85 protein-coding genes and 4 tRNA genes are annotated in these 115343 nt (G+C 58.9%); 8 read left to right on the top strand and 81 right to left on the bottom strand.

Annotated features, from left to right (window positions below):
* Positions 1-102: 102 nt before the first annotated feature.
* The gene (locus CHY22_RS00735) at positions 103-1614 is read right to left on the bottom strand and encodes an IMP dehydrogenase (protein ID WP_089571691.1); all 1512 of its coding nucleotides are present in this window, start codon (positions 1612-1614) and stop codon (positions 103-105) included.
* Between the two features lie 193 nt (positions 1615-1807).
* Between CHY22_RS00735 and CHY22_RS00730 the strand changes: the two genes are divergently transcribed.
* A complete protein-coding gene (locus tag CHY22_RS00730; RefSeq protein ID WP_089571690.1) occupies positions 1808-2155 on the top strand; it encodes a LysR family transcriptional regulator in 348 nt (115 codons plus the stop codon).
* A gap of 222 nt (positions 2156-2377) precedes the next feature.
* Here CHY22_RS00730 and CHY22_RS00725 read toward each other — a convergent pair whose 3' ends face one another.
* From CHY22_RS00725 to CHY22_RS00655, 15 genes are all read right to left on the bottom strand, one after another.
* Positions 2378-3370: a PLP-dependent transferase gene (locus CHY22_RS00725; protein WP_089571689.1), complete on the bottom strand. Its 993-nt coding sequence runs from the start codon at positions 3368-3370 to the stop codon at positions 2378-2380.
* A 33-nt stretch (positions 3371-3403) separates the two neighbouring features.
* Positions 3404-4069 (bottom strand): DUF4956 domain-containing protein, encoded by a 666-nt coding sequence (locus tag CHY22_RS00720; RefSeq protein ID WP_089571688.1) that lies wholly within the window; start codon positions 4067-4069, stop codon positions 3404-3406.
* Between the two features lie 3 nt (positions 4070-4072).
* A complete protein-coding gene (locus tag CHY22_RS00715) occupies positions 4073-4864 on the bottom strand; it encodes a polyphosphate polymerase domain-containing protein (protein ID WP_089571687.1) in 792 nt (263 codons plus the stop codon).
* The gene (locus tag CHY22_RS00710) at positions 4851-6620 is read right to left on the bottom strand and encodes a CotH kinase family protein (RefSeq protein WP_089571686.1); all 1770 of its coding nucleotides are present in this window, start codon (positions 6618-6620) and stop codon (positions 4851-4853) included. Before CHY22_RS00710 ends, CHY22_RS00715 begins: the two co-directional genes overlap by 14 nt.
* Positions 6610-8154 (bottom strand): exopolysaccharide Pel transporter PelG, encoded by a 1545-nt coding sequence (gene pelG / locus CHY22_RS00705; protein WP_089571685.1) that lies wholly within the window; start codon positions 8152-8154, stop codon positions 6610-6612. Before pelG ends, CHY22_RS00710 begins: the two co-directional genes overlap by 11 nt.
* A gap of 3 nt (positions 8155-8157) precedes the next feature.
* Positions 8158-9585 carry a GT4 family glycosyltransferase PelF gene (pelF, locus tag CHY22_RS00700; RefSeq protein ID WP_089571684.1) on the bottom strand — a complete coding sequence of 476 codons (1428 nt, stop codon included), beginning with the start codon at positions 9583-9585 and terminating at the stop codon, positions 8158-8160.
* Complete coding sequence (locus CHY22_RS00695; RefSeq protein WP_089571683.1) at positions 9582-11462, bottom strand: DUF2194 domain-containing protein; 1881 nt, start codon at positions 11460-11462, stop codon at positions 9582-9584. The genes pelF and CHY22_RS00695 overlap by 4 nt, the downstream gene beginning before the upstream one ends.
* Positions 11459-12364: a tetratricopeptide repeat protein gene (locus CHY22_RS00690; RefSeq protein WP_089571682.1), complete on the bottom strand. Its 906-nt coding sequence runs from the start codon at positions 12362-12364 to the stop codon at positions 11459-11461. The genes CHY22_RS00695 and CHY22_RS00690 overlap by 4 nt, the downstream gene beginning before the upstream one ends.
* Complete coding sequence (locus tag CHY22_RS00685) at positions 12361-14499, bottom strand: DUF4118 domain-containing protein (RefSeq protein ID WP_089571681.1); 2139 nt, start codon at positions 14497-14499, stop codon at positions 12361-12363. Before CHY22_RS00685 ends, CHY22_RS00690 begins: the two co-directional genes overlap by 4 nt.
* A gap of 127 nt (positions 14500-14626) precedes the next feature.
* A complete protein-coding gene (locus CHY22_RS00680) occupies positions 14627-15052 on the bottom strand; it encodes a hypothetical protein (protein ID WP_089571680.1) in 426 nt (141 codons plus the stop codon).
* Positions 15053-15565 (bottom strand): type II TA system antitoxin MqsA family protein, encoded by a 513-nt coding sequence (locus tag CHY22_RS00675; RefSeq protein ID WP_158551144.1) that lies wholly within the window; start codon positions 15563-15565, stop codon positions 15053-15055.
* A 10-nt stretch (positions 15566-15575) separates the two neighbouring features.
* Positions 15576-15923, bottom strand: coding sequence for a type II toxin-antitoxin system MqsR family toxin (locus CHY22_RS00670; protein WP_089571678.1), 348 nt, complete (start codon positions 15921-15923; stop codon positions 15576-15578).
* Positions 15924-17254: 1331 nt separating this feature from the next.
* A complete protein-coding gene (locus CHY22_RS00665; RefSeq protein ID WP_089571677.1) occupies positions 17255-18160 on the bottom strand; it encodes an Abi family protein in 906 nt (301 codons plus the stop codon).
* A 202-nt stretch (positions 18161-18362) separates the two neighbouring features.
* Positions 18363-19334 (bottom strand): hypothetical protein, encoded by a 972-nt coding sequence (locus CHY22_RS00660; protein WP_089571676.1) that lies wholly within the window; start codon positions 19332-19334, stop codon positions 18363-18365.
* Between the two features lie 32 nt (positions 19335-19366).
* On the bottom strand, positions 19367-19969 hold the full coding sequence (locus CHY22_RS00655) for a hypothetical protein (protein WP_143759187.1): 603 nt from the start codon (positions 19967-19969) through the stop codon (positions 19367-19369).
* Between the two features lie 207 nt (positions 19970-20176).
* On the opposite strand from CHY22_RS00655, the gene CHY22_RS00650 reads away from it, so the two are divergent.
* Complete coding sequence (locus CHY22_RS00650; protein ID WP_089571674.1) at positions 20177-21247, top strand: P-loop NTPase fold protein; 1071 nt, start codon at positions 20177-20179, stop codon at positions 21245-21247.
* A gap of 387 nt (positions 21248-21634) precedes the next feature.
* On the opposite strand, the gene CHY22_RS00640 is transcribed toward CHY22_RS00650, so the two are convergent.
* From CHY22_RS00640 to CHY22_RS00555, 19 genes are all read right to left on the bottom strand, one after another.
* On the bottom strand, positions 21635-22579 hold the full coding sequence (locus CHY22_RS00640) for a hypothetical protein (RefSeq protein WP_089571672.1): 945 nt from the start codon (positions 22577-22579) through the stop codon (positions 21635-21637).
* Positions 22580-22667: 88 nt separating this feature from the next.
* On the bottom strand, positions 22668-23489 hold the full coding sequence (locus CHY22_RS00635; RefSeq protein WP_089571671.1) for a hypothetical protein: 822 nt from the start codon (positions 23487-23489) through the stop codon (positions 22668-22670).
* A 30-nt stretch (positions 23490-23519) separates the two neighbouring features.
* Positions 23520-25292 carry an ATP-binding protein gene (locus CHY22_RS00630; protein ID WP_089571670.1) on the bottom strand — a complete coding sequence of 591 codons (1773 nt, stop codon included), beginning with the start codon at positions 25290-25292 and terminating at the stop codon, positions 23520-23522.
* A gap of 695 nt (positions 25293-25987) precedes the next feature.
* Positions 25988-26851: a hypothetical protein gene (locus CHY22_RS00625; RefSeq protein ID WP_089571669.1), complete on the bottom strand. Its 864-nt coding sequence runs from the start codon at positions 26849-26851 to the stop codon at positions 25988-25990.
* 764 nt (positions 26852-27615) lie between these two features.
* Positions 27616-29022, bottom strand: coding sequence for an oligosaccharide flippase family protein (locus CHY22_RS00620; RefSeq protein WP_089571668.1), 1407 nt, complete (start codon positions 29020-29022; stop codon positions 27616-27618).
* A 3-nt stretch (positions 29023-29025) separates the two neighbouring features.
* Positions 29026-31329 (bottom strand): polysaccharide pyruvyl transferase family protein, encoded by a 2304-nt coding sequence (locus CHY22_RS00615; RefSeq protein ID WP_089571667.1) that lies wholly within the window; start codon positions 31327-31329, stop codon positions 29026-29028.
* A gap of 227 nt (positions 31330-31556) precedes the next feature.
* The gene (locus CHY22_RS00610) at positions 31557-32171 is read right to left on the bottom strand and encodes a glycosyltransferase (protein ID WP_089571666.1); all 615 of its coding nucleotides are present in this window, start codon (positions 32169-32171) and stop codon (positions 31557-31559) included.
* 144 nt (positions 32172-32315) lie between these two features.
* Entirely contained in the window at positions 32316-33554 is a 1239-nt protein-coding gene (locus CHY22_RS09880; RefSeq protein ID WP_143759186.1) for a hypothetical protein, read from the bottom strand.
* 3 nt (positions 33555-33557) lie between these two features.
* Positions 33558-34376, bottom strand: coding sequence for a glycosyltransferase (locus CHY22_RS00605; protein ID WP_089571665.1), 819 nt, complete (start codon positions 34374-34376; stop codon positions 33558-33560).
* A complete protein-coding gene (locus tag CHY22_RS00600) occupies positions 34376-35452 on the bottom strand; it encodes a glycosyltransferase family 4 protein (RefSeq protein WP_089571664.1) in 1077 nt (358 codons plus the stop codon). The genes CHY22_RS00605 and CHY22_RS00600 overlap by 1 nt, the downstream gene beginning before the upstream one ends.
* Before the next feature lie 2 nt (positions 35453-35454).
* Positions 35455-35970 (bottom strand): acyltransferase, encoded by a 516-nt coding sequence (locus tag CHY22_RS10240; RefSeq protein ID WP_089571663.1) that lies wholly within the window; start codon positions 35968-35970, stop codon positions 35455-35457.
* A gap of 2 nt (positions 35971-35972) precedes the next feature.
* A complete protein-coding gene (gene wecB / locus CHY22_RS00590; RefSeq protein ID WP_089571662.1) occupies positions 35973-37154 on the bottom strand; it encodes a UDP-N-acetylglucosamine 2-epimerase (non-hydrolyzing) in 1182 nt (393 codons plus the stop codon).
* Positions 37155-37158: 4 nt separating this feature from the next.
* Positions 37159-38376 (bottom strand): NAD-dependent epimerase/dehydratase family protein, encoded by a 1218-nt coding sequence (locus tag CHY22_RS00585; protein WP_089571661.1) that lies wholly within the window; start codon positions 38374-38376, stop codon positions 37159-37161.
* A 1-nt stretch (position 38377) separates the two neighbouring features.
* Complete coding sequence (locus tag CHY22_RS00580; RefSeq protein ID WP_089571660.1) at positions 38378-39436, bottom strand: polysaccharide biosynthesis protein; 1059 nt, start codon at positions 39434-39436, stop codon at positions 38378-38380.
* On the bottom strand, positions 39437-40003 hold the full coding sequence (locus tag CHY22_RS00575) for a WecB/TagA/CpsF family glycosyltransferase (protein WP_199408707.1): 567 nt from the start codon (positions 40001-40003) through the stop codon (positions 39437-39439).
* Between the two features lie 209 nt (positions 40004-40212).
* Positions 40213-40965, bottom strand: a complete 753-nt coding sequence (locus CHY22_RS00570) for a sugar transferase (protein WP_233502798.1) — start codon at positions 40963-40965, stop codon at positions 40213-40215.
* Positions 40966-41050: 85 nt separating this feature from the next.
* Positions 41051-41641 carry a hypothetical protein gene (locus CHY22_RS00565; RefSeq protein WP_089571657.1) on the bottom strand — a complete coding sequence of 197 codons (591 nt, stop codon included), beginning with the start codon at positions 41639-41641 and terminating at the stop codon, positions 41051-41053.
* Positions 41642-41967: 326 nt separating this feature from the next.
* Positions 41968-43731 carry a threonine--tRNA ligase gene (gene thrS, locus CHY22_RS00560; protein WP_089571656.1) on the bottom strand — a complete coding sequence of 588 codons (1764 nt, stop codon included), beginning with the start codon at positions 43729-43731 and terminating at the stop codon, positions 41968-41970.
* A 224-nt stretch (positions 43732-43955) separates the two neighbouring features.
* Positions 43956-44387 carry a zinc ribbon domain-containing protein gene (locus tag CHY22_RS00555; protein ID WP_089571655.1) on the bottom strand — a complete coding sequence of 144 codons (432 nt, stop codon included), beginning with the start codon at positions 44385-44387 and terminating at the stop codon, positions 43956-43958.
* Positions 44388-44874: 487 nt separating this feature from the next.
* Between CHY22_RS00555 and CHY22_RS00550 the strand changes: the two genes are divergently transcribed.
* The 4 genes from CHY22_RS00550 (at position 44875) to CHY22_RS00535 (ending at position 49650) form a co-directional block, all read left to right on the top strand.
* On the top strand, positions 44875-46338 hold the full coding sequence (locus CHY22_RS00550) for an NAD(P)/FAD-dependent oxidoreductase (RefSeq protein ID WP_089571654.1): 1464 nt from the start codon (positions 44875-44877) through the stop codon (positions 46336-46338).
* 1 nt (position 46339) lies between these two features.
* Positions 46340-47692 (top strand): FAD-dependent oxidoreductase, encoded by a 1353-nt coding sequence (locus CHY22_RS00545; protein ID WP_089571653.1) that lies wholly within the window; start codon positions 46340-46342, stop codon positions 47690-47692.
* Positions 47693-47695: 3 nt separating this feature from the next.
* Entirely contained in the window at positions 47696-48094 is a 399-nt protein-coding gene (locus CHY22_RS00540; RefSeq protein WP_089571652.1) for a DUF1667 domain-containing protein, read from the top strand.
* 467 nt (positions 48095-48561) lie between these two features.
* A complete protein-coding gene (locus tag CHY22_RS00535) occupies positions 48562-49650 on the top strand; it encodes an aminopeptidase P family protein (RefSeq protein WP_089571651.1) in 1089 nt (362 codons plus the stop codon).
* A gap of 349 nt (positions 49651-49999) precedes the next feature.
* On the opposite strand, the gene CHY22_RS00530 is transcribed toward CHY22_RS00535, so the two are convergent.
* The 29 genes from CHY22_RS00530 to CHY22_RS00395 form a co-directional block, all read right to left on the bottom strand.
* Positions 50000-51343: a Mur ligase family protein gene (locus CHY22_RS00530; RefSeq protein WP_089571650.1), complete on the bottom strand. Its 1344-nt coding sequence runs from the start codon at positions 51341-51343 to the stop codon at positions 50000-50002.
* A 280-nt stretch (positions 51344-51623) separates the two neighbouring features.
* On the bottom strand, positions 51624-54320 hold the full coding sequence (locus CHY22_RS00525; RefSeq protein ID WP_089571649.1) for a valine--tRNA ligase: 2697 nt from the start codon (positions 54318-54320) through the stop codon (positions 51624-51626).
* A gap of 211 nt (positions 54321-54531) precedes the next feature.
* Complete coding sequence (clpX, locus tag CHY22_RS00520) at positions 54532-55938, bottom strand: ATP-dependent Clp protease ATP-binding subunit ClpX (RefSeq protein ID WP_089571648.1); 1407 nt, start codon at positions 55936-55938, stop codon at positions 54532-54534.
* A 1-nt stretch (position 55939) separates the two neighbouring features.
* Entirely contained in the window at positions 55940-56560 is a 621-nt protein-coding gene (locus CHY22_RS00515; RefSeq protein WP_022095182.1) for an ATP-dependent Clp protease proteolytic subunit, read from the bottom strand.
* A gap of 162 nt (positions 56561-56722) precedes the next feature.
* On the bottom strand, positions 56723-58024 hold the full coding sequence (gene tig, locus CHY22_RS00510; RefSeq protein ID WP_233502799.1) for a trigger factor: 1302 nt from the start codon (positions 58022-58024) through the stop codon (positions 56723-56725).
* A gap of 88 nt (positions 58025-58112) precedes the next feature.
* Positions 58113-58196: transfer RNA gene (locus CHY22_RS00505), tRNA-Leu, on the bottom strand.
* 140 nt (positions 58197-58336) lie between these two features.
* Positions 58337-61168 (bottom strand): molybdopterin cofactor-binding domain-containing protein, encoded by a 2832-nt coding sequence (locus CHY22_RS00500; RefSeq protein WP_089571646.1) that lies wholly within the window; start codon positions 61166-61168, stop codon positions 58337-58339.
* Positions 61168-62070, bottom strand: a complete 903-nt coding sequence (locus tag CHY22_RS00495) for an FAD binding domain-containing protein (protein WP_199408708.1) — start codon at positions 62068-62070, stop codon at positions 61168-61170. Before CHY22_RS00495 ends, CHY22_RS00500 begins: the two co-directional genes overlap by 1 nt.
* Before the next feature lie 167 nt (positions 62071-62237).
* Complete coding sequence (gene gdhA, locus CHY22_RS00490; RefSeq protein ID WP_089571644.1) at positions 62238-63593, bottom strand: NADP-specific glutamate dehydrogenase; 1356 nt, start codon at positions 63591-63593, stop codon at positions 62238-62240.
* 257 nt (positions 63594-63850) lie between these two features.
* Positions 63851-64246, bottom strand: coding sequence for a DUF3343 domain-containing protein (locus tag CHY22_RS00485; protein ID WP_089571643.1), 396 nt, complete (start codon positions 64244-64246; stop codon positions 63851-63853).
* A 15-nt stretch (positions 64247-64261) separates the two neighbouring features.
* Positions 64262-64894 carry a molybdenum cofactor guanylyltransferase gene (locus CHY22_RS00480; protein ID WP_158551146.1) on the bottom strand — a complete coding sequence of 211 codons (633 nt, stop codon included), beginning with the start codon at positions 64892-64894 and terminating at the stop codon, positions 64262-64264.
* Positions 64895-65049: 155 nt separating this feature from the next.
* Positions 65050-65146: transfer RNA gene (locus CHY22_RS10030), tRNA-Sec, on the bottom strand.
* 36 nt (positions 65147-65182) lie between these two features.
* Positions 65183-67150 carry a selenocysteine-specific translation elongation factor gene (gene selB / locus CHY22_RS00475; protein WP_089571641.1) on the bottom strand — a complete coding sequence of 656 codons (1968 nt, stop codon included), beginning with the start codon at positions 67148-67150 and terminating at the stop codon, positions 65183-65185.
* Complete coding sequence (gene selA / locus CHY22_RS00470; RefSeq protein ID WP_199408709.1) at positions 67147-68604, bottom strand: L-seryl-tRNA(Sec) selenium transferase; 1458 nt, start codon at positions 68602-68604, stop codon at positions 67147-67149. Before selA ends, selB begins: the two co-directional genes overlap by 4 nt.
* A gap of 52 nt (positions 68605-68656) precedes the next feature.
* Positions 68657-70774 (bottom strand): molybdopterin-dependent oxidoreductase, encoded by a 2118-nt coding sequence (locus CHY22_RS00465; RefSeq protein ID WP_089571640.1) that lies wholly within the window; start codon positions 70772-70774, stop codon positions 68657-68659.
* Between the two features lie 122 nt (positions 70775-70896).
* Positions 70897-71736, bottom strand: coding sequence for a formate/nitrite transporter family protein (locus tag CHY22_RS00460; RefSeq protein ID WP_089571639.1), 840 nt, complete (start codon positions 71734-71736; stop codon positions 70897-70899).
* A gap of 39 nt (positions 71737-71775) precedes the next feature.
* A complete protein-coding gene (hycI, locus tag CHY22_RS00455; RefSeq protein WP_089571638.1) occupies positions 71776-72279 on the bottom strand; it encodes a hydrogenase maturation peptidase HycI in 504 nt (167 codons plus the stop codon).
* A complete protein-coding gene (locus CHY22_RS00450) occupies positions 72279-72860 on the bottom strand; it encodes a formate hydrogenlyase maturation HycH family protein (RefSeq protein WP_089571637.1) in 582 nt (193 codons plus the stop codon). Before CHY22_RS00450 ends, hycI begins: the two co-directional genes overlap by 1 nt.
* Complete coding sequence (locus CHY22_RS00445) at positions 72861-73643, bottom strand: NADH-quinone oxidoreductase subunit B family protein (RefSeq protein ID WP_022095195.1); 783 nt, start codon at positions 73641-73643, stop codon at positions 72861-72863.
* A 2-nt stretch (positions 73644-73645) separates the two neighbouring features.
* A complete protein-coding gene (locus tag CHY22_RS00440) occupies positions 73646-74362 on the bottom strand; it encodes a formate hydrogenlyase complex iron-sulfur subunit (protein ID WP_089571636.1) in 717 nt (238 codons plus the stop codon).
* A gap of 1 nt (position 74363) precedes the next feature.
* Positions 74364-76136, bottom strand: a complete 1773-nt coding sequence (locus CHY22_RS00435) for a hydrogenase large subunit (protein ID WP_089571635.1) — start codon at positions 76134-76136, stop codon at positions 74364-74366.
* Positions 76137-76139: 3 nt separating this feature from the next.
* The gene (locus CHY22_RS00430; protein WP_089571634.1) at positions 76140-77699 is read right to left on the bottom strand and encodes a hydrogenase 4 subunit F; all 1560 of its coding nucleotides are present in this window, start codon (positions 77697-77699) and stop codon (positions 76140-76142) included.
* A 3-nt stretch (positions 77700-77702) separates the two neighbouring features.
* Complete coding sequence (hyfE, locus tag CHY22_RS00425; RefSeq protein WP_089571633.1) at positions 77703-78356, bottom strand: hydrogenase 4 membrane subunit; 654 nt, start codon at positions 78354-78356, stop codon at positions 77703-77705.
* A 13-nt stretch (positions 78357-78369) separates the two neighbouring features.
* Positions 78370-79827: a hydrogenase 4 subunit D gene (locus CHY22_RS00420; RefSeq protein ID WP_089571632.1), complete on the bottom strand. Its 1458-nt coding sequence runs from the start codon at positions 79825-79827 to the stop codon at positions 78370-78372.
* Positions 79828-79842: 15 nt separating this feature from the next.
* The gene (locus CHY22_RS00415; protein ID WP_089571631.1) at positions 79843-80769 is read right to left on the bottom strand and encodes an NADH-quinone oxidoreductase subunit H; all 927 of its coding nucleotides are present in this window, start codon (positions 80767-80769) and stop codon (positions 79843-79845) included.
* A 12-nt stretch (positions 80770-80781) separates the two neighbouring features.
* Positions 80782-82800, bottom strand: coding sequence for a hydrogenase 4 subunit B (gene hyfB / locus CHY22_RS00410; RefSeq protein WP_089571630.1), 2019 nt, complete (start codon positions 82798-82800; stop codon positions 80782-80784).
* A complete protein-coding gene (locus CHY22_RS00405) occupies positions 82793-83410 on the bottom strand; it encodes a 4Fe-4S dicluster domain-containing protein (protein ID WP_089571629.1) in 618 nt (205 codons plus the stop codon). The genes hyfB and CHY22_RS00405 overlap by 8 nt, the downstream gene beginning before the upstream one ends.
* 78 nt (positions 83411-83488) lie before the next feature.
* Positions 83489-85711, bottom strand: a complete 2223-nt coding sequence (fdhF, locus tag CHY22_RS10235) for a formate dehydrogenase subunit alpha (protein WP_089571628.1) — start codon at positions 85709-85711, stop codon at positions 83489-83491.
* A 76-nt stretch (positions 85712-85787) separates the two neighbouring features.
* On the bottom strand, positions 85788-86306 hold the full coding sequence (locus tag CHY22_RS00395) for a 4Fe-4S dicluster domain-containing protein (RefSeq protein ID WP_022095206.1): 519 nt from the start codon (positions 86304-86306) through the stop codon (positions 85788-85790).
* Between the two features lie 428 nt (positions 86307-86734).
* On the opposite strand from CHY22_RS00395, the gene CHY22_RS00390 reads away from it, so the two are divergent.
* Complete coding sequence (locus CHY22_RS00390; RefSeq protein ID WP_089571627.1) at positions 86735-87058, top strand: type II toxin-antitoxin system RelB/DinJ family antitoxin; 324 nt, start codon at positions 86735-86737, stop codon at positions 87056-87058.
* Entirely contained in the window at positions 87051-87506 is a 456-nt protein-coding gene (locus tag CHY22_RS00385) for a hypothetical protein (RefSeq protein ID WP_199408711.1), read from the top strand. Before CHY22_RS00390 ends, CHY22_RS00385 begins: the two co-directional genes overlap by 8 nt.
* Positions 87507-88049: 543 nt before the next feature.
* Here CHY22_RS00385 and CHY22_RS00380 read toward each other — a convergent pair.
* The 17 genes from CHY22_RS00380 to glp form a co-directional block, all read right to left on the bottom strand.
* Positions 88050-88123, bottom strand: a tRNA-Gly gene (locus CHY22_RS00380).
* Between the two features lie 6 nt (positions 88124-88129).
* A tRNA-Pro gene (locus CHY22_RS00375) sits at positions 88130-88206 on the bottom strand.
* 91 nt (positions 88207-88297) lie between these two features.
* On the bottom strand, positions 88298-89656 hold the full coding sequence (brnQ, locus tag CHY22_RS00370; protein WP_089571626.1) for a branched-chain amino acid transport system II carrier protein: 1359 nt from the start codon (positions 89654-89656) through the stop codon (positions 88298-88300).
* Positions 89657-89774: 118 nt separating this feature from the next.
* The gene (locus CHY22_RS10025) at positions 89775-101408 is read right to left on the bottom strand and encodes an MBG domain-containing protein (RefSeq protein WP_089571625.1); all 11634 of its coding nucleotides are present in this window, start codon (positions 101406-101408) and stop codon (positions 89775-89777) included.
* Positions 101409-101534: 126 nt separating this feature from the next.
* Entirely contained in the window at positions 101535-102677 is a 1143-nt protein-coding gene (locus tag CHY22_RS00360) for an aminotransferase class V-fold PLP-dependent enzyme (protein WP_089571624.1), read from the bottom strand.
* Positions 102674-102925, bottom strand: coding sequence for a DUF3343 domain-containing protein (locus CHY22_RS00355; RefSeq protein ID WP_022095212.1), 252 nt, complete (start codon positions 102923-102925; stop codon positions 102674-102676). Before CHY22_RS00355 ends, CHY22_RS00360 begins: the two co-directional genes overlap by 4 nt.
* 19 nt (positions 102926-102944) lie before the next feature.
* Complete coding sequence (yedF, locus tag CHY22_RS00350; protein ID WP_089571623.1) at positions 102945-103571, bottom strand: sulfurtransferase-like selenium metabolism protein YedF; 627 nt, start codon at positions 103569-103571, stop codon at positions 102945-102947.
* A 61-nt stretch (positions 103572-103632) separates the two neighbouring features.
* Positions 103633-104682: a selenide, water dikinase SelD gene (gene selD / locus CHY22_RS00345; protein ID WP_089571622.1), complete on the bottom strand. Its 1050-nt coding sequence runs from the start codon at positions 104680-104682 to the stop codon at positions 103633-103635.
* A complete protein-coding gene (locus CHY22_RS00340) occupies positions 104675-105892 on the bottom strand; it encodes a glycosyltransferase family 4 protein (protein ID WP_089571621.1) in 1218 nt (405 codons plus the stop codon). The genes selD and CHY22_RS00340 overlap by 8 nt, the downstream gene beginning before the upstream one ends.
* Positions 105893-105906: 14 nt before the next feature.
* Positions 105907-106671, bottom strand: a complete 765-nt coding sequence (locus tag CHY22_RS00335) for an acyl-CoA dehydratase activase (RefSeq protein WP_089571620.1) — start codon at positions 106669-106671, stop codon at positions 105907-105909.
* Between the two features lie 50 nt (positions 106672-106721).
* Complete coding sequence (locus CHY22_RS00330; RefSeq protein ID WP_089571619.1) at positions 106722-107885, bottom strand: double-cubane-cluster-containing anaerobic reductase; 1164 nt, start codon at positions 107883-107885, stop codon at positions 106722-106724.
* 154 nt (positions 107886-108039) lie between these two features.
* Positions 108040-109323, bottom strand: coding sequence for a double-cubane-cluster-containing anaerobic reductase (locus CHY22_RS00325; RefSeq protein ID WP_089571618.1), 1284 nt, complete (start codon positions 109321-109323; stop codon positions 108040-108042).
* Positions 109324-109751: 428 nt separating this feature from the next.
* Positions 109752-110822, bottom strand: a complete 1071-nt coding sequence (locus tag CHY22_RS00320; protein WP_089571617.1) for an ATP-binding cassette domain-containing protein — start codon at positions 110820-110822, stop codon at positions 109752-109754.
* Positions 110823-110825: 3 nt separating this feature from the next.
* Positions 110826-112268, bottom strand: a complete 1443-nt coding sequence (modB, locus tag CHY22_RS00315; protein WP_233502800.1) for a molybdate ABC transporter permease subunit — start codon at positions 112266-112268, stop codon at positions 110826-110828.
* 68 nt (positions 112269-112336) lie between these two features.
* Positions 112337-113212 carry a molybdate ABC transporter substrate-binding protein gene (gene modA, locus CHY22_RS00310; protein ID WP_089571615.1) on the bottom strand — a complete coding sequence of 292 codons (876 nt, stop codon included), beginning with the start codon at positions 113210-113212 and terminating at the stop codon, positions 112337-112339.
* Between the two features lie 204 nt (positions 113213-113416).
* The gene (locus CHY22_RS00305) at positions 113417-113896 is read right to left on the bottom strand and encodes a MogA/MoaB family molybdenum cofactor biosynthesis protein (protein ID WP_089571614.1); all 480 of its coding nucleotides are present in this window, start codon (positions 113894-113896) and stop codon (positions 113417-113419) included.
* Positions 113897-113906: 10 nt separating this feature from the next.
* A complete protein-coding gene (gene glp / locus CHY22_RS00300; protein WP_089571946.1) occupies positions 113907-115169 on the bottom strand; it encodes a gephyrin-like molybdotransferase Glp in 1263 nt (420 codons plus the stop codon).
* Positions 115170-115343: the final 174 nt, after the last annotated feature.

Here is a 115343-nt window from a genome sequence, read left to right as displayed (position 1 = left end):
TGATGATAGCAAATACAACAAGCGAGATGTCTGCGACTTGCAGGCATCTCGCTTTATCTAAATAACGTGGTTGATACTCAACCTTTATGTGCAGCTCTTATCCTATCGATAAGACACAGACTGCTGAGAGTCTTTCACGACAACGTCGTGGGCGCCGCCTTCGACGATGGAGGTGGAGCTGACCAGGGTCAGGCGTGCCTTTTCCTGGAGCTCGGGGATCGAGAGGGCGCCGCAGTTGCACATCGTGGACTTGACCTTGTAGAGCGTGCCGCCCACGCCGTCCTTGAGGGAACCGGCATAGGGAACGTAGGAGTCAACGCCCTCGACGAAGCTGAGCTTCGCCGCGCCGCCCAGGTCGTAGCGCTGCCAGTTGCGAGCACGCGCAGAACCCTCGCCCCAGTACTCCTTCATGTACTGGCCGTTGACGTTGACGCGCTCGGTCGGGCTCTCATCGAAGCGGGCGAAGTAGCGACCCAGCATCATAAAGTCGGCACCCATAGCAAGGGCGAGCGTCATGTGGTAGTCGTATACGATACCGCCGTCGGAGCACACGGGCACGTAAACACCGGTCTCCTCGTAGTACTCGTCACGGGCGCGGCAGACGTCGATCAGCGCGGTGGCCTGGCCACGACCGATACCCTTGGTCTCGCGAGTGATGCAGATGGAACCGCCGCCGATACCGACCTTGATGAAGTCGGCACCGCAGTCGGCCAAGAAGCGGAAGCCCTCGGCGTCGACGACGTTACCGGCACCGACCTTGACGTCCTCGCCGTAGTTGGCGCGAATCCACTCGATGGTGCGCTTCTGCCACTCACTGAAGCCCTCGGAGGAGTCGATGCACAGGACATCGGCGCCAGCCTCGATGAGCAGCGGCACGCGCTCGGCATAGTCGCGGGTGTTGATACCGGCGCCGACCATATAGCGCTTGTCGTTATCGAGCAGCTCGTTGGGGTTGGTCTTGTGGCTGTCGTAGTCCTTGCGGAAGACGATGCCCATAAGGTGATCGTTGTCGTCGACGATCGGCAGGGCGTTGAGCTTGTTGTCCCAAATGACGTCGTTGGCAACCTTGAGGCTGATGTTCTTGTCGCCCACGATGAGCTGCTCACGCGGGGTCATGAACTCGGAAACCTTCTTCTGGTGGTCATCGCGGCTGGGGCGATAGTCACGGCTGGTGACGATGCCCAGGAGCTTGCCCTTGGGAGTGCCGTCGTCGGTGACCGGCATGGTGGAGTGGCCGGTCTTCTCCTTGAGCTCGATGACCTGTTCCATGGTCATGTCGGGGGTCAGCGTGGAATCGGACTGAACAAAGCCGGCCTTGTGATCCTTGACGGCCTTGACCATGGCGGCCTCGGACTCGGGGGTCTGAGAACCGTAAATGAAGGACAGGCCACCCTCGGTAGCGAGCGCGACACCCATGTCGACGCCCGAGACGGACTGCATGATGGCGGAAACCATGGGGATGTTCAGGGTGATTGCCGGCTTCTCACCGCGCTTAAAGCGGGTTAGCGGCGTCTTAAGAGAGACGTTGTTGGGGATGCACTGCGAGGACGAATAGCCAGGAACCAGCAGATACTCCGAAAACGTGTGGGACTCACCGGGAAAGAACGTAGCCATGTTTCTCCTTTTTCCATGCGACCGGTCGGCTGCAGGCCTCATAGGACCCAGCCCAACCTTGGGCGCCCAATACTGGGGAAGTATCTTAACGCACTTTGACTGCTACAATGCATGATTTAAGAAGAGCACACGAGGGTTTGACGCAGGCTTTGCGTTTACCCAGCAAACACTTTAGCGGGGAGATGCGGAGCACATGGAGTACAAGACGACGGCAAAGTTGGTCATTCAAGCGTGCGACAAAGACCTGCCGGGCGTCTTCGGCCACGGCTGCGTCTTGTTGCTGCAAGGTATCGCCCGCGAGCACTCGCTCAACCGTGCCGCCAAGAGCATGGGTATGGCGTATTCCAAGGCCTGGCGCATCGTAAACGAGGCCGAAGGTCAGCTGGGCTGCAAACTCATCGAGCGCGACGGCGCCCGCGGATCCACCCTCACCCCCGCCGGCGAGCGGGCCATAGCGGTCTACGAGGAGCTGCAGACCGACATCAACAACGTCATCGCCACCAAAGCCAACGACCTCATCGCCAGCATCAATGCAGAGTAGTCCTTTTAGGCGGTTTTTAGCCCACAGCGCCCTCGGGTTGAGGCTCGCGCCACAAAACGGGCCCATCTACTACGTTTAGTTGAATACCCACGACCATACCGGACATTATGAAAAGAAACCGCTGGTAAACAGCTTGGTAATTTTCAAAATAGGCGGGTGTGGTCGAACCCTATTGCTTAAACGTAGTAAATAGGCCGTTTTCGTGACACAGACCCCGATTAGCTACTTGCGAAGGGCGTTATCGAGAGTGGCAGCCACCTGCAGGGGATCGTCGGTACCGGCGAAGAGGCGGGTGGTGCTCCCCTGCTTGCCGCGTGGAGCCGAAAGGCGCGTCGTTGCGCCGCCGGCGGGCGATGTGCGAAACTCCCCCGGCAAAGCATCGAAGAGATCACCCGCGCTACGCTCGATAAGGTCAAACTCAACTGCGGGGCCAAAGCCGTGCTCGAGGATTCCCGTTGCAACCGCATGGTCGGGATGCGAGGTCAGCCCGGGATAGCGCACGTTGCGTACCATCTCGTTGGCGGCCAGATACTCGGCCAGCGCACGGGCGCGGTCGAAGTGGGCCTGCATGCGAGCGTCGAGCGAAGACAGCCCCCGCTCCAGCATGCAAGTCTCATTAACAGAAAGGTCGAGTGCAGACGCACCGCAATCCGCAAGAAGCGCATGCGCACACTCGGCGGCGGCATCCACGCGATGGCGCTTAAGCTGCGAGCGCGCCACCGAAGCGGCGACGAGCTTGCGCGGCGCAACGCCGGCACACACGCGGTCGAGCGCCTCGAGCGAAAGCACGGCGCCCAGACGCAGCGGGTTGCACCCAAAGACGCCCGACACAGTGTTATCAACCACGAGCAGCGCATGCGACTCACGAGCCGCGCGGCCCAGAGCGCGAAGGTCGGGCACACGCAGGCCAAACCCGCCGATGGAGTTGACAAACCACCACAGGTGCGGCCCCTCGGCATCAAACGAAGCATCAAAGCCCTCGGACGCAGCAGCAAACGCCGCAGCCGCGGGCTCCCCCACCAGCGCAACATCGCAGCCATCAAAGCCGCAGGCAAACGCATCGGCAAAGTCGTCCGCAAAGGTCACCAAGCGATCGCCGGGCTGCACAATCCCCAGCATCGACAGCGCCGCCGGCACATGCGAGGCCGCAACAAGGCACGTTTCACGTGCGCCGGCCCTTACGGCCCAGGTCTCTTCAAGCTGCTGCACATCCACGCGACACCGCCCCTTAAATAAAACTGAACCAAACTAGCCGTGATATTCGCCGTTGTACTGGATGAGCGTCAGGTCCTCAACGCCATCGAGCGCGCGGATGGCGTCGGCGTAGGGCATGTCCACACCGTCCGAGAAGACCTCGACGGCCATCTCGACCTTGTCACCGCGCATCGTCTTGGATTTGACGGTGAACTTGGTGCGTCCAAACGCGCGAACGATATCATCGCCGGTGGTCTGCCCCGTGTAGTGGATGACCATCATGTACACGCGCGCCTTGTCCTGGTGGCTCGCAAAGCCAGCGATCATCACCACGATCACCACTGCCGTGAGTCCTACGAGCGCATACATGCCGGCGCCCGCCGTAATGCCCGTGGTAATGGCCCAAAACAGATACAGCAGGTCGAGCGGGTCCTTGACCGCCGTACGGTAGCGGACGATAGACAGAGCACCGACCATACCGAGCGAGATGACCACATTCGTCGAGATCGCGAGCGTGACCATGCAGGTGAGCACGCACATGCCCACGAGCGTTACAGCAAAACTGCGCGAATAGACCACGCCGGTAAAAAAGCGCTTGTACACGTAATAGATCAGGATGCCCATGGCGAGCGCCACAAGCAGCGAAAGGCCGATCTTGGCAGGGTCGACCTGGCCAAACGCCTCCAAGACGGAGTTCTTAAAAAAGTCCCTGGTGCTCATGGTCTAAATATCCCCTCGGTTCCCAAAATCCGATTCCCAGTAGTTAAAACCGCGCAGGTAGGCGGTCTTGTCATAACACAGGCAGTACTTAGAGACCGCCGTGAGTTCGGCCGCACCTGGCGGCACCATATCGCGCACCAGCTGTGGGCAAAACTCGGTAAACTTGACCTCCATCACCAGCTTGCCGGGCTCCAGCACGGGCAACGCGGGCAACGTCGCGTCAAAGATGTCAAAGCTTCCCACCGCCGCACGCACGTTGCTATCAAAGGTAATGCGCACGGTGCCCTCGTCCATCACCCACGGCTCACGCTCGTAGTCCACGATGGTCCGCGGGCGCATCATGTTGCAGATGCACTCGATGTAGAACTCGCGACAGAGCGGATAAGGGCTCCTCAGCAAAAAGTCGTAGTCGCCGGCCAGAATCTGCTCAAACTCGCCACGCGTGAGTGGCGCGTCCTCCTTGTAGATCCAGCTGCCGTACTTCTTTTTGCGCTCGAGCTTAATCACCTTGTCGCCGCCGTTATAGATGCGCACGCGATATTTTTTTCGCATAAGAATACCGGCGTCTTTTTCCTCGTAGGCCGAGTTGCAGTAGTCGTCAAAGTACAGGCTGCGAATGGTGTAAACACCCGCCCGCGCATACTTGTCCAGTTTAAAAACCGGCGCCATGCGGCAGGCAAGCGCAGCGTGCTCGCCCTCGTTAATGAGATATTTGAGCTCGTGGCGGCAACGCTCCTGCGTGGCACGCACAGGCGGAGCCGTAAGGCGCTCAAGCAGCGCGCTAGCCCTCCTCATACGTGTCCTCCACGACCTTACCACCGTCCTGCACGTAAAAACACTTCATGCCGTAGTGTTTGCCGTCGTCGGTCACATAGTAGTCAAACGCATCTTGCGTATAGCCGTCTGAGTTGGTGGCACGCACGCGCACAAAATACTGGCCGGTATCGGGCGCATCGCAGGTCACCTCAGGCAGCAGCACGTCCTCGGCCTTAAAAAACACGTCCTTGATGGCATAGTCACGCGCCAGCTCCACGGTATAGCGAATGTCGCGCGCCTTAAAATCGTAGGACGCATCCCAGTTAATGCGCAGCTTACCGTTATCGATCTGCGGCACGCCAATGTAGAACGGCATGGGCTTTTTATAGCTCTCGCGAAAGCTCTTGTAGTTCTCCTCGATCTCGGAGGGAATCGCCGCGGCGATTTGCTCGTATTGGTCCTTGGTGACAGGCAGATTGTCGATATCGGGCGAAGCAAAGACCAACGATTCGGTAACCTCGCGATAATGTCTAATCATCTTGGCCAGGCGCGCCTCGGTCATATACGAGCGCAGGTCCTTTACGGCGCGGTCGAGCTCACTGCGGAACGATTTGCTGCGCAGCGCACGATTGAATAGCACGTTGCCCCAGTAGTTGCTTACGCCGCGCTCCCAGCTCGCATAGTCCGAGAACCCGGCAAGAGAAAGCTCCAGCTTACGCAGCATGCCGTCGTTATCCCAATCTAAAAAGTACCAGGTATTTGAGTTGAGCGGGCTGTACAGATAACAGTTACGGTTCTGAGTATCGCAGTTGCCCGTCAGGATCTGAAACGCCAGCCAATAGACCAGATTCTCGGTATCAAAGTAGGTGTCGAGCACGTTATCGATCTTTTGCGATTCGTCGTTGAGCGCATCGAGCATCTCGATGAGCTTGGTGTGGTCCGAATCGCCCTTAATCTCGAGCATGCCCTCGAAGTTTGCCTGGTTGTAGTCGGGATCGTCGGCAAGCTTAATGGTGTCCTCGTAGCGATGGAAATCAAAGCTGTTCACCTTGTACAGGTGCCCGCTCTTATCCAGGCCATGTGCCTTAAGCGCCGTCTTGTTGAGCTGCTCCACCTGCGTAAACAGGCCGTAGTCCTCAAAGGTATCGTTGGACTTTTCGGTCTGGTCGCACACCCACAGATGCACAAACTGCGTGCGCAGGCCCATCATCTGGGGAATTCCGCGGATAAGGTCGTAGGCCATCTTGTTGCGAAAACGCATACCCTCGCCCATGTGCTTGTTGAGCGCAATCGCGCGCTGCTGGCGCCAGGTGCCCTTGCCTTTTTTGAGCTCCACCTTGTAATTCTTTTGCGTGTAGGAGCTCGATGTCTGGCCGCGCACCTGCACGGTGGCATTGGGCGCGTCCTCGCCATAGCCAACCTCGCCGGCCACCGGGCCGTCTTCGTCGCCCGCCTGCAGCAGGCCCATAACCTGATAGCGCGTCACGCCCATGTCGGCATAGTCATACACCGAGTACGTGTTGATCTCGGCCCAGCTATGGTCCGTGTTCTCGGAACTGTTGCCGCGAGAGACCGTCAGATACATGGTCACAATGCCCGAGTCATCATAGACCTCGTACAGCTCGTCCTTATCGCGCAGATGCTTGGACTGGTCGGAGGCCTCGGCCTTTTTAATCTTGTCCTGCTTTTTGACCTTTTTTGTCGAGGATTCGTCCTGAGATGAGCAGCCCGAAAGCAGCAGCGCGCCGGCAGCCGCCTCGATCAGACAGCGGCGAGACATCAACTTATCGATCATCAGAACCTCCCCAATGGTTGCGATACACGCGAACTACTGCGCGCTGAAACGCGCCGTGCGGCACGCCCTTGCGGCGGCACTCCTCATAGCGCTGCTCGGCACGGTCGAGCAAGCGGCCCAGCTGTGTAAAGCGACCCGTTTTGTCGGTCGCCACAATGGGCTGCTGGCTCAGGATACGATACGGCAAGTTGGCGGTATAGGTATCGAGCCGCAGCAGGGCCACGATAAAAAACACCACCGCACCCAACAAAAAGCCAAAGCCGTAAAACTGCTGCGGCAAAAGCAACGACACGGCGGTCGCCAGCCCTGCCACACCGGCAAACAGGCCCGAGGCCAGAACGGCTCCCTTGTAGTCGGTAAAGTACAGCAAGATAAGCAGGATCGTGTTGCCCACGGCATACAGGCCGTAGCCTACGCATAACGTGCGAAAATACCCGTGCATAAGGTTGTTAAAGCCCAGCGGCAGGGCCGAGAGCACTGTGGTCTCGAGCGAAATGACCGCCGCGGTCACAAACAGCTGCTTGAGCGCGCAAAAGCGCAGTTCGCTGTTGAGCGTGGAGAGCATCTCCTCCTCGGCCACCACAATATCGCCCACCACGCCGCCGTCGTTAAACAGGCTGTAGTAGTCACGGTAGCGCGGATAGAAATTGACCTCGACCGACACCACAAAGTTGACGGTCGTGACGAGTGTGGTCAAAAACGCAATGAGTGCCGGCACGTCATGGTAAGGAGCCCCGTAAAACAGGCCTTTGATCTGCACGCCAATAGGGCCCGCCCAGATAATAACCAGGTGTGCGAAAAGTCCCAAGTTGGTAAACAGCCCCGTAAGCGCAAGCGGCATAAACTGATCGAGCCATTGCAAAAAGAGCCAGGGGCTGCGGTCACTCTGCGGAAAATACCGGTAAAGCAGCACCACGTCCCAGACGAGCATGACGCCGTAGCCCAGAGCAACTGACGCCAACAGGCCCTCGACCGGCGGCAGCCCAAGTGCCAGCGCGGCCAGGGCGCACAGGCATGCCACACCAATGGCAGCCGCAAAGCCGCACAGGATACCGCGGTAATCCTTGATGGCCGTGAGGTAGCTCATACCGTTCCAGTTGACGATCATAATGTTGAACAGCCACAGGCACAGCAGCCCCTGCAGCAGCGTGGCGCCCGAGAACAGCAAAAAGACGCCGTAGAGCACGGTGCCCGCAACGAGCATGATGGCGTTGGAGCCCCAAAACGAAGGCAGGATCTCATCCTCGCGCTCGGCAAAGAGCATGTCGGCCAGAAAGCGCGTAACGGGCATGGAGAAAAAGCTTGTGAGCGTGAGCGATGCCAGCAGCGTATAGGTCACCATGCACACCAGCAGATCCTGGTTGGCGCGGCCCACACCCCACAGACCGCACAGCACCAAGATACCCACCTGGAGCAGCACGCCCAGCAGCATGGGGCCCGTGCACACAATGCCGGCGTAGCCATAGGCGCGCATCGTGGCAAACAGACCCTTGCGCCTAAACAGGCGTTTGAGCTCAAAACCGATTCCGGCCACCGGCTACTCCCCCTCTCTGGGCAGGTCAAACGCACGCGCCGTCTCGTCGTACAGCGCGCGATAGTTGGCGAGCATCTGCTCGTGCAAAAAGTACGTGGCAACACGACGCTGGCCGCGCTCCCCCATCTCAATGCGGCGGGCACGGCTTGTGCACATGCGCTCCATGGCATCGGCCAAGCCCTTGCGATACATGGGCGGCGTCAAAAAACCTGCAACGCCAAAGTCATCGCCCGGGGCGCCTTCGAGCAGCTCGCGGCAGCAGCCCACCTCGGTTGTCACGCAGGGACGGCGCGCCGCAAGCGACTCCAGCACGCTGAGCGGCTGGCCCTCGGAGATGCTCGTCAAAATGGTAAAGTCGAGCTTTTCCATGTACTCGACCACGTTGACGCGCCCGGTAAAGATCAGATCGCGCACGCCCAGGGTATCGACCAGCGCGTGACACTCGGCACCGTACTCCTCGTCGTCCACGCCGCCCATAATGTGCAGGCGCACCTTAGGCAGGCGCTCGTGCAGTTCAAAGAAGGCATAGATCATGGTCTTGACGTCCTTGATGGGCGCCAGGCGCACCACCGCGCCAATATCCACCCAGCCGTCATCGGGCTTTAAGGGAATGTCCTTAAAGCGATCGAACTGGATGCCGTTGGGGATGACCAGGCACTTGTCCGCATCGCAGCCCATATCGATCTGCGTCTTGCGGGCGTTGTGAAACAGGCTCGTCACGCGAAAGGCGCGACGGTAGATCTCCTCCGAAAGCAGGTAGAAAAAGCGGATCCAGCGGTCCTTAAACGACGGCACCACCCAGTCGGCGCGAATGATCTCTTCCTCGCGTTCGCGGGTATAGATGCCGTGCTCGGTGAGCAGCACCGGCGCATGGTGAACGCTTGAGCCCAGGCAGGCGAGCAGGCCGCCGTAGCCGGTTGAGATGGCGTGGTACACATCGGCCACCGGCACCTCGCTGCCCAGCAGGTAGAGCACGGGCAGTAGCATGGAGCGCATGGTATGGAATGCATCGGCAAAGGGCGTGTATGGGTACTCGGCCAGGCACACGTCGCGAAAGATATCCATAAACGTGCGGCTCTGCAAAAACGAGAGCGGATGCACGCGACGGCGGCGGAAGATATCGAATAACACGTCCCAGTCCGGATTGGAGAGCGACACCAGACGGCGTAGCGCCTCGCGCTCACGGTCGTTAAAACTCGCTTCATGTTGCTCGCCCGAAAGCCTCAGGGCATCGTCCAGGAACACCTCGCGCACCTCGACCACGTTGCCGGGCAGCTCGTAGACAAACTTGCCGCGGTCGGCAGCATGCGCGCCGATCACCCACAGCACAAACTCGTGCTCGGGCATGGCCTGGATATAGCCATGCATCCAGGTAGATACGCCGCCGTGCACATAGGGGTAGCAACCCTCGAGTACCAAGCAGATTCTCATCTGTCGCCACCCTCCTTGCGTGCAATGGTCACCGTCTTGTCCGTGGCTTTAACCAGGTACAGATCGCCCGTCAGATGCGTAATCTCGCCACCCGTGACTGCACCCGGCTCGCCGTTGTTGGCGCGGAACATGAGCCACGCCTCGTCGTGGAAATTGCCCAGGCTGAGCGTCCAGGCATCCGCACTGGTATCCACACTCACCGTCACGGACGAAAAGCGCTGGATGGCGCCCGAGCATTCCGAACCGGTCTGACGCCGCAGGTCGGGCGCAGACTTGCTAAGCCAGTCCAGGTAGTCGGTCAGGCCGCCCTTGTAGACCTCCCAGCCCTCCTTGGCGCCGCGATCGGGATCGAGCAGGTCGTCCGGGTGCATAAAATGCGTGCTCACATAGTGCATGTTTAGCTCGGACACGGCAGCCAAGCGCATATAGGAATCGTCGACCATGCCGCCCGAAACAATGCGCGGCTGCTCCACAATGCCATCGCTCGCCACGCCAAACTCCTGAACGTAGGGCAAGTCGGTGCCATCCTCAAAATACGTACTGGCGATGGTCTTAATGCGCGGAACGTCGGTGCCGATAAGCTTGCGCGCACGGACCGAAAGGATATTTGACGGCGGCACGTAAACCGAGCCGTGCGCGTTGGGCAACACCTCATCTTGGAAGGCTATAAGCTCGTTGAGCGATGCGACGAGCGTCTCCTTGTTCTTCCACGTCTTGTAGTCGCACAGTGTGCCATAGTCGGTATCCCAGAGCGCCAGCGGCTGATGGTTGTAGCCGTGGAAACCCAGCTCTCCGCCCATCTGCAGCAGCATACCGCCAAAGTAGCGAAACTGCGTGGTATCGGCCTGGCGCGCGGGCTCGGTCTGGTTGACCGCGTCCTCGTAGTTTTCGATCATCACACCGGTAAAGCGAACGCCATATTTTTGCGCGAGCTTTTGCAGATCGGGCCACCAGACCTTGGCATAAAAGTCGGCGATAGAAAGCCCGTAGTCGCGCTTGATGTAGGTGCCGTCGCCCGAGGGCACGGGGCTGGGAAAGTCGTCCAGATAGAAGACGGCGCTGTTGATGACCGGATAGGCCGTGGCATCGCCCAGCAGGCTGATCGCCGCGGCGTAAAAACCGCGCATGACCTTGTCATAGATACCGATATTGCACACCACGGTGCGACCGCTACCGCAGTCATTCGACCAAATGAGCGGGGCGCCCGCATCGCCGGTCTTAGCCCACACACGAGCCGTCTCGCGCAGCGAAACCGAAAGCGACGAATCAAAGGGGTCCGAGAGCTCGTAGCGCTCTCCCCCGCCCAGCATAAAGTCCTCGCTCGGCACAATGCTTTCGGCTTTTACATAGTCATATCCGGCCGATTCAATGCCAAGCTTGGGAGCAATCACTTGCAAATAGCTCGAGTTATCCGGAGGCATGGCGAGCATAAGCGAACCGCCGGCACTCACCCAACTCATAATGTCGCTCAGGTGCGTACCGAGCCCATCGAGCGACGGCATGAGCAAAATCACGCGATCGAAGGAGGTCAGCGAGGGAATGGCACCCACGCCGTCCAGGGCAAGGTCCACGTCGCGGTGCGCGATCTTCATGTCGAGCAGGATCTGGTCAAACTGCTCCTTTACGTCCTCGACGCCAGCTTGGTCGGAATCGGTAATGACCAGGCACGTGGGCTTTTGGCCAAACATCGCCGAGGAGGCCGGCACCGCATCGTTGGCGGCAAGCATCCCCAGCTTATGCTGGCCCGCACTGTACTGCACGCCGGCACGTTCCACCAGCAGCACGGCGGCCATGGCAATAAAGACCGCCCACACCACAAGCAGCCCCATCCAGCGAAAATGGCCCGCACGGTCGCGGATATGCTGTACCACGCTCACCGGGCCTCCTCTCCGTTGCGCCAAAACGCCAGTTCCTCGCGGTTGGCGGCGCTCAAGTATACATGCTGTTTGTCGATCGCATCGATCACACGGTGGACCTCGTCACCGTTGTGGCGCATCACCGCCAGGCGCAGGCAAAGCATCCAAACCTCCTGCTCCTCGGGCACGTCGAGCACCAGCTGGTCGATCACGGCCTGCGCCTCGTCGATCTGTCCGGCATCGGCCAGCGCCGTCGCGTATCGAATGCGCAGCTCAAGGGCGTCCTCGCGTTCGCAGCGACGCGCAAGCAGGCGCGCATACTGTTGGCGCTGAATCTGAGCCACGCGCCCCTCGGCCAAGCCCGAGCCCAAGTATTCACCAAGAAAATCGCAGTATTCATTGAGGTTTTGCGCGCTCGGGTCCGTCTTAAAGGCACGCTCCAGCTGCTGCAGTTTAAGGTCGGACTCCTTGGAGATCTGCGCCACCGCCGTCGCGGCATAGTGAGCCACCTCAACGTCGTCGTTAAGCTTAGCCGCCTGCAGCTGCGCCAGGTACGCTTCGGGCTCCTCGGTGAGCATGGAGAGCATTAGGCGACGCCGGTCTGCCGGATCGTTGACGATGAGCGCCTCCTCGAGCGGGATCACGCCCGCATCGGCTTCACGGTCGTGCACTAGGATGCTGCGATGAAGGTCGTCGTTGAAGCGCAGCGACTCCAGCGCAGACTCTTTCAGCCCCTCGCCAAACACCGCGCTGCGGACCGATAGCAGAACCACCAGCAACGGGCCCCACAGCGGCACCAGCACTATTACAGCCAGCATGTGCCCGCGCACCGGCAGCAGGCCCAACTTCATGAGCGTCCACAGCATCAGGCAAATCAGCGCATGAATCAGCAGCAAGACGGCAGCAACGACAAGCGAGATCAAGCGGCACCCCCCTCACCGTCACCGGTGTAAGAGATGTGCTGCAGCAGCGCCACGATGTCCTCGCCGTCAACGGGCTCCACCGCAATCTGCTTTGCGCTCAGGCGCTCGCGGATAATGGGCAGATCGCACGCCTTTGCCTGGCGCATAAGCAGGTAGAGCATGTCACCATCGACCAGGCCCGCCGCATCGTTCTCGCGGATACCCGAACCAATCGCGCCCACCAGCTCGCCGACAGGCTCCATGCCCGGCACCACGCGCAGGAGCAAAAAGCTCCCCATCTTGCTATCTGCCAGCGCCTGCTCCGCCGCGAGCTCTTGGCCAAAGGCCGCCTGCTTGAGCACGCAAGTGCCGTCAACGCAGCGTTTATCCTGTGCCACCGCCTCATAGTCAAAGGCACGGCCCAGCGCGCTTTCGACCAAGCCGCACAAGATGCGGAACAAGTTTTGATAATAGAGGGTCATTTGGTTTTCGGCCGCGCGACGCACAAAGATCAACACGGCGGGTGCCCCGTCGCGCTCGATCGTGTATCCAAACATGGGAAGCCCCGGCGTCAGCTCGCGGTTCACCCACAGATTCGAACGACCCCCGTCGCCCAAAAGAGGTGCAAGCTGCTCAAGCGTGAGCGAACGCGCGGCATCTTCGGCAATCGCGGGACTTGCCGCCACCAGGCGTGCAAATGCCCCGCCCGAAACATGGTAGATCGTCACCGAATCGTTCTCGAGGATCTCGCCCAGAAGCTCGCAGCACTTGCGATGGATGTCACGCGGATTGAGCACGTCGAGCTCTTGCGTCACGGCAAAGATCTTGCCAAAGCTATCCTGACGCCCCACAATCTGGTGCTTGTATGTGCGCTTGTCCTCGATGGCATCGTGGTAGAGCTGCGTGAGGAACGTATTGCGATTACGCACGAGCTCGTTTTGGTCGCGCTCCACCCTAATGGCCTCGCTGTTACGCAGCTGCACATAGCCGCACACGGCACCCACCACAAAGTACGCGATAAACGGCAGCCAGTTGGACGGCTCATAGAACAGGCCCTGGAAGGTATAGCCGTATTGAGTAAAGTAGCTTAAGGCCAAGCCCACCGATGCCAACAGCGCCGCAACCAAGCCAAAGTCCAAGCCATACAGCGTGCCGATGATCACGACGTAGAGCAGGCGATAATCGAGCACATTGAGCTGGGCTGATTGGGAGAATAGACGCTCCAGCACCTCGAACAGAACCCAGGCAACGCCCGTCTCCAGGCATTTAATAGGCAGCGTGCGCAGCTGGATACGGTCGATGGCGGCGCGCAAGGGGTTGGCCTTCTTTGAGCGGCCAGCATCCCAACGCGCTTGAATGGTCGAAAGATCGCGCAGCAAGTCGTAGCGCTGAAACCAGCCATAACGCACGCGAACGGTATCGTCCGTGGGCAGGGCGTAGCCGGCAGAATCGCCATAGGCAACGGCAAGGCCGGGGAACAGCACCTTGAGGGCCTCGCCCACTTTACCCGACGTGTGATGGAAGGCATCGGCAACGTCGAGCGTCTCAAAAGAGGCATCCCAGCTATCAAAGATGCGGCGAATCAGCACCGCAAGCTCCTCGGCACACAGCAGGGGAAACGCCGCATCCTGCGCGCCCTGCAGAGCGACCGATCCGGTTGAGCACGCGTCGAACAGCGGCACCAAAAACGGGTCCTCCAGCGCGGCAGACGCGGTATACAGGAACGGCACGCGCAGGATCTTGGTCTGCACGCCCTCGCGAGCAGCGTAGTAGCGGCACAGGTCGTTGGCTGCGTGCGCGATAATGCCCTTGCCCGTTCGCCCCGCGGCATCGGCGGCACCCTCGGCACCCGCGGGCCCCGCTACATACAGCAGTTGGACCCGACGACCCGCGCACGTACGAAAGACCGAGCGCAGCAGCTCGATATCGCCCACGGTATCGGTATGCGGGGTAAGGTAATTAGACAGGTAGACCACGCGGTCGAACTCGTAGGCCTGCTCCAAGTGCTGGAGCAGCTCTTTCCACGAGGCATGGGGCGACGACTCATCGCGGCGCGCTTCCGCGGCAGCGACGACCTGGACATGGTCCCCGGGGAACGCCTTGGCGCAAAAGTCATCGTCAACATATGCGGTGTTGCCAACAACCAGCACCTCCATGGCGTACCCCTCCCCTAAAATCCACTTCTGTCATAGTCAAACATGCGTATTTTACGCTGTCAACGCGAGTTGGAACGCCTTTAAGGCTGTTTTAAGAACTTTTTAGGGAATGTGAGGGCATCGAGAGCTAGATAGTGAAACCAATCTGCGGCAGATAAAGCGGCCCCCACACTCCACCAGCTGATACATTTTCAATAATGCCCCTTGCGTAGGAATACAGATCCTGCATGCCGGTACTAAGCGCCTCTTTATCAAAAGCGTCGTCATCTAAATCCGCAGGAGCGCGATATATGCCGGAAACGGATATTTCGGAACGATAGTAATGACCCTCATTGCTAGGTAGAAGCTCTATAACTAAATTGAGCTGACGAAACCTGGTTCCGTTTTCGTCCGAAAATGCACTGGTAATAGCATTTCGGACGTTGCATTCAACGTCAGACTTATTGACGCCCTCTTTCGGAATCATCCCGCCATCAAATGATAAACTGTCCACTTTTCTGGTCACGCATGTAATCAACGGAGATTCAATGCGTTGCTTCTGAAGCGATTCCATTTACATCTCCAATCGAAAGGCATTCTCATCTGCCAAAGGAGCCGAGTCCCTATAAGCCGGGGCTTCTCCTCCCAGTATCACCGAAAATCGTGATGTATTAAGTCTTGAGGCCATCTCACCAGAAGAAAGTCCCAGATAAGTGCGCACCTCAGGAACATCTCGAATGAGCTTCATAAGGTTATTTGCGGTAATAGATTGCTGCGATGCCCCGTTCTCCCAACGAGACGCCGTGGGTTTTGAAACCCCTAATAGCGACTCAAACTCATGCTGAGTCAAACCAAGATCGGAGCGCAAATGCTTTATTTCCGAGGGAGATAGAAACTCATGAGCCTTGGCGTATTGCGCGGCAAGCGCATGGGCAAGCTTAGTCGCCTCCGCAGCGGTCATTTCATCGTTGCCGCACTCGCAAACATAATGCTCAATTCCTTTTACAGTAATTTTCTCGCCACGGTAAATTTCAGTCATTGGCGCCGTGGTAAATTGCATTTCTTTGCCGCATTCCATGCAACGCATGACTCCTCCTTTAATGAATGTATCCATCGATGTTCGCAGACAAAACGTTTAAATGCGCATTGCCTTCGGAATCAATTGAAAACTTAACGTACCAATCCTCGTATTCAAAACCTCGGCACACGAAGACATCTGCGTAAACATCATGCAGAGGCCCATCCATATCGAGCGCGATGGATTTTCTAAAATCGTCAGGCTTCAGATAATCAAATAGGTCAGCAAGGAAATGATCGATGTCCAAATAACCAAACTGATTCATCAGGTGTCTGCGCACCCTACCATTTACAATCATCTTTCCCGAGCGAGCCAAAGACTTCGCTTCGTCAAGTGAATATGTCGGTCGGAGCTTGGTTCGATTCATAACCACCCCTTAGTTAACATGATGCTAACTATATTCGTCTTGTTGCCAATTGGCAACTCAATATGGCGTTCCAGTCAAGAGCATTGCCGCATTATGGGACCATCCGGAAGTGCGGGAAAATCAAGGTCGGTCGACCAGACTCCGGTTTTAGGCTTTCGCAACCTACAGTTTTGTTGCCAAAAATCAGGTTGTGCTCGGAGGTTTCCGACTTTTCCCTGCACTTCCGGAAACGGCAATAATAACCTACTGCCCCAAAGCGAAAACGCGATAATACCCTTTGGAAAGCGGTCCCTTAAACGCAAAAACCGCCTTTCGGCGGTTTCCACGGACCAAGCCGGACGTACCGTCGCAGGGCCTCATCACAGTAGGAACATTAAGGAAAAACCCAATCTCAGTCAATCCCTTACCGGCAAGCCGCAGCGAATTAAGGCTGAGCAGCAATGCGTCAGTAAAGTTACATGTGAGCAGAAAAACACCCGCCATTTCGTCTTTTCTCAATTGAGATGCAAGTTTTGACGCGCCAATTCTTACATCCAAACAAAAAGAGGGCCGACGCATCAACCCTCTTCAGGTGTCGCCCGAAGGCTTACACCGCAATTGCCTATATTCTAGCCGATAGCCTTTGTTTGTCTGTGGGCCCAACAGCCATCAGGACGTCATTAACGTTTTTACGTCCGCCAGCCTCAGCGCAATATAGTTTCTCATCATGAGCGCAATGAAGAGAGACGGCCATCCAGAAGAACAGCCGCCTCTCCGCAGGACGCAGGCCCGTAGGTTGACTACGTCAATACCGCTCATTTACTCTATCGCCCGGGTTCCAAGGGGTCAATTCAATTTAAGAGAACAGTCAGTATCTTTCGCGAATCTGCATGAACGCAGCTTGCTATTATCATAATCTACCCGCCGAGCAGGGCGATCCATTGGAAGCGTCTTTAGCATACTGGATGAGCATCTACGTTAACTGGCTCTTACCGATCTACTGCATGCTCACAGTGTGAGAGAGTAACATCGTTAGCAGCACTGTCGTGATTACCGGGCGATTGATCGAGGAGCTCGGGTGCACCGATGGCTGGATCGGCATCATGCGATATGACTACTTTGAGCGGCTTCTACATCGGAAGACAAGCACACCGAACAATACATACATGAAAAAAGGGCAACACTCTCTTGTCGAAAGCGTCACCCTTAAAGCTCACACAGAGCTTTTGTATGATAGCTAGGTATGCTACACCATCTCGCAGAGAAGTACAGCACCGAGAATCGCTATTCCCAGCAGAAGAAGCGCCGTGGATGCGGCGGTCCAATTGTCATCGGCGTTATTGAAACTTTCTTTACACCCTGATGTTCATCTCTTTAAATACGCTATATAAAACATCTTGCGCAATTAGCCCACGATAAGATCCAACAAGCTCACCTAATTCATCAAGCATTGCTTTCGTCTCGTCGTCGGGCAGAACACGGCAGAGCAAGGAGTACATATCGGAAAACCTTGCCCCTCTTACTACCGCACAATAGAGCCGCTCGTCATGCGCGCAAAAATTCCTATAGCCAGAAAGAACCTGAAAGACACGAAGCAGCACTAACGGCTCGAGTCTTTGATTTCTATTTGCCGTTTGGCCAATCAACTTACAGGCAGCATTCTGAACGCCGCGTTTTTGAAGCTGATAGAAATGTGAAATATTGCCAAATGTCAGATCGTTCTGAAGAACCCATAATGGGACTGCGCCGTATTTATTCAAATAATGTCTCACGAAGGGACGCATGCGCTGCTCATCTGCCAGCTTGTCTTTCAGAATATTTACAAGATCAGCAAGCCTCTTCGAATGCTGCTTCTTTTTATTACCTCGAAACGCCTTGGGCACAAGCATATCTTTAGGCTCGACATAATTAGCCCGATTCAGATAGGCATCCGAAGTGCGATATTGATCACAAAACGAATACACGACGGCGTTCTTGAGCACAGCTTCGGCCCTCGCGAGATACGAAAACGTAAGTTGCCTAAGTTCCCTGTCAAACAGGAATAAATCATAAATGTTCTTAAATGAAGTGCCTTCCCTAAAAACATCACAGGACGTAGACTGCCCAGCATTTTTGTCAAGAAAGGGGGCTTTGTAGCCGTTTACAACTGCATAATAACTTTCACGTCTCAGGCAATCTACCGTGGCAGCATCAGTCGCCACCCCACGGCTCTCTAGGAGTTCAATTAGTTGAGCGAAAGTCTTAAACTCTTTTGCCAAAACAAGCTCCTAAAATCAAAGGGCCGTTGCCGGAAGCCTCCGGACAACGACCCTTCTTTGTCATCGCCTCACTTAGAGTCCACGATGACTGTATCACTATTGATATAGTACCCTAAATTCATCGCTATTGCGGCGCATGCAGGAATTACATTCAGCGTTTCGACCTAATCCATCTATTATTCAAATAGCCTGATTCGGCACATCAATCATTATTCTCCTCGTCCGCAAAGTCAGCAAAGGTCAGCTGTTCACATCTTTTCATCGGGCGGTAATCTCTAACTTTAGTTATATGGCATGCGGCGGTTCGGACTTTTTGCGTCCTCAAATTAATGACCTCTTTAATGGTCATATCGACACGCATTAGGTCGCCACTATTTAAGCGATACTCACCATCTCGAACACGTTCGAGAAAATCACAGTCGTCTATTTGAACCTTATTGTATGTTCGATGCTCGTCCTCGTAGCCCGACTCAAATGTATATCCGGAAACATCTCCACCGTAGGAACCAAATAACGGTCGAACCCAGATATTGTGGGACGAATACTCAACCGTCTCTTCCTGCGTTGCCTTCAAAGCTTCGTCTTTATAGCTGTCAAAATAAGTCACCTCGCTTGAAGAAAAAGAAATAGCATCCTCTGAAGCCTTACTACCGGCAATCTTAATCTCAATCTCCCTCGAAGGCCTCTTGAATGTTTTCATCGGACCAGTGATGACCTTAGAAAATTTCTCAGCGATTTCTGGGGACTGGACTAGCGCGTGGATCTCAACGGGAACAACGACTGCGTCCGAACCCTCTCCATATACGAAAGTTCCATTGTCAGTTGGTTTATATTTAGAGATATGTCCTTTAACTTTTTTAATTATGTGCGATATAGCAAATAGAACCTCCACAAGACCGCAGGCATTATTAATTGCAGATATAGCGTCACTGTTTAACGCGTCAATCAATCCGGGCACACAATGGATCACGAATTCCGCAATAAAAGACCCTTCTTTAAATGGACGCACTTTTAAAGTCGTTTTGTCTAAGCTGCCCGACTCTTTAGCGACCTCTTTTATCAGTCCGTCAAATTGGCTCAGGAACTTAGAAAGGTCCTTGGCGTCCAAGCCTTCTTCGGGATCTACATCGACAAAGCGATATACGAGCGACTGATTTGTTGTAGAAGTGTCCATGTTGTCCTCATACCCTTATAAGATCACGGGTCCTATTTCCTGCGACCGAAGCGTTTAATCCGAAAACGATCGAGCGCATAATTAAACGAAATAATAAGAACTAACGTCATCGTATAAATTACGAATTGATATATTTCAGATGGCGGATCAGACAGATAGCCTACAACGACCACTTCCATGACGACAACAGTAAGAAGCGTACATAACCCGATAAACCCCATTCTTCCCACGTCAATGCAAAAGACACTCTGATACTTCAAGAGCAAAAAGGCTGCGACGCCATAGATAGCAAGGAGTGTGATTAAACCTGGTATGAGATTCCAACAAAAGAGGGCAAGAACAACGGGAAACGTCCAAACAGCATTTCCCGCCGCGTCTGAATCCATAAACCTATAGCCTTTATCCCTCATTCCGCTTCTCTCCACGACAAGCTGGAAATAACTCCTCAATATCCATCCTGAAAATGATGCAAAATAGATAATGAATAATCGGTCGACAGACCACAAGGAATTATCCCCAAAAGAAAGCGTAAGGATGCGCGAGGCAACCGGAAGCGCCGCAGAGGTTAAAACTGTGATCAGGACATCGGAGGTTTTAAACTCACCGTCCCCGCTCTCACTGGACTCGTTCACCATCAATCTCCCAACGTAAATAGAACTCGGCATAAGCTCGAGTACCATACCACTTCGCTGCGTATGCAAAATCGCAGGTCTAGGCATTGTTTAACATTAAAAGGGTAAAACCTACGGATGGAAGCCAGATAAGAAGAGACCTACCGATCCTATTTACGGAAAGAATAAGACCGAAACGCAATCTAAGACCACAGAAAGAAGGCAGCCACCATGAAACGAGTAGACGAAGAACCCACGCCGGAAGCGATTGATATCGCCCTCACCCAAGATCCGCATCACCGAAAGAGAGAAATTGAGGACTTTCTAAAGATGCTCATTGCGGTTGAACCTCCGTATACCTTTGTTATTGACGCGCCTTGGGGTTCTGGCAAGACATTCTTTGTAAAGCAAGTAGCGAGAGTCCTGCAAATGGCAAATCCGACTCTCGACCCCGATTTAGAGACACTTAACGCGACACTAGGAGAAACCGCAACGGAACTCCCCGCGACGCCATGTCTGCCCATTTATTTCAACGCGTGGGAGGAGGACCATTTCGACAATCCGATCTTGCCCATATTGGCCTCTATCGCCAACGCTGTAGGCGAAGAGAGCGTCAAGGAAGGAAAGGATTTCGGCAAGGGAATCATTAACGTCCTAGAAGCCGCTGCTTCCCTTATTGGATATAGCGGTGACATCAATGGTGCCATTGATAAGTTCAGTGGCGCCGATTTTCTCGCACGGTACAAAGAAGAAAAAGAGCTCCGTGGCAAAATTGACGAACTCATTAAGAATAATCTACCTGAGGTAGCCAACCGAGCCGTCATCTTTATCGACGAGCTCGACCGCTGCCGACCCGAATTCGCCATAAAGGTGCTCGAGCAGACAAAAAACCTGTTTCAGCAAGAAAATATCGTTGTGGTTTATTCGACAGACATTACTCAGCTGGGCCATTCCCTCCAAGGCGTGTATGGCCCAAAATTCGAAGGCAGAAAATACCTCGAGCGTTTTTACGACAAACGCCTAGAGCTGGATTCGATAAAGCCGGCCGATTACCTTCTGTATAAGGGTGTCAGCGCAAATAACGGCTATACGCAAAGTTATATAAACATAACGAATGAGTTGCTCAGCAATAAACAAGCATCGTTAAGAACTTGCAACAGGCTTGCAGATCCAATAAAGAAACAATTGGATTACATCGATACTCACCAGGAGTTTTGTGGAAACGGCAGAGCAAGACTTTTCCCAAACCTATGTCTACTACCAGCTTTAAATATTCTCGCCTACTACGAGCCTCTCACTTGATACGAAGTCAAAACGAACGCCAATTACAGTGCCGTCTATGAGTTCGCAAAGCACAGCAAGCATTTTATTAAATGCCTCGATATAGTGATTGAAGAAGTGTGGGGTTCAAATAAAGAAGAGCTTCCATATAAGCAAGATATCGAAACCAGGCGCAAACGTTTTGTTGAAGACGTATGCACATTGATATTCATTAACGACTATAGAGATCCGAGAATTGAGGAGCTCAGCAATAGCGAACTTACATACACAAACTTCAATCAAGATTTGTATCGGCGCCTGACGCCACCAGCTGACCATTAGTCCTTAATACACCGTTTAAACTCATTCTCAGTCAGATAACGCTCAGGCATCCAGACCATTGAAATGCATATTACGTTCTTATGTCCTTTACCGGAAAGCATAGAAACGGCGCTCAGCCGCAACTGCATTTCGGGCTTCCTTTAGATGTCTCTTCGCTTTTAGGCGTATATCTTTTAGTTGCTTAACCGGATCAACATCAATCTGATCAATAACATGAGCCATGTCACCATCGACATATGCAACAAAAGAAGAGCCACCTAAGCTGCCAACCGCCCCATCGTGCTGCGAAAGCAGACGTTCCGTATCCCTACGAACTTCACGTATCCTAGGTTCAGCACATTGCAGAAAATGACAGAAGAGTTCAATCACAAGCTTGTTGTATTCCATGTTCGTATAACGAAAACTAAGGAACGGAGAACCAGACGGATCACACTCTTTAATCTTCGAAATAGTCGTATCTAAAAACGCGCGCAGCTTTGCCGAGGTACTGTATTCGCGCATGTCAGCGATTTGGTCAAGATCGAATCGAACCCTGGTAGAGCCTTTTTCTTTCACAAGCGAAACAACGGTTTGACCATGCTGAACGGGATTTCGTATCTCATACATAAACACGTAAAGGCCGCCGCCGTCATACCAAGAAGAAGGCAACTTCCAATAGTCTTTATATAGTTCGTCTTTGGAACCTTTGTCGTATTCACGCATAACGGCTTGCATTCTGTCGATAAGACCTCGGCCAGCTGATACATAATTACAAAAAGCGCCGTTTACAACAATCCTCTCACCAAAACGTCCGCCGGCAAAGCCCTCGGACAAGATGTCAGACCGGTCGCATGGAACCAAACGCCTCAATTCGCTGTAGTTCCATCGAAATTGTTCATAAAGCTGATTGACCTCCCAGAAAGAACGCACGACATCGGAGTACTCTTTCATTTTGATGACAGAATCGCCTTCAAGTAACTCAATCTTTGAAAGTGCATCGCAGCCTTCGGCACTAACCGATTGAATCGGCAACACATGTACTAAGTCCGCCAAAGAAATTCCTCCAAAGAAAGAAATACCGTTCGAGCATTGATCAATAGGCGAAGTTATCTAACCGTTGAAAGCCACCATTCGTAACGCATCATACTAACGTGCCAATGAAGCTTACAATGTAAGGAAGAGCAGCTATCGCAACGTCAACTCCCTTGTCAGACATCCAAGCAAGAACTTTCTGTAAGCGACTTTCCGCTTCCTTCTTAGGCTTGTTCTTGACTGCTTCCAAATCGAGAAGTAGGCACTTTAGCTCTCTTTTAAGGTCGTCGTTCAAAACGTTTTCCGGGATAGATTGGACCTGCTCGGCAACCTGAGTAATAGTCAGCACATTCGTCACACTATTCTGGTTAACAGCGCTAGCCTGAATATTCACAGTGTTCATACTTCCCGACACAGACTCGAGAGCGATTTTAGCCCTGTAATGCCTAAGGTGACCCAGTATAAGCTCCAGATCATCACGCAAATCCTCTTCTTCTGAGCCGAACCCGTAACCACTCAGGCCAACGGCAAAGTTCTTAATATCGACCTCGTAAACCCGAACCATACGATCGACGCAGCGTCGACGATCGTCATCGTTTCCACTGCTAATTAGACGATTGCACTCATCAATATCTTCGTCGACAGATGCGAGAGCGAGAAAAAATGGATCACACTTCAGATTCTTACGCTCAGACTCCATCTGGACAAGGAGTTTTCCCCGAAGCTTCTTCAAATCACCTTTATTATCGTATCTGACCACCTGGCCAGGTACGATCGCCCTACTCTTATCCCTATCAAGCCCCAAAATTAATAACGAATCGGCGCTCGAAAAAACGGCAATGATTTCCTTAACAAGATCACCCGCAGAACGGTCGTCATACGCGCGTAGCGCCTCATCGATTCTCGCAATGTAGTATTCAGCCTGTGTCATGAAATCACTTCCGACCTATTAAACAACCAACTATGCCCAGCCGAATTCCTTCAACGACACCTCAATCATGTGTCTGATGATGTTATTCCCTAGCTCTCTTTGGACGAGCTCTGTTTCGCCTGGCCTCCCGGAGAGATGCATGCAGCTGTTGTATATGGAGCCCAACAGGTGGAATGTCTCTGGCACATCAACGCCATGCTCACTCGCATATCGAAGCCTGTCCTCGGTCCCTGTATTAATTTCCAGAAATCCAGGCTTATCATCTGCCGCCAGCCTCTCATAACCGAGCCTCTCGACAGCCAACCTGATGCCACAGCACACTTCCGATGGAGCAAAGGACTTTCCAGAGAAGTAGTCGCCAAGCTTTGCCTCCATAACACTCCGAAACGATGAAGGCCTCTTCAGCTCATCTTCAATCCCCTGTTTAGCGATGTATTCCAAGACGTTATCAGAGACTGTGTCACACTCAGAGAAATGAAGGTAATGGGAGGAGACCGAATTATAAATATCAGAGAGCTCCTTCTTACACCTATTTCTGTCAACGAGCAGCTTATTCAAACACCCATTTACAGAATCACGACCTGAATTAGGAATGTATGAGGTATGGAAGCTTTTGAAACGAAAACTCTTAAAGAGTCCTGGGTCAAGATGAGTCAAGATGATGACATAGAGGTTCTTCCCGGAATTCTTGAACTGCTTCATCATCTCCAGCAGGAAGTGCTGGGCGACAAGCAGATTGGCATCGTCAAGGTAATCGAAAACCTCATCGATAAGCAATAGAGCGTTTTCTTTCTCACCAAACTTCGCCCTTGCTCGAAATAGTGCAACACACAGCTGGAGTACGTCAATCTCGCCGTTAGAGGCCTCATCCCAATCGGGGAAATCAACGACGAGCTGATGGTTCCTGACTTTAGCCACGACCCCATACCTGGTTCTGTTCAGCAAATGGAGCATCTCATTGATATCATCCTTAATCTTACGGAATCGAAGATATGAACAGGCTTCCTTTATCTCGTTACGCCTCTTCTCGATAAACCTATTGACCTGTATCGCATTCAGGTAGTTCGAGATATCCCCCTTCTCGGGATACCAACGATCAAGGATTTCCTTGATTGAACTCAGTGGCTTTACAAAAGAAATATAACTGAGAACTTCATCCTCACTAATATCCCCGCCCATGCCCGTTTCGAGCGAAATAACGCCCTTGAAGAAATTATTGATTGCTGCAGCGTATCGGGAACCCTCAGTCGTTTTAAAAGCGGCATCGCAGCTGAGTAGCTCGCTAAGGAACTCATAGCTCTTGAATGCCTCGGCAAGGTTATCCATTCTCCCGCGTAAGATCGACGCATATTTCTGTCGCTCCGCAGTGACTGAATAGTTCAAGCGGACAGTGGCTGGCACCTTCTCGTACAGAACGCACTGTTGAACGCTCATCTTCGTTTGACTGAGAACCCTTGGCCCCACCCGGCGGTTCGTCATATTTGCGTACAATCCCGAGCGGACGACCTGCACGTCTACCCTACTCGCAATTTCATTCGAATCAGCATTAGCACTTAATGTCACGTCATCGTCAAAAGTCACGGACAAGGAGGTGTCGTCCCAGTCCTCCCCGTTATAACGATCCGCGTCTGCCAATTTTAGCCGCCTGGTGTTAAGGGATGCAAACGCCGTCGCAAGCGAAGACTTACCCGACCCGTTAGGCGCCACAAGAAAGTTAGGCTTGTTCGGGTAAAAATCGCATGGCACGTCAAGATGGTTAATCCCCTTAACGTGGTTGCACGTAATACCGGTAATCTTCGCCATCGTAAGCCCCTCTCTGCTTTACGACACAGTCCTTTCTGTACGCATAGCAGCAATATTACCGCTGCTCTCAGCGTGCGAGCATAGGCGCCTTTATAAAGAATGGACCGATAGCAGTAAGGCAGCACCGGTGCGATCAGGCAGTAGACGGCCAAGCTCCTTCACGAGAATCTAACTTAACAGATACACTAGACTGAACCCAAGCTGACCAATCGAAAGCGAAGCCGGTTTCTTAAAACTGTCAACGCTTTTGTCATCGAAAATCTACCAGCGGTTGATAGATGCTGTCCACCGATTTCCTCAAAGCAATTAAACTACTTTACTCACAAAAAGTAACGTACAACTATTATCATTGCCTCAAGCGCTGGCTAGATTTCAAATATGAGAGTGTCCGAGAACAGTTAGCTATTAGCCAACAGCCCATCGGATCCCATTCAATAGAAAGCTCGCTGGGCGTTATAAGAGAAAGCCAAGACGGCAACCCAGCAATTGGCCCACTACTAGAAAGGATGGTCATGTACGCAGTTATCACTCGCACACGCTATAGATAAATAGTGGAGGAAAATATGGAAGAAGAAGTCGAGGGTATTCCATATAACCATTAGTTAGCAAACGTTAAAGTTCGTGAATCAGGCCACACAATATGTTTTCAGTTTCAGCTCCAGTCATGAACTGGAGCTATTTTTATCCACCCATTGCTAATTGTTGTTCTTGAATATACCGAAGATTATTGAGCTCAGTTTAGAAACAGCCGACGGCTCCTGAACCTTTAGTCCGATCTCTTTGTTTATTTCATAGCCCCTATCAATTTTTAACTGATAAGTCTGAACCCCACGATCGATCTCACGTTCACGCTCGCCCCATATTTCCATCAGTTTAACAATATGGGTATAGCTGTAATTCCCAACTTCCCTGCCATTGTTCACGGAGCACAAAAAGGGAAAGACGTAATTAACGGCCCTGAAAAAAGGCCGATGAAACGACGGGTATAGAACCTCCTCATTAGCCAACCCACTATTAACCATTAATGACAGCTGTTCCAGATAATTCGATAACTCCGTAAGCGTTTTATTAAAAAGTAAAGCAAACGTTTCGCTATCAATGGAGGCTCGATCGACAGGCGTAAAAATAGTTGGATGTAATTCTGCGAGCTCTGCATACTTACTGGCAGCCTTTTCAAGGTTTTCACTGTTTGCCAAGTAAGATAGCAAACCTTGTTTAACGTTCGAACTTGACGTACCGGCTATGGAGATGAATTCTTTTTCGGAAAACGACTTTAAAGAATGAACCGATAGGCTCATAACGGCTTGAGCATAAATGGAGACTTCGGAAGAGACGAAGCTGAATAGCTTCATCCTGGGCAGAACTTCGGCCCTAAAAGTATCGGCAAAATTAATGGACCATTCAGAGGCTTTTATATAGCTATCGTTACGCATCTGCTTAACAGCAAGCCGATAAGAAGCGATTGCAGCAAAAAGAGCGACAGCAGTCGCAAGATCTGCCAATGCGTTCAAGTCGTTCGACAAAGGTCCAAATAATTCCTGAAGCACAGCGTTTCCCATCAATTAGACGCCTCAACATGAAGCCAATTAATCAACATTGATAAAACGTCATGCACCAGACAATGAACGTAAAATAATTCTACTTTAGTTTTCTCGAACCGTTTACAAACAAAGCCCTTCCATAATCGCAGCAAGAATTAAAGAATGATCGCGTCGGAAATGTTGGCGTAAGGGTGACGCCCCAGCGCCCGTTTAACGAAGAACGGCCCTCGTTCTAGAATCTCAAATCACCACAACAACAGGTTCTGAGAAAGTACGAAGACCGCTGCGGAAATCTTGTTAGACCCGACGCCGGACATACACGCCATGCCCCGTTTCGACGACGGCGACATATTCATGCAGGAGCTGTTTCGCAGACTCACCGAGCAGACGTGAACGCCGTGAGGGACGCCGAGGCAGACCAGCTGTGCGGTGGCGGGGCGAACAGCCGAAACGGGTACCGCGCAGAACCTTTTCCAACTCGAGTTGAATGACCTCGGGGAGAATCAGTCTAGCACCCTTATCCCCCAATCGCCCCATTAAGTGCCCAAGCAATTTCTGGCTCGATTTTTTCTTGCGAGTAAACGCACGATCAACGATTACACAGGTGTCCAGAAAAAATCTCCAACCCTCACAAAGGCCAAAGAGCTTATAACGTTGCCCATTGACGGCATCTAAAATGCTATAAACCAATTCATCCAGCGATGATTCGTTGCAGTATTCCTACAAGCGCAAGTTCGCAGATCCTAAGTAAGTGAAGTCAGCGAACAATGAAACATCACCTATCAACTAGCGACCTTTTTGCGAACAAAACCGCAAATGCTCATGAGCTGACGACGACGCAGAAACACGACTGCAGCAAGAATAGGTACTTGGATTAATTGCATGCCCCATTGCATTGCCAAAAGAGCTTGGAGGATTAAAGCCAGAAGAGTTGCAATCTCAACTTGCCACGAAACCTTAATTCGAGCAATGTAGCGCGTCATCACTACAGTTCTTGTTGACCAAGTAACCAAATATCCTACAACGGTCGCAACGGCAGCGCCAAGGGCCCCTATTATCAGAGTCAAGCCGATGCAGGTCGCAATACCAACGGTAGCCCCCACTACGGTAGTCCAAGAAACTGCCTTTGTTTTACGAGCCGCAGTAAATAAACACCCTTCAAAAAGAGAAAGGCCATTGAGCATAACTCCGACCAACAATAGGGGAACATAACGCCAGGCATCAAAGAAGTCGTTCGAATAGAGAATTCGAGCCAGCGGTATATCCAGCAACATGATGACTGAGCACGCAATGGCAATTGCACCGGAATACAGTTCATAGGTCGTCCCGAGAAAGCCATCAGAATCCTGGGGATCAAACTCCTTAACTGCGGAAATTGCCCATGCATTATAAAAGATAGACTGCAGCGTCGACAAAATCGAAGGGATTTTATAGGCAACTGCGTAAAGACCGTTTGCTGCAGCACCACAAATCAAAGTAACAACGTAACGGTCGCTGACATCATTAATCCACCATGCGATGCTGTTTGCAACGAGAGGAGCACTTAAAGCAATCATAGAGCGCATGAGGCCGGACCGAATATCGACCCCAAAACACTGCCAAACCTTTCCCGCCCAAAACAGATACAGCACAGAAAACAGATAACCAAGCGCCATCGAGAGCATGTAGCCGAGTACGCCCATCTTAAAAACGACAAGCAGCAGAACCGCTGACACGCTCATGATAAGCGTGTTTCCAAGCCCGCTTACAACAAGCGAACGCACGTGGTCTTGCGACTTTACATACATAGTGACCACGTTGGATAGCGCAGAGAGGTAAAACATTCCTACAAGGAATACGCAATAAATCCCATCGACAGGCAAGATGCCGAGAAAATGCAGCGCGGCGACAACCAAAAGCAGGACAGTCCCTCCTGCCGCTACCATACGAAGTCCCACAGAGACAATCTCTTTCGGATCGGCATCCTTACCCAATCCGAACCGCAATACGGCATCCTGGATATTTAACGTAAGTAACGGCACCAGAAGGCTGACAGTGCTGTTCATAAGGTCTACAGTGCCGTAATCCCCGGTCGAAAGAACCGCAGTGTAAAGCGGCAAAAGCAAAAATGAAATTGCCTTTGAGCCGAAAGAGCTAATGGCGAAAAGCCCCGCATTAACCGCGAGCTCTTTATTACGCTTTTTCGCCATACACTAACCTCTCTTAAGAATCTTTTTGGCGATCTCCTTTAAGGGATTCAGCCGCCTCATAGCCTTCCGTTCCTGAGCAACAGGCAAAGCAAATTGATCACTTATGTCTTGGATGTTAGAAGACGGATCGGATAGAGCGTCAATTAGCACATCTCGGAACACAGGCATACGGAAGTTCTTGGTCTGTTGATACTTGTTATAGTCAGAGAAAGGCTGTTCAGAAACAGCTCCAGCTTGCCTGAGATCAGCGATGATCTTCTCGCCACGCTCGGTCGAAGCAAGAAGCATGCTGACGCCCGTCTCATCTTTGGAGAATCGAGGGCCCCAGTAATCTGCCATTCGAAGATCGGCGGCGCTTGTTGCCCTCCACGGGCACTCATAACATGACTGACCGTAGCACTGCCCAGCCTCAAACAAAAGAAAGTAAGGGTCCTCGTGTTGGCTACGACAAGATTCAGAGGAGCCATCGCTCGTATATATATATCTCTCTCTCCAACCTCGGGGTTTGTATCGAAAATTGACATGCAGCCTTTGCGGATCGAGGCCATAACAACGGTTAAGCCAATCCGAATAACGGCTTAGAAGATGACGAGAAGGGACTCCGTGGCAAACAAAGTCAACATAGGTAACATCTTCATGCCCGCTAAAGAGATTACGCGCAGCCTGAATCTGACATGGAGTGCCGAAAACAAACAATTGGCCACCGCAGTCAGCAGCATGCTTGAGCTCATCGCGCACTTCCTCTTGAGTATATTTACTTCCCGCAAGACTAGAGAGTCCCTCGGAATCACCGGGGCTCACCAGCTTACCTACAGCTCCACGGCCGTCTTCGTAGGCACAGCCGAGTACATACGCGCCATCGGAAGAGGCAGCGGCCGCAATCGCCGCTCCAGCGCCACCACTCGAGGAATGCATAAGCTGAGACACGTCTTGCGTTTTAAATGAATACAGCTTTCCTTGCTCCACGGGCAAGGCGTTCTCATGGTGGATTAACGGACATGCTTTACGGCACTTACCACACGAGATACATTTATCCTCGTTAACATTCGCCCTCCAAAAGCCTTCTTCATCAAGCTTCATGGAAATCGCGTCAACCGGACAAGCAACCTCGCAAGCACCACAGCCGCAGCAAAGCGAGCGATTTTTCTTTATGCTGTTTTTGACATTGTCAAAAGAGGGCTCAAGGGCAAGCGCGTTTTTCAACCAATTAAGCGAATGCTCACGTTGAGCCAAAAGCAGATTATTGGGCTCTGTCCATTCAATTTTGTTAATAAGCTCCTCATTCGAAACACCATCGAGAGCAAGCCTTGCCTGGAGACTCATCTTATCAAGAATGTTGTAGATGCGAGAATTCTGGCTACCAGAGGCTCCTCGTTTGAATCTCTCAAATACGCAAAAATCACGGTTGAGATTAATTGAGAAGGCAACGCCATGGAAAGAATCCGTGCATACGTAGCTCGCGTTCGCAATTAGCGATACGAATTCCGCGGGGCCAACAGGATCCGTGATACAGCCTCCCCTCTTAAGATCTCTCTTAAACACAGGAATAATGCGAACCGGCAAGTCGAGCAAAGAAGCCAACTCGTAGACCCTTTTCCAATGGTCTTTGTTATATCCCAGCATATATGCAAGCATATAGGGCTCCGAAGGCGCAACCGCTTCTCCGGTGAGACTATTCCAGTCAGAAGAACTCATCAACAAGGTAGGATCAATTACGGTTTCGACATCCCTCCCCGTAAGCTCAGATACGATTTTACTGCCAGATTCCTCACGCGTAGAAAGCGCATCAAACCTGCTGCAGAGCTTCTTCATGCAACGAGCGACGTCTTCGTCGTCAACCTTAGAATTCCCAACACTAGGTGCATAGGAAACCTTTTTTCGATTATCTGAAACATAATCAAAAAAATAACGAGAGTTGTAAAAAGACGGATTCCAAATCTGATCACTACCACAAACAAAAATATCGTAGTAATCGTTCAATCGCTCAAAATCAGGCTGTATCAAGCACTCAGCTGTAAAGGACAAATGCTCATCAAGAAACGCATCGAATAACTTTTCACGAGATGCTGGGGTATACGACCTATTAAAGACCTTATTAAATGCCTTACTAATTAGCTCGCAGAAATACGGGCCAACGCCTTTATAGTCTGGTCTATTTATGCACTTACCGACAGGGATATAATTTACAACATCAACGTCTTTTCCAAGCTCGCTTAATAAATGATACAAAGCGGTTACCTGTAACGCCGTTCCATAGTTATGATACGAAAACCAAGTCGAAAGTGCGACTTTGTCCTTTGGTAACATACAAAACAATCCAATCTAAGAGTAAACGTGTGAAAAAGAAGATGAGTACAACCTATAAAGGGATTGAGCTGAGGAGGCACTTTGGAAGAGTCCTCCCTAACCATCAACCCAATCAAACGTTATTTACTATATTTGACAACATAAGTAGAAAACGATTGCTGAAACCCGTGATACACATCATATGAAGCGACACCCCGAAAACTTTTAATAATGTCGCAAAATCCCAGTCAACGAGGACGAATACTCTCCCAGTTCTTCCTCCCAATTCGGCATACGGAAGCCGTCGGGCTCGAACTTGGACAGGTCGAGCGCAGAATGGACCGAGCGCAGTGCGATGAGACCGGCTGCACTGGAATATTTAACCAATTCAGATGATTTACAGAGAAAGCAGATCTCACCGTTGCTGCATCTTGGGCGTGCGCCGGGGCAAAATTGGGTCGCGAATAATGACAGACAATAAGCCCAAGATCATTTAAGACAGCCAAGTCACCAGGCGTCTCATAGTCTCCAGCCAAAAGGTAGTCGTCGACATCAAGGAACATAATCCAATCGCCACGAGCGGCGGCGAAACCAGCGTTTCGCGCAGCAGGCCAACCGGAATGGTTTTTGTGTAATAAACTAACTCCCTCATCTTCCACGAATGACCGAGCGACAATATCGACTGAATTGTTGGTCGAACTATCATCCACAACAATAGCCCGAAGTAGCGACTGGCCGATTTTCAAGGCACCAGAAAAGCTTTGAGCAATAACTCTCTCCGATTGAAAAGCAGAAATGATGGTGCCAATCGAGTCCAATCCAACTTGACCGCGAATCATCCCATCAAATATTTTATTTGGCATAATCCCACCTATCAGCAAAATAGCTAATTTGACTTACATGAGCAGCGCACACAGATTGATATCTATTGGGCTATTTCTTTAAGTTGCTGGTTAAAACATCAGTCAAACCAGTAAATCAAAAACAGAAAATCCACTCTGAGATACTTAGCCGATGCAAGTCCGCTCCGGAAATTCAAAAAGGGGCCTGCCTAGAAACAAGTTCACATAGCAAATAGCAAAAGTAAAAATATGTACCTCAGAAAAACCAAGTACCAGCATGATAATCAAAGCCGGTAAAACTCTTCCTGAATCATAGCCTCGCCATCTTGCGCATTTCCATACTGCCCAAACGAACCATAGAGAGAAAGCAATACCGAGAACAAATAAACCTGATGCATAAGCACAGTCAAGAGTTGTGTAATAGTACGTCCAGCCGTTGACGCCAATACTCGTTGATTCAATAAACTTATTGCCGAACAGCGATAAACCCTGATTAACATAACAGGCGTGCCATAGGGATATTCTGCCCGTTAATAAGCCGCCCAAAGAACTGGTATAAAGAGGTCCCGAAACCAAATAAACGATAAGAAAAGCGCCCAGCGGGAGTAACCCAACTAGTATTCTCGCTTGAGCAGTATCAAATAGTCGAAAGAGTCTCTGTATGACTGAAAGTACAACTAGCAAACATATTAATATCGAAGAAGTTTTCGAGTCCGATAAAGCAAAAACGAACAACGCAATCAGGAGGATTAGGAAATAGTGGATAAATCCAATTCGATTTTGATACAAATATACAAAAGCACTACAGGACATTAAAACCATAGCGCCAAACATATTTGGGTGTGAAAAATAAAAGGACCAACGTTTTTTCAAAATTAGACCGCTGTCGGACAAGCGAGAAAAATACTTAATACCCTGAGGGTCACAAACCATCTGAATGGCAAACATAGTAATTAAAAACAGCATCAAAGCCACGGAGAGAAATAGCCAGTATCGAACTACACAATCTATATCAGTTATCGAAGCCGTTGAAAGAACGGCTAAAATAACAACAAAAGATGCAGTCTCGCCGGACACTAAATAACTAATGAAACCAATACTGACAGACAAAACAATCAGAGCTATATGCTTGCTGTATAGATCAAGCTTAGAAACACAATGAAGTAGAAGAAAAGCGCTGGCGATTAATAGTAGACTTTTATCCAGAGCATCGGGAAGTTCCACGAGCGTTGTTATTGAGAGGACAGAGCGCAAATATAGAACACTGAAACCAATTACATACAAAGCTGGTAACTTCAGAAATGAATGCATTACCGCACTGTCGTTATTCATTTCTGGTTTAGATTCGCTATTAATCTGGCTACAATTTGAACAACAGTTTTTTATCTGAGTTGTTATGACCATCATTCACCTCCTATTTGTCGGCTGTTTCACGTTATTCTTCGTCAGCTTAATCAAGTTATCCGTACCGGAAATCAAGCCGTTATGCTTAATCTCGGCGATCGTCCTACCTACTATCTGTGCAGCTCGTCTACCAATAAAAGGCGATAATAGGCGGACAATTTTTCCCTTAGTCCTAAATTTAGGTTCAGCCCAAGAAGCAGAATAGTGATGCACACTGTAGGTATCATTTTTTATGTGATACCCGCCAAATCCATATACCGGATTAAATGCAGAGGAAGGAAGCAAAGTCCATTCGCCAACGTTCTGCCCTCGATTCTCGCGTACAAACCCATGAGCCTCGAGAACGCGAGTAAACATCTGATTAACGGTATGATCATTTAGAAAACCTGGGTCGTCACTGAATTGTGTGGAGTCATACGCATCAAGTACTTCCGCAAGCAAAGGGTTATGACGCGGTGCGGCAACTATCAACCCTGTATTCACCGTTTTTGACAATTCTTCAATTGCCGAAAACGGTGAAAATGTTTCACAGAGCGAAGTTATATCACGAACAAGTTCGCTCCCCAGGTCCATGTAGACCCCACCGAAGTTATAAACGGCCCAGAAGCGCACATAATCTGCTACATACGCATATTTACCGGCAGCATAGGCCGCCTTAGTCCACGGCGTTGACTCGATATCGAACAACCGCTCATCGCAACGTGTGATGCAATAGCCAGGTGCATATCTTTCCCATGAGAGAAGACATTTCTGAGCAGTCGCAGAAAGCTCCCCATCACCAAACCAACAGTAGTAAATCGTTTTAGGCGTTCTCTCGACCACTAATCCACCAACTCCTTGTAGAGTTGAACAATCGCATCTACATTTCTCTTAACGTTAAATCTTCCCGAAATAGTCGACCTGCCGGCGCGACCGATGCTCAAACGAAGGTCCTCAGAACCCATCAACGTGCACAACAGCCCTGATAGCTTTGATTCATCATCGACAGGCATAAGGTAGCCATTTACTCCATCCCTGATGACCTGTGGAATACCTCCAACCGAAGTTGCAATCGTCGGAATACCTCGAGCCATTGCTTCGAGCACGCTCATAGGCATGCCTTCGTTTTTCGAGGGCAGACAGTACACAGCAGCGCGCTCGAAAAGGGCCTCACGCTCGTCGCCCGTGACCCAGCCGAGGAACTCGCATCGGTCGGCAATATCGAGCTCCGCAGCGAGCTGTTTATTCTTCTCGACCTCACCATCTCCACCGAACACGATTTTCGTGTCCGGAAAACACGACAGGACATCCCTTGACGCGCGCAAGAGCACATCGGGGCTCTTGCGCGCGTCAAGGCGTCCTAAAAACAGGACGTCATGACGCGAACAAGGTGAGCATGGCTTCGCCGTCACTTTAACGCCGTTATGGACGACATCGATTTTCCCCGAATCGCAAACGTTTTCAGCGAAGTAATCGCGCCACTCCTCCGAGAGCACAACGACGCGATCCGCTATGCCGAAGGTCTCCCTTACATCGCGGCGGTAGGCGTCATCGCTCTCTTCGAAGGCCTTCTTGAACTCACCGTCATGATCGTGCAAGATCACGCGTTTGCCTGCCTTATGGGCCATGCGCGCCATGATTGACTTGCGCCTGTAGGAGCCACGCGCGCTGATGTGCAGGTGAACGATGTCGTAGGAAGGCATGGCCATCGCGTATCGAGCAAGAGCCCGGGCGAAGGCGAAGGATTTAGCGAGCTTAGAGCAGCCGACCCCTGTCCCCAAGTAGTCGAAGCCGTCACACGCCTCGGGAAGACCCCCATCCAGATAGCCCTGTACGACGGAAACAATTCCGCCGTGCAAAGAAAGGTCGGGGCCGACCATTAGAACTTTCGCGTGTACTATATTTTTAGATGAAACCATCGTTATCCTTTAAGCCGCGAACCTAAGCAGCGAGCGGGAACCCCCCCCCAAATTGAATACTCAGGCTCCACATCTTTGGTCACCACAGCGCCTGCAGCAATTACGCAGTGATTAGAGATGTTGACGCCCTTGAGAATCGTCACTCCGCTACCCATCCACACGTCATTGCCGATAACGACATCTTGGTCATTATCGGGGAGCTTGTCCTCATCGGTTAGTTCCATCATGGGGCGATCGAGGATGTCGGTGCGGTGATCGCCGGTGATAACAGTAAGGTTGGGTCCGCTCATGACATAGTCGCCGATGCGAATTTTCGCTCGGGTCGTGAGCAGCGTCGTTCCAGGACCTAGGTACACGTCATGGCCCATGTAGATATTGCCGGCTCCGGCGATCTCGCTGCGGCGGCCGAGAGTTACATTCTCGCCGCATGCAGCAAAGGAGCGGCGCAACGAGGGCATTAGAAGAAGCTTGTTATAGGCACGTGAGACACCGTCGAGAATCTTGTAGACGAGACCCATGGCTAAGCCTTCCTCCACACCATCTTGTCCACGACGCCGGTGTAGCTCTGGATGATCTTGACCACCTTGGTGGACACGGTCTCGTCGGCGTAGTCGGGCACGGGGGCCTCGGGCAGCGACCCCTCGGCGTCGAGCTCGACGGCGGTGCGGACGGCCTGGAGCAGGCCGCGCTCGCTGATGCCGGCCAGCGTGAAGCACGCCTTGTCAAGCGCCTCCGGGCGCTCGGTGGAGGTGCGGATGCACACCGCCGGGAACGGGCGGCCGACGCTCGCGAAGAAGCTGGACTCCTCGGGAAGCGTGCCGGAGTCGGACACCACGGCGAAGGCGTTCATCTGCAGGCAGTTGTAGTCGTGGAAGCCCATGGGCTCGTGCATGCGCACGCGCGGGTCGAGCCTAAAGCCGGTGGCCTCCAGGCGCTTGCGGGAGCGCGGGTGGCAGGAGTACAGGATCGGCATGTCGTATTTCTCCGCGAGCGCGTTGATGGCGGTGAACAGGCTCGTGAAGTTCGTCTCAGTGTCGATGTTCTCCTCGCGGTGGGCCGAGAGCAGCATGTAGCGCTTGGGCTCAAGGCCGAGCTCGGTAAGGACGTCCGACGCCTCGATCTTGTCCAGGTTGGCGCGCAGGACCTCCGCCATGGGCGAGCCGGTGACGTAGGTGCGCTCGGGGGCGCAGCCGGTGTCCTTGAGGTAGCGGCGAGCGTGCTCGGAGTAGGCCAGGTTGACGTCGGAGATGACGTCGACGATGCGGCGGTTGGTCTCCTCGGGCAGGCACTCGTCCTTGCAGCGGTTGCCCGCCTCCATGTGGAAGATGGGGATGTGTAAGCGCTTGGCCGCGATGGCGGACAGGCAGCTGTTGGTGTCACCCAGAATCAGCAACGCGTCTGGCTCCACCTGGACCATGAGCCTGTAGCTTGCGGCGATGATGTTGCCCACGGTCTCGCCCAAGTCGGCGCCCACGGCGTCCAGGTAGACGTCCGGGTCGTCCAGCGACAGGTCGCGAAAGAAGATGCCATTGAGCGTGTAGTCGTAGTTCTGCCCGGTGTGCGCCAGCAGGCAGTCGAAGTGGCGGCGGCACTTCTTGATGACCTCGGACAGGCGGATGACCTCGGGGCGCGTGCCCACAATGATCAGCAGTTTCAAGCGACCATCGTCCTCGAATGCGATATCGGAATAGTCCTTGCCCATGCGGCTAGACCTCCTCGTAGTAAGTGTCGGGGTTCTCGGGGTCGAAGGGCTCGTTTGCCCACATGACCGTCACGAGGTCCTCGGCGTCGGACAGGTTGGTTATGGAGTGCGTGTAGCCCGGGATCATCTCCACGGCGCGCATGTCAGACCCAGAAACTATGTACTCGTCGACGGGGAACGGGTCCCCCTCGGAGTCCTCCCCCACCTTCCTGAGCTTGATGGAGGCGGTGCCGGAGACCACCAGGAACCTCTCCCACTTGCTCATGTGCCAGTGGTTGCCCTTGGTGATGCCGGGCCTGGACACGTTGACCGAGACCTGGCCGCGCTCGGGCGTGCGCAGGAACTCCGTGAACGAGCCGCGGCCGTCGGTGTTGGGCCTGAGGCCGTAGGCGAAGTTCCCCGGCTCGTAGTAGGACAGGAACGTGCTCCAGAGCTTCTTGGAGAAGGAGCCCTCCGAAAGGTCGGGCACCGCGAGCGTCTCGCGGCTGTCGCGGAAGCTGTCGAGCAGGTAGACGATCTCGCCCAGGGTCTTAACGTCGGTCTTAGGGACGTAGCAGAACTCGTCACCCTCTACCCTCTCGAGGCCCACGTAACCGCAGCGGTGCTCCTCGCCCAAAAGGGCGCCCAGCATCTCGCCGACGAGGTCGTCGATGTAGAGGAGCTCGAGCTCCACGGAGGGGTCGTTCACGGTGTAGGGGCGGCCGTTCGCGATGGCGTCGCAGAAGGTGGCCACGGCGGAGTTGTAGCGCGGGCGGCACCACTTGCCGTAGAGGTTCGGGAAACGGTAGATGAGCACCGGGGCGCCGGTGCGCTCCGAGTACTCCCGGAACAGCCCCTCCCCCGCGAGCTTCGACTCGCCGTAGACCGAGCCCTCGAAGCGTCCCGACAGGCTCGCCTGCGCGGAGCTGGAGAGCATGACGGGGCACGTGTTGCCGTGGCGCTCGAGCGTCTCCAGCAGCGTGGACGCGAACCCGAAGTTGCCCTCCATGAACTCCGCCTGGTCCTCGGGGCGGTTGACGCCCGCCAGGTTGAAGACGAAGTCGGCGCGGGAGCAATACCCGTCGAGCTCCTCGGGTCTGGAGTCGATGTCGTACTCCATGACCTCGAGGGGAAGGAGTTGCTGATACTTGGCTCGGCGGTCCTTGCCGTCGCGGACGTTCTTCAGCGCGCAGCAGAGGTTCCTCCCGACGAAGCCCCTGGCGCCGGTGACGAGTACGCGCACCCTACTGCACCGCCTCGTGCTCGCGGCCCTCGAGCGCCAGCTGCACGTACTCGGCGGTCTTGATCTTGGCGATGGTGCCCTCCACGTCGAGCCTCTCGGTGTTGTGGGAGGTGTAGGACTCGTCGGCCTGGGTCTCCACCTCGCCGTCGACGACGAACTTGTCGTAGTTCAGGTCGCGCGAGTCGCAGGCCACGCGGTAGTAGCCGCCCATGTCCTCGGCGCGCAGGCGCTCCTCGCGGGTCATGAGGGTCTCGAACAGCTTCTCGCCGTGGCGGGTGCCGATGACCTGGGTGCCCACGCGGCCGAAGACCTCCTGGACCGCCTCGGCGAGGTCGCCGATCGTGGAGGCAGGCGCCTTCTGGATGAACAGGTCGCCGGGGTTGGCGTGCTCGAAGGCGAACTGCACCAGGTCGACCGCCTCGTCAAGGTTCATCAGGAATCGGGTCATGTTGGGGTCGGTGACCGTCAGCGGCTCGCCCTTGCGGATGCGGTCGATGAACAGCGGGATGACGCTGCCGCGCGAGCACATGACGTTGCCGTAGCGGGTGCAGCAGATGGTGGTGCGGCCGGCGCCGTTGCGGGCGTTGGCGTAGATGATGGACTCCATCATGGCCTTGGACTTGCCCATGGCGTTGATGGGGTAGGCCGCCTTGTCGGTGGACAGGCACACGACGCGGTCCACGCCCTCGTCGATGGCGGCGTGCAGGACGTTGTCCGTGCCGATGACGTTGGTGCGGACGGCCTCCATGGGGAAGAACTCGCAGGAGGGCACCTGCTTGAGGGCGGCGGCGTGGAAGATGTAGTCCACGCCGTGCATGGCGTCGCGCACGCTCTGGGCGTTGCGGACGTCGCCGATGAAGAAGCGCACCTTGGAGGCGAGCTCGGGCGACTTCTCCTGCAGGCGGTGGCGCATGTCGTCCTGCTTCTTCTCGTCGCGGGAGAAGATGCGGATCTCGGCCAGGTCGGTGTCCATGAAGTGCTTGAGCACGGTGTTGCCGAACGAGCCGGTGCCGCCCGTGATCATGAGGGTCTTGTCTTTGAATGCGGTCGTGGATTTCATCTACTTGCCTTCCTTGCGTTTTGCGCCCGTGAACTGGTAAAAGAGAAACTTAGTGTTAGTAATGAGGTATCGCTTGAAAAGCCGTTTCGGCTCTTGGATAAGTCTGTATAGCCATTCGAGGCTCAAGTCCTGCATCCAGATTGGTGCCTCCGGCACCACTCCGGCGAGGACATTGAAGGCTCCCCCGACACCGATCATTATTGGCTGAGGGCCACCTTTAAGCTCATGCATGAGGACTTCCTGGCGAGGCGCACCCAGCGCAATCCATGCGAAGTCTGCACCCGAATCAGCGATACGTCGCGAAAGGTCTCGCTTCTCGCTGTCGGAGAGCGGTCGGAAGACCGAAGGCTCCATACCAGCGATTTCCAGGCCCGGATATTCCTTTTGAAGTGAATTCTTGAGAGCGTCGAGATTCTTCTGCTCGTTACCATAGAAGTAATGGCTCCATCCTTGCTGCAAGGAAATGTTGAATATCTCTCGCATTAGATCGGGTCCAGTTACACGCCCCATTGACTCTATTGTTTTACGTCCGACAACAGATAAAGGCTTGCCGTCGGGAACGGACATGAGGGAGTCTGCTTGGCAGGCCCAATAGGAAGGGTCGTCATGAGCCATAACCGACGTGTGAGCATTGGATACGCAAATATACTCGCCATGTAGCTCATCTATATGGCGAGTGAGAAACTCGACGCACTCAGACATATTGGTTCCCGTGATCGGAACATCGATCACGGGAACACGCTTGAGCTCAACGAATTTTGAATAGTCCCGAAGCATTAGCACGCACCCTTGCCGGTGATGACCTCGATCACCGTGAGGACCACGATCTTGAGATCCGTGATGACGCCGCGCTTGGCGATGTACTCCAGGTCGCGCTGGACCATTCCGTCGAAACCCGTTGAATTTCGATCGGTCACCTGCCACCAGCCGGTGATGCCGGGCTTCACCGCAAGGCGCTGCAGGTCGTACTCGGTGTACTCCGCCACCTCGTTCGGCAGCGGCGGACGTGGACCGACGACGGACATCTGGCCAAAGAACACGTTGAGGAACTGCGGGAACTCGTCGATGGAGTGCTTGCGGATGAACCTGCCGATCTTGGTGACGCGGGGGTCCTCCCTCATCTTGAACATGGCGCCGGCGATCTCGTTCTGCCCCTTGAGCTCGGCGAGGCGCTCGTCGGCGTCCTTGTACATGGAGCGGAACTTCCACATGCGGAAGGTGGTCAGGCTACCGTCGGGGCGGGTCTGTCCCACGCGGATCTGGCTGTAGAAGGGGCTGCCCTCGCTCTCCAGGCGGATGAGTGCCGCGAGCACAAGGCCGGGAATCGCGATGACCACGAGCACAACACCGCTGAACACAATGTCGAACGCGCGCTTAACGGTGCGGTAGGCTAGGCGCGAACGATCCCAGTCCATGATGGATTGCATGGCCTTGTTGCGGCCGACGCCCTCACGCCGGTCCATGGCCTGAGCAATCAGCGCCGCCCCTACGGGCGCATTGCTCTCTGTCACTTCTTTATTAGCAGTCACGATAAAACTTACGTCCCTGTCCCCAGGAACCCCCCCCCCGTCCATGAATTCAAAAAACGAATGATTTGCCGGTGCAACGTCTCCCTTACGTTTTGCTGGGCACGTCGAGCGGAAGTAACTCCCTAAATGCGGAGTCGCCTTCGCCCACGTCCACCAGGCACCAGCGTTTATGACGGTCGATCTTCTTTACACGGGCCTCTTGCCCCACCAAGGGCCCCTGCTCTATATGCAGCACGCCGTCTTCTATGCGCGCAACGCTGTTGCGCACCACGCCGTCGTCGTCCAGAACGCTGCGGTACCAATCCTGAGCATCGTCCGGCATGGGCATGTACGCCCGCTCCCTACTGCCGGCGATGCGGCAGCCAAAGCTCAACTGGGCCAGTGCCCTATCGAGCGCAGCGGCATCGTGCGTGGCGACGAAGAAGTATTCCTTGTACATGGGTTTGGTTTGGAGCGACCAGGCGCCGTCCCGCTTAAACCAGAACTCCTTTTGCATCACAAAAGCGTCCTGCATAAGGTTGTGTGGAATAATGCAGCGGACCTTTTCGCAGATCTCGCGCTCTTTTCCATTGGGGGTGTGGACCAGATACCAGCGGACGCGGCCGTGCTGGCTGTTGGTGGTGGCGCCGTTAAATGCGCCCGGCAGCTGCTCTTGGCGCCGTGCCGTCTGTTCCATGTTCTCGCCCCCTCTTTTTGCTTTGCGATTCACGCAAATGCAGGGGCGTTTAGAACAGGCTTCTCGCTCGCAGCTAGGCGCAGTCGCAAAAGTACAGGTTTTTGTAGAGGGGTATGGAGATGTATCTACCGGCAGTGCATTTTGCGTAATCTGGACAAACGCTGATTAATTGCTCGTATAATGTCGTTTGTCGAAAGATACAAAAACCTGTACCTTTTTGTGCAACAAAAAAAGGCCGCTCAACCAGCGGCTTTTCTTATTTCGGCATGAAAAAGGCGGCCGCCCTTTGTGGACAGTCGCCTTTGTTAATTGTTGTGAAGTTTGCCTTAGGCGCGGGTCTTGATCTCCTCGAGTACCTTGGCCACAAACTCGTCAACGCTCATCTGAACGGTCTCGTTGGAACGATCGCGGACGGAGATGTTGCCGGCCTCGACCTCCTTCTCGCCCAGGATGAGCATGTAGGGCACGCGGTCGATGCTGCGGGCCTCGCGGATCTTGTAGCCGATCTTCTCGTCGCGGTCGTCGCAGACCACGCGGATGCCGGCCTCCTCCAGCTTGGCGCACACCTCGTGGGCGTAGTCACGGCTCTTCTCGGAAACCGGAAGTGCCTTGACCTGAACGGGAGCCAGCCAGGTGGGGAACTTGCCCGCAAAGTGCTCAATCAGAATGCCGATGAAGCGCTCGATGGAGCCAAAGCACACGCGGTGCAGCATAATGGGGCGCTTCTTGGTGCCGTCGGCGTCCACGTACTCCAGGTCAAAGTTGAGCGGCATCTGGAAGTCGAGCTGGACGGTGCCGCACTGCCAGGTACGACCGAGCGAGTCCTCCAGGTGGAAGTCGATCTTGGGGCCGTAGAAGGCGCCGTCGCCCTCGTTGACCTCGTAGTCCATGCCCAGCTTCTCCAGAGCGGTGCGCAGGCCCTCCTCGGCGCGAGCCCAATCCTCGTCCGAACCCATGGAGTCCTCGGGGCGGGTGGAAAGCTCAACGTGGTACTTAAAGCCAAACTTCTGGTACACGGAGTCGATGAGGTTGACCACGCCCACGATCTCGTCGGTCAGCTGGTCGGGACGCACAAACAGGTGGGCGTCGTCCTGGTTAAAGCAGCGCACGCGGAACAGGCCGTGCAGGGCGCCGCGCAGCTCGTGGCGGTGCACCAGGCCAATCTCGCCGGCGCGGATGGGCAGCTCGCGGTAGGAGTGCGGCTTGGAGGCGTACACCAGCACGCCGCCCGGGCAGTTCATGGGCTTAATGCAGTACTCTTCGTCGTCGATGACGGTGGAGTACATGTTGTCCTTGTAGTGGTCCCAGTGGCCCGAGGTCTTCCACAGCTGCTTGTTCATGATAAGCGGCGTGGAGATCTCCACGTAACCGGCCTTGTGGTGGATCTCGCGCCAGTAGTCCAGCAGCGTGTTCTTAAGAATCATGCCATTAGGCAGGAAGAACGGGAAGCCGGGGGCCTCGTCGCGCATCATAAAGAGGTCCATCTCGCGGCCGATCTTGCGGTGGTCGCGCTTCTTGGCCTCCTCCAGCATGTGCATGTGCTCGTCGAGCTCTTCCTTGGTGGCAAAGGCGACGCCGTTGATGCGGGTGAGCATCTTGTTGTCCTTGTCGCCCTTCCAGTAAGCGCCCGAGACGCCAGTGAGCTTAAAGGCCTTCAGCGCCTTGGTGTAGCAGATGTGGGGGCCGACGCACATGTCGATGTAGTCGCCCTGCTGGTAGAAGGTGATACGGGCGTCGTCGTCCAGGTCGCCGATGTGCTCGACCTTGTACTTCTCGCCGCGCTCCTCCATAAGGGCGATGGCCTCGGCGCGGGGCTTCTCGTACACGGAAAACTTGAGGTTCTCCTTGACGATCTTCTTCATCTCGGCCTCGATCGCGGGGAAGTCGTCCTCGCTGATCTTGACGCCCTCGGGCAGGTCGACGTCGTAGTAGAAGCCGTTGTCGGTCGCGGGACCGTAGGCAAAGTCGGCCTGGGGGTACAGACGCTTGATGGCCTGCGCCATGATGTGCGCGGCAGAGTGGCGGATGACGTGCGTGACCTCGTCCTGCGGGAGCTCGGCCACCGAACCGTCATTGTAGAGTGCCTTCATGGGTATGTTTTCTCCTCTCGGATGCCTGATGCAAGTGCGTGCGATGCGCTCGGCGTTTTAACTTGCATCATTATAGGCAGGTTGCCTTGGTATACAAGCGCCCGCCGCACCTTAATGGCACGGCGGGCGATTTTCTACGCATGCTTCATCGTGTGGGGTGGGGTGTGGGGCGCGCGTGGCTTGCGGCGTGCCCGTGGCTTGCGTCCGGCCCGGCGATGGATGCGTTACTGGATGCGAGTTCGGCAGTAGGGGCAGACCTTCCAGTGCGCATCGAGCGGGCGATGGCAGCTGGGGCAGACGTTACGAACCTGGGTGTCGCACACCGGGCAGACCACAAAGTCCTTCTCGATGGGCGCGCCGCACTGCGGGCAGGTGCCGTACTGGGCAAGCTGGCGCTCGCGCAGGGCCATGTCAAGCTCCTGCTCCTCGCGGTCGGCCGCGTAGGAGTGCGGACGCAGGACCAGGTAGGCGATGAGGCCCACAAACGGGATGAGGGCGATGATGCCCCATGCCACGTAGGCGCTGGCGCCGCGGCGGCGAGCGTCGATGAACACATAGACGACCGACAGCACGTACAGGGCGATGATAAAGCCCACGAAGGCATAGATGACGCCCATAAGCTGCGGCGACATGAGCTCGTTGATGTATTTGGACATTGAGGTGTACCTTTCGGATTATTTATAGTCCGGTTTAGTGTAACACGGGGGTCGTTCGAGCGGGACCCTGGTGGGGCCCGGCGGCCACCGTGGACACAAACATCTCAATCTGTAACAGTTACTCGGCAAATAAGGGTCTAGGTGTTACAGATCGAGACACAGGGGTCCCTCCCCGACTTCAATCTCGATCTGTAACATCTTGAGCCCCAAAACCCCTCTTACTGTTACAGATCGAGACATTCAAAATCCGTCGGAAGGTTTGTCTTGATCTGTAACATCTACAACCCAAATCCTCTGCTAACTGTTACAGATTGAGACGAACGGTTGCCGTAGTTGTTGGCAGACGAGGTTGTCGACGTTGCCGAGTCTCCCCTCGCCTGCCGTTGGCGGGTGTTGCGGGGCTGTTCGCCGCATTGCCGCCGCACTGGGGATGTGCAGGCCGTAGGATAGTCTTATTGACAGCCTGTCAACTCATCTGGGAGGCACTGTGACAGAAACGTTTGATATCGCGGTTGTGGGCGCGGGCATCACCGGGTGTGCCATTGCGCGGCAACTCGCGCGCTATGACCTGACCATTTGCGTGGTCGAGGCGGCCAACGATGTCGCCCTAGGCGCATCGAAGGCCAACGGCGGCCTGGTACACGCCGGCTACGATCCGGCGCCGGGCACCGTAAAGGCGCAGGTCAACGCCCGCGGCTGCGAGCTATATGGCACGTGGGCCCAGGAGCTCGGCTTTTTGTTTTGCCGCACCGGTTCGATGGTGCTGGGGTTTAACGACGAAGACCGCGCACACCTGGAGAAGCTGCGCCAGAATGGCGTGGCCAACGGCGTGCCCGAACTGTCGATTATCGGCCCCGAGCGCATCCGCGAGCTGGAACCACGCGCGAGTGCCGAGGCGACGTGCGCGCTGTGGTGTCCCTCCACTGGCTTTGTGGATCCGTTTGAGGTCGCCATCGCTGCGCTGGAGAACGCCGTGGCCAACGGCGTGACGTTTATTCGGTCGGCTCCGGTGGAAGCAATTGAGGTTGCCGGCGGCGAGGCTACCGACGGGGCTGCGCGCTTTACGCTGGTGACGCCTGTCGGCGATGTGCGCTGCCGCTATCTGATCAACGCCGCGGGCAACGGTGCAGCGGACATCTCGCATATGGCGGGCGCCGAGGAGTTCCAGATGGTCTGGCGCCAGGGCAACATCGTGGTGCTGGACAAGGAGCCGCGCGCGCTCATGCCGCTCTACCCCGTGCCCACGCCAGTGTCCAAGGGCGTAATCGTCACGGGCACGGTCCACGGCAACACCGTGATCACCGCGACGGCTGCCGTGCGCGAGCCGGGCGACACGCAGACCTACGCAAGCGATGTGAACGCGCTGCTGACGGGAGCACGCAAGCTGGTGCCCGATCTGGACACGCGCCGCGTGGTGCGCGCGTTTGCCGGCGGGCGTCCGGTCATTCAGGGAACAAACGACTTCTTTATTGGGCAGTCCGCCGTGGTGCCAGGCCTGTTCCAGGCGGCGGGCATTCAGTCGCCAGGCGTGGCGAGCGCGCCGGCCATTGCCGAGCGCATGGAGCACGTGATGCGCGAGGCGGGCGTTGCTTTGCGCGAACGGGCCGATTGGGATCCGATTCGACACGCGCCGGACGACTTCGACCGTACGCCGCTTGCACGCAAGGAGGAGCTCATTGAGTCCGACCCTGCATGGGGGCAGATCGTCTGCCGCTGCGAGACAGTGCCCGAGGCCGAGATCGTGGCCGCGATTCGACGCCGCCCGGGTGCGGTTTCGGTCGAGGGCGTCAAGCGGCGCTGCCGTGCGGGCATGGGTCGGTGCCAGAGCGGCTTTTGCCAGAGCCGCGTGGTTGCGATCCTTGCCCGCGAGCTGGGCTGCGACCCCAGCGAAGTGCTGTTGGAAGATGCTGGATCTTGGCTGGTCGAGGGACCACTGAAGGGGGTGCGCTAGAATGGCGACGTTTGATATGCGCAACAAACGCGCAGAGGCCGGAACCATAGCGTCGGTAGCAACGCAGGCCTTCGACGTGGTCGTCATCGGAGGAGGCCCCGCCGGCATGGCTGCAGCGCTGGCCGCGCATAAGGCCGGAGCACGCGTGGCCATCGTGGAGCGCGAACAGCACCTGGGCGGAATCCTCCGCCAGTGCATCCACCCCGGCTTTGGCCTGTCGCACTTTAAACAGGAGCTCACCGGTCCCGAGTACGCGCAGCGCTTTATCGACCAGGTGCACGCAACCGACATTGCGCTGTTCTTGGGCAGCATGGTGCTTGGGATTGATTCAGGCGAGCCTGCAGAAGACACCGAGGTCCATACCGTCACGCTCATGAGCCCCGCCGGCATGTTGCAGCTCACCGGGCGCGCGGTCGTCCTTGCCATGGGTTGCCGTGAGCGCACCCGCAGCGAGATCAAGATCCCCGGCAGTCGTCCCGCCGGTGTGTTTACGGCGGGCCTGGCGCAGCGATACATCAATATCGAAAACCTTAAACCCGGCTCGCGCGCCGTCATTTTGGGCTCGGGTGACATCGGGCTGATCATGGCGCGCCGTTGCACGCTCGAGGGGATTTCGGTCGAGGGCGTGTACGAGCTCATGCCGTACGCCAACGGCCTGCGCCGCAACGTCAAGAACTGCCTGGACGACTTTGGCATTCCGCTGCATCTGTCGACCACGGTCACGCGCGTGATTGGACACGATCGCGTGGAGGCTGTCGAGGTGAGCCAAGTCGACGAGCATCTTGCACCCATTCCCGGGACCGAGCGCATCGTTCCGTGCGACACACTGCTGCTTTCGGTGGGGCTGATTCCCGAGAACGAGCTTTCGGTTGCCGCAGGCGTGGAGCTGGACCCACGTACGCGCGGCGCCGTGGTGGACCAGAGCTTGCAGACGGGCGTGCCGGGCATCTTTGCCTGCGGCAACGTGCTGCACGTGCACGACCTGGCCGACAACGTAACGTGTGAGTCCGAGAGAGCTGGCGCAGCTGCGGCGGCGTACGCGCTGGGAACCGGCGCGGGCGCCGTTCCGGACTGCGAGCTCACCGTCTCCCCTGCTGGCATTGCGGGATACGCACTGCCGGGACGCATTACGGCTGCGGCGCTCACCAAGCTGAACTTCCGCGTGCGCCGACCGGTCGACGCCGCCCGCGTGCGTATTCTGGCAGGCGACGAGGAACTGCTTGCAGGCAAGGTCCGCGCGTTTATGCCGAGCGTTATGGAAAGCTTCCCGCTGCCGGCAAAGGTCATCAAACAAGCGCTCGACCTGGGTGCCAGCGAGATTGTCCTATCCGTCGATCCCGTCGAGGAGGCATAGACTATGAGCACGAATGCAATCGAGACGCTGCAGTTCAACTGCACCACTTGCCCATCCGAGTGCCTCCTGACCGTGGAGGTCGAGCGCAGCGCAGACGGCGCCGTGGTAGAGGTACGCTCCGTAACCGGCAACAGCTGCCCGCGCGGTGATAAGTTTGCACATCAGGAGCTCACCTGTCCCATGCGCGTGCTTACCACGACCGTGGCCGTATCCGGCGGCGACGAGGCGCTGCTGCCCGTGCGCACGGCCGAAACCATCCCGCTCGAACTCCACGCCCAGGCGATGGACCTCATCCGCGGCCTAGAGGTCAAAGCCCCCATCCGCATGAGCGATGTAGTCCTCCCCAACCTCCTAGACACCGGTACCGACCTCATCGCCAGCATGGACATCGACCCTGCCTAAGCAGTTAATTTGGGACGGGGCTCTTTTAGCTACCCCGCCATCCACCCCGCCCCTCCTCAATTGCGGTGAAATAGTTCCTGATTTCCGCCAAAACCCCGGCATCCAGGAACTATTCCACCGCAACTTGCCTTGGGATCGATATTTAGATTGTGCCTACTTTAGTGCCATTTCAAAACTATGCCGGATTACGGGGCTGATTCGGAGACCCCCATCCATACCGGCATTTTTCGATTTTTGATAAGCCGTCTACCTGCGGTTTTAATTTCGCAATTTTTCCAATGGTCAAGTAATACAGGTCCAGCCCCGTAATCCGCCATAGTTTTGAAAGCAGCTAATTCGGGACGACCCTCTTATGACTACTTTTACCTATCATTCCGCATGTTTGACACAGCTAAAATAGCCCCGTCCCAAATTGACTACCCTGGCGTTGGGGATACCATGGTGACACCCTAGCGAAAGGATGTTTCATGGCACATGTCGATGACCAGCGTGTGGCGCGCGTGCTCGATGCGCTCGAGGCTCAGCACCCCGGCGCGCAGCTGCTTGTGAATGACCCGTGGTCGATCTACTATCTGACCGGCTTTTATGCCGATATGTTCGAGCGTTTTTGCGGCGTGCTGCTCGCGCGCGATGACGAGTCCGTGATCTTAGTCAACGCCCTGCATCAGCTGCCCGAGTACGACAATGCCCGCGTGGCCTACCACACCGACACCGACGTCGTGACCGACGCCATCGCGAGTGAGATCGACCCAGCCAAGCCGCTTGGCGTCGACACTGTCATGCGTTCCGGCTTTTTGATGCCGCTCATAGAGCACCACGCCGCAAGCGAGTTTTTCCTGGGTGACTTTGCCGTCACCGCCGCGCGCACCTACAAGGATGCCGCCGAGCAGGAGCTTATGCGCGTGTCCTCGGCCGCCAACGACGCCGTGATGGCCGATGCCATCAAACTCGTCCACGAGGGCGTGACGGAGCGCGAAATCGCCGACCAGATGCTCGGCCTGTACCGCAAGCACGGCTGCGAGGGCTTTAGCTTTCCGCCCATCGTGAGCTTTGGCGCCAACGCCGGCGACCCGCATCACGAACCCGACGATACCGTGCTCAAGCATGGCGACGTGGTGCTGTTCGACATTGGCGGACGCCGTCGCAACTACTGCTCGGACATGACACGCACGTTCTTTTGGGGCCAGCCGGACGAGGAGACCGCGCACGTCTACGACATCGTGCGCCGCGCCAACGAGGCCGCCGAGGCGCTCATCACGCCGGGCGTTCGTATGTGCGACTTGGACCGCGCCGCACGCGACGTGATTGAGGATGCGGGCTATGGGCAGTACTTTACGCACCGCCTGGGTCACTCAATCGGTCTGCAAGACCACGAGCCGGGCGATGTCTCGCTCGCCAACGAGCAGGTCGTAGAGCCGGGCATGACGTTCTCTATCGAACCGGGTATATACCTCCCCGGTCACACCGGCGTCCGCATCGAGGACCTAGCCCTGGTGACCGAGAACGGCGTCGAGATTCTCAACGCCTACCCCCACGATCCGGTCCGCTTAGACTAGGCAATGCGGCAAAGGGGCTGTCCCTTTGCCGCATCACACGAATGCCGCCACAAAAACGGCCTATCTACTACGTTTAGCCCGCGTGGGTCGACCATACCCGTGTTTTCGCAAAACTGGCAAGCCCTTTACCTGCGGTTTTGATTTCGCAATTCTCGGTATGGTCGAGGGTTACCGGTCAAACGTAGTAAATAGGCCCATTTCGTGGCGAGCAAGTCAACTCGAGGCGCAGGGCAGCCAAAAAAGCCCCGTCCCAAATTGACTGCTTTTGAGTTGCGGTGATATACGGACCGTTTGAGGCTTCTGGCTTGTAAAACAGTCCGTATTTCACCGCAACTGATGAGGGGATGGGTTAACGGAGCAGCCCCGCTACTTCGCCGGCTAGGGTGATGGTACCGGCTGCTACGAAAGGCTCGCCCGCGGCATCGAAAGCCGCGAGGGCCTCGGATACGCTGGGGTACACGCCCGCGAGCTTGTCGGCGTCCACCAGGGAGGCAAGCTCCTGTGCGGGCAAGGCGCGATCGGAATCGGTCTGGGTTACGACCACGTGGGGGAACGCCGGAACCAGAACGTCAACGATACCCGCCACGTCCTTATCGGCCAGCGCGGCGCACAGCAGCGTGGGGCGATTCTCTACGCACGAATCGATCTCGTCCAGTGCGCTCACAAAGTTCTCGCAGCTCTGAGGGTTATGACAGGCGTCGATCAGCTTGAGCGGATTGGTCCCCAGCACGTCAAAACGACCCGGCGTGGGGCAGCCCATAAGCGACGCATCGAGCTTGTCATGATCGAGCTCGCGACCCAGATACCCCTCGCACAGCATAATCGCGCACGCGGCATTCTGCGGCTGATACGCCGGCTTGACCATGCTAGACGTATAGATCGCACGCGGCGTGGTGCAGCTAAACTCAACCGTGTCGCCCACATGTGCCGGCACCTTGGTCGTGGCATGGTTCACCACCAGCGGCACTATGCCGCACTCGCGACAACGTGCATCCATCACGCGCTGAACGCTCGCCTCGTGCGTACCCTCGCCCAAAACAACCAGGCGTCCAGGCTTAATAACCGCAGCCTTCTCCCCCGCAATGGCCTCGAGCGTATCGCCCAAAATGCGTGTGTGATCGAGCCCAATGCCCGTAATGGCAACGGCGACGGGATCGGTCGCACTCGTGGCGTCCCAGCGTCCGCCCATGCCGACCTCGAGCACGGCAACATCCACCGCGGCCTCGGCAAACACGACAAGTGCGGCAGCCGTCAGCAGGTCAAACGGCGTAATGGAATAGGCGCGCTCCCCCGCCGCCACACGACGGGCATTCACGCGATGTCCCGCCTCAACAGCAGCAGAAACACCACGGGCAAACGACTCGTCGCTCACAACGCGCCCATCAACCTCCATGCGCTCGGGATAGCGCACCAGCTGCGGCGACGTATACAGCGCGGTCTTTAACCCCTCACCACGAAGGATGGCAGCCGAAAAACGCGTGGTCGAAGTCTTGCCATTAGTACCGGCAACCTGAATGCAATCGAAATACTCATCCGGACGCCCGAGTTCATCGAGCATATCGACAACCGTCTCGAGCAAAGGACCAGCATCCCCGGAAATCCGCCCCGTATCAGCAGCCAGCCCAACAGCCTCATCAAACGAAAGCAACTCAAACGAGAACGGCACAGAATACGACCCAGAACGCTTAGCCATAACCCAAAGTCCCCTCAACATAAAAAGAGGCCCGTAATAAACAACGAGCCCCTCCCATTCAAAATATCAGCCAAACACCGCTTTGCAGCGAGATCAAGGCCACAACCCAGTGGCCCTAACACGCCAGATGCAAACGACCACGTAAACGAACCAGGAGCGGCCCGATGCTTTGCTCGCCGCAAGTTCCGCACGCAAAGGACAGCACTTAATGTGCTGTCCGTCTTGCGCAGGACTGTCCGCAGCGGAGAGCAAAGCATCGGGACGCGCCCCCGAGTAAACCTTACGAGAAGTCAGCAACCTGAGCAGTCAGCGCCGCCAGAATCTCCTTGAGCTCAGCTGCACGGTCCCTCTTCTTCTGAACCACCGCAGGCGCGGCCTTAGCCACAAAGCCCTCGTTGGCGAGCGTCTTCTCGCAGCCGGCAAGCTCCTTCTGGGCCGCGGCGATCTCCTTCTCCAGGCGTGCCTTCTCGGCCGAAAGGTCAACCTTGCCCTCGAGCACCACAAAGACCTCGACGCCGCTATCGACCACGGCAATGCTCGCGGCCGGCTTCTCGACGTCGGTACCCATAACCAGCGAGACGGTGTTGGCCAGCGGCTCGATGGTCGAACGCAGGCTCTCGAGCTTCTCGATGTCCTCGGCACCGGCGCGCACGACCACGTCGAGCTCGGCCTTGGGGCTCAAGCGATAACGCGAACGCGTGGCGCGGGCGGCAGACACGACGGTACGGCACAGCTCAAATGCGCGCTCGGCGTCCTCGTCAACATACTTGGCGTAGTCGGCGGGCTCGGGCCACTTGGCGATCATGAGCGCCTCGGCGCGGTTCACGTTGCCCTCGGCGTCCAGGTCGAGCACGCTCGCCGGCATGTTGTCCCAGATCTCCTCGGTGACAAACGGCATAAGCGGGTGCATCAGGCGAATGGAGGTGTCGAGCACAAAGATCAGGTTGCGCTGGGCCTGCAGACGGCCCTCGCCCTTCAGGCGGGCCTTGGTGACCTCGACGTACCAGTCGCAGACCTCGTTCCAGAAGAACTGCTGCACGCCGCGGGCCATGTCGCCAAAGGTGTAGTTCTCGATACCCTCGGTAACCATCTTGACGGCCTTGGCAAGGCGGCTGAACATCCAGGCGTCGGCCGGCGTCTCCACGACGGGCTCGCCGGGCGTGTAGCCCTCCATGTTCATGAGCAGGAAGCGGCTGGCGTTCCAGATCTTGGTCACAAACGACTTGGCCTGGTCGGTGCGCGGGCTGTCGATGAGCTTCTTGGTCTTCTTGTCGATGTTCGCGTCGAACTTGACGTCCTGGTTGTTGGTGCACAGCGTGAGCAAGTTGTAGCGCATGGCATCGGCACCGTACATGCCAATGAGGTCCATGGGGTCAACGCCGTTGCCCTTGGACTTGGACATGCGGCTGCCGTCCTTGGCCAGGATCGTCGGGTAGATGACGACGTCCTTAAACGGCACCTCATCAAGGAAGTACAGCGAGCTCATGACCATGCGGGCGACCCACAGCGCGATGATGTCGCGCGCGGTGACGAGCGCCGTCGTGGGATGATGGCCCTCGAGCAGCTCCGGCTTTTGCGGCCAGCCCTGCGTGGCGAAGGTCCACAGCTGCGAGCTGAACCAGGTGTCCAGCACGTTCTCGTCCTGATGCACGTGATGGCCGCCGCACTTGGGGCACACGTCGGTGTCCTCGGTGAGGGCGTCCTCCCAGCCGCAGTCCTCGCAGTAGAACACGGGGATGCGATGGCCCCACCACAGCTGACGGCTAATGCACCAGTCCTTGAGGTTCTCCATCCAGGTGGTGTAGGTCTGCGTCCAGCGCGCGGGGTGGAAGGTGACCTTGCCGGAGTTAACGGCGTCGAGTGCCGGCCCCTTGAGCTTGTCGACGGCCACAAACCACTGCTCGGACAGCCACGGCTCCAGCGCGGAGTCGCAACGGTAGCAGTGCATGACGGAGTGGTCGAGCTCTTCGACGTGATCGAGCAGGTCGTGCTCCTCGAACCACTTGATGACGGCCTCGCGGCACTCGTCGCGGTTCATGCCGGTGAACTCGCCGTAACCCTCGACGACCACCGCGTGCTCGTCGAAGATGTTGATCTGCGGCAGGTCGTGAGCCTGACCCATGGCATAGTCGTTGGGGTCGTGGGCCGGGGTGACCTTAACGAAGCCGGAGCCAAAGTTGGCGTCGACATGCCAATCCTCAAAGATAGGGATCTCACGGTTGACGATCGGCAGCATGACGGTCTTGCCCACGAAGGCGGCCTTCTCGGGGTCCTTCGGGGAGACGGCGACGCCCGTGTCGCCGAGCATGGTCTCGGGGCGCGTGGTGGCGACGACGATGTAGTCCTGGCCGTTAACCGGCTCGGTCAGCGGGTAGCGCAGGTGCCACAGGTGGCCCTTCTCGTCCTTATACTCGGCCTCGTCGTCCGAGATGGCGGTGGTGCAGTTGGGGCACCAGTTGACGATGCGCTTGCCACGGTAGATCAGGCCGTCATGGTACCAGTCGCAGAAGACCTTACGCACAGCCTGGGCGTAATCCTCGTCCATGGTGAAGCGCTCGTTGTCGAAGTCGACGGAGCAGCCCATGCGCTTGATCTGCTCGACGATGATGCCGCCGTACTCGTGGGTCCAGTCCCAACAGGCGTCGACAAACTTATCGCGGCCAATCTCCAGGCGGCTGATGCCCTCGCTCTTGAGCTTCTTGTCGACCTTAGTCTGCGTGGCAATACCGGCGTGGTCGGTGCCCAGCACCCAGCGCGTGGACTTGCCGCGCATGCGAGCCATACGGACGATGGCGTCCTGGATGGAGTCGTCGGTAGCGTGGCCCATGTGGAGCTTGCCGGTCACGTTGGGAGGCGGAATGGTGACGGTGCAGTCGCCCACGCCCTCACGGCGCTTATAGTAGCCGCCGTCGAGCCACTTCTGCAGGATCGCCGGCTCGTTGGTCGACGGATCGTAATTCTTGGGCATCTCTTCCATATATCTCTCCCTTGCCCGTCGGGGAGGAATGTAGGCCCGCTAGGGTCTGCATTCCTCCCCTTAGGTATCGATTACTTCAGTCTGATATGACTTCGCTGAGGCTTAAACAAACACACAGAATAACACAGGTAGTTGGGGTTATTGCGTATATATAAAATAGCCTCCGACCGCGGATGGTCGGAGGCTATTTGCAAGCACGTTTTTGTCAGGTTTACCCGTAGATGCGTCGGGGCTGTTCTTCGCCCTTTACGGCAGCTTCGGTTACGATGACCTTGGCGACGCCCTCCTCGCTGGGGAGGTCGAACATCGTCTGCTGCAGCACGTCTTCGCAGATGGCGCGCAGGCCGCGGGCGCCGGTCTTGCGGGCAAGCGCCATGCGGGCGATCTCGTGCAGGGCCGCGTCCTCAAACTCAAGATCGACGTCCTCGAGCTGGAACATCTTACGGTACTGGCGCACCACGGCATTCTTTGGCTCGGTCAGGATCGACACCAGGTCGTCCTCGTCGAGCGCCTGCGTCTGGGTAACGACGGGCGTACGTCCCACGAACTCGGGGATCATGCCGAATGCATTGAGGTCCTGCGGGAGTACCTGGCGCAGCAGGTCGTTCTCGTCGACCGAGGTGGGGCCGGCGATCTCGGAGTTAAAGCCCACGCCCTTGTTGCCAACGCGATCGGCGATGATCTTATCCAGACCCACAAAGGCACCGCCGCAGATAAACAGGATGTTGGTCGTGTCGATCTGCAACAGTTCCTGCTGGGGATGCTTGCGGCCGCCGGTGGGCGGAACGCTTGCCACCGTGCCCTCAAGAATCTTAAGCAGCGCCTGCTGAACGCCCTCGCCCGAGACATCGCGGGTAATGGAGAGGTTCTCGGCCTTGCGGGCGATCTTGTCAATCTCATCCACGTAGATAATGCCCACCTGAGCGCGCTCAATGTCGCCATCGGCAGCATTGATGAGCTTGAGAAGGATGTTCTCCACGTCCTCGCCCACATAGCCGGCCTCGGTGAGCGCGGTGGCATCGGCGATGGCAAACGGCACCTCGAGGATGCGCGCGAGCGTCTGGGCCAACAAGGTCTTGCCGGTACCGGTGGGACCGAGCAGCAGGATGTTGGACTTGGCAAGCTCTACCTCGTCCATATCGTCGTCGAACTGCGAGCCCATGCCGCCGTCAAAGGCAGACACCGCGGCGCCACCCTCGATCACGCGGCGATAGTGGTTGTACACGGCCACCGACATGGCGCGCTTGGCGTCCTCCTGACCCATAACATAGGCCGAAAGCTCGTCATAGATCTCGTGCGGCGTCGGCACGTGCGTGATGACCTGGCGATCGTCTTCGAGCTCAAAACCCTCGGTCTCGGGGTCCGCGGCGGGCTGGGATGCAGCCTGGCCGTGGTCGTTGAGGAAGCCCGGCAGCTTGCCGTTGCGGGCAGCGTCCATAAAGTCCGAAGCCAGCGACTCCTCAAGGATCTCGGAGCAGGCGGCAACGCACTCGTCGCAGATAAAGATGTTGGTCGGACCCTTTACAAGGCGGCGAACCTGCCCCTGCTCTTTTCCGCAGAAGGAGCAGCGGATGGGGTTGCCATTCTCGTCAAAGTTGTCCTGCATGTTTCCTGCCATCCTAGGCGTCCTTCGCGGCGAGATCGCGCGAGGTGACGATACGGTCGATCAGGCCGTAGTCGAGGGCCTCGGCAGCGGTCAGGTAGTTGTCGCGCTCGGTGTCGGCCTGGACCTTCTCGATCGGCTGGCCCGAGGCATCGGACAGGATCTGGTTGAGCTCGCGGCGGGTCTTCTTGATCTCCTCGGCCACGATCTCGATCTCGGTCTGCTGACCTTGAGCACCGCCGCTGGGCTGGTGAATCATGACCTTGGAGTGCGGCAGGCAGAAGCGCTTGCCCTTGGCGCCGGCCGAAAGCAGCACGGCAGCCATAGACGCGGCCATACCGACGCAGATGGTGGAGACCTGCGGCTTGATGAAGTTCATGGTGTCAAGAATCGCCAGGCCAGAGTAAACCTCGCCACCGGGCGAATTGATGTAGAGCGAGATATCCTTCTCGGCATCCTGGCTCTCAAGATGCAGCAGCTGGGCAACGACCAGGTTGGCGCTGACGGAGTTGATCTCCTCGCCCAAGAAGATGATGCGATCGTTGAGCAGGCGCGAATAGATATCGTAGCTGCGCTCGCCGCGCGGCGTCTGCTCGATAACGTATGGCACGAGGGCGGAATCGAACTTAGCGATCATACGCATCTCCATTTCTCTTACGGACCAATAGTGGTTCTAGACAAACGTACGGTGCCCGCATGCTATGCATTGGCTGGCACCGTACGAAGCAACCGGATAACCGGCTTATAACTTTACCCCATCACGGGCGCATGCATGCGCTCGTGGGCAAGGTGGCGAGAATTACTCGGCGTCCTTGGCGGTCTCGTCGACCTCGGTCACCTTGGCGTTCTCGACCAGGTGGTCGACGGCCTTGGAGCGACGGATGGACTCACGGACGGCAGGCATACGGCCATCGGCGATGAACTCAGCCTTGGAAGCCTCGACGTCCTTGACGCCGGCCTTCTCGAACTCGGCGTTGATGTCGTCCTCGGTGACCTCGATCTTGAGCTCACGGGCGAGGGCGTCCAGAGCCAGGGACTCACGGGCAACGTCGTTGGCCTGCTTGTGCAGGTCGCCGATGAACTGCTCCATGGTCAGGCCGGAAGCGGGCAGCCAGGTGTCCAGCGTCATGCCGCGGGCAGCGAGGTTGGACAGGAAGTTCTGGCCAAGCTCCTCAAAGACGGACTGCTCGTAGTCGGCATCCATCTCGTCGAGCTGCAGGCGCTCGGCGAGAGCGGAGACGCAACGGTTCTCCTTCTCGGCCGGGAGGCGGGAAGCCTTGTCCTGCTCGATCTCGATCTTGATGGCGTCGCGCATAGCGTCGATGCTGTCGAAGCCAAAGTCGGACTTGACGAGCTCGTCGGTGAGCTCGGGGGTGTTGCGGACCTTGATGCCCTTGACGGTGACCTCGACGGTGTGGGTCTCGGCCTCCTCGCCCTCCTCGGCCTCGTCGGTCCAGGTGACGGACTTGACGTCGTCAACGTTGGCGCCGATCAGAGCCTCGTTGAACTCGGCGGGGTTGCTGTCGCTACCGGCGATGAGCATACGGCCCTCGGCGGCGAAGTTGTCGGCGTTCTCGACGGCCTTGAGGTCGACGGTGACGTAGTCCTCGGCCTCGACGGCGCGACCCTCGACGTCCTCGAAGGTGGCACGGTAGTTGAGGAGCATCTCGACCTGGTTGTTGATCTCGGACTCGGTGACCTCCGCAGGGGGCATCTCGATCTCGACGGCGTCGAAGGAAGAGAGCTCGGCAGCAGGACGCAGGGAGAACTCGACGGTGTAGGTGTAGTCCTCGTGATCCTTGGCGAGGTCGAGCTCCTTGTAGTCACCGTTCTTGGTGGGGACGATGTCCAGCTCGTTGAGGACGGCGGGCTCGTTGGCGGCGATCAGGTCGTTGGTGGCCTGAGCGAGGGTAGCCTCGGCGCCAAGAGCAGAGTCGATGACCGGACGGGGAGCCTTACCGGCACGGAAGCCCGGGAAGCGGTACTTCTTGGCGGTGTCCTTGTAGGCCTTCTTGATCGCGGCGTCGACGTCGGCGGCCGGGATGGTGACCGTAGCGGTGAGCTTGGCGTCCTTGACGTCAGAAGCGGTGATGTTCAACACGTTCCTCCTCATACTGCCCAGCTTATCTGAGGTGCTGGTACCTTTATGCAACAAAGAGTCGCGACGGCCGAAGCCGACGCAGATGCGTTGGTGCGGGCGAAAGGACTCGAACCTTCACGGGAATCCCACCAGAACCTAAATCTGGCGCGTCTACCAATTCCGCCACGCCCGCATGAGCGCACAGACTAGGAATGATAGCAGATACGAACGGCAAGCGCACGCACACGTTTTACAGGCTCACGACCTCACCACGAGTGCGAAAGGCGGGACGAGTTGCCCCGCCCCGCCAATTACGACTTGTTCGCCGACCCGCTACTCCCCCAGCAGGGCCTTCTCGGGCGTGATCGGCAGCGAGCGGACCTGATGGCCGGTCGCGTGCGCCACGGCCGAGGCAACGGCGGCGAGCGGCGTGTTGATGACGACCTCGCCGATCGACTTGGCGCCAAACGGACCCGTCGGCTCGTAGCTCGGCTCAAAGGCCACGCGAATGCTGCCGATATCCAGGCGCGTGGGCAGCTTGTAGCTCATAAAGTTGCCGGTGCGCAGGCGGCCGCGGTCGTCGTGCTCGACGATCTCGTAGAGCGCGTGGCCGATACCCTGGGCAATGCCGCCCTCGGCCTGGACGCGCGCGAGTGCCTCGTTGATCACGGTGCCGCAGTCGACGGCCGCCGCGTAGTCCACAACAGTCACCTTGCCGGTGGCCTTGTCGACCTCGACCTCGGCAATGCCGGCCATAAACGGCGGAGGAGAAACGGGCAGGCAGGCAGAAGCATGCGAGGTCAGTGCGTCGCCGCCAGCGATGTTCTTGACGCACAGGTTGGCAAAGTCGCGCAGTGTGAGGTAGCGGTTCTGCTCACGAGCGGCACGCTCGTCGGACAGGCGCACGTACTGGCCGTCGAAGACCACGTCGGCGGCGTCAACGTCCCACATCTGAGCGGCCTTGGCGCAAATCTTCTCGCGCAGCTCGGTCGCGGCGTTCTTGGCGGCAAGGCCCGTCACGTAGGTACCGGAGCTCGCGTACGAGCCGGCGTCGAACGGCGACACGTCGGTGTCCACGCCGCGCACCACGATCAGCGAGCTCTCCACGCCCAGCTCCTCGGCGGCAATCTGCGCCAAGATCGTGTCGACGCCCATGCCGTTATCGGTGGCGCCGGTGCCGATGGTAATGAAGCCGTCCTCTTCCAGGCGCATGTCGATGCCGGCGATGTCCACGTTGGAGATGCCTGAGCCCTGCATGGTGAGCGCACAACCCAGGGCGCGCACACGGTCGCCCAGGTCGACGGCCAGCGGCTTGTCGCGCCAGCCGATAATGTCCATCGCGCGCAGCAGGCAGCGGTCGAGTGCGCAGGCGTTGAGCTTCTCGTTGTAGTACTGCGGCATGGTCTCGCCCTCGCGCACGATGTTCTTAAGGCGCAGGTCGGCGGGGTCCATGTGCAGCATGTCGGCGAGCTCGTTAACGGCGCTCTCCACGGCAAACTGGCCCTGGGTGGCACCGTAGCCGCGATACGCGCCGCCGCGGTTGGTATTGGTGTAGACAGCGTCCCAGCTAAAGCGGCTCGCCTTCACATGGTTGTAAATCGGCAGGCTCTTGTGGCCCGAAAGGCCGATCGTCGTGGTGGCGTGCTCGCCGTACGCTCCGGCGTTGGACAGCGTGTGCAGGTCGATGGCCGTGATGGTGCCGTCGTTCATGGCACCCAGCTTAACGGTCATCTGCATCTGGTGGCGCGAGTTGCCCGCGGTGATGGTCTCCTCGCGGGTGTAGCAGCAGTAGCTAGGACGGCCGGTCTGCTGGGTAACGAATGCCACGAAGATCTCGCAGCAGCCCGTCTGCTTGGAGCCAAAGCCGCCGCCGATGCGCGGCTTGATGACCTGCACCTGCGACTGCGGAATGTCGAGCGACTGCGCAACCATGCGACGCACGTGGAAGGGCACCTGCGTAGAGGTGGTCACCGAGATGCGGCCGAACGCGTCGGTCGTCGCGAAGGCGCGGAAGGTCTCCATGGGCGCAGTCTGCGTGGCCTGGCTGGTGTAGGTGCGCTCAAAGACGATGTCGCTCTGGGCGAAGGCCTCGTCCAGATCGCCGTAATCGCTGGTACCGCTGCACACCAGGTTGCGCGGGACATCGCCGCCCTGCGGGAACATAAAGGTCACGTCGCCCTCGGGGTGGACCACGATATCGTTATCGAGTGCCTGGGTAAAGTCGAGCAGGGGCTCGAGCACCTCATAGTCGACCTTGATGAGCTTGAGCGCCTTGTCGGCAGCCTCCTCGGTCTCAGCAGCGACGATCGCCACCTCCTCGTTTTGGTAGCGCACGAGGTTCTCGAGAATCAAACGGTCGTAGGGACTTGGCTGCGGATAGCTCTGACCGGCGATAGTAAAGCGGCGCTTGGGCACGTCCTCGTAAGTGTAGACGCCCACGACGCCGGGCACCCTCAGGGCGCGCGACGTATCGATGGAGCGGATCTTGGCGCGGGCATAGGGGCTGCGCTTGAGTTTGACGATCAGGGCCCCGGCGGGCACCATATCGCCCGTGTAGACGGGACGGCCCTCGAGCAGCGCCTTCGAGTCCTTCTTGGGCTGCTTATGGGTGATCTGCTTGTACGAGACACCGTCGCAGCTGGTGTCGTTGACCGGCAGTTCGGGCATCTCAAAGCCCACCTGCACGCCGGACTCGTTGAGGAAGCGGACAATGGCGCGCAGCTGGCTCTCGTAGCCGCTGCAACGGCAGAGGTTGCCGGCGAGCTGGCGCGACAGCTCCTCGCGCGTGGCGACGAGGCTCGGGTCCTCCTTGGCGGCGCGGGCAAGCGCCAGCACGTTCATGATAAGGCCGGGGGCGCAAAAACCGCACTGCTCGGCGCCTTCGGCAGCCATCGCGCGGGCAAGCGCCTCGGACTCGGCCTTGAGACCCTCGAGCGTGGTGATGGTGTGGCCCTCAACGCGGGCGGCGGGAACCGAGCAGCTCAGCACCGGGTCGCCGTCGAGCCACACCGTGCACAGGCCGCAGTTGGTGGTCTCGCAGGCGCAGCGCACCGACGCACAGCCCTGCTCGCGCAGCAGCGCAAAGAGCATAGTGTCGGGGGCAATCTGAACCTTGACCTTGCGGCCGTTGAGCGTAAAGGAAAGATCGATGAGTTTGGCAGCCATTAGCGCACCTCGCTAGAATCGACGCCGGGCACGCGGCGGCAGGAATACTCGTCCGTGGCAAACTTAGGAATCTGCACGGTCTCGAGCTCGCGGGCAAGCGCGGCAGAAAGCTCGATGCCGGCGGCACGACGCACGGCCTGGACGGCGAGCGGTGCCGAGATGCGACGGCGGTACTCGACCGAGCCCCACAGGTTGGTTCCGTAGCTCAGGGCACGCACGGATGCAGCAAGGGCGCGAAGCTCGTCCTCGGAAGGCTGCTCGCTGGAAAGGCCACATGCCTCGCCCTGCAGCAAGGTAGCGCGCAGCGGGCGGGCGCCCACGGTGACGTGCCAGCTGTTGTCCCACCAGGCGGCGGTGACGTTTAAGGAGGGGAAGTCGGTCGCGGCCTTGCGCACGGCCTCATAGCTCGCGCGGTAATCGTGCTTGACGACCACGACATGCTCGATCACGTCACGTACGTAGCCCATGTCCACGAACTCCGCGAGCGGCACGCGACCGGCGCCCGTCAGCTCAACATAGGAATCGAGCGCCAGGAACGCCGAGAGAACGTCCGAGAAGCCAAAGCGGCCGTAGATGCTGCCGCCCACCGTGGCGGTATTGCGCAGCTGCACGCCCACGATGTCGTGGACGGCGAACTCAAAGACATTGTTGACAAGCGCGTTGAGCCTGGCATGACGCTCGAGCTGGCGCAGGGTGCACATGGCACCGATGCGAAACTCGGTCTCGGTCTCCTCGATCTGATCGAGTCCGCAGGCCGAAAGGTCAATCGCCGTCGCCACGCGACGCGAACCCAGACGCATCCAGATGCCGCCGCCCACAATCTTGTTGTTGCGGTTCTTCTGCAAGAGCTCATAGGCTTCGGCCGCGTTTCCAACACGGACGTAGGTACCGAACTTGAGCACGTTCTCCCCCATCTCTTCACTTGTCCAGTACCTTTAAGTGTACCAAACGAGGGGGCACAGCTCGTGTCGGGACAAAATGAACCGTTTTCCTCCGTCGCATGCGGATCAAAAAAGGCTCCCAGCCAAGATGACTGGGAGCCTTCTGCGATGCTATGTCGAGCGACAATTTAGCAGACGCCCTGGGCGAGCATGGCGTCGGCGACCTTCAGGAAGCCGGCGATGTTGGCGCCCATGACGAAGTTGCCCTCCTCGCCGTACTCCTTGGCGGTGTCGTCCACGTTGTGGAACATGCCGCGCATGAGCTGCTCGAGCTTGCCGTCGACCTCCTCGAAGGTCCAGGACAGGTGCTCGGCGTTCTGGCTCATCTCCAGGCCGGACACGAGCACGCCACCGGCGTTGGCAGCCTTGCCGGGCATAAAGGCGACGCCGTTCTCCTGGAAGTAGGTCGTGGCCTCGATGGTCGTGGGCATGTTCGCGCCCTCGCCGACCACCTTGCAGCCGTTGGCGACGAGCGCCTGGGCGTCCTCGAGCAGCAGCGTGTTCTCGCGAGCGCAGGGCAGCGCGATGTCGCAGGGAAGCTGCCACACGCCACGGCCGTCGCCCTCGTGCCACGTGGCATTGGGCTTCTCGTCGACGTACATAGCGAGCGTGACGCCCTTGTCGTGGCCAGAGCGCTTCTTGTTATAGACATGCTCGAGCACGGTGTAGTCGATGCCGTCGGGGTCCTCGACCCAGCCGTGGGTGTCGGAGCAGGCCAGGACCTTGCCGCCGAGCTGGGCGACCTTCTGGACCGCGTAGATAGCGACGTTACCGGAGCCGTGAACGACGACGTTCTTGCCCTCAAAGGACTCGCCGCGGCTCTTGAGGTACTCGTCCACAAAGTAAACCAGACCGTAGCCGGTGGCCTCGGTACGGGCAAGCGAGCCGCCAAAGGAGAGACCCTTGCCGGTGAGGACGCCGGTCCACTCGTTGGTCAGGCGCTTGTACTGACCGAACATGTAGGCAACCTCGCGGCCGCCAACGCCCAGGTCGCCGGCGGGAACGTCGGTGTTGGGGCCAATGTGGCGAAAGAGCTCGGTCATGAAGGACTGGCAGAAGTGCATGATCTCGTTGTTGGACTTGCCCTTGGGGTCAAAGTCGGAGCCGCCCTTGCCGCCGCCCATGGGAAGGGTGGTCAGGCTGTTCTTGAGGATCTGCTCCAGGCCCAGGAACTTGAGCATGCCCAGGGTGACCGTCGGGTTAAAGCGCAGGCCGCCCTTGTAGGGTCCAATAGCAGAGTTGAACTCGACGCGGTAGCCGCGGTTGACCTGGACCTTGCCTTGGTCGTCGACCCAGGGGACACGGAACATAACGATGCGCTCGGGCTCGACGAGGCGCTCCAGCAGGGCGGCCTCCTCGTACTCGGGATGGGCGTCGAGCGCCGGCTGGATAGTGCCGAGGATCTCGGTCGCGGCCTGGATGAACTCAGGCTGCTCGGGATAGCGGGCCTTGAGCTCGTCGAGAACTTTCTGCGTGTAGCTCATGCTTCCTCCAATTGATGGAAAAGAAAGGTGTCGTTCGCGGCGTCCCATGTGCCGCGAGCTTTATCGAGTATGGATAATATCGCACTGTTGCAGCAAAGTTTCGCATAAGCCGACAAGCGGATGTTTCGTTTTGATTACGATGCAGGTAGAAGCGTTTTTGAGTGCCTGACGTGCAAAACCCGTGTTTCAAACCTGTTTCGTCCACGTGTTCCAAACCACCACATTGGGGACAGGCACCTTTGTGGTGGTGTTGGTGGTTAGAGGACGAGCTGATGGTAGTCGGCGGGGGTTATGCGGCCCTCGGTGGCAGCGCGGAAGGCAGCGAGTGCATCGCCCGAGAACGGCATGGCCCAGCACAGCCCGCAGCCGGCGGTAATGGAGCCTGGCAATGGCATAATGCGCCCGGGCACGCCGGCATCCAGGCACAGCTGCTCGCATTCCATCACATCGAACGTGCTGTCGAACGATACGATGATCTTGCGTTCGTGGTCGAGGGCATCACCGGACGGGCCTTCGCGGTGTGCCTCACGATACGCCGCGGCGGTCGCTTCCTCTTCCGCAGTATGCCCGCAGCCTCCGCAGCCGCAGGTACAGGGTTCGGACCCGTCGCAAGTGCAAGGTTCTCCCGTGTCGGGACAAATATCGTGAGACATGGCAACTCCAATCGTCTAGGCAAGCAACTCGGCCGCCGCAAACTCCTCGGGCGTATTGACGTTCTCGAAGCAGAGCGTGGAGCCCGCGGCCTGAACGATCTGCGGCTCATCCATATAACCAGCTTGAACGCGATTGATCAGGCAGCGAATGCGTTGGCGGTCGCAGGCGAGCAGCTCTTGGGCAACCGGCGCGCACGCGTCACGGCGCCAGACAGCGCAAAGCGGCTCAATCCCCCGCTCCTCGCGCGGCACGCACACATCGAGCGCCTCGGCCTCAACACGATCGGCAAGCGCGCCGATGAGTTCCGGCGAGACAAACGGCATATCGCAGGCAACGATCGCCACGTTCGGCAATCGAGCCGCAGCCAACGAGCTCGCGATGCCGCGCATGGCGCCCGCCGACCCTTCAATATCTGCCACCACACGCGGCACCAGACCGCCAAACGCGTGCTCCTCAAGATAGACAAGCTCGCTGGGACGCGACGTCGTCACGACCAACTCGCCGGCAACTGACGCCAGCCGGCCCAGCACGCGCTCGATGAGCGGTTCGCCGCAAAACGCCATGCGCGCCTTATCGCAGCCCATACGCGACGACAGCCCGCCCGCCTGGACGACACAAGAAAGATCGGCACGTCTTACGGTAGTCATACGGCAAAACACCTCCATCGGCATGCTCAAAACCCGGCACGCGAAGCCAAATACCGTCGCCGATAAAGCGGACGGCACGGCAAACCCGTGCAAAAACAAAACAGCGCCTTTGCGGCACGCAGCAAGACCGCGAGCACAAAAGCGCTGGTAGTGTATGGCGGGAACGTATGTGAATCGAACACATCCAAGACGTTTTGCACGCCTCGCAACGGTTTTGAGGACCGCGGAGCCCACCGGAGCCCATCCGTTCCCAAGTGCGGCGGTATTTTACCAAACCGAGCAGGCTAGCTAGCGTAGGGACCTCAGGCCGCCGGCTTCCTTGTCGAGCACCGTAAAGCGCACGGCATCCAGGTGCTCCAAGATGCTGATGGCGCGTTTGCGCGACACACCCAGGGCCTCGCGCAGCACGCTCGTGGTGGCAGCGCCGCCGGCATCGGCGATAGCGGCGGCGACAAGCTCGCGCGCGTGCGACTCCACGGTGGCGGACAAGGCAACGTCGCGCTCGACCTTCACGATGGAACGGTTGAGCGAAAGCTCGCGCAGGGCACGCGTCATGGTGTCGCGATCGAGCTGCAACCGCTCGCCCATCTCGGGCAACGTCGGTGCATCGAGGCCGGCTTCATCCAGCAAGGCAACGATACGTTCGCAGGCCTCGCGCACCACACGCGCCGCGGCGGCAGCGGAGTGCGGGTCGAACATCTCGGCGCCCTCGGAGGCACACACGCCGCGCGAGCAGCCCTCGGAAATCAGGGCTGCGGCAACCGTATCATCAGCGGCAGGCCACGCAGCATGGGCAACGGCGCCGGGCGTAAAGCCCGTCTCCTTGGGAGCCGCCGCATGCATGGCTGACAGGGTCGCCGCCAGGGCATCCATCGCGCCGTCGAGCACCGCGGCGTCCGCCAAGAGGTCCGCATCGCCCGCGGCAAGCTTGCGAACGGAGCCCTGCGCCACCAACCCGCGCAGTGCGGCATCGACCTCGCCGACACCAAGATCCAAAGCCACGGCAACATCAACCGCCGTAACCGGCAGCATCTGCAGCGCCAGCCAAGCGCCCACACCGCCCGCGATATCGCCGGACTCGAGCGCCGCAAACAGTGCGCGCTCGCCGGCAGAAAGCTCGCGCGAGCGACGGCAGCGCGAAAGCAGCACGCGCCCGCCGCCAATAAGCATCACGGGCGAATAGGACAGCACCACGGCATGGTCTCCGGCTCGCAGCGGCAGCGGCTCCTCCAAGCGCACCTGTACGGTACGGGTCTCGCCCACCGCCATGGGGGCCTCGCCCTCCATGAGCATGATGCGACCGACAACCTCGGCCGTACCCGCCATCACATGCACGCGCGCGCCCGACTCGAGCACGCGCGGCTTGGCACCCTCGCGGCCCAGGTAAGTGAACACCATCATAAAGCGCATCGTCTGGCCAAAGCGACCCTGCACGCCGAGCATCTCTCCGCGATCGAGCGCGGCGACGGCATCGCCCACCAAGTTGAGCGCCACACGCTGACCGGGCAATGCCCGCGGCGTATCGCCATGCACCTGAATCCCGCGCACGCGACAGACCGTACGCGACGGCAGCGCGACGAGCTCATCGCCCACCGCAACCGGCGCATCGTGCAACGTTCCCGTCACCACGGTACCGGCGCCCTTGATCGTAAAGCAGCGGTCGATGGGCAGACGCGGTGCGGCATCGGTGAGCTCGGCACGGGCACGGCAGGCACCCCAGCAAGCGACAACCTGCTCGTCGAGCGCAGCCAGCAGGTCATCGATTCCCGCACCGGTCTTGGACGACACGGGCACGATCGGCACGCCCGCAAACACGGTGTCCGACAAAAAATCATCGACATCGAGCTCGGCAAGCTCAGTCATCTCGGCGTCGGCCAGGTCGCACATCGTCAGCGCGACCACCATGTGTGTGATGCCCAGCAGCTCCAGCACATGCACGTGCTCGCGGGTCTGCGGCATCACGCCCTCGACGGCCGAAACCACCAGCACGGCCACGTCGATACCCGTGGCGCCCTGCACCATAGCGCGCAGGTAATGCGCGTGGCCCGGCACGTCGACCAGGCCGACGATCTTGCCACTCGGCAGCGCCAGCTCGCCAAAGCCAAGCTCCACGGTCATACCGCGACGGCGTTCAACCTCCAGACGGTCGGGATTCTTGCCGGTCAGCGCCTCGATCAGTGCCGACTTACCGTGGTCAACGTGGCCCGCCGTGCCAACGATAACGGGACACTCCACCAGCGCCTGAACCTCACTCATCGAACAATCGCCTTCTCAACGCACGCGACGAGCGTCGATGCCGCCGTCTCGATATCGCGATCGCCCACGAGCGTACGGACGTCAAACAAAATGCGATCGTGCGAGGTTCGCGTGACGACCGGCGTGTCGAAGTCCTGGACAAGAGAGCGCTTGAGCGCATCGACCGTCAGGCGCTCGTCAACAAGACGCACGGCAACGCACATCGTGGGCAGCTCCACGGTAGGCAGCGAGCCGCCACCGGGCGTCGACGATTCCTCGACGATCTCCACCTGAACGGCGCACGGGCAACCGGCCTTATCGAGCCCGGAGACCATACGATCGCGCAGCTTGCGGGCACGTCGTTCCAAATGGGCCTGCGGCAGCGTAAGCATGCTGAGCACCGGCACCTCGCGATGGGCCACGTCCGCCCCGTCCATGTAGATGCGCAGCGTGGCCTCGAGCGCCGTGAGCGCCAACTTGCCCGGGCGCAGGGCGCGCATAAGCGGATGCGACCCACAGGCCTGGACCAGATCGCGACGACCCATGATAATGCCCGCCTGTGCGGCACCGAGCAGTTTATCGCCCGAGCACGACACCAGATCGAGCCCTGCCGAAACCGAAGCCGGCGTGGTTTCTTCGCCGCCGCGCACCAAGATGTCGTCGGGCAACAGCGCGCCCGAGCCCTGGTCCTCGTAGAACAGCAGGCCATGCTTGTGAGCAAGCGCCGCAAGCTCCCGAGAGCCCACCTCCTCGTGAAAGCCCTCGATGCGATAGTTGGAAGGATGGACCTTGAGGATCATGGCCGTATCGGGCGTGATGGCGCGCTCGTAGTCCGACAGGTGCGTGCGGTTGGTGGCCCCGACCTCGACGAGTTTGGCGCCCGAGGCCTCCATGACGTCGGGGATACGGAAGCTGCCGCCGATCTCGACGAGCTCGCCACGGCTCACGATGACCTCTTTGCCCGCGGCATGGGTGGCAAGCACCAACAGCACCGCGGCGGCGTTGTTGTTGACGACCAGCGCGTCCTCGGCACCGGTGAGCGAGCGGATCAGTTGCGCGGCGTGCTCCTTGCGCGACCCGCGCGAACAGGTGTCGACGCTGTACTCGAGCGTGCTATACCCGCGCGCAACCTCGGCCACTGCCTTTGCCGCCGACTCCGCGAGCGGGGCACGGCCCAGATTGGTATGGATGACCACACCCGTGGCGTTGACGGCGGGGCGCAGGCTCGGCAGCGCGGAGCGATGCGCACGCCACTCGATGGCCGAGGCCAGCTCGCGCTTGGAACGCGGGGCGGCACCGGCGCGAATGGCGGCGCGCTCCTCGTCGAGCTCGGCCGTCACGGCAGCATGGACCACCGCGTCGCAGGTCTCCCCCGCCGCCTTCACAACCGGCCACTCGGCAAGCAGCTCATTGACGGAAGGAATGGCGCGCAGGCGGGCGCGCACCTCATCGGACATGTTCTGGCTATCGCTCATGTGCGGCCTTTCAAAAGAAACGTGGATCAGTCGAATACATCAGCTGAGTCAATTACTCGTCATTATCCCCGCACGCGACGATCTTTTCCACGCGAACGGCGTTTTCCTGGGTGAGCGCGGCACCCGTCAACGGGTCCCAACGCAACGGCGTATGGTCGAGCGGGCCCACGCCCAAGCCTTGAGCGCCACCGGCATCGGCGCCAAACGAACGCCCACCGGGGGCGGCCGAGGTGAAGATGCACGCCGGATGCAGATACGGCGTCGTCTCCACACGCACGCGGTCGCGGCCCATATCGCTCACGAGTTCGACGATCTCGCCGTCGGCGATGCCCATGTGCGCAGCAGCATCGGCATTCATCTGCACGGCATCCAGGTCCGACCCAGCCTCAGCGGCACCTTGGGCTGCAAGCCTTCGCGAGGTATGCGACTCAAAGGGACGGTTGCCGCTAATGAGGCGAAACATCCCCGGGCCAGGCTCCACCATGGGAGCGATCCAGTTGGGCACGCGACCCAGACCGGCGCGTTCCCATACGTCGCTTGCCAGCGCGATCCTGCCGCCGTTCAAGGGAATCACCGGCTCGCCCGTACGCGACGGCAACGCAGCACCCGTGTCGGCCCAGCCGCGCTCCTTGAGCTCGTCCAGATTGATCCCAAAAGGCGCCACCTGGGCAGCCGCCAGATCGTCAGATGTAAACTGGAAGTACTCGCCCGCGCCACACGCATGCGCCAGACCGGCAAAAATCTCCCGACCGGGACGTGTGTCGTCATGCCGCACAGGCAGCACGGCGTTGCGGTAGAACACCCGCGCATCGTTGACGCCCACGACTGTGCCCACACCGCGGTCGGCCTCCAGATACGTCACGTCGGGCAGCACGAAGTCAGAAGCACGCGCCGTCTCGGACCAGCGAATATCAATCGTCACGAGCAGGTCAAGTTGTTCCAGAATCGATAGCCACGCCCCGGCGTTGCCATAGCCCGCACCGGGGTTACTGGCATAGACGATGAGCCCACGCAAATCGCCGGCCAGTATCGACTGGCCGATGGTCGTGCACAGGCCGCGCACCGGATCGACCAGTGGATAGCGCTCGGACCCCAGCTTGGGCCCACGCGGCACCGGCGGCGTCGCAAAGCGCGTGGGATCGAGGTCGCCCAACACAAGCGGCGTGGGCGGATTGAGCGCGCCGCCCGCATGCCCGATACAGCCCAGCAGCACATCGACCAAGCAGATAGCGCGCGCGGTCTGGGTGCTATTGGCATACGCGATACCGATGCCACCATGAAAGCCCGCATCGACCACGGCGGCAGGCGCGGCCGCAGCCAGATCGCGCGCCGTGGCGACAATCTCTGCGGCCGGCACGTCGCACATCGACTCGGCCCACTCGGGCGTCCAAGCACGGGCCGCCTGCGCCAGCTCGTCAAAACCCGTGGTATAGCGGGTCACGAACTCGTGGTCATACAGGTCCTCGGCAATCAAGACATGCGCAATACCCAACAGCAGCGCCAAGTCGCAGCCCGGGCGCACGCGCAGCCAGCGGTCGGCAAGTGCAGCCGAGCCGCTGCGCCGGGGGTCAACCACGATAATCTTCGCCCCACGGCGACGGGCATCGTTGAGCGCATCAACGGCCCCCATCGTCGACGAATCGACAATGGAACGCCCCAAATACATGATGCAATCGGTATGTGCCAGGTCGGAGGCGGGACTGTAGCCCAGGCTGTGCTCCCAGCCGGTAAGTCGGCTTACCTCGCAGGCACCGTCGGCTCCGTATACGTTGGGCGAGCCCAGCGCATGCATAAAGCGATACGCCCAGTAGCGGTCGAACGAGGGCACACCGAGCGTCATGCCCAGCGCACGCGGACCACGCTCGTCAATAATCCACCCAAGGCGCGCCGCGATCTGCGCGAACGCCTCGTCCCACGAAATCGCATCGAACCCCGAGCCATCAGCTCGTCGGCGCATGGGGTGCACGATGCGATCGCGCTCGTCAAACGGCATGTCCAGGCGATGCCGCCCGCGGGCGCACAGGGCACGCGCCGCGCATGGATGCCCCGGCACCGGCAACTCGGCCACCACGCGACCGTCCTCAACGCGGGCCGCAAAGGCGCAATCGGCATAGCATCCCCCGCATGTGGTCACCACGGCGCGACCGTCACGCTTCACAGCAGATGCCATCTCGATTACCCCTTTCACCAGCCAAACACAACAGGTCAACAGCCCGGCAACGAGCCCCAGACCAAAAAAGCCTCCCGCACGGCAACGCCCCGCGGGAGGCCCAACGTCAAACAGACGATACCTTACGCCTCGGACTTCTTGGCGTAGATAAACCAGTAGCCGAGCGCGACCAGAACCGCACCGCCCACAATGTTGCCCAGCGTGGCAGCGGACAGGTTAAACGCAATGCCCGCAACGTTGAGCGCATCGGCGCCGGCGACGTCGGCACCATAGCCGCACGCGTGCATCACGGCACCCATGGGCAAAAAGTACATGTTGGCGACACAGTGCTCAAAACCGCAGGCCACAAAGGCAGCGATGGGCAGCAGAATGCCCACAACCTTATCGACCACGGTCTTGCCGGCGGTACCGATCCACACGGCCAGGCATACAAAGATGTTGCACAGGATGCCGCGGAAGAAGATCGTCACCCAGTCGATCGTCACCTTGCCAGCGGCGACGCTCACCATGGAATTGGCGACCGCCTCGCCGTTGAGCTTATAGATGCCGGCCATGTACACCAAAAAGACGATGAACAGGGCACCGACAAAATTGCCGACCCACACGACGACCCAGGCCTTGAGCATCTGAGCCAGGGTGATCTTTTTGCTCTTGAGCGCACAGACCATAAGCGAATTGCCGGTAAACAGCTCGGCGCCGCACACCAGTACCAGCACCAGGCCCAGGCAAAAGCACAGGCCGCCCACGACGCGCTGGGCACCCCAGCCCAGCGTGTTGTCGCTCAAAAACACCGTAAAGAACAGGCCGCCGAAGGCAATGAACGCACCGGCGAACATTGCCAACAGAAAGGCCTTAGCGACCGGCAGGTTGGCCTTGGTCACGCCGGCGGCCTCGGTCTTGGCCTCGATCGCGGCGGGCGCCAGGCAATCGGGAGCGGGATACTCCACATTGGAATCTGCCATGTCAATCACTTCTTTCCTAATCAGCAGGGACAAGTGAACCTATTGCTCTTGCCCCAAGCGGACAAAGTGGGAAAAGTCGTTGGCGGCCACGGCGTCGTACACGGCGTCGACGGCGTCAAAGACTTCCGGGGACATGGGGTTATAGAACTCCGTGTCGCCCGGCTGAATCCCGACGAAGACGATATCATCGCACGATTGCTCAATCTCTTCGATCAGAATCGACAAGGGAAGCGAATGCGTGGTGAACATCGACTTGCGGGCCACATCGCGCTTGTCGAGCAAACGGATGGACCCGACGGGCAGCGCCATGTCGGCGGCATCGACCAAGACCAGGCGAGGCGGACGCTCGCGCTTGACCTCGATGATGTCATCCTCGGGCGTTTGGCCACCGTCGATGGTGTACCAACCGGCAATGGGCGCGTCCTCCATCTTTTTGGAGAGCACGGGGCCGGCGGCATCGTCGGCACGCAACACGCTTCCCGCCGTGAGCACAATGCCCGCAAACGGGGCGCCGTTCACACGTCCGTCCACAACGCAACCCATTACTGCAACCTCCCCGTCAGATACACGCCCGACACATCGCGCACGCGCTCCACCAGATCGCGAAACTTCATCAGAAACGCGACCTGCTGGGCATGTAAGCCAAAGTCGTCGTCGAACACCGAGATGCCGGCCTTGGCCGACCCGCGAAAACCGCGCTCGTCGAGCAGCGCATCGCAGGCCTCGAGCAGCGACGGCACCGCCGCCTTGTCGAGCTGGCACTCACCAAAGGAGCGGATGGCCTCAAACTTGGTCTTGGCCTCCCCCTCCGGCAGCGCGTCGATAAGCGTATAGAACACATCCACCGGCACCGACAGGCGCGGCTCAAAGCAGTCGAGCACGCCGGTGTGGTGGCCCACGGCGAGCGTGTAGTACAGCACGTCGCAGGCCTCCTGGGGAACGTCTTCCTCGGTCTCCACAAACTTACGCGTGAGCTCGTAAAAGACCACCTGGTCGGGCGCATGGCCCAGGCAAGGGTCGGCGACGCCCTCGGCAGCCTCGTCGCTTGCGCGCGAGGCATCGCCAAAGGAGCCGCCGAGCATGCCGGGGCCCGCAAAGTAACCAGAGCGGTCCGTGAGCTCCATCTAGCGACCTCCGGCCAGCACCAGATCCTGCAGCGCCGAGTACACCTCGACGCGGCGCGGATCGTCCTGCTTGTCGATGAGCAGCGCCATGGCACCGCGGATATCGCCCTTGGGCGCGCCCTCGAGCGTATCCATAAACTCGTTAGCCAGGTCGCGGCCATAACGGTAGCCGCTCATGGCGCGAGCCTCGCGCTCGATGGCAACACGCAGCTTGTACGGCACGCCGGGGTGCAGGATATCAGCCTGCTCGCCGGCGGCCTCCACCGTGGTCTCGGCATGGAGCTTTTGGTCCAGCAGGCCGAGCGCCATAGCAAAGCCGTAGATGGTCTGCGCAGGGCTGGGCGGGCAGCCGGGGATGTAGACATCGACGGGCAGAATCTTGTCCGTGCCGCCCCAGACGCAGTAGTTGTCGTAGAAGATGCCACCGGTGCAGCCGCACGCGCCATAGGACACCACGATCTTGGGATCGGGCGCGGCCTCAAAGGCGCGCAGGGCCGGCATGCGCATGGCACGCGTCACGGCGCCGGTGTACAGCAGCACATCGGCGTGACGGGGCGAGGGCACGACCTTGATGCCAAAGCGCTCGACGTCGAAGACGGGCGTGATGGAACCAAAGATCTCGATCTCGCAGCCGTTGCAGCCGCCGCAGTCAACACGGTAGACGTACACCGAGCGCTTGATCTTCTTAAGAAGGGTCGCCTTGGCCTTCTCGATGCTCTCGTCGAGCTCGATCTTGGTCGGGCGGTACTGAAGCCGCTCGGGCAAAAGCGTGGGTTCGGCCATGGTTACTCCTCCTTCGTATCAAAATCCATGATGATGCCCTCGACCGGCGCAGGACCGGCGGGAATCTCGGGCGCATCGGGGTTGATCTCGCGGTCGATATACTCCGGGTTCACGCCGTGGCCGCCCAGATACTCCATGCCGGGGCCCTGGGGCTCGCCGGACGCAAGCGTCTCGTTGGCAGCCATGCCGCGCGCGTTGCCGGTCTTGACGGCCGAGGCGGCGCGCAGGGCGTCGAGCTCGCGCTTGCACTCCTGGCACATACCGACGGTACGGGCGGCCTGGATAGCCTCCATGCCGCCGGACTTTTGCAGCAGGCGCTTGGCGTAGTCGATCTCCTTGTGCGGGGCAAACGGCTTGCCGCAACGCGAGCAGTGCTCGAGCGTATAGACGCTCTTGCTGGTGAGGTCGTCCTTGCTCATAACAGCCAGCTCAAACTCCTCGGTGAGCTTGATGGCCTCCATGGGGCAGGCTTCCTCGCAGCGGCCGCAGAAGATGCAGCGACCGTAGTCGATCGACCAGGTGATGGTATCGGCCGCAAGGTCGGTGTCCATGCGAATGGCATCGGCCGGGCACGCCACGCCGCAGGCACCGCAGGCGATGCAGAGCTCCGCGTTGTGCTCGGGCTTGCCGCGCATGTCCTTGTTGGTGGGGAACGGCGCAAACGGGTACTTGACCGTCGCGTCTCCGGCCTTGGCGTTAACCTTCCAAAGCTTCAGCATATTAGAGCGCCTCCTCATCGAGCGGAGCGGCCATGGTGCCCTCGCCCGCAAGCGGCGACTTGTCGCGCCAGACGTTCTCGAACTGCTCCTTGTCGAGCACGTGGTCGCGCTTGGCGGCGACATCGGTCACCGTCACGCGGTCGGTGCAGGAGTAGCACGGGTCGAGCGAGCCGACGATCAGCGCCGCGTCGCCCACGGTGTTGCCGCGGAACATGTAGCGCAGGACCGGCCAGTTGCTGTACGTGGCGGCCTTGGCGCGCCAGCGGTAGCACTTCTGGTTGTTGCCGAGCATCGCCCAGTGCACGTCCTCGCCGCGCGGCGCCTCGGTGGCGCCGATGGCGTACTTGTGCGGGGTGTACTCCCAATCCGTGGTGAGGATGGGGCCCGACGGGCAGTTCTCGAGCATGGTCTCGATCATGTCGATCGAATCGTAGACCTCCTGGATGCGAACGGCGGTACGGCCGAAGGCATCGCAGGTGTCGGCCGTGGCGGCGTGCATCTTTTGGACGTCCGGATCGGCGTAGCCGTCGAAGGGGTGGTCAAAGCGCACGTCGCGGGCATAGCCCGAGCCACGCATGAGCGGGCCGACCGGCGAGAAGTCGCGTGCGATCTTGCGATCCAAGATGCCGATGCCGCTCGTACGCTCAATGAAGTTGGGCGTGGAGAGCAAGACGTCGACGAGCTCCTGGACCTCGGAGCGCAGCTGGTGGATGGTCGTGAGCGTGGAGAGCTTCTGCTCGGCCAAAATGTCGCGACGCACGCCGCCGATCACGTTGAGACCGTAGGTCTTGCGGTGACCGGAAAGCTTCTCGGCCAGGTCCATGGACTTCTCGCGAACGCGGAAGAACTGCTGGAAGCCGGAGTCGAAGCCCGTGTAGTGCGACGCCAGGCCAATGTTGAGCAGATGCGAGTGCAGGCGCTCGACCTCGAGCATGATAGCGCGGATGTACTGGGCGCGCGGCGGAACATGAATGCCCTGGGCGCGCTCGACGGCCTCGGCATAGGCCACCGAGTGGGCGCAGCCGCAGATGCCGCAGATGCGGTCGGCAAGGAACGTGACGGCATCATAGTTCAGGCGCGTCTCGGCGACCTTCTCCATGCCGCGGTGCACGTAGAACAGACGGTAGTCGGCGTCGACGATCGTCTCGCCCTCGACGAACAGGCGGAAGTGGCCGGGCTCGTCGGAGGTAATGTGCAACGGGCCCATGGGGACAAGCGTCGTCTCCTTGCCCTTAGTGTCGGCCAAGAACTCGTAGTTTTCCATGTCGCTCGCGGGAGCGGGACGGAAGCGGTAGTCCATGGAGTCCTTGCGCAGCGGATACAGACCGCTGGGCCAGTCATCGGGAAGCACCAGGCGGCGACGGTCGGGCAGACCCTTAGGGATCAGGCCGAACATGTCGCGAAGCTCGCGCTCGCCCCACACGCAGGCGGGGACGAACGGCGTCACGGACGGGAACGTCATCTTGGCGGGATCGACCTCGGTGCGCACGGTCACCCAGCCGGGGTCCTCCCCCTCCATGGAAATGACGTAGTACACAGCGTAACGGCCGCACAGACTGCGCTCATCGTTGCCGATGATCACGGGAATCCAGCCGTAACGCTCGTAATACAGGTAGTGGACGGCCTCGGGCAGCTTGTCCTGCTTGACGGTAATCGTCAGCTGGTCCTCGCACTGCCACTCGACCTTCTCGATGCAGCCCGGAACGGCGCGGCGCAGGGCCTCGACATGGCTCTCGCAGCGACGGGCATACACCTTGTTCTCAGTTTCAATCATTCGTTACTCCACCTCGCTCTGAGCGGTCTCGGTACCGAACACAGCGCGGTACATCGGCGTCGCGTGAAGTTCCTCGGTGCTCTGCTCGAGCACGATGCCGGTCGCAGTCTCCACACCGTGCACGAGGGGCAGCGGGGTGGCGATGCCAAACCACAAGATCATGACAGCCAGGATGATTTCGGGGATAAGCATGAGCACCGGGGCCTCATGCTTGCCCATGCCCTGGGGCGCATGGCCGAATACCGACTTGAGTGCGATGCGGGTGAGCGCGGAGATGGCCACGGTAAGACCGAGGGCGACCACGACGACCAGCCACATGGGACCGGCGGTAACACCGGCGACAAAAGTCAGGAACTCGGAGATAAACATGCCAAAGGGCGGGAAGGCGGCAAGACCGAGCAGCGCCAGGATGGCGAGCGCGGCGGTTGCGGGGGCAACCTCGACGACGCCCTGGATCTTGGCCAGGCTACGCGTGCCAAAGGCGTGCTGGATGTTGCCGGAAACGCAGAAGGCAAGCGTCTTGGTAAAGCCGTGGAACACGCAGTGCAGCAGGGCCGCGGCGATACCCAGCGGGCCACCGATACCCAGGCACAGGGCGATAACGCCCACGTTCTCCACAGACGAGTACGCAAAGCGGCGCTTGAGGTCGTCCTGGCGAAACATCGAAAGTGCCGCCACCAAAATGGACAGCGTGCCGACGATCAGCAGCAAAATTTGCGGATACTCGGCGCCCACGGCTTGGATAGTAAAGCCGTAGAAGCGCATGATCACAAGCATGGCGCACTTAAGCAGCACGCCCGAGAGCAGGGCCGAGACAGGGCTCGGGGCCTGGGAGTGGGCATCGGGCAGCCAAGTGTGCATGGGGAACAGGCCGGCCTTGGTGCCAAAACCGATCACGACAAACGCAAAGGCGAGGCGCATGAGCGTCGGGTCGAACTGATCGGCATACGGCAGCACGCACGACAGGAATGCGGCCTCGTGGGCATTGGGAATCACGTCGGCGGCGTTGGCGTAGATCAGCAGCGTACCGAACAGGCCGAAGGCCACGCCGGCGGTGCAGACCATCGCATACTTCCAAGAAGCCTCGAGGGCCGTCTTGTTCTTGTAGATACCCACGAGGAACACGGTGGAAAGCGTGGTTGCCTCCACGGCGGCCCACGTGAGGATCATGTTGTTGGACAGGCACGCGAGCAGCATGGTGAACACAAACAGGCTAAACAGCGCAAAATACTGCTTGGCGCGCTCGGCGGGCATGGAGCCCTCCTCGATATCGGCCTTTACATAGGGCAGCGAGAACAGCCCCGTAAGAAAACCGATAAAGCCGATGAGCAGCACAAAGATGGCGCCCAGCGAATCGAGGTGAAACCACAGGTCAAGAGCGCTCGCGGTGTCGCCGCTCATAAGGACGTCACCGGCCGTCATAATCGACAGCACCAGGACGGCTGCGACGGAGACCAGGTTGAGACCGGCAAACACGTTATAGGATGTGTTCTTGGGCAAAAACGCCATGACCAGCGAGAACACCAAAGGAGTCGCGAGCAGGGCGAGAATCAACGTTTCCATGGACTACCCCCTCAGCTCGGACAGGTCGCGCGCATCGAGCGAGTGGGAGTCGTCCCAAATGCGACGCACGACGATGGACATGATGATGACGGCAAAGATGGCGTCGGTGGCGATACCGATCTCGATGATCTCGGGAGCGGTGGGGGCCAAAAGCGCGAGCGTCACATGGCTGCCGTTTTCCATAAGGCAGTATCCAAAGATCTGCTTCATGATGTTGCGCTGCGAGATGATGCAGGTGAGGCCCACAAAGAAGTGAGCGAAGCTAATGGCGAGCGCAGGCGTTGCGACCTCGGCCGTGGGCAGGCTAATCTGCGTCACGACGGCAAAGCAGATCGCGACCTCGACGGCGATGATGCAAATGGCCCACGCGGGCTTAAGGCCGGCCTTGAGCGATGCGTCGCTCGGCTCGCCCATCTTCTTGTATGCGCGGTTGAGGATATAAGGGACCAGGACGACCTTAGTGATAAAGGCAGATCCGGCCCACATAAGCAGCTCCTGCGCACCGGTGGTGACACCGAGCGTAGCGAGCAGCCCCACGAGCACCAGCGACTGCACCGCATACCAGCGGATGGCATGTTTGATGTTCTTGGAGACGACCACCATGGTGGACGTGACGATCAGAAGGCCGCCAAGGATGTTGACGATCGAATAACCCATGTCGTTCTACCTCCTAACCGATCCAGCTGGCCGAAAGCGGGCCGCTGACGATGACCATGATGATGAGCACGATGAACACGAACGCCATCGCGCGGGGAAGCGGGGCTCCCGCAGCGACCTCTTCGCTCGGCTCGCCGGGCAGGCAATAGCCCATCCACTTAAGGAACCAGGCAAAGGTGGCGACGGTCTCGGCAACCATGATGCACACGAGCACCAGAATCGCGACGTTGCCGGCACCCACAGAAAAGCCGCCGGCGATGATCTGGAACTTCGAGAAGAACGTGTTCATGGGCGGCACGCCGGCAATGGCGAGCGCGGCGACACCAAAGCCCACGCCCGAGATCGGGTACTTCTTTACGATGCCGCGAAGCTTGGGCAGCATACGCGTACCGAGCGTAAAGGAGAACGAACCGGCGATCAGGAAGAACAGCGTCTTCGCGAAGGCGTGGTTAAAGATGTGGCAGACGGCGCCATCGAAGGCGAGCTGGCTGCCAAAGACCGAAAGGCCCAGACCAAAGAACACGTAGGAGAGCTGGGCGATCGTGGAGAAGGCCAGCAGACGCTTCATGTCCTTTTGCGGCAGGTACATAAGGAAACCAAAGAGCATAGTGACCATGGCGTCGATAATGGCGACCCAGCCCACGATCTCGGGAACCTCTCCGGCAGAAACGAGCGCACGCGCGAACACGCACACGCCGACCTTGACCATCGAGGCGCCATGCAGGTAGGCCGAAACAGGCGTCGGCGCCTCCATGGCCGAAGGCAGCCACATGTACATGGGAACCTGTGCGGACTTGGCCCAGGCTGCAAACAGCACGAGCAAAAGGACGATAGCCTTGAGCTTGGCATCGAGGCCGGCAATCGCGGTAATGGCGAAGGTGCCGGTGTGGGCAAACACGATGGCGGCGCCCAGATACAGGCCGAGCGCACCGATATGCGTGATGATCAGGGCCTTCATGCCGGCCTTCTTGGCCGTAGGCGTCATGTAGTAGCTAATGAGGCCCCAAGAGCACGCACCCGTGATCTCAAAGAACACGAGCTGGCCCAAAAGGGTCGAGCTGTACACGAGGCCGGCCATGGCGCCGATGAAGGTCGCGAGGTACGCGTAGAAGCGACGACGCGGCGCATCGGGATGCTCACGGTTATTCTCGCTCATATAGGGAATCGAATAGATCACGACAAGCAGGCCGATACCCACAAAGGCGGGCGCGAGCAGCGTGCTCATGCGATCGAAGGTGAATCCCATGACGAGGGTCTGCCCAAACGAGATCAGAGGGACCTGCGTGTCGGGCATGCCGGCGCCGGCGAAATTCGCGGCGAGGGCGATGGTGCAGACCGTCGAGACGGCGGCACCCAAAACGCTGAACCACTTGGCGTACGGACGGGGGAACAGGGCGACGAGCACCGAGGCCACCATCGGGGCCGCGATAGCGACCAAGCCGAGAAGGGACAGACTGACTGCAAATGACATTGTTTCTCCCTTCTCCTACACGCCGACGACCACGAAGACAAACGCCAGAACGGCGATCCCCACGACGGCCCAGGTCTGATTGCCGAGCACCTTAAAACGCGAGCGCGAGCAGGAGTTCTCGATCACGCCGCACACGACAAAGTCGATAAGGCACTTCACCAGGAAGATGGCCGCGCCCAGAACGGCCGCGATGCCCACGGTCGCGGGCTCGCCCCAGGGGACGAAGATCGCGCAGAACCAGGCGACGACCAGGACCTGCTTCATGGACATGGCGAGCTTGGCCATCGCAAGCGACGGTCCGGAAAGCTCGGCGAGCGGACCTTCCTGGAGCTCCTGCTCGGCCTCAGCCTGGTCAAACGGCAGCTTGCCGAGTTCCATGTAGCAGGCAATCGCAAAGGCGATGCCGGCGAGGATCACGGCGACCGGCGCGTCGACGGCACCCGTCATGATGTGCTGACCCATGGTGGCGATGTCGGTGGAGCCGCACACCAGGGCGGCGGCAAACAGCGCCAGCAGCATGGACGGCTCGATGAGCACGCTCATGAGCAGCTCGCGAACGCCGCCGATACCGGCGTAGGCGTTGGACGAATCCACACCGCAGAGGGCGAAGAAGAAGCGGGCGAGCGCCAAGCTATACATGATGGTGATGGCGTCACCAAAGACCGGGATGGGGCTTTGTGCCGTAAAGAGCGGCAAGCCCATCGCGAGCATAAAGGCGACGGCGAAGAACAGCGGCGGCATGATGCGCAGCGCAAAGCTCGCGTCCTCGCTCTGGGACTCGGGGCGCGCAAAGAGCTTGGCCAGGTCGCGGTAGTCTTGCATGATGCTGGGGCCGCGACGGTTGTGCATCTTGGCGCGGATCACGCGACCGAGACCGGAGAAGAACGGCGCGACGGCCATGACGACCACGCCCTGCAGAACGGCAAGTACGATGTTGTTCATGCTCTCCCCTCCTTAACCCATTTGCACGGCGAGCACGAGGAACACCACGAGCGCCGCGACGATGTAGCAGATATAGATGCTGTAGTTGCCGCCCTCGAGCTTAGTCGCGAGGTCGGCGAGCTTCTCGACACCCTTATGCGGGGCATCGACGAGAACCTTGTCGGGTACGGGCTCCACAGCCTCGGCCACACCGGTGAGCTTCTGGAAGAAGTGCGCGATGGACCAGCAGACGGCCGTGCAGCGGTCGCGCAGCGTGTAGAGCGGCTGCATAAACCAGGACACCTCGGAGGCAAAGGTCGTGGCCACGACGGGCATATGCTCGTTGGGAGCATAGCCGCATGCCCACGGCTGGGACTTCTGCACCTTGCCGACGGTCTTGAGCTTGCGATAGCCGCAGGCAAGGCCGACAAGCACCACGAGCGCAATAGCGATCGCGGGCGTGGAGGTGGCAGCGCCGGAGTACTGGTTCATGAGCTCCATGCCCTCGGCGGCAAACACGCCACCGTACGGATGCAGCACGGACGCGGCGACATCGACCAGCACGGGCGCGATCACGGGAGCGCCAATGCCCAGCACGACGCAGATGGCCGCGAGCAGGCCCTGCGCAAACACCATGGGGGCGGGAACCTCCTTGGCATTGGCCGCGGCCTCGGAGCGGGGCGCGGAGGCAAAGGAGACGCCATAGGCCTTGACGAAACACGTGACGGCCAGAGCGCCGGTAATGGCAAGCGCGACGGCAGCGAACACGGCCACGATCATGACGGCCTTGTCGCCCTGCATAGCGGCGTTGAACAACGACTGGTAGGTAAACCACTCGGACACAAAACCGTTGAAGGGCGGGATGGCCGAGATGGCAAGCGCGCCAATAAGGAAGCAGATGGCCGTTGCCGGCATACGACGGAACAGGCCGCCCATCTTCTCCATATTGCGCGTACCCGTGGAGTACAGCAGCGCACCGGCACCCAAGAACAGCTCGCCCTTAAACATCGCGTGGTTAAACGTGTGGTAGAGGGCGGCCATCAGAGCCAGGACGGCGATGCCGACCGAGTTGAGCGCCATGGCGGCCATGGAGGCGCCGACGCCGAGCAGAATGATGCCGATGTTCTCGACGGAGTGATAGGCCAGCAGGCGCTTGATGTCATGCTCCTGCAGGGCGAAGGCCACGCCGAGAACCGACGATATCGCACCGAAGACCATGACCATAAGGCCCCACCAGACCTGAACGCCCGAGGCGGAGAGCAGGTCGAGACCCACCTTGAGGATACCGAAGATACCGATCTTGATCATGCCGCCGGACATGAGGGCACTCACGTTGGACGGCGCCTCGGGATGTGCCTTGGGCAGCCAGCCGTGCAGCGGAATGATACCGGCCTTGGCGCCAAAGCCAAAGAAGGCAAGCACGAAGCACACGGATGCGACCGCGGGGCTAAACTGCGTAGCGCGGAAATCCGCAAAGGCAAACGAGCCACCGGCGAAGTTGGTCATGGTGAGGAAGCTCGCCATGATGAGCACAAAGCCCACGTGCGCGATCACAAAGTAGAGCCAACCGCCATGGATGGAGTTCTCGTTCTCCTCGATCACAACCAAGAAGTAAGAGGTCAGCGACATGAGCTCAAAGGCGACCAGGAACCAAAACACGTTGTCGGCGGTGATGACGAGCATCATGGACGCCACGAAGGTGTTAAAGAAGAAGCCGGCGCGGCCCTTTTTGCCCGGGTACTCATCAAAGTAGTTGAGACCGTAGATCGAACCGGCAAACGCGAGCACCGAGATGAGTGCCACGAACAGACCGGACAGCTGATTGAGCAGCAGCTGGAAATGGGCAAACGGGAAGAACACGATGGTGTCGACCGACGCGACATTGCCCAGCACGGCCTGGATACCGGCCACAAACGAAAGCACCGCGGCGACGGCGCCGACAAGGCAGCCGGCGGTCTTGGCGGCGTTATCGGCTTTGATCAGCAGAACCGAGGCGAGCGCACCGATGCACGAGACGGCAAGCGATGCGATAAACAGCGTCATGCTATCCATTGTTTACGCTCCCTTCTGCTTTCTCGGACAGGCCCTGGGCCACAGCGGTGACGTCGACAGCCGGACCGTTTTCGATCGAGCGCAGGCGCTTGGCCTCGTCGAGCTCGCGATCGGCCGCGCCGCCCATGACGGTCAGCGCCTTGGTGGGGCACGCCGCCACACAATGCGGGCCGTCCGGATCGAAGGCGCACAGGTCGCACTTAACGGCGCAGGTGTACTGGCCAGGAGCCCACGTAAGCAGGCTACTCAGGGACTTAGGATACGAAGGCGTCGGGTCGCACATGCCTGCGACACCGGCGATAGACGTGCCATCGGGATGGATGGCTCCGAAGGGGCACGCGATGGCGCACAGCCTGCACCCAATGCACTCCTGCTCCTTGACGCGGATGCGGTCGCCATCGTGCTCGATGGCATTCACCGGGCAAACCTCGGCGCAGGGGGCACCCTCGCAATGGTGGCAGGCAAGGGCGGCCGAAATACCGCCGGTCTTCACGAGCGCCAGGCGCGGCGTATCCTGAAGACCCTGCATCCGGTGGGCGTCGGCACAGGCGGACTGGCATGTTCCGCAGCCGATGCACCTCTCCGGGTTGATGTCGATGAAGCGGTTCATCCCCACTTCCTTTCAAAATAACGGGCCGGGCTCCCGAACGTGCGGGACGCCCGGCCCAAAAAGCCAACGAGAACGGGACTACACGATTTGATTCACGTGCGTCTCGTCGTCGAACTTGGCGGCACCGGGCTCAACGTCCTGGGGAGCAGCGGCGTCGACCAGAGCCTGCTTGAGCTCGGTGTACTGACGCTCGACTTCGCCCTCGGCCCAGACCTGGTCGGCAATGGCGTCGACCTGGCAGGCGGAGAACTTGTCCTCGGGCGTATGCGAGACCGGGTCGACCTTGTGCATGGTCAGCTCGTTGCACTTACCGATCCACCACTGGTAGGTCATATAGACCGTGCCCTTGTTGATGCGGTCGCTCACGTCGGCGCGGCTGTATACCTGGCCGCGGCGGCTGTGAATCGAGACGATGTCGCCGTTCTTGATACCACGCGCCTGGGCGTCCGCGGGATTCATGCGGACAAAGCCGGGCTCGTCGGCGAGCAGCGCCAGCGTCTTGCAGTTGCCAGTCATCGAGCGGCAGCTGTAGTGGCCGACCTCACGGACGGTGCACAGGATGAGCGGGTACTCATCGTCGGGAAGCTCGGAGGGCGCCTCCCAGTCGTGCGCCATCAGGTTGGCGCGGCCGTCCTTGGTGGTGAACTTGCCACCAGCGAACATGTCGGGCGTACCGTGGTCGTTCACATCGGTGCTCTTGACCGGCCACTGGGCGTAACCGCCCTCGGGAGCCATCTTCTCGTAGGTTGCGCCCACAAAGTTGGGGCACAGGCTAATGCACTCGTTCCAGATCTGCTCGGTGTTGTCGTAGTGCATGGGGTAGCCCATGCGCGTGGACAGGTCCGCGAAGATCTCCCAGTCGTGGCGGCACTCGCCCTTGGGCGGAACGGCCGCGTCAAAGTGCTGGAAGCTACGGTCGGATGCGGTAAAGACACCCTCGTGCTCGCCCCAAGAGGTAGCAGGCAGGATGACGTCGGCGAGCATAGTCGTCTGCGTCATAAAGATGTCCTGGCAAATGAACAGATCCAGCTCGGAGAGCGTCTTGCGCATTCCGGCCGAATCGGGCTCGGTCTGCACCGGGTCCTCGCCGTAGTTGTAGAAGCAGTGCACCTTGCCCTCGTCGACCAGGTGGCCCAGGTCGGTGAGCTTGTAGCCCTCCTCGAGCGGGAGCTTTTCCTCGGGCACGCCCCAAGCCTTGGCAAACTTGGCGCGAACGGCGGGGTCGGTGACTTTCTGGTAGCCAGGGTACAGGTTGGGCAGCATGCCCATATCGCAGGAGCCCTGGACGTTATTCTGACCGCGCACGGGCGCGAGGCCGGAATTGGGTTTGCCGATCTGGCCGGCAACGCAGGCGATGGAGGCGATGGTGTGCACTGTCTTCAGGTTCTGCTTCTGCTGGCATACGCCCATGCCCCAGCCAATGATGGCAGAAGGCTTCGCCGTGGCGTACATCTCGGCAGCTTGGTGGATCAGCGCGGGATCGACACCCGTGATGTCCTGTACGGATTCGGGAGTGTAGTTCTTGATGGTCTCCCACCACTCGTCAAAGCCGTTCGTGTGCTCGGCGACGAATTCCTTATCGTAGAGGCCATCGTTGACCAGACAGTTGGCAAAGGCGTTGAGGAACGCGACATTGCAACCGTTCTTGATCGGAAGGTAGATATCGGCGATACGCGCGGTTTCGATATGGCGCGGGTCGGCGACGATGATCTTGCAACCCTTTTCTTTGGCTCGCACGATACGCCTTGCGACGATGGGGTGCGAATCGGCAGGGTTATAGCCGAAGAGGAAAATGCAGCCCGCATCCTCCATACCGGGGATGGAGCATGACATGCAACCTGAACCAACCGTGTCCATCAGACCGAGGACAGTAGGGCCGTGTCAAGTACGAGCGCAGTTGTCTACGCTGTGGGTGCCGATGCACGCACGCGTAAACTTCTGCATGACGTAGTTCGCCTCATTGCCGCCGCCTCGCGAAGAGCCGGTGGTCATGACAGCGTTAGGACCATATTCGTCAATTATGGCCTGCATCTTAGATGCGGTGAAATCCAGTGCCTCGTCCCAGCTTACGCGCTCAAGATCCGCGCCCTTGGTGCGGCGGATCATCGGGTGCAGTACGCGAGGAGTCAAGATCTTGGTGTCGTTGATGAAGTCGTAGCCGCTCATGCCCTTAAGGCACAGCTCGCCCTGATTGGTGATGCCGTTGAGCGGTTCGGTACCCACGACCTGGCCGTTTTGGACCAAGAGGTTAAACTGGCAACCGGCACCGCAGTACGGGCAGATCACTTTATGCTTCTCCATGACACCCTCCTTCCTTTCTCTGCTACCGATTAATCGGTACGTATTTGACAATCGTCGGGCCTGTATGGCCGCCCGCCTACGCCTCGTTTTCGATGGTGGCGCGGGCACGCTCGGCGGTCAGCTCCGCCAAGCGCTCCTCGTCTACCAGGGTGAGGCCCTTGGTCGGGCACGCCTCGGCACACGCCGGACCGCCGGGACGGTCCACGCACAGGTCGCACTTGAGCACGAAGCTCTTAGTCTGCGAACCCACGCGCACGTCGCCCATCAAGACGGGGACCTGCGTGGTCGCCACGCTCACGGCGCCAAAGGGGCAGGCCATGACGCAGCTCTTGCAGCCGATGCAGTTGTCCTCGTTGACGCCGATGCGATGGTTCTTTGGATCAAAGAACAAGGCGCCCGTGGGGCAGGCCTTAGCGCACGGGGCATCCTCGCAGTGATGGCAAGCCACCGGTGCGGAGATCTCGTACGTACGCGTCACGCGCAGACGCGGCGCGGCAATGTTGCCGGGGATGTCGTGTGCCTCGATACACGCTGCCATGCAGGTTTGACACCCAATGCAGCGCGAGGAATCGGCTACGACTCGTTTATTGCCCATGTTGTTCACTCCCTCCTGAATCCCATGCCGGAGAGACCCTGTCGACGTTGCCCCGGACCGCCCGTGGTCCGGCATCGGCGTATCGAGAGCATGCGGCGAAACAGGCACTCGGTAGAATATCTCCAACGGTATACAGGTTAAATATACGCAGTTGCAGGGGGTAAACTTGAGCATAGGCCCTGCATTACGGGTGTATTGCAGGGGTTTGGGCTGGTTAGGATTATTCTCAATAGGATATAAAAGCGAGTGTATTACACGCGTACGCCCAACAAAGATTTCACGCTCGCTTCTGAAGGATGTAGTACGTTTGTAATAATGTTCACACCCAATTACTCGAGTGCAATAAAGTAGTTGTTATAAGATTGGCAATTACTAGCCGAAGCTGTATTTGACTATTCATATTGCACGCTCATTAAGGGAGGCCAGTGATGTCATCGACTCAAAAACGAGCCATCCTGCAGGTGCGCATTCGCGAGGAAGACAAGCAGCATGCTGAGCGTCTCTACGACGCCATGGGCACATCGCTCGCCGAGGCCGTACGTCTTTTTGTCGCGCAGAGCATTTTGATGCGTAAGCTCCCCTTTCAGCCGGTCGCAGTACGATCAAAAGACGGCACCGCCGCCTATGGATCGCTCAAAGCATATGGGGACCCCAATCGCCGCTCCAAGGAGCGCAATGCTTGGATTGAATACCTTGCTACAGAAAGCGACGATTCGATTTTGGGTCCCGAGGAAGTAGATATCTATGAGTAGCACCATCATCGACGAGACCGTCATCCTGCGCTATCTGCTCGACGACGACGAGGTCCTGTCGCCGCGCGCTGCCAAGGTCATCGCCACGCGCACCGCTCGCGTCTACCCCGAGATCATCACGCGCGTCGTGGTCACGCTGCGCGACGTCTATAAGGTTCCACGCGTTGAGATTGCTGCGGCCATGAAAAGGCTGCTCGATGACGTCATGGTCGACGAACCCACCGTTGTCGCCCTTGCCGTCAAACTCTTTGGCAAGACCCATATGGACTTTACCGACTGCCTCCTCGCAGCCCGAACCGCCATCTACAACGATGATGTCGTGAGCTTTGGCAAGCCCATCATCCAAGGCATGATCGATTACCGCCGTAAGCGCCAAACCGCAGCCGAAGCCCGCAGCCGCAGCATCGACTCCACCATCGACAAGCTCCGCCACCGCTCCCGCAGCTAACCCCATGCTCACCTAAGTTGCGGTGAAATAGTTCCTAGATTAGGCTTATTCGCGCTTTTCAGAAATTAATTCACCGCAACTTCCAGGTTGGCCATCCGAAACTGGCAGCCTTGGACCGCGAATCCTACTGTTCGCCACAAAATGGGCCTATCTACTACGTTTAACCGATTACCCTCGACCATACAGAAATCCGAAATATCAAAACAGCTGGTAGACGGCTTGCCGATTTTCCGAAACTGCTGCTATGGTCGTCCCCTGCAGGCCAAACGTAGTAGATGGGCCGCTTTCGTGGCTCAACACCAGACCAGTCATTTTGGGGCAGGGCTTTTTTGACCACATTTCCCAGCCGATCGCTAGAGCAGTCAAAAAGCCCGCTCCAAATTAGCTACCCCGGCCTTTAATGGGCCCGCAAAAGCCAAAAGACAGTCCGTATTTAACCGCAACTTAGGTGGGCGCGGAGCGGGTTCGATTCCCGTCGCCCGGCGCGTAAACGAAAACAGCTCTGATCCCCAAAGGAAACCAAAGCCGTTAAAACAATTCTTATGGAGCGGGCGACGGGAATCGAACCCGCGTCATCAGCTTGGAAGGCTGGGGTTCTACCATTGAACTACGCCCGCAAGATATGGTCGGGACGACAGGATTTGAACCTGCGACATCCTGCTCCCAAAGCAGGCGCGCTACCAAACTGCGCCACGTCCCGAAGGTGTTGAGCAGCTAAGGTCTAAACCTTGCGTGTCCCAAAGCGAAGGAAATTATAGGGGAGACTCCCCGCCTGTGCAAGCGACGATACCCTAGCTCCTCGAATGTACGACAAACCGACTGTGGAGCAGGCCGATCACAAACGCCACCACGGCAACCGGCGCCCACGCGGCTCCAATGTCTGCCAGCGGCAGCGCATCGAACGGCAGCCACGCGCCCGTAAAGAACGCATCGCGGACCGAGGTAATCACGCTCTGCACTGCGACAACGCCGCCGACCCAGACCCACACCTGCGGATGAGCGTCGCAAAAGCCGTGCACCAGGCCCATCAGTACCAGCACGATGGCAACGGGATACAAGGCGTTGAGCATGGGCACCGAGAACATAAGAATCACGTCGAGGCCCACGTTGGAGAGCACGCACGAAAACGCTGCGAACACAAAGGCGAGAACCGCAAAGGGACGGCGCATGGCCTCCTCAGAGGCCTCCGCTCCCCCTTCGACCACATACGTCTCGCAGAAGTAACGCGAGCAGCAGCTGATGAGGCCGATGCACACGTTCATGCAGGCGAGGAAGAAGATGGCGAAGACCACGACCGTGCCGGCAAGCCCAAAATGCATGGAGGCCGAACGGGCGAGGATGGCGGCGCCGTTGGTAGCGTCGGGCATCACGGTGCCGAGCTGCGCGCCGGCAAGCGCCAGGCCGCAGTAGATGATGGCCATGAGCACGCCGGCGATCACGCCGGAGCGCGAAATCTCGAAGGCCACGCGCTTGTCATCGGTAACGCCCAGCTCGTGGATGGTCTCGGCGATGATGATGCCAAAGGCGAGCGACGCGAGCAGGTCCATGGTCTGGTAGCCGGTCAAAAAGCCCTGCACGGCAGCACCGGCATCATAGGGAGCCTGCGGCGCGGCGGCGGGGCCCAGCGGCGAGACCATGGCGGCACCCACGACCAATACGATAAGGGCAATGAGCGCGGGGCCCGTAATGCGGCCGAGCACGCGTGTGATGACGCCCGGGCGCAGCGTGAGCGCAAACGCGACGACGAAGAAGCCGACGGCAAACACCAGGCGCGCCGTGCCGAGCGAGACGCCCTCGGGCAACAGCGGCACCAGCATCTCGAAGGCCGTGGAACTCGTACGCGGAATGGCCAGACACGGGCCAATGGCCAGATACACCGCCGCGACAAAGAACTCGCCAAACTTGGGGTGCACGCGGCCAGCAAGCTCGCGCGCCGTTCCGGCAAGCGCCACGGCGATAAAGCCCATGACGGGCAGGCCGATGGCGGCGATGAGAAAGCCGAACATGGCGACCGGCGTGGCGGAACCTGCCTGCAGCGCCAGCAGCGGCGGAATAATGAGGTTGCCGGCGCCAAAGAGCATCGAGAACAGAGCGATGCCGACGGTGACGACATGGTCGGAGCGCAGACCGCGCGGAGCGGATGAAGCCATGGGACCACCTTTCGAGTCAAAACAAAAACGGGACGGGCAAAAGACCCGTCCCGCAAGTATATACGCTTTAGCAGACTAAATCGCGCAAAGCTTCAATCTAGCCGCCCCTTTTGAGCCGTTATGTGTCCGAGCGACGGCGACGCAGCAGCTCGAGTCCCAGCGCGACAAGCGCAACGGCGCCTCCAGCGACGGCGACGGCCAATGGCGCACGATCGCCCGTGTCGGCGAGCTGCTGAGCGCTCGACTTGGAAGATTCCTTCTTGCCGGAGTTTTCCGCGCCCGATGCCTTTGCCTTATCAGCTGCGGAGTCATCCGAACTACCGGGTTTTGTCGGATCCTTTGAATCCGGCTGGTCGGAATCGGGCGTTCCGGGCTTTTCCGGCTCTGGCTTGCTCGGGTTGTCAGGCTCAGGCTTATCCGGGTTATCCGGGTCCGGCTTGTCCGGCTGATCAGGCTCCGGTTTGTCGGGCTCAGGCTTGCCCGGATCAGGCTGGTCAGGCTCGGGCTTGTCCGGGTCCGGCTTGTCCGGATCGGGTCCATCGGGCTTGTCCGGATCGGGAACCACCGGGTCCGGGTCGACAGGCTCCTGCTTCTTCTTCACCGTCAGCGTACCGGGCTCAACCGTGACATCGAAGTTCGGGTCGGCGACCGTCGCCCCGATCTGGTACTCGCCCGCCGGGGAACTCTCATCGGCGACGCAGGAGTACTCGACCTTCACGCCCGAGGTATCAGCCGAGCTCTTTAGGCTCGAGGTAAAGGCGGGATTCATCTCTCCCTCGAAGCGTTCAACATCGTCGACCTTTACCTTAAGCTTCGCCGGTGAAATCTTGAACTTGCGCGAGGCGGCGCCGATATACCCGTCGCTTCGCAGCGTGGCAACGGCGCGATACGTGCCGGCATCGGTCGGGGCCTCACTCGACGAATAGTGCGTGCCGCCCGTCCCGTAGTACCTAACCCTCAGGTCACCTTCGCAGGCCTTGGGAACCCCCGTGACCTTGGGCGCTTGAGCATCACCGCTATAGACGAAGTTGCCGCCCTCAAATGCAAGCTCGACCCGCTTCGACTGAACGACCAGAATGAAGTGCGCGGTCACGGTCTTGCCATGAGCGTCCTTGCACGTGATGTCAAAGGTAGACACCCCGGCCTTGGACGGGGTGCCCGAGAGCGTCAGACCGCCCGATGTGCGGGTGAGCTTAAACCCGTCGGGGAGCTTAGCGTCGTCCCACGTGTACTCATACGGAGCTTCGCCGCCCGCGGCACCCGAAATCGTCGCGCGATACGTGCTATGCGCACGTGAGACCGGCAGCAGACCGCCGTTGAACACGAGGGCATCCCGGGGCACAACGGAAACGACGGCGCGATCGCTGTCCGCCTGCGCCTCGGTGCCGAGATAGCGCTGAGTGACGCGGCAGAAATACTCGCCAGCGCAATCGTCATCGAGACACTCGATGAGGAGCGACTCCCCCGTCTCGCCCTCGAGCGCCACGGCCTCGCCGCCCACCATGTGGAACCACTGATAGGAAAGTTCGACATCGGCGGCGGAACCCGTGGACGAGAACGCGTGGTCGAGGACGCCCTTGCCCGCCTCGGCAGCAACCGAGAGCACGGCAGCATCGCCCTCGTGGGCGCTCGCATCCTGCGGCTGGGCGATCATCTTCGGAGCGTCCGCCTTCACGAACTCGAATGTGACCTCCTGCGACGCGGTGACGCCACTCAGCGAGACCTCGTACGCTCCACCCTCATAGTCGGAGATATCGAGATCGACGGCCTTGTCCGAGCCGGCTTCCGTGACCGTCACTCGCTCGAGGTAGCAGCCCTCGTCGGGCGTCGCCGAGAGCGTCACATCTCCGCCCGCATCAACGGTGACGGAAGCGTTGTCAACCGAACCGTTGACCGCCTCTGCCGTCACCTCAAAGCGCTCGGGCTTGTCCGGGTTATCGGGCTCGGGGTTATCCGGATTGTCCGGGTCCGGAACCACCGGGTTGGGATTGACGGGCTCCTGCTTCTTTTTCACCGTCAGCGTTCCGGGCACGACCTCGACATCGAAGTTCGGGTCGGCGACCGTCGCGCCGATCTGGTACTCGCCAGCAGGAGAGCTCTCATCGGCATCACAGGAGTACTCGACCTTCACACGCGAAGTGTCAACCGCACTCTCCAGGCTCGAGGTAAACGCTGGGTTCGCCTCTCCCTCGAAGCGCTCGGCGTCGTCAACCTTCACCTTGAGCTTTGCCGGAGCGATCTCGAACTGGCAGGTAGCGGCACCGATGTAGCCGTGGCTGCGCAGCGTGGCGACAGCGCAGTACGTGCCGGCATCGGTCGGGGCCTCCGTCGAGGAATATTGCGTGCTTCCGGTACCGAAGTACCAGACCCTAAGGTCGCCCTTGCAGACCTTAGGGGCACCGGAAACTTCAGGCGTCTGCGGTGCGCCATTAAAGGTATAGTCGCCATCCGTAAACGTAAGTATTACGTGCTTTGCCTGGACAACGAGCGCAAAGCGGGCGGTCATGGCCTCGCCACGAGCATCCCTGCACGTGACATCAAAGGCGGAAACGCCCGTCTTGGACGGGATGCCCGAGAGCGTCAGACCGCCCGGTGTACGGGAAAGCTTGAGCCCGTCGGGGAGCTCCGTCTCATCCCATGCGTACTCGTACGGAGCCTTGCCGCCCGTGGCCCCGGCAATCGTGGCGATGTACGTGTCGTGCGCACTCGCTGCCGGTAGCAGGTCGCCGTTGAACACAAGGGTGTCCCAGGCAACGACGGAGACGGAGACGCAATCACTGTCCGTCTGCTTCTCAGTACCAAGGTAGCGCTGAGTGATGCGGCAGAAATACTCGCCGGCCAGCTCGTCGTCGAGGTCCGCGAGCGAGAGCGTCTCCCCCGTCTCGCCCCCGAGCGCCACGGCCTTGCCATTCACCATGCGGAACCACTGGTAGGAGAGCTCAACCTCGGCAGCGCAACCCGTGGACGAGGCCGCGTGGTCGGCGACGTTCTTGCCTGCCTCGGCAGCGACCGAGAGCGCGACGGTATCGCCCTCGTGGACGCTCACGTCCTGCGCCTGCGCGACCACACGCGGAGCGTCCGCCTTCGCAAACTCGAACGTGACCTCCTGCGATGCGGTGACATCGTTCAGCGTGACCTCGTACGCCCCGCCCTTGTAATCAGAAATGTCGAGGTCAACGGTCGCATCCGAGCCGGCCTGCACGACCGTCACGCGCTCGAGGTAGCAGCCCTCGTCGGGCGTCGCCGAGAGGGTCGCGTCCCCGCCCTCAACAACCGAAACCAAAGCATTGTCGACCGAACCGTTGACTGCCTTCGCCGTCACCTTGTAGTGCTCGGGCTTCTTCTTGACCGTCAGCGTGCCGGGGTCGACCGCGACATCAAAGTTCGGATCGGCGACCGCCGCGTCGATCTGGTACTCACCCGCTGGCGATTTCTTATTCGCCGAGCAGAAGTACGTGACCTTTACGTCCGAGGTGTCGCAACGGCTCACCAAGCTGGAAGTAAACTCGGGATTTTCCTGGCCCTCAAAGCGCTCGGCATCGTCGACCTTCACCAGCAACTGGGCAGGTGCAACGGAAACCGACAACCCGACGTCCTCGGCGGCAAGATAGTTTCGAGACGCCTTGGCATGGGCGACAACACGTGCCGTACCGGCGGCCTTCACCGTCGCGCAGCGTCCCTTAATCGAAACCGGGCCCGCATCGTCATCGGAATCAACCAGCTCAAAGCTCACGGGAGTCTGGGCAACGTTATTAAACACAATGGGGTCTCCACCGTAAACACCCGAATAGCTCGTCGTTCCCATAATGACCTGGCTTGCCTTTGTAATCGAGAACTCGGCGGACTTTTTACCCTGATAGTTGGGGTCAGTCACCTTAACCGTGACGCGGTAGTTGCCACTGTCGCACGGCTCCAGCGCCGTCGGACCATAGGACGTTCCATCTATACCGCGATAGGCAACGGAATAGGCAGACGCATCAAGGCCGGCAACCGCAACCGCCGCACCGTGTCGTGCGCCATCGTATGTCACATCAGACGTCTCGATCGAAATATCGACCGGGGCCTTCTCAATCGTGAAGTCACAGGAGGCATTACCGACATATCCCTTGGCATCGAGCGTCGCCACCGCACGATACGTGCCGGCATCCACCGGCGCCTGATCCGACGAGTAATGTGTGTCACCCGTGCCAACATAGGTCAGTTTGACATCGTCCTCGCAACCCTCGGGCACGCCCGAGAGCTCCGGGGCCTGCGCCGTCGCGTTGTAGGTAAAGGTCTGGCCCTCAAATGCAAGCGGGGCTTTCTTCGCCTTCACGAGCAGCGCGAAGTGCGCATCGCACTTGTTGCCCAGGTCATCAGTGCACCTAATCTTGAAGCGACACACACCCGTGGCCGCAGGCACGCCCGAGAGCACCAAGGCGCCCGATCCGTCATCTGCCAGCGTCAGCTGCATGCCCTCAGGAACCTCAACATCATCCAAGTTGTACGCATACGGCGCCTTGCCGCCCATAGCGCCGGCAATCTGCGCGCGGTATTCATCGTGAGCGGTCGCCACCGGCAGCACGCGCCCGTTAAACACAAGTGCTTCTCGGGGCACGATGGATACCTTCGCATGTTCGGTATCCGTCTTTGCCACCGTGCCCAGGTAGCTCTGCGTAATGCGGCAGAAGTACTCGCCTTCGCCGTCGCTGTCGAGCTGGGCGATCGAAAGAGTCTCCCCCGTCTCGCTCTTCAGCGCCACCGCCTTGCCGCCATCGTCAGACACGCGATACCACTGGTAGCTCAGCTTGACGTCTGCAGCGGATCCAGATGACACGGCCGCATGGACGCGAACGTTGCGCCCCGCCTCGGCGACGACCGAAAGCTCAACCGGATCGCCCTCGTAAGCACTCGCATCCTGCGGCTGAGCGAGCACCTCCGGAGCCGCAGCCTTCACGAATTCAAACGTAACCTGCTGCGGAGCACTCACGCCACTCAGTGTGACCTCGTACGCCCCACCCTTATAGTCAGAAATATCAAGGTCATAGGCATTGCCGGCCGAACCGTCATCACCTGCCTCTTCGGCAACGGTCACGCGCGTCAGGTAGCAGCCCTCATCGGGCGTCGCCGAAAGCGTCACCTTACCATCCGTAGCGACCAAAGCAGACTCCGAATCAACCGATCCGTTGACCGCTCGGGCCGTCACCTTGTACTTGGGCGCCTCCGCAAAGCGCGCCTCGACGGTCATATTGTCCTCGGGGACAAACGTCCAGGTAGTATCCGTGTTCAGCGGCTCATCGCCCAACGACCCGTCGTCATTGCGCGCATACCACCCATCGAACACATACCCCGCATCGGGAACGGCAGTCAGGGTCGTGGACTCACCGTTCTCGACTTCGTTGGTCACGGCATAGCCCAGAGATTCGTCCTCGGAGGAACCCTCGACGTGTCCGCCCTGACGCGGATCAACCGCCGTCACCGACATCGTCGCCCGTTCATAAACGGCCGTAAAGGTTCGGTTGCCAAACACCACGCGGTTAATGACCGGCGTAAAGCCAACGGGCATGCCGTTCTCATCGACCCAGTATTTAAACTTCCAACCCTTATGCGGCACGGTAAACATAATCGCCGCGGAGTGGTAGGAGCCACCCGTACCGAGCGCTACCATCGAAAAGCCAGCATCCTTAGGATACGTAGCGACCTGAACATCGCAGCCCGTCTCGTAGAACACGGCCGTAAGCTGCCTATTCTCCTTTGCGGTACCGATATAGAACGCGCTGTAGCTCACCGTGACACCCGCATCGTCGACCCAATGAGAGAAGTGGTACTTCTTCCACGGGATCGCAATCGCCATAAACATGTCGCCCCTGTCGTAGGACCTGCTGCCGGCAGGAATGCCGTCGACAAGAAGGGCCGTACCGCGGAAGATGGACGAGCCAGTGACGGTAATGGTCACCTGTCCATCGGATTCGAACTGCGCGTAGTACGTTATGTCCTGCGTGGCGGTCACATCGAGGGTCGTCGCGGTCTCGACAATCGAGGTGCCCTCCTTATCGGTGCTCCAGCCCACAAAGCGATAGCCCATACCGGCAACAGCGGACAGTTCCACCTGGTCGCCCACGGCAAAGCTACCGCTGCCCGTAACACGGCAGCCCCTGTTCGAAGTCTTGTCCTTCACCACGACCTCGCCCGTAACGGTCACCTCGTACGGATCGGCAAACACGGCCTGGAGCTCCAACGTATCGTCCTCGAGCCCCTCGACCATATCCTTGTCGAGCTTAACCCAGCAATGGGCGTCGCAGCTCAGCAGCAACTTGTTGCCCTCGGCATTCAGGACATACCAACCGGCAAATCGCTTGGTACCCATAGGCGTAGCGTTGAGTTCGACCGTATCACCGAATTGATAGGAGCCCTCGCCGCTCAGGGTGCTAACGCTATCGTCACTCGCGCTCAAAACGACCTGATAGGACTTAGGCGTAAAGGTCGCTGTATAGGTGGCGTCACCCGCGACCTTAACGGTATAGTCGGCGTTCTCGCTGGCTGTCTCGCCCTTGTCGTCCGTCCAACCCGCAAACGAATACCCGGTGTTGGCGATCGCACGAAGCGTTGCGCGGTCGCCAGCCTCATAGCCACCAAAGCCGCTCACGGCTCCGCCCTCGGCAGGCGAAGCAACGGTATGCACGACATACGAACCCGACGCAAAGACGGCATAGAGCGACGTATCCTCACGCACGGCAAATCGATAGGTTTTCTTGGAGCTCACGCATGTGCCGTTACGGAACCAGCCCACAAAAGCCGTATCCTCGGCGGCGACCGCACGCACGGTTGCGACCTGCCCGGCGGCATACGCCCCCGCGCCCTCGACCGTGCCCATGCTCTCTTCGCAGGAGACGTCCACCGTATATTGCTTTGCCGAGAACACGGCCTGGAGCGTCGTGTCGGACGTTGGCATCACGTGATAGGTACTGTCACGGCTTACCACGGCGCCCGAAGCATCGGCCCAATACTCAAACGCATAGCCCGAAAGCGCATGCGCGGTCAGCGTGGCGGCATGCCCCGCCTCAACGGTACCCGTGCCCTCGACCCAGCCGGCGACACTCGATTCGACCAGCGAACCGGTGCCGGAATCGACTACCGTCGTGGCGTCGACGTCATAGCTTTTCGCCATAAAGCGAGCGACGTGCACATGGCTGCGCTCCTGGTGGCAGGTGAACTCCGCATCGGCAGACTCAAACGTGCCGTCTGCCGTATACCAACCAGTAAAGACATAACCGGGATTGGGCGTTGCCTTAAGGGCAACCTCCGCGCCGCGGTCCGCAAGAACGCGGCTCGCCTTGACGGTGCCGCCCTCCGCAGGATCAGCGAGGGGCACGCAGACGGTATCGATAGGCACAAAGCCCGCGGTAATAACGCAGTGCCCGGTTTTACCGCGAGCCTTCGCAACCAACGAGGTCTCGTGCTTAAGGCTCTTCAGGCGGCCATTGACGTACCAACCCCAGAACAAAAAGCCAGGATGGGCCTTGGCCGTCAAATGAAGGGTTTCCCCTAATTTGAACGTATCGGTCGTAGGCTTCACCACGGTCCCATTGCACGTCACGGTACCGCCGAGCCATGAATCGGCGGTGACGATGACCTCGGGTTTTGAGTCGGTAAAAATCGCGGTATAGGTATCGCTCTTGGTGACCTTGACGACCAGCTCGGCGGTATCGTACTCCTTACCGGAGCCATCCTTCCAATGGTCAAAACGATAGCCGTCGTTGGCCTTTGCCTTGAGCATCACCGTATCGCCGTAGCCACAGGTAACAGAAGATGCCCCCGGGTGCCCCTCGATCTCAACGGCACCGCGCTCAACAAAGGTCTTTTTTGCCTTCGCCGTCACGGTATACGTGTTTTCCTCAAACACCGCACGCACCGCGCATTCCACGTCCTCGGGATAGAACTCGAGGTAGCTGGGATCGGTGCCCAAAAGCAGGTCCGTCTTGGCGTCGTACCAGCCCTTAAAGGTAAATTGTTTGCTCGCCTCGGCCGTGAGCTCAATGCTCAGCGTGGCAGGCTCGCCCTTCATGCAGTAGCCCTCGCCGTGCACCAAATATTTGCCCGCCATGGCCGCGGCCGGCTCAACGACAACGTCCACCTTGCAGGCACGCGTAAACTTTGCCTGGATCACGCAGTCGGTAATGGGCTCAAAGGTATAGGAGCGCTCGCTCGAAACCAGCGTCGAGGTGGCATCCGAGCCGCCGTTGCTCAGATACCAGCCGTCGAAGATATAGCCCTCGGATGTGGCGGCCTCCGCGGTCACGCGCTCGCCTTCGGGAACCTCGAGTACCATGCCGGCAGTCTCGCCGCGCTTCAGCGTAACGGTACCGCCCTCGAGCGGGTCGGCATCGGCACGCACAGTGTGCGCATCCCTGCCGTCCATCACAGCCTCGATCCGAGCATTCCCGTTAACGCGGTATTCGCAAACTTCCTGCTTGTTGGCAATCGTGATGCCCTGTGCATCGGTTTCGCGCCATTCTACAAACCGGTATGTTTTCTCCGGATTGTCGGGGCGTAACTTGGGGCGCACCGTAAACGTGAGAATGTCCCCATCCTTTGCGCGAACCTTGCCATCCACGACTGGCACGCCATCGCACAGCACCTCGGCGCTATCGAAGGGATCGGTATTCACCAGAATGGTCTTGTCCGCCTTGCGGAAGCGCGCAACCAGATGGCGGTCGACCTCGGCCTTGAAGATATACGTGCGCTCGGGCGAAACCTCGATGCCGTCCTCAAGCCATCCCACAAAGGCATAGTCGGGACCCTCGCTCGCAGTGACCATAGCCTGATCGCCACGCGTAATGCTCTGCTTTACGGGGCTTGCGGTGCAGCCTGTCGAAAAATCGGCCTGAATGCCATCGGCTTCGGCAACCGCCGTAATCTCGACTTTTTTCTCGAAAACGGCCGTCATTTTTACGACCTCGGGCGTCAGGTCCGTGATCGTCATCGTCTTGAGAGGAGATGTCGAGACCTCGACACCGTTCTCTTTCCAACATACGAAGCGATAGCCGGGATTTGCGACAGCCTCGAGCGTGGCGACCGTCCCCTCATAGTGAATACCGCTTCCGGTAACGACGCCGCCCACCTCGGGCTGCGCGGTGGCAATTATTTCGATCTTATGGTCGCCATGAGGCTTGGGCTTCTTGTGGTCGTCGATGATGTCCTTGATCTCCTTGAGTACTTTGGTGCCCACAGCGGCAACATCCTCAATGTTGTCGGCCATACCGATCTCAATCACCGCGTCGGCCGCGATGGGGTCGACAATCTCGCCCAAGCCATACATGGTAGCGAGAACGGCCGCAGCCGTTATCGCGGCGATGAGCGCGGCCTTCAGCGCCGCGAGCGACTCGTCGGGGCCAGTCGCCTCACGGAAATGCGCGGTGTACTGCACATCCCCCTCGAGCACAAACGTATAGGACGGACCATCGTCGCTGGTAAAGACAACGTTGCCGAGGGCATCGGTCGCGTAGTCAAACACATAGCCGGGTAACGGGACCGCCACGACCGTTACGCGTGACCCGATGCCGTACAGACCGGTGGAAAGGAACTGTCCGAGCGGCTGCCCGTTCTCATCGACCCCGTCCGCACTCAGGACCACGCTCGCCTGCGGAGCGCAGTAGCGCGGAGTGATCTCGATCTTGGAGTCGCTCTCATCCTCGGACACAGTCGCGTCCGCCTCGTTCACCGTATAGGTAAAGTCGAGCTGATCGCTCACGGCGTAGGCGTCATCGCCCTCACCCAGATACCAGCCCAGGAACAGCGCGTTATCCGTGGCGGCAGAAAGGTCGACCGTCTCGCCGGCATTGCGATAGCAGCTTTGAACGGTAACACTCAGGTGCGCATAGTCCTGTGACGAATCGGTCGCCTGCGCATCGTTGACATGCACCGCATAGTCCTTGAGCTTAAAGCGAGCCTCCAGGGACAGGTCCTTATCCGGCGTAAACGTGTAGACCGTCTCTTTGGAGATGTACTTGCCGGACTCGGTGTCATACCAGCCCTTAAAGGTAAGGTTGTCGTTGAGCATCCCCAAAGCACCGGCATCGAGCGTGACCTCGGCGCCCGCATCGATCGTCGTCACGCCGGAAACATCGGGCAGCTCAACGCCGTCCATCAGCTTGCGTTCGCCTTTATCGATCGTTTGGGCATAGGAGATCTGGAACGACGTCGGCTCAGGCTTCTTAAGCTGTAGCGTGCCCTTGGTCTGGGTTTCAAAATGTGAATAGCCATCGTCATACACGAGCTTTACGGGCTGTCCGTCCATCGACTCATCGAAGACGTCACCGTCGCGGGGAGTCGCCGTTAGGTACTCACCCAGTTCTTCCTTTATGAGGGCTTCGTAGTTCCAAATCGATACCGTATGCGGGTAATCGAGCTCGACGCTCATGCCCTCGAGCGAAATGGTGTCCCCCGGCTCATAGGTCATGTTGTTGGGGTCGCATGAGATCTCAACGTTCTCGAGCACCTTGCCCACCGGGACGGGCAGGCAGCCGTTGCACCTCTCCCAAACAGCTTTGGGATGCCCGTTAGCATACTTCGGAATCATCTTGGCGGGGACCATGACGGTCATGTTGTATTTGGGGAACGTGTCGGTGTTAATGAGCACCTCATGGTTGCATCCAAAGAACACGGTCTCGAGATTGGTACTGCCAAACGCCTTTTCCGGCAACTCCTCGATCTTGGAGTTATATGGCAGCGTCAGCCCGCCGCTCAAGTCGGTGCCGTAGAAGCAGGTGTGGCCAAGCGTTTCGACCGTTGTGTTGCTCTCGAGCCCTGTGGTAGCAAGGTTCGAGCAGAACCTGAACGCGCAAACGCCAATCGATGTAATGGAGGTATTCTTGTCCAGGCCGGTATCGGTCAGAGCCTTGCAGCCTTCGTAGGCGCTGTCGGGAATCGACGTGAGGCCAACGACCTTGTCGAGTCCCGTCGACACCAGCCCACTCCCGGCAAACGCGGCGTCGCCCATAGAGCCAATGGTGGCAACCTCGTTGATGTTCAAACTCGTAAGCGACTTGCAGCCATAGAATGCCTCTTTTCCGATGTGACCGATAGTCATACCGGAAAGGCTGATATCGATGAGGTTCGGGCAGTTATAGAAGGCGTGTGTTCCGATTTTAGAAATTGAGCTGTTCTCAAAGCGCACTGAGCGCAGATTGGTCGAGTCGGCGCAGAGCTGTACGTCGACTAAATCCGTCCTGTAATCGATAATCAAATTCGTTACCATCCGACCGTCGACGGAGTTCTCGCGCGGGTTGTTCTCATCAATCTCTACCGTTACATTTCCGTCTGCATCGCACGGATACAGGTAGTAGTTCGGCATGAACTTGGCATACTCATAGACCGTTGGCTCGTACGTGAGGGCATCGACTTCGCTGTCGTCGGACGGGGACTCTGACGTTGCAGGCGAGCTCTTAGCAGCATCGAAATCGGTCGCAGCACTTGTGAGGTCCTGCGCTAGGCTCGTCCCGGGGGCGTCGGATGCCGCGCTGGATGAGTCGTCCTGCGTATTATTCTCTTGGTCGGAAGACGCAGATGAAGCGCTTTCGTCCGAAGGTGATGATTCATCGACCGCATCGGTATCGGAGCCCGAGTCGGTCTCTTGGGCCTCGCTCTCAGCGGCAAGCGCCCCGGCGTCATCGGCATAAGCCGCGCGGGGCGCAAGTGGTATCGAGGTCACGACCATCGCGACCGAAAGATAGACAACCAAAAACCTATAGAGGGCAGCAGTGATCCTGTTCATAGGAACCTTCCCGCAATTCGCAAAGATACAGAGTCCCAGAGTGGGCCATCATTTCACATTACCCTGTATAAGCGACAATGCGGGAAGGTAGCGCAAACGGTTTATCTAAGGGCGCAAAAGGTTGGTCTAATCGCAGCTCAAATCGCGCAGAGCCTCAATCGCCATGTCGACTTCCTCGGCCGTATTGAAGTAACCAAACGAGAACCGAACCACGCCCTGGCGCTCGGTTCCCAGCGCGCGGTGCATGAGCGGAGCGCAATGGGCACCGGGGCGCGTCGCAATCCCCCACCCCTGCATGAGCGCGTCCGAGATCTCGGCAGAGTCGATATCACCCACGTTGAGCGAAACGATCGCCGAGCGTGCTGACTGGTCGAAGGCACCGTAGAGTTTGATTTCCGGAATCTCACGAACACCGGCGAGAAAGCGATCGGCCAGGGCGCGTTCGTGAGTCGCAATCGCTTCAACTCCACCCTGTGCCTCGATAAAATCAAGGCCTGCGGAAAGGCCCGCTATGCCGTGACCGTTGAGCGTGCCCGCCTCGAGCCGCGTGGGCCACTCCATGGGCTGCAACGCATCGAAGCTGTGCACGCCCGTGCCACCCATGGCCCAGGGCGCCACGTCGACGTCCTCCGCCACGGCCAGGCCGCCGGTGCCCTGCGGGCCCATGAGCCCCTTGTGGCCGGTAAAGCACACCACGTCGAGCCCCATGGCCTGCATATCGATATGCGCCGTACCGGCAGACTGCGAGGCATCGACGATCACAAGCGCACCCGCGGCATGTGCCAAGGCCGCCACGCGCGCAATGTCGACCGCGTTGCCGGTCACATTAGAGGCATGCGTCACCACCACGGCACGCGTACCGGGCGTGACCAGCCGCTCGAGCTCGTCATAGTCGAGCACGCCGTTCGCGTCACAGCCCGCATGCTCAACGGTCACACCCCGCTCCACTGCCAGGCGGTTGAGCGGACGCAGCACGGAGTTGTGCTCGAGCACCGTCGTGACCACGCGGTCGCCGGGGCGCACCACGCCACAGATGGCGGTGTTGAGCGCCGCCGTAGAGTTGGGCGTAAAGCACACATGGTCCGCCCTCGGGCAACCTAAAAGGCGCGCGAGCTTGGCACGGCAACCGTGAATCGTACGAGCGGCATCGAGGGCACCCGACGTGGCGCCGCGCCCGGCATTGCCGAGCGAGCACATCGCCTGCGTCACGGCATCGATGACCGTCTGCGGCTTGTGCATGGTCGTCGCCGCGTTATCCAGGTAGATCATCGCACGACCTCCCACATATCAATCACGGTATAGCCCTCGGTGGGAACGCCCGCCGCGGCGAGTTCGCCGCGCAGCAGCTCCTCATCGGCAGGCAACGCCTTCCACGCCAGACCACAGCCGGCAGCGACCTCCCCGGGCACGGGAATCGTTCGCCCGGGAAGGCCGCGCTCGATGCACAGGGACTCGCAGCCCATGGCGGCCGCCGTGGTGGGAAACGTGATGACAAGCGCCGGGCGCTTCTCCCTCATGGCAACTCCAACCAATACGCTACGGGCGCACGACGCGCACGGCCTGCTCCATCTTCTCCACGATCACGTACATGTTCGTGACCTCGCCCACCGCGAGCTGGTCCTTAATGCCAAAGTGATCGAGGCAGGTGCCGCAGGTGAGAATCTCGACACCCTGCTCCGCCAAGCCCTTCAGGTCATCGAGCACCGGCGAGCCCTCGACGGTGAGCTTGGCGCCGCCGTTGTAGAACAGCATGGTCGCGGGCAGCTCCTCCTGCTGCGTCACGGCAAAGATAAACGCCTTCATGAGCTTGTGGCCCAGCTCGTCGTCGCCGCGGCCCATGCAGTCGGTGTAGACGGAAATGACGAGCTTGCCCTTGCCGGCGCTGGCATCACAGAAGGCAGCGCCATCCTGCTCTGGATCGGCCACGGCAACGGCGCCAGAGGTCGCCACGGTCACGTGCCACTCGGCGTCAGAAACCTTCTCGACCGAGGCCGTGCAACCTTTCTCCTGCGCCATCTTGGAGATGTTCTTGACGGCGGTCTCGTTGTCGACCGAGGTCACCACAGCACCCTCGCCATCAAGCTGCTTCAGAGCTTTGAGCGTCTTGACGACGGGCAGCGGGCAGGCATCGCCCATGGCATTGACTTCAATCTTGGTAGACATAGCAAATTCCTTTCGAAAGAGCCGTTCTAGAGAACGGCAAACAGTTACATAAACGTGCGGGCTAGCGAACAACGCGGACGGCAGGACCGCCCGGCTCCGCCTCGCACACGCGCCCGACAACGGCCGCGATGCGCCCCTCGGCATGCAGGCGACGCGCAAGCCCATCCACATCGGCAGCAGGCGCCGCGATGAGCAAACCGCCCGAGGTCTGCGGATCGTACAGCGCATCCAACCTGCCCGGCTCCAGGTCCTCGTCGGCAGCCACGCGCGGGCCAAAGAAGTCCTGGTTGCGGTAGGCACCGGCAGGAATAATGCCCAGACGCGCCATATCGAGCACCTGGTCAAAGAGCGGCACCGCCCCCGACGCAAGTTCAATCTGCACGCCCGAGCCCTCGGCCATCTCGCACGCATGCCCGATCAGGCCAAAGCCCGTGATGTCGGTGCAGCCGTGAAGCTCGAGTCCCTCGGCCAGGCGAATCGGGGCCTCGTTGAGGGTACACATCGAGTCAAACATGGCTGCGGCCTCGTCCTGCTCGATGAGCTCGCCCTTAATGGCCGTGGTGATGATGCCCGAGCCGATCGCCTTGGTCAGCAGCAGAACATCGCCCACGCGTGCGCCGCTGTTGGCGAGCATGTGGTCGAGTGGCACAAAACCGCTCACGGACAGACCGTACTTGGGCTCGTCGTCGTTGATGGTGTGGCCGCCCGCGATGGAGCAACCCGCCTCGACGCACTTATCGGCACCGCCCGCCAGAATCTGACCGGCAACCTCAACGCCCAGGCAACTGGGTATGCAAAGCAGGTTCATGGCATGGCTCGGCCGCCCGCCCATGGCGTAGATGTCCGACAGCGAGTTGGCCGCAGCGATCTGGCCAAACAGGAACGGGTCATCGACCATCGGTGGGAAGAAGTCGATGGACTGCACGAGCCCCAGGTTCTCCCCTACGCGGAAGACGCTCGCATCGTCGGAGGTATCGAACCCCACGAGCAAGTTGTCGTTATGCACATTGGGTAAGTCGCCCAGGACCTGGGCGAGGGCTCCGGGAGCCAACTTAGCGGCTCAACCGCTCGCGGCCGTCATGGACGTGAGCCTCATGGTGTCCTTAGCCATACGAACCCCCTTCCAACAAATCAACGACTTTAAGTATACGCGCCAGGCACGCTTCCCAAGAGACCGCCGACGGCTCGAACGTCGAAGGCGGAGCCGCAAGCGCCTGCGCGATAGCATCTGCCAGTGCGCGCTCAAACAACGGAAGGTCGGCCGCCACGGGCGTGTCGACATCCGTCATACGCGGCGACGCCACCCACGTCACGGGAGCACCGGGAAGCATCGCCTCCATCCAGGGACGAACGCCGGGCAAATCGGTCGCCACAACTTTGCAGCCGCACGCGAGGGCCTCGATCGTCACGAGCGGCAGACCCTCGTAAAACGAAGGCAGCACAAAGACGTCGGAACTGCGGTAAGCACGCACGAGCCCATCGCTATCCAGGCGCCCCGCCAGCGTCACCGGCACATCCGAGGCCGCGGTCAAGCGCTCAATACGCGCGTACTCGGCATCGTCCCCGCGGCCGCCCACAAGTACCAAGCCAGATGGGCAGACGTCATCGTCAATCGGCAATGACACGGCTCGAACCAGCGACTCGACGCCCTTTTTAAAGCAAATCTTACCCACGTACACAAGCGATCCCGGCTGCCTCGCCACGCTTGCATCACGGCAGAAGACGCGATGGTCGTAGCCCGTCCCAATCACGTGGATGCGATCGACATCGACGCCGCACACCAGGCCAATCTGCTCAGCCTGCTCAGCATGGAGCGCAAAGACGGCATCGAGCCGACGAACCGCGCTTACGATGCGATCGCGCTCGAGCGCATGCGAACGCAGCTGGCGCAGGTCGGTCGAATGGCATACGGCAACAACCGGCACGCCCCGGACGCGCTCGCGCGCCAATGCGGTCACCAGATACAGGTGATGGCAGAGCACCAGATCGGGCCGAAACTCAGCCACCGCCCGATCGATTGCAGCAGCAAATGCCCGCTCAAACGCCTTGAGCATCGAAGGCGTCAGGTCACGGTAGCGTGTGGAGGGATAGGGCATGACATCGGACATACCGCAGATGGGAAACGGCAGCTCGGGCGACTCGAACGGTACGGCAAACACGGCAGCACGCCGGTCCAGCTCGCCTTGGGTATCACCCGGTGCCGCGCCGCAAAGCACGGCGGCGCGATGCCCCGTCTCGATCTGCTCGCGCACGAGCGCGGCAAGGTAGGTGCCGCTGCCAGTGCTATCTGGTTTTTGTGCCGAGATATTGAGGATGCGCATGTCGCGGTACACCCCTAGGCCAAGGCGGCGGCGCGGACAGCCGCGCCGATCGCTCCGGCAAAGCGAGCCTGGGGCGAGGTGGTCACCGGCGACCCCAGTAGCTCGCCCAACCGCTCCACCACGAAAGCGTTCTCGCACAGGCCACCGGTCAGGTAGTACGGGGCGCCCGCGGCCTGCCCAGCCATGGTCGCCACGCGCGAGACCACGCTGTCGATCACGCCACGCGCAATGTTCTCGCGCGGCTCACCGCGACCGATCAGGCTGATGACCTCGCTTTCGGCAAACACCGTGCACATGCTGCTGATCTTGGTGGGCTCGCCGGAACGTGCCAGGTCGGCCATCTGCTGCTGGGAAATGCCTAGGCGGTCGGCCATGATCTCCAAAAAGCGCCCCGTGCCGGCGGCGCACTTGTCGTTCATGGCGAACTTTGCCACGCGGCCGCCCTTGAGTTGGATGACCTTGGTATCTTGGCCGCCCACGTCGATCACCGTGCCCTGCTCGCCAAACAGGCGGACCGCACCGGCACCATGGCAGGTGATCTCGGTCACTACCTTGTTGGCATAGGGCACCGCGACACGGCCGTAGCCAGTCGCGACCACGCGAACATCGTCGCCCGTCACGTCATAGCCGGCTGCGGCGAGTTCACCGCGTAGGCGCTCGGCCGCATCGACCGACGAATACCCCGTCGGCATGACGCAGGTCCACGCAATGGCGTTGTCCGTCTCCACCACCGCAGCCTTCGCGGCCGTCGAGCCTATGTCGATACCAATGCCAACCACGGCATCCTCCTTCTATGCGGCAAAGCAGCTATCCCTTTGCCGCATTTGTCCTACAGGGTCTCGATAAAGGCAGCGATGCGCGTCTCGATCTGGCCCATGTCGCCGTTGCTGTAGTCGGTCTCAATCTTCATGTACGGAATGCCCGCACCCTCGACAGCTTCCTGCATGTGTGCGCTCTCCACGTTAAAGGTATGGCACGCCTGGAGCACGCTCTCCACTACGCCATCGACGTGATACTTCTCGCACATGGCCAGCGTGTTTTCCATACGACCGTCGTTGGGCGTCATGACCGAGCAGTTGATATCCAGGTAGCGGTCGGCGATGGCGCGCAGGATATCGGGAGCCTCCGGGTCGATCATCATGGCCGCCGTGCGCTCGCCCGAGCAGTCGTCCATGCACACGACCACACCGCCGTTGGACTCGATAGTACGGCCGATCTTGTTGATCACGCCGCCCACCGGGCAGCCAGTGATCAGAATGCGCTTGGCATCCGCCGCAACCGGGCGCTCGCCCGCGTCGTAGGTCTCGCGCAGCTTGGCAACCTTTTGCTCCAGCTGCTGCGTATAGGCCTCGATATCAAAGCTGAACGTACCGGCGAACATGGTGCTCATCAGGTCAACGCCGCTCATGGCAGCCGGCTGGTTGGCCTGCAGCGCAAACACCTCGAGCTGGGCCGCACGCAGACGGTTGCGACGACGGACGGCAGCGCGCAGGTCATCGTCGGTAATCGTGATGCCGTAGAAGCCCTCGAGCTCCTCCTTGAGCAGGCGGCACTCCTCGTACCAGCCTTTACGCTCGTAGGCGCGATCGCGACCCTGCGGAAGATGCAGAATGTGCGTGCGCTTGAGCTCGTTGAGCAGTTCGTACATCTTCTTCTTGCCGTCGCAGGTTGTCTCGCCGATGATCATGTCGCTAAAGTACGTAAACGGGCACTTTTGCGAGTAGGCAAAGCCGTACGTCGATTTGATGAGCGGACACAGATTTGCCGGCAGCACCTTCTCGGCCTCGGGAATCACCTCGTCGGATGTGCCGCACAAGGCCACACTTGCAGCGCCCGCGGCATCGATAATCTCGAGCGGCGTATAGCTGCACAAAAAGCCGACCAGGCGATTGCCGGCCTGTTTGTAATCCTTGACGCGAATAAACGCCGCCTTGCGCTGCTCGTTGAACTCCTCAAACGTGGACGGCAACGGCTGCTCAATATTTTCCGACATATAACTCCTTAACAAACCTTTTAACCAACCAAGGAAACGGCTTTCCCAGGTGCCCGAGGTTGCCGTGAAAGAGGAGCGTCGCGTACTTTGATTCGCAGGCGACGGTTTGAACGGCAAGATCGGGTGCCTGGGAAAGCCGCCGGGACGGATAGCCCTAAATGGTTTCCAAGAAAGCCTCCATCCTGGTTTGCAGTTGGCCTGCGTCCTCGCCGGCGTAGTCGGTCGTGATGTGCATAAGCGGAATGCCGGCCTCCTCGGCAGCCTTCTCCACGGCAAACGACTCCATCTCGTAGAGCGTGCAGAACTGCAGGGCCACGTCGACAATGCCGTCGGCATGCAGGTCCTTGGCCATCTGGACAATGTCCTTCATACGCTGGTCGTTGGGCGTAAAGACGGCACAGTTGATCTTAAAGTAGCGCTCGGCGATGGCGTCGAGCATCTCGTCAACCGTCTCGCCGGACTCGTCGACCAGATCCTTGTAGTAGCGCGAGCCCGTGCAGGACTCCTCGCCTACCACAACGCCGCCGGCCTTCTCGATGAGGTTGAACAGCTTCCAGTTGGGCACGGCCATGGGCGTGCCGGTGTACAGGATGCGCTTGGTTCCCTTGGGCGCCACGCCCTCTCCGGCCTCGACACGCTGCTCACACTCGGCCGCCATATCGTTGATGGCTCCGGTCAGACGCGGCGTGTCGTCCATAAAGGCGGCCTGAACGGTCAGCAGGCTGTCGAGACCGCTAATGGGCGCTGGGTCGGCAGCGCGCGTGGCAGCGAGGCGCTGCAGGGCGCGACGCTTCTCATTGACGGCGCGGATGGCGGCCTTCAGACGCTCAGGCGTAATCGTGACGCCGCACTCTTCCTCAATCTTGGCGGCGAGCTTTTTAACCTCGGCCTTCCAGGTCACGAGCGTCGACTCGTCGTGCACGTTGGGAATATCCATGACGTACATGTTCTTTTGCGTGGCAAAAAACTCGTAGGCCTTCTTCTTGCCATCGCAGGTGTTCTCGCCTACCACCAAGTCACTCGACTCAATGTAGGGGCAGACCTCACCCAGCTTAAAGCCGGCAAAGCTCTTGATAAGCGGACAAGTGTTGCGCGGCAAGTGCTCCTCGACCTTGTCCGTTGCCCAATCGGCACCCGAGCACAGACCAACGGGAATGCCGTCACAGGCAAGCACGATCTCCTCGGGCACGTACACGCAGAACGAGCCCACGATCTTGGTGGCCTCGCCAGCCTCTTTCTTGTCGAGCATCTCCTTAATGCGGCCGCTATGGATGTTGGTGGCCACAAAGTCCAAGTAGGACGTGGACTTGGGGCGGTTGTTCTGCGACAGGAACATGTCCCCGTACATCTGGCCCACGGCGCCCAGCAGCATGTCGTGGTCGGCAAGATTCATGCCGAGACTCTCCCACATCGGATGGAAATCGAATTCTTCAGCCATGACGGTTCCCCTCTCGAACCAAAAACGGATAACGACGGTATCGATGCACGACGGACGGCGATTGCCCGGCCATGCTCAAACCCGGAATTTTAGGGAACCTGCCTTGCGGACGGTTATTTAGTTGTGCGTCGTCTCTCCCGGAGCCGTGAACATACCTGCTCATATGCGGCTCCGAGCCATATACAGGGCGCGCGCGGCAACGCGGCGAATGTATGTCGTCTGCGGCATGTGCGCACCTCCTTTACAAGATAAGGTCAACTATATCAACGGTCATCGACCATGCGAACACCGTTGACATTCGTACGACAGCCTCGTGTGCCGTCGTTTAATAAATAATTATCTTGATTGATAAGAGTTTGTCATCCTTCATTCGGCGAACGGCAAGACAAAGCCGCCGAGGCTTATATCCCCGACGGCATTACCCGGCGCTATCGACAAACCAAGTGGATCTTACTCGCATCGAAATGCATGCGCAGGGTCTCGTCGGCTTGCGGCAGCCCGTCGGCAGCTACGTTCACTTTGTTGACCTTCCACTGCAGACGCGTGGGCGCATCAGTACGCGGCACGTCCAACAGCACCAGGCGCTCAAAGCGTGAATCGCTCACTCGGGCCACGTGCAAATCATAGCTGTTGCGACCCCGCTCCGCGCGATTGTCAACATGGAAGTAGCTTGCGCGAATGCCCAGGTACGCCACATTATCGGGAACCTCGCGGCCCACGTTGAAGGTCATGCCCCAGTCGAGGGCCTCAACTTCTTCGTCGCCGATCTTGCGCGCGCGGCTCGTATTCTTGCAGCCCGTCAAGCGCAGCGCGGCTAACGTCTGCGGATGACGGACCACGTCCTCGACGGAGCCGATCTCCTCCATATGCCCGTCGTGCATCACACAAATGCGCCGGCACAGGCGGCACGCTTCGTCGATGTCGTGGCTCACGTAGAGCACGGTACGGTTGCATACATCGAACAGATCGAGCATGTTCTGTTCGAGCGCGCTCTTAAGATAGGAATCGAGCGCGCTCATGGGCTCGTCGAACATAAAAATGCCCGGATGCGCCGCCACCATGCGCGCAAGCGCCACGCGTTGCTGCTGACCGCCCGAGAGGCGCGCGGGGTAGCGGTCGGCAAAATCGGCCAGACCGAAAATGCCCAGATAGCGCTCGGCGAGCTTTTTGCGCGCGGCGGCGTCACCCGCATCCTTAACACCGGCGCAAACGTTATCGGCCACCGTCATGTTGGGAAACAGCTGATAGTTTTGGAACAGCAGGGCGCATTTTCGCTCCTGGGGCGACAGGTTGATACCCGCCGCCGAGTCAAAAAAGGTCACGCCGTTGACGACGATCTTGCCCTCGTCGGGTGTCTCCACGCCGGCAATGCAGCGCAACGTGCAGCTCTTGCCGCAACCCGAGGCGCCCAGCAGCGCCACACGCTCCTCGCCGGCATCGAGCTGAATGTCGAGGGTAAAGCCCGGATAGCGCTTTTTGATATCCAGAACGAGCGACATGGCTTATCGACCTCCCTTTGCGACCGCGCCATCGCGCATAAGCTCGGCCAGCGCCTCGCGATCGATACGCAAGGCATCACCGCCCACCGGGTCAAGCGAATCGCCCTGTCCGGCGAGCTCTTTGGCCTGCTTGCGCTCCGCACGGGAGAGACCGCGCTCGCGATACTTTTGAGAATGCGCCGTGTACATGTTGATGAATAGGATGACCAGGAAGCTGAACGCTATTACGACCACGACCCAAAAGAGAGCCACCGACGTATTGCCGCCCATCCACTCAAAGTAAATCGCAATGGGAATGGTCTGCGTAATGCCGGCGTAGTTGCCCGCAAAGAACAGCGTGCAGCCAAACTCGCCCATCGCGCGAGCGAAGGCGAGCACCGTGCCCGCCGCGATTGAGGGCCAGCCGAGCGGCATCATGAGCTTGGCAAAGATGCGACGTTCGGACCACCCCAAGGTTCGCGCGGCGTCGAGCATCTGCGTGTCGAGGCTATCGAAGGCTCCGAGCGCCGTGCGGTAGACCAGCGGAAACGACACAACGACAGCCGAAATGACCGCCGCGGGCCAGGTAAAGACGATCGAGATGCCGTGCGCGATGAGCCATTGGCCCACCCCGATCGAGCGGCCAAACAGCATGAGGAGCAGAAAGCCGCAGACCGTGGGCGGCAGCACCATAGGAATCGTAAAGACCGAATCGAGCAGGCCCTTGATGCGACTCGAGGTACCCATAGTCTTCCACGCGGCAAACAGGCCCAGTGCAAAGGCAATCACCAGGGCAAGGCCGCTCGTTTTGATAGACACCCAAAACGGGCGGTAGTCGATGCCGCCTAAAAAGGAGGCCAGAGAGGTCAAGGGCCCCTGCTCATCCCGCAACACGACAGACGATGCCTCTACCATTTGAGCGCTATCAAGCCAACGCGCGCCGCCCTTGGCATCACCCGAGGCCGATGCAATCACCACATAGCGGTCCCCATCCGCACCGCGCTCGTCAAAGCCATAGGTATAACCGCCGGCATCAAACGTTGTTTCCGCCGTAACATACCAAGGAAGATCAACGTCCCCTAGCTGCGCACCTCCCATGGAGTTTGCGCTGTCGAGCTCGCAGACGAGGGCCTTGAGACCCGATACGCACTCGTTGTCCTGCGGATCCAATCCAAACTTCTCGACCGCCTTGGGCGATATCCACACCACAACGCGATCGGCAGCAGGCGCCACTACAAGGTCCACGTCCTCGTCAACGGGAAACCGGTAGCCCTCAGGCTGGCCCTCCATGGCACGAGCGGTCCCCTTGGCCAACCGCTCAAAACCCTCGATCCCATAGGAAAGCCCATGAGCGGTCGCAGCAACCTGGGCCCCGTCCTCAGCGTCCCCAGCAATCGCAAATCCCGGCACCCAGCAAAGCGCGAAGGTCAAAGCACAGGCGACAAGCATGCGGAATCTATTAAGCACGAAAAGCTCCAAGCGAATACAAGGACGGAGTGAAACACAAAACGATGGAATTATCGCGCCAAGCCGCACTACGCGGAAAGCTCAAAGCCGTACTTAGCCCAAATCTTCTGAGCCTTCTTGTTGGACAGGCAAAAGTCGATGAACGCCTTAGCCTCGTCGGCATGCTCGGAGCTCTCGGCAACGGCGCCCGGATACACGATGGGCTTGTGCGAGTCCTCGGGGCACACGAAGGCCTCCTCGATGCCGTTGTAGCGGTAGATGTCAGAGCTGTAGACAAAACCGGCAACGCAGTCGCCTGTAGACACATAGGCGGCGGCGGTACCAACTTTGTCTGCCAGTGCGACCTTGTCGGCGATCTCGGGCGCATACTCGCCGTCGTCGCCCTCGGTGCCGGTATAGAGGCCCACAGAAGCCAGCGCCTGGTTGGCGTACTTGCCGGCGGGAACGGTCTTGGCGTCGCCAATGGCGATCTTGCCGTCCAGATTCGCGACGTCGGCGATGGCCTCGACCTTGGTGTCGGAGCCCTCGGCACGAATGATCACGAGGTCGTTGACGAACATATCCTCACGCGTGTCGGCATCGACGAGCTCGACGGTCTCAGCGTCATCCATGGTGCCCTTGGAAGCGGTGATGAGCACGTCGACCGTGGCACCGGCACGCATCTGCTCAACGAGGTCGCCAGACGCCTTAAACTGCGTGTCGGCAAAGGTGGTACCGGTCTGCTCGGTGTAGAGCTTCTGAACCTCGGGCAAAGCCTTCTCGAGCGAGTTGGCGGCAAAGACCTGCAGCTCGACGGTTTCCTTCTTGGAAGAGGCCTTGGCGGAGCCGGCATCGGAGCCGGTCGCCTCAGGCTCCTTGTTGCCGGAGCAGCCGGCAAGCCCAAGGCCGGCAGCGGCGACAGTAGAGAGCGAGACGAATCCGCGGCGAGAAACCATATCGAACATGTTCAACCCTTTCGGACCTTGTGCCCGGGTACCCCACCGCGGGCTTTATTCTGTAATTAAATTATACTTCGGTGCGAATAATGATTATGAGAAATTATTCTCTTATGAGAATATAGCTTCAGGCATGCCTACAGAATGCCGTCCCCTTGGGCGCAAATAAAAAGCGGAGCAGCCGTTCAGGTCACTCCGCCGCAGGTAAATCGCTTAGTTGGTATGTCCGCCGCCCGCTGTCATCTGAGCCGCATGCTCCAGCTGGTCCGCTATGGCCTCCCAGCTTTCGCGAGCGGCCTTCGTAGAACCGGGAAAGTTTACGACAAGTGTATGACCTCGTTGCATGCAAATAGCGCGCGAGAGCATGGCGCGGCGCGTCTTGGTCATCGAGTACGCACGGATCGCCTCGGCAATACCCGGCACCTCGCGATCGCAGACGGCACGCGTCGCCTCGGGCGTCACATCGCGCATCGAAAGCCCCGTGCCGCCGCAGGTGAGCACGACATTGGCGTGGCACTCATCGGCGGCTTCCACAATAGCATCACCAATCTCGCTGACGTCATCGCGCGCGACCACATGCGAGGCGACCGTCCATCCCTGCGCCTCGATAAGCTCCTCGAGTGCGGCACCGGCCTCGTCCTGGGCAAGGTCCCGCGTATCCGAACACGTCACGATCGATATCTTCAGCTCCATAGCATTCCTCCTACAACACGGCGCCCTCAGGCAGGTCGACACGCACGACATCCACGACGTCGCCCGCCTTGAGCTCGCACGGACCTTCGTCAATACGCAACAGGCAGTTGGCCCGCTGCATCGTGCCGAGCAACGCCGAATTCTGCGTCTTGGCCTCGGTCACCAACAGCTCACCGGTCTCGGAGTCGCGCAAAACCGTGGCGCGATCGAAGAAGCGGCGATGCTGTCGCTTTTTCACGCCGTGCGTGAGCGTCGCCTGCTGCACGGGACGCGCCCCCTCGGCAAAACCGCGCATCTTGCGAATCGCCGGGCGCGCGAGCATCTCAAAGCCCACATACGCCGCCGCGGGATTGCCCGAAAGCCCCAGATACGGCTTGCCGCCGAGCAAGCCAAACGTGATGGCCTTGCCCGGACGCATCGAGATGCGGTCAAACAGCACCTCGCCCTCGCGCCGGACGAGCGCCGTCACGAAATCGTAATCGCCCGCCGAGGCGCCACCGCTCGTAATGACAAAATCGCACTCCTGCACGGCACGATGCACCAGCTCGGCAATCGCCTGCTCATCATCGGGCGCAATGCCGTAGAACACGGGCTCGGCTCCTGCATCGAGCGCCTCGGCCATCAACGCCGACGAGTTGGAATCGCGAATCTGACCGCGCGCCGGTACCTTACTCGGCGTGACCAGTTCCGTCCCCAGCGAGATAATGCCCACGCGCGGAGCGGCATGCACCTTCACGCTCGCATACCCGGAGCTCGCCAGCAAGCCGGCGCCCGCCGGTGCCACAACCTCGCCGACACGCATCACGATATCGCCGGCATGCGCCTCCTCGGCGGCAGAGCGAACGTTCTCCCCCACCTTGGCAGGCGCCGAGAACCTCACACGCGAGCCCTCGTTGCCATCGCCGTCGAGCACATCAACGATCTCGTATTTCACCACGGCATCGGCACCTTCGGGCACCGGCGCGCCCGTCATGATGCGGACCGTCTCGCCCGCGCCAATTGTGCCCTCAAACACATGGCCCGCGGCCTCGTGTCCGATAACGTCGAGCGTCACCGGCGCCTCACCAGATGCCTGCGCCAAATCCGCCGAGCGCACGGCATATCCGTCCATAGCGCTGTTGGCAAACGGCGAGATGTCGATATCGGCCACCGCGTCCTCTGCCAAGGGAAGACCGACGGCCTGCCACACGGGAATCTCGACAACTTCGGTGCGATTCACGTGCGACAAGACGATCGCCTGTGCGTCCTCCAACGGAATGAGTTTCTCAGCCATATGCACCTCTAGCATGCTGCGGCGCGCAACAAAAGCGCCGATTCTTTATGTTTATCTCAGTATAATCCCTCGCCGCCTGCTCAAGACCTCGCCCGCGGCCGCGAATACATCTGTCGGCCGCAAGCCGCGAAACAAAACCAAAACCAACCTGCCGGTTTGTCACGTATGGCACGT

The sequence above is a fragment of the Collinsella sp. TF06-26 genome (genome assembly GCF_002232035.1).
Lineage (GTDB): Bacteria > Actinomycetota > Coriobacteriia > Coriobacteriales > Coriobacteriaceae > Collinsella.
Note: the sequence above shows the minus strand (reverse complement) of the source record. Positions and strands in the feature narration are given on the sequence as shown.

Coding starts and splice junctions, on each gene's coding strand:
- CHY22_RS00735 (WP_089571691.1), bottom strand. CDS start 1,614: ATGGCTACGTTCTTTCCCGGTGAGTCCCACACGTTTTCGGAGTATCTG.
- CHY22_RS00730 (WP_089571690.1), top strand. CDS start 1,808: ATGGAGTACAAGACGACGGCAAAGTTGGTCATTCAAGCGTGCGACAAA.
- CHY22_RS00720 (WP_089571688.1), bottom strand. CDS start 4,069: ATGAGCACCAGGGACTTTTTTAAGAACTCCGTCTTGGAGGCGTTTGGC.
- CHY22_RS00715 (WP_089571687.1), bottom strand. CDS start 4,864: ATGAGGAGGGCTAGCGCGCTGCTTGAGCGCCTTACGGCTCCGCCTGTG.
- CHY22_RS00710 (WP_089571686.1), bottom strand. CDS start 6,620: ATGATCGATAAGTTGATGTCTCGCCGCTGTCTGATCGAGGCGGCTGCC.
- pelF (WP_089571684.1), bottom strand. CDS start 9,585: ATGAGAATCTGCTTGGTACTCGAGGGTTGCTACCCCTATGTGCACGGC.
- CHY22_RS00685 (WP_089571681.1), bottom strand. CDS start 14,499: ATGGAGGTGCTGGTTGTTGGCAACACCGCATATGTTGACGATGACTTT.
- CHY22_RS00680 (WP_089571680.1), bottom strand. CDS start 15,052: ATGGAATCGCTTCAGAAGCAACGCATTGAATCTCCGTTGATTACATGC.
- CHY22_RS00675 (WP_158551144.1), bottom strand. CDS start 15,565: ATGCGTTGCATGGAATGCGGCAAAGAAATGCAATTTACCACGGCGCCA.
- CHY22_RS00670 (WP_089571678.1), bottom strand. CDS start 15,923: ATGAATCGAACCAAGCTCCGACCGACATATTCACTTGACGAAGCGAAG.
- CHY22_RS00660 (WP_089571676.1), bottom strand. CDS start 19,334: ATGGACACTTCTACAACAAATCAGTCGCTCGTATATCGCTTTGTCGAT.
- CHY22_RS00655 (WP_143759187.1), bottom strand. CDS start 19,969: ATGGTGAACGAGTCCAGTGAGAGCGGGGACGGTGAGTTTAAAACCTCC.
- CHY22_RS00650 (WP_089571674.1), top strand. CDS start 20,177: ATGAAACGAGTAGACGAAGAACCCACGCCGGAAGCGATTGATATCGCC.
- CHY22_RS00635 (WP_089571671.1), bottom strand. CDS start 23,489: ATGACACAGGCTGAATACTACATTGCGAGAATCGATGAGGCGCTACGC.
- CHY22_RS00630 (WP_089571670.1), bottom strand. CDS start 25,292: ATGGCGAAGATTACCGGTATTACGTGCAACCACGTTAAGGGGATTAAC.
- CHY22_RS00625 (WP_089571669.1), bottom strand. CDS start 26,851: ATGGGAAACGCTGTGCTTCAGGAATTATTTGGACCTTTGTCGAACGAC.
- CHY22_RS00620 (WP_089571668.1), bottom strand. CDS start 29,022: ATGGCGAAAAAGCGTAATAAAGAGCTCGCGGTTAATGCGGGGCTTTTC.
- CHY22_RS00615 (WP_089571667.1), bottom strand. CDS start 31,329: ATGTTACCAAAGGACAAAGTCGCACTTTCGACTTGGTTTTCGTATCAT.
- CHY22_RS00610 (WP_089571666.1), bottom strand. CDS start 32,171: ATGCCAAATAAAATATTTGATGGGATGATTCGCGGTCAAGTTGGATTG.
- CHY22_RS09880 (WP_143759186.1), bottom strand. CDS start 33,554: ATGGTCATAACAACTCAGATAAAAAACTGTTGTTCAAATTGTAGCCAG.
- CHY22_RS00600 (WP_089571664.1), bottom strand. CDS start 35,452: ATGGTTTCATCTAAAAATATAGTACACGCGAAAGTTCTAATGGTCGGC.
- CHY22_RS10240 (WP_089571663.1), bottom strand. CDS start 35,970: ATGGGTCTCGTCTACAAGATTCTCGACGGTGTCTCACGTGCCTATAAC.
- wecB (WP_089571662.1), bottom strand. CDS start 37,154: ATGGGCAAGGACTATTCCGATATCGCATTCGAGGACGATGGTCGCTTG.
- CHY22_RS00580 (WP_089571660.1), bottom strand. CDS start 39,436: ATGAAATCCACGACCGCATTCAAAGACAAGACCCTCATGATCACGGGC.
- CHY22_RS00575 (WP_199408707.1), bottom strand. CDS start 40,003: ATGTCCGTTCCCGACGGCAAGCCTTTATCTGTTGTCGGACGTAAAACA.
- CHY22_RS00565 (WP_089571657.1), bottom strand. CDS start 41,641: ATGGAACAGACGGCACGGCGCCAAGAGCAGCTGCCGGGCGCATTTAAC.
- thrS (WP_089571656.1), bottom strand. CDS start 43,731: ATGAAGGCACTCTACAATGACGGTTCGGTGGCCGAGCTCCCGCAGGAC.
- CHY22_RS00555 (WP_089571655.1), bottom strand. CDS start 44,387: ATGTCCAAATACATCAACGAGCTCATGTCGCCGCAGCTTATGGGCGTC.
- CHY22_RS00545 (WP_089571653.1), top strand. CDS start 46,340: ATGGCGACGTTTGATATGCGCAACAAACGCGCAGAGGCCGGAACCATA.
- CHY22_RS00540 (WP_089571652.1), top strand. CDS start 47,696: ATGAGCACGAATGCAATCGAGACGCTGCAGTTCAACTGCACCACTTGC.
- CHY22_RS00535 (WP_089571651.1), top strand. CDS start 48,562: ATGGCACATGTCGATGACCAGCGTGTGGCGCGCGTGCTCGATGCGCTC.
- CHY22_RS00530 (WP_089571650.1), bottom strand. CDS start 51,343: ATGGCTAAGCGTTCTGGGTCGTATTCTGTGCCGTTCTCGTTTGAGTTG.
- CHY22_RS00525 (WP_089571649.1), bottom strand. CDS start 54,320: ATGGAAGAGATGCCCAAGAATTACGATCCGTCGACCAACGAGCCGGCG.
- clpX (WP_089571648.1), bottom strand. CDS start 55,938: ATGGCAGGAAACATGCAGGACAACTTTGACGAGAATGGCAACCCCATC.
- CHY22_RS00515 (WP_022095182.1), bottom strand. CDS start 56,560: ATGATCGCTAAGTTCGATTCCGCCCTCGTGCCATACGTTATCGAGCAG.
- CHY22_RS00500 (WP_089571646.1), bottom strand. CDS start 61,168: ATGGCTGCCAAACTCATCGATCTTTCCTTTACGCTCAACGGCCGCAAG.
- gdhA (WP_089571644.1), bottom strand. CDS start 63,593: ATGAGCTACACGCAGAAAGTTCTCGACGAGCTCAAGGCCCGCTATCCC.
- CHY22_RS00485 (WP_089571643.1), bottom strand. CDS start 64,246: ATGTCTCACGATATTTGTCCCGACACGGGAGAACCTTGCACTTGCGAC.
- CHY22_RS00480 (WP_158551146.1), bottom strand. CDS start 64,894: ATGACTACCGTAAGACGTGCCGATCTTTCTTGTGTCGTCCAGGCGGGC.
- selB (WP_089571641.1), bottom strand. CDS start 67,150: ATGAGTGAGGTTCAGGCGCTGGTGGAGTGTCCCGTTATCGTTGGCACG.
- selA (WP_199408709.1), bottom strand. CDS start 68,604: ATGAGCGATAGCCAGAACATGTCCGATGAGGTGCGCGCCCGCCTGCGC.
- CHY22_RS00465 (WP_089571640.1), bottom strand. CDS start 70,774: ATGGCATCTGCTGTGAAGCGTGACGGTCGCGCCGTGGTGACCACATGC.
- CHY22_RS00460 (WP_089571639.1), bottom strand. CDS start 71,736: ATGGCAGATTCCAATGTGGAGTATCCCGCTCCCGATTGCCTGGCGCCC.
- hycI (WP_089571638.1), bottom strand. CDS start 72,279: ATGGGTTGCGTTGTGGACGGACGTGTGAACGGCGCCCCGTTTGCGGGC.
- CHY22_RS00450 (WP_089571637.1), bottom strand. CDS start 72,860: ATGGAGCTCACGGACCGCTCTGGTTACTTTGCGGGCCCCGGCATGCTC.
- CHY22_RS00445 (WP_022095195.1), bottom strand. CDS start 73,643: ATGGCCGAACCCACGCTTTTGCCCGAGCGGCTTCAGTACCGCCCGACC.
- CHY22_RS00440 (WP_089571636.1), bottom strand. CDS start 74,362: ATGCTGAAGCTTTGGAAGGTTAACGCCAAGGCCGGAGACGCGACGGTC.
- CHY22_RS00435 (WP_089571635.1), bottom strand. CDS start 76,136: ATGATTGAAACTGAGAACAAGGTGTATGCCCGTCGCTGCGAGAGCCAT.
- CHY22_RS00430 (WP_089571634.1), bottom strand. CDS start 77,699: ATGGAAACGTTGATTCTCGCCCTGCTCGCGACTCCTTTGGTGTTCTCG.
- hyfE (WP_089571633.1), bottom strand. CDS start 78,356: ATGGGTTATTCGATCGTCAACATCCTTGGCGGCCTTCTGATCGTCACG.
- CHY22_RS00420 (WP_089571632.1), bottom strand. CDS start 79,827: ATGTCATTTGCAGTCAGTCTGTCCCTTCTCGGCTTGGTCGCTATCGCG.
- CHY22_RS00415 (WP_089571631.1), bottom strand. CDS start 80,769: ATGAACAACATCGTACTTGCCGTTCTGCAGGGCGTGGTCGTCATGGCC.
- hyfB (WP_089571630.1), bottom strand. CDS start 82,800: ATGGATAGCATGACGCTGTTTATCGCATCGCTTGCCGTCTCGTGCATC.
- CHY22_RS00405 (WP_089571629.1), bottom strand. CDS start 83,410: ATGAACCGCTTCATCGACATCAACCCGGAGAGGTGCATCGGCTGCGGA.
- CHY22_RS00395 (WP_022095206.1), bottom strand. CDS start 86,306: ATGGGCAATAAACGAGTCGTAGCCGATTCCTCGCGCTGCATTGGGTGT.
- CHY22_RS00390 (WP_089571627.1), top strand. CDS start 86,735: ATGTCATCGACTCAAAAACGAGCCATCCTGCAGGTGCGCATTCGCGAG.
- CHY22_RS00385 (WP_199408711.1), top strand. CDS start 87,051: ATGAGTAGCACCATCATCGACGAGACCGTCATCCTGCGCTATCTGCTC.
- brnQ (WP_089571626.1), bottom strand. CDS start 89,656: ATGGCTTCATCCGCTCCGCGCGGTCTGCGCTCCGACCATGTCGTCACC.
- CHY22_RS10025 (WP_089571625.1), bottom strand. CDS start 101,408: ATGAACAGGATCACTGCTGCCCTCTATAGGTTTTTGGTTGTCTATCTT.
- CHY22_RS00360 (WP_089571624.1), bottom strand. CDS start 102,677: ATGATCTACCTGGATAACGCGGCGACGACCATGCACAAGCCGCAGACG.
- CHY22_RS00355 (WP_022095212.1), bottom strand. CDS start 102,925: ATGAGGGAGAAGCGCCCGGCGCTTGTCATCACGTTTCCCACCACGGCG.
- yedF (WP_089571623.1), bottom strand. CDS start 103,571: ATGTCTACCAAGATTGAAGTCAATGCCATGGGCGATGCCTGCCCGCTG.
- CHY22_RS00340 (WP_089571621.1), bottom strand. CDS start 105,892: ATGCGCATCCTCAATATCTCGGCACAAAAACCAGATAGCACTGGCAGC.
- CHY22_RS00330 (WP_089571619.1), bottom strand. CDS start 107,885: ATGTCGGAAAATATTGAGCAGCCGTTGCCGTCCACGTTTGAGGAGTTC.
- CHY22_RS00325 (WP_089571618.1), bottom strand. CDS start 109,323: ATGGCTGAAGAATTCGATTTCCATCCGATGTGGGAGAGTCTCGGCATG.
- CHY22_RS00320 (WP_089571617.1), bottom strand. CDS start 110,822: ATGTCGCTCGTTCTGGATATCAAAAAGCGCTATCCGGGCTTTACCCTC.
- modA (WP_089571615.1), bottom strand. CDS start 113,212: ATGTTCGATATGGTTTCTCGCCGCGGATTCGTCTCGCTCTCTACTGTC.
- CHY22_RS00305 (WP_089571614.1), bottom strand. CDS start 113,896: ATGGAGCTGAAGATATCGATCGTGACGTGTTCGGATACGCGGGACCTT.
- glp (WP_089571946.1), bottom strand. CDS start 115,169: ATGGCTGAGAAACTCATTCCGTTGGAGGACGCACAGGCGATCGTCTTG.